This is a genomic window from Shewanella oneidensis MR-1 (assembly GCF_000146165.2).
Classification (GTDB): domain Bacteria; phylum Pseudomonadota; class Gammaproteobacteria; order Enterobacterales; family Shewanellaceae; genus Shewanella; species Shewanella oneidensis.
This window is the reverse complement of record NC_004347.2, coordinates 519,043-634,385: the sequence shown is the minus strand read 5'-3', so window position 1 is coordinate 634,385 and position 115,343 is coordinate 519,043. Positions and strand designations below refer to the sequence as shown.

Genomic DNA, 115,343 nt, shown 5'->3' with positions numbered 1-115,343 from the left:
GCCACTCCTTTATCTACACCGATGATAACGGTGCCATCATCAACATATTGATGTGGAGGGATAACTAGGTTCAATGGAGCTGGAACGCCTTGGAACACGCGGCCCGCCATATCGAACTTAGAACCATGACATGGGCAGAAGAAACCAGAAGTCACACCTTGAACTTGCTCAGCAAATGAATCTGGCAAATAAGTGGGTGAACATCCTAGGTGGGTACAAATACCGACGGCAATAAAATACTCTGGCTTAATTGAGCGCAGAGGATTAGTTGCATATTCAGGCTGCTGCATTTCGGCAGAAGCTGGATCTCTTAATTGAGCATCGTGTGTTGGCAGTTCATTGATCACGGCTTCTGTGCGACGAACAACCCATACAGGTTTTCCTCGCCACTCAACACGGATCAGCTGACCTGGCTCTACTTTACTGATATTTACTTCGACCGGTGCACCTGCAGCTTTCGCCTTGGCACTCGGATTCCACGACTTGATGAAAGGAACCGCTACAGCGACGGCACCAGCACCACCTACTACGGCGGTTGCGGCTGTCAGGAATCTGCGACGTCCGGTATCGACTGGCGCATTGCTCATCCACTTATCTCCCAGAGGGTGTTGGAATTTTTATATTTCAAAGACTTTTTGCCCTTTAGTTATCACCATGGACAAAAATCGAAGTTTGAAGCGGGGCTCATTATAGCTAAAAATTAGAAGCAGATCATAGTGAAAACACGCAAGTAAGTTAGGGAGATTGCGTGTTTTTTAAAAAGTGGATAAAAAAAGCACAGCTATTAAGCAATTTTATCTGTTTTTGGAGCATATTGACGGTCAGATAGGCATAAACCATGTGTTGCTAATGTAAGTTTAGCGTTAACTTTGTCACATGCTGTTTTTCGTTTGGATAAAAAAAATGGGTCCCTATTATAGGAACCCATTCTGAGCGATTTCGAATCGCTATTTTTTCGCAGCGCTGCTCTTCATGTATTTGAAAAATTCGCTATCAGGTTCTAACACCATGATATCTGAATTACCAGAGAAGCTCGCACGATAAGCATCTAAGCTACGCATAAAGCTGAAAAACTCAGGATCTTTGTTATAAGCATCCGAATAAATTTTTGCCGCTAATGCATCACCTTCACCACGAATGGTTAAGGCTTTACGCTCTGCTTCCGCAATTTTAACAGTGACATTAGCATCAATCGTTGCGCGAATAATTTCAGATTGCTCTTTACCTTGAGCACGGTGCTCTTTAGCCACAGCTTGACGCTCCGCGCGCATACGTTGGTAAATACTGTTACTCACGTTTGCAGGTAAGTTGATCTGCTTAACACGCACGTCAACAACTTCAATACCTAAATCTTTAGCACTCTCAGCAGCATTCGCTAACGCGTTATTTTGTAACTCATCACGCTGCCCAGAAACGATCTCTTTGATCGTACGACGACCAAACTCGGTACGTAAATCGTTGTTGATCTTACGTTGTAGTAAGGTCTCAGCATTCGATTTAATCCCCCCATTAGTAGAGAGGTAGTATTTTTCGAAATCAAAAATACGCCACTTCACATAGGAGTCGACCATTAAGTCTTTTTTCTCAGAGGTGACGAAACGATCTGCAGCACCATCTAAGGTTTGGATACGCGCATCAAGTAACTTCACCTTATCGATCACAGGGACTTTAAAGTGTAAACCGGGGCTAAAAACGCGCGTCACTTGTTTGCCATCGACGTTGTCTTTAACGATTTCGCCGAAGCGCGCCACAATCGCACGTTCGCCTTCGTTAACCACCATCACAGATGACAAACCAATGCCTAATATAACGGCGATCAGAACAATACTTAATCTACCCATGAATTACTCCCTCCCCTGGCGAGCACGTTCCTCGCGAGATGGGCGTCCACTCAAAGGCTCACCAATGCGAGTCGTTGGAATAGATGAAGAATTGACATTCTGCTGAGGTTTAGGCTCAACGTCTGGCATAGTCGCAGGCTTCTCTTTCATTAACTTGTCTAGTGGCAGATACATTAAATTGCCGTTGTTTTTAGCATCGATAATGACTTTGTTAGTGTCAGTCATCACCTGTTGCATTGCATCGAGATACAAACGCTTACGGGTCACTTCAGGTGCAGCTTGGTACTCAGGTAACAGCAACTCAAAACGAGCCACTTTACCGCGCGCCTCTAAAATTTCACGTTCTTTATAAGCATTAGCTTGTTGCGCCATGCGCTCGACTTCACCACGTGCTTTCGGTTCAATCTCACGGGCATAGGCTTCAGCCTCACGAATAAAGCGTTGTTCGTCTTCTTGCGCTGAAATGGCATCATCGAAAGCATCTTTCACTTCTTCAGGCGGACGCGCTGGCAAGAAGTTAACGTCAACAATCGCCAAGCCCAACTTATACGGCTCAAGAATACGCTCTAATTCTTTCCAAGTGTCGCGACGAATAGCATCACGGCCTGTGGTCAGAATATCGTCCATCTTGTTATGACCAATGACATAGCGCAGCGCACTGTCAGTGGCTTCACGTAAACTGGCATTGGCGTCTACCGCACTAAAAAGATAGGCATACGCATCTGAAATACGATATTGCACGTCTAGCTCAACCTTCACGACGTTTTCATCGGAAGTTAACATGCTGCCAGACGATGGCACAGAGCGAACTGATTGCACGTCAACAGGATAAATTTCATCGATAAACGTTGGTTTCCAGTGAAGACCCGGTCCCACCTCACCATTATGTTGGCCAAAACGCAACGCTACGCCACGTTCAGCCTCTTTAATGGTGTACAAACCCGAAAGTCCCCAAACAACAAAAGCGATGGCAAGAATGATGATTAAGCTAAAGGAACTCAAGTTCTGGCCTGAAGAGCCATTACCGTTGCCGCCAAAGCGTTTTGAAAGATTACGAAAAACCTCATCAAGGTCCGGTGGTCCTTTGTCGTTACCACCTTTATTTCCCCAAGGATCATTACCCTTGTTACCGGGCTCGTTCCAAGCCATTTAGCACTCCATAAGTGGATGAAATAAATTAGATTATTAACAAACAGCCTTTTCTATCGACGGATCGAAGATAAAGGTTTCTAACTCACCCTGACTCTGTTTAGCTAATCGGCGCCAATCGGCATCCGATAAACGAACAGACAAAATACAGTTCCCCAGATCGTCGTACTCTTTCTGCTGTATCGCATCCAGTCGATAAAACTGGCCAAGATAATGTCCAGCAGTTGCCGGAATTCTAAGTGTAAACTCATGAATAACTTCACCAATTAGCTCGGTGATCGCCTTCAGGAGCAGATCAAATCCCAAACGCTTATGTGCCGAAACCCAGACTCGTACAGGCTTACCGCGGTCATCATATTCGATACGCGGCGTTACATCTTCAAGCAAGTCAATTTTATTACAAACAATCAGCTGCATCACTTCATCGGCATCGATTTCTTTCAGCACTGATTGCACTTGCTCAAAATTATCCGCCATATTTTCATCTGCACAATCAACAATATGCAGTAACAACTCTGCTTGACGCGTTTCTTGTAATGTCGCTTTAAATGCGGCGACAAGATCATGCGGCAAATGGCGGATAAAACCTACAGTGTCCGCTAATATCACGGCACCGTCGGGCAGATCTAACTTTCTCAATGTGGGATCAAGTGTGGCAAATAGCTGGTCGGCTGCATAAACATCTGATGAGGTTAAGGCATTAAACAGCGTTGACTTGCCAGCGTTGGTATAACCCACTAATGAGACGGTTGGCATGTCACTACGCTTACGGGCGCGGCGACTCTGCTCACGTTGTTTATCAACACGCTCTAAACGCTTATTGATATTTTTAATGCGGCCCCTGAGCAAACGCCTATCGGTTTCGAGCTGGGTTTCCCCTGGGCCACGTAAACCAATACCCCCTTTTTGGCGCTCAAGGTGAGTCCAACCACGCACTAGGCGAGTCGACATGTGGCGCAATTGCGCTAGCTCCACCTGTAACTTACCTTCATGGGTCCGAGCTCGTTGGGCGAAAATATCCAAAATCAGAGAGGTCCTGTCCAATACTCGGCACTGACACACCTGTTCAAGGTTTCGCTCCTGAGCAGGACTCAAGGCGTGATTGAAAATAACCACATTCGCCTCGGTGGCAGCCACTAAAGCGGCTAACTCTTCGGCTTTACCAGAACCAATGAAAAACTTACGGTCTGGTGAACGTCGACTTCCAGTAATGACCCCGACTGAGCGCGCTCCAGCTGATTCAACTAATAGCTGTAACTCGACTAAGTCTTCTCGGCGTTCCTCATCGGAAAAGTCGATATGGACAAGAACCGCTGTTTCTCCCGCCTCATAACGATCAAACAAGAAGCAGACTCCTTAACTAAACCTTATTCGCCACTTGGCATATCGTCTTGCGCACCGTAACCGCCCTGGGCATTTTGGTGACCAGCAACGTTAAATGGGCGAGCAGGAACAACAGTAGAAATAGCGTGTTTGTAAACCATTTGGCTCACTGTGTTTTTCAACAGAATGACAAATTGATCAAACGACTCTACCTGTCCTTGGAGTTTAATGCCGTTTACCAAGTAAATTGATACTGGAACGCGCTCGCGGCGTAGTGCGTTCAAAAATGGGTCTTGTAAAGATTGCCCCTTAGCCATTTTATTATTTCCTTTTTAATTTATATAAATAAATCGGTATCAGTGAAGTTTTTTTGTTTAGTTTTAGTATTATACAGCAAGGGCTAATAAGCTAGCGGCAATGACGCATAAGTGTAACTAAATTCCCCTCAGCACCACTTTCAAGCCAATTCAACTCTGGCCAACTACGCAACCATGTTAATTGACGCTTAGCTAATTGCCTAGTAGCAGCAATGGCTTTTTCGACCATAGTATCATGGTCAAATTCACCATCGAGATATTGCCAACATTGTCGATATCCCACGCAACGCATTGAGGGTAAATCTAAATGTAAGTCATCTCTCGCTTTAAGCTGGGCTACCTCATCAATAAAGCCTTGCTCTAACATTATACGAAAGCGCTGTCCAATTAACTCATGCAGCACTTTACGCTCACGGGGGGCAATGGCAAATTGCACCACATTATAGGGTAAAGGAGCCGACTTGGTCATTGTTAACTCAGTCAGGCTCTTACCGCTTATTCTATAGACTTCTAACGCTCTTGAAAGCCTTTGTGGATCATTAGGATGAATTCTTTCTGCCGATACGGGATCTATCTCCCTTAATTGATCGTGCAGTGCTTCCCATCCGTTTGCATCCGCCTCGGCTTGAATATCGGCGCGGATAACCTCATCAGCACTTGGTAGCGGAGATAATCCCTCCAACAGAGCCTTAAAATACATCATGGTTCCGCCCACTAATAAAGGGGTCTTTCCCATGCTGATAATCTGTTCAATCTCACTCAGCGCATCGGCTCTAAAATCGGCAGCAGAATAACTTTCGCTAGGATCGCGAATATCAATCAGACGGTGCGGACCTCTGGCTAATTCCTCTGCCGAGGGCTTAGCACTGCCGATATCCATACCACGATAGATTAATGCTGAATCAACCGAGATAATTTCGCAATTATGCTTTTCGGCTAATTCGAGAGCTAAAGCCGTTTTTCCTGACGCCGTTGGCCCCATCAAAAAAACCACTTTAGGTTGTAATTCTTTATTCAATTGCTTGCTCTTCTAACCACGATTGCCAAGGTAAGGATACTGCTTTACTGGCAATTTGCTGTCTTTTCTCTTCCGTTAACTGGCAATAGGCCACCCAAACATCGGGGGCCGAGATAAATCCAGTTAAACTCTGCTCAGCCAACCATATTGCCAGAGCATTAGGTGCAGGAGCTTCAAAACGTAGCGATTGTAACCACTCAGGTATTACCCTCGCTAACTGGCAGTCCCTCAGATATGGGGGCACTTTTTTAATAATCAACTGCTGATAGCGAATTGTTAGCTCTAATCCTAGTTGGCGGATAAGTGTTGCATGTTCGTCAAGCAACGATGACCAATCAGTATCAGCCGCTACCGATACTGGCATCAATAAAGGCTGCCCAATCAACCCTGTCGCCAGTTTCGTTTCAATTTCATCGCTGCGGGTTGCTAATGCCACCGACTCAATACGTAATAAACTTAATTTTGGCCCATCAGTAAATACCCAAAATTGTCCATCGAGTATTGATGGCATAGGTAAAGTCGGTTGATAGGCCTTATCCTGTACGCTGTAAGATGGGGTTTGCAGTAACGCGCCGTAACTGGCAATCGCAGTCTTTGAAGGCAGTTCAGCGCGTGGGCGAGATTCACCAGAAGAACCACTGCGCGTTTCCCTTGGCACACTCATACTACCAAAGGCGTTGCTTTGAACCGCAGTACCTGTGCGCATTTTAGGCATGTCACTAGAGCGATATTCGACAACACGCGCCTCAGCCTGACGCTCTCCAGTGGTATCGATCCCTAGATATTTAGCGTTAGATTCCGTAGATTGAAGTTCAAAAGCAGAAGACTCTGTCTCGGGCTTTACATAAGGAGATGAGTCATCAATCTGTGGAGAATGTGGCTCAAAACGGAGCTCACCCGCTTCTTCTAACGCGGATTGTAGCGCCTGTAAAATATAATCATGTACATAACGACTTTGATGGAATCGCACTTCATGTTTCGCCGGATGCACGTTCACATCCACCTGGTGGGGATCGATATCCAGCATCAGCACATAGCCGGGTTGTTCTACTTCGGCTTTTTGCGCAAATGCTTGGCGCACCGCATGATTGACTAAACGATCGCGTACTAAACGGCCATTGACATAAAAGTAATGGGTATCGGTTAACACTGTTGACCAAGGCGATTGCAAATAACCACTCAGACGTAAATCATCGTGTTGGCATTCAACCCGCAGCGCCTCATCTGCAAACGGCCGACCAGCGACTTGAGTCAATCGCTGTAAATATTGCGGCTCATTCATCGCTGGGCGATAGTTGCGCACGGTTTTGCCATTGTGTGTCAGGGTAAAATGGATATCCCCTCGCACCAAAGCGATTCGCTTTAACCATTCATCGATATGGGTAAATTCGGTTTTATCGCTTTTTAAAAAACGTCTACGGGCTGGTGTATTAAAAAATAGATCGACGACTTCAATGGTTGATCCCACCGGATGCGCCGCAGGCATGACTTTAACCGCCATCTCGACGCCTTCTGCGTAGGCTTGCCAAGCTTCGCTTTGCTCAGCGGTGCGTGATGTCAAGGTTAAACGGGAGACAGAGCTGATACTCGCTAATGCCTCGCCGCGGAAACCAAAACTGAGGATGGCCTCAAGATCATCAAGGGAATGCAGTTTCGAGGTGGCATGGCGCGACAAGGCTAATGCTAATTCCTCCTTGGGGATCCCTGAACCATTGTCGCGGATCTTAATCAGCTTACTGCCGCCCTTATCGATTTCAATATCGATACGGCTGGCTCCTGCATCTAAGCTGTTCTCCACGAGCTCTTTCACCACAGAGGCGGGTCTTTCGACAACTTCACCTGCGGCGATTTGGTTCGCTAATTGCGGCGGAAGGATTTGGATCCCCATAGACTTCATCCTATTAACTCTCAGGAATCACGAGTGTTTGCCCAAGCTGAACAACATCGGTCTTCATGCCATTGGCGCGAATAATACTGGCCATAGGGACTTTATAACGCTGGGCTATTGCAGAAAGCGACTCACCGCGGCTCACCTTATGTTTGATGGTACCAGCAGATTTGCTACTGGATTTAACAGTTGAGCCAGTGGTATTTTTCTTCGCTAATAGCGTATCTGCTGGCGGATTATTATGGAAATAACGGTTAACACCCTTATAAATTGCGGTGGCAATGCTTTCTTGATGACGGCTGCTGCTCAGCAAACGCTCTTCCTTAGGATTCGAGATAAACCCTGTTTCCACTAGAATTGAAGGAATATCAGGGGATTTCAATACCGCAAAACTTGCCGATTCTGGGCGGCTCTTATGCAGCTCAGTCACAGCACCTAAATCTTTTAAAATATCCCCAGCAACCGAGTGACCAATGGCCATAGAGCTGTTCATCGACATATCGAGTAAGGTCATTGCAAGATACTGTTCATTATCAGTATTTTGAATAATTTCCCCTGCACCACCCAACAATTCTGAGTGTTTCTCTTTTTGCTCTAACCAACGACCAATTTCACTGTTTGCACGGCGCATCGATAATACCCACACGGACGCCCCGCGAGGATTGGGCGATGTGAAAGCATCCGCATGGATAGAAATCAGTAGGTCGGCCTTACTATTGCGGGCAAGCTCAGAGCGCCGGTTTAAGTTAACAAAGTAGTCACCACTACGGATCATCACGGCACGCATTCCTGGGGTGTCGTTAATTTTACTGGCAAGGCGCTTTGAAATTTCAAATACTACTTTTTTCTCATAGAGACCAGATGGCCCAATCGACCCCGGATCGTCACCACCATGTCCAGCATCAATAGCAATCACAATATCTCGAGAAGCTTGAACGCTTTGAGTCACATTTTTTTTGACTGGAGTTGAACTCACGGCCGATAGCTCTGCAGTGGCGCTTTTATCCTCTAAGTCGACCACTAGACGATTGCCATAAGGTGCCGTCACGGGCAGCGAAAACAAATTTGGATTTAATGGCTTAACCAAATCGATAACCAGTCGTAAATCCCCTTTCGTGGGGGATTTACTGACCCGAATCCCTTTAACTAACTTACTGTTGTTATCAACATTTTTCAGATTCAGTTTCGTCGATGCCTTTTTTAGGTCGACCACTAAACGATTAGGTCCATCGAGGGTAAAGTAGCTGTAATTGGGTACTTCGCTCAAATCGAACACGATTCGCGTCGACTCGGGTGCAGCCCAAATGCGCACACTTTCGAGCTGGTTTGCCGCTTGGGCCGCCACAGCAAAAAATGTGCACAGTAAAAGAATAATACCTTGAAAGTAATGCTTATTTTTAGTCATTTTTGTTTTTATTTTATCGCGGCTAATAGCGTTTTACCTGAGTCGGTTAAGGCTCGAATGTGGATTTCACGTCCTTGATTAACATAATTTAAATGCAGGTGAATATCAGCATCGGGTAACAGCCCTTCACCTTTGTCGGGCCATTCAACGATGCACAGGCTATTGTCGGTGAAGTAATCACGGATCCCCATAAACTCGAGCTCTTCAGGATCGTTTAAACGATACAAATCAAAATGATAAACTTCGACACCATCGAGTTCATAAGGTTCAACTAGCGTGTAAGTTGGACTTTTTACTGCACCTTTATGCCCTAATCCTTGAATTAACCCTCGGCTTAGAGTGGTTTTACCTGCCCCTAAATCCCCCGTCAAATACAGAGTCAAAGGCGCTTGAATATGGCGGGCCAATGTTTGCCCAACTGCAATAGTCTCGTCTTCGTTATTTAATTGAAAGGTTAACTCTGTCATTTCCGCTTATATCACTGCTGTTATTGGTGGAGGAAGCAACTTAAGCGGGGCAGTATCGCCGCACTTAAGTCTCACAGCGCCTAGAGTAAATCACTATTTACTAATTGGCGAATAAAAGGCATCAAATCGCTGGCTAACATCCCCCGCTCACCTTGTACCGCAGCAAGATCCGCAGCACAACCATGAACAACGACTCCAACCACAGTCGCCTGCATGTTATCCATCCCCTGAGCCATCAGTGCGCCTATAATACCAGATAACACATCGCCGCACCCACCACTCGCAAGTCCGGGGTTGCCAACAGGCGCCACAACCATCTGCTTACCATCAAAAATTACTGTGCCAGCGCCTTTAAGCAGTACTACCCCACCGTATTTTTGCTGTAAGGCACGTACGGCAGCAAATCTGTCCTGTTCAATCTCGGCCACATTGCACCCTAACAGCCGCGCGGCTTCACCAGGATGGGGCGTAAGCACCCAGTTGGTTTGTCTGCGAGGTTCATTGCTGAGTAAATTCAAAGCATCAGCATCGAGTACGCAGGGTTTATCACTTAACCCCGCAGCTTTAAACAAGTTATAGCCCCAATCATGTTTACCTAAACCAGGGCCAAGCACGACCACCTGAGCCCAACCAAGGCGCAGATACACCTCCATATCGACCAGCTCGCAGCCCCAAAACATTAACTCAGGGCGAGACACATTCACGGTAAGTTGATGCTCTGGCCTGCTGATCACTGTGACTAATCCGGCACCCGCACGCAAACACGCCTCACTAGCAAGGCGAATCGCTCCTGCCATCCCAAAATCACCACCAATCAACGTCACTTTACCCGATTGACCTTTGTGGCTATCCCTTGCTCTGGCGGCAAAATAGCTTTTTAAAATCTCACCGCCCACTCGAGTCGCATTTGGCGTCTTAAAAAATGGCGTTAATCCCAGATCGGCAAAGTCAAGATCACCGCAATAATGTCTCGCCTTACTGGTAAGCAGGCCTTGTTTCAATCCGCCAAAGCACAACGTCAGATCAGCCATCACTGCAGCTTGAGCAACAACACCGGTATCGGCAACGATCCCGGAAGGAAGATCTAAACTAAGCACCCAAGCATCGCTCTGATTAATAGCTTGGATAAGTGCGGCAACCTCCTCACGCACACCACCATGAACACCAGTCCCGAGCAACCCATCGATAAGCATTGGCGCCTGCAAGATCGCGTCGATATTGGGAGAGTCGGCTATACCGCCTTGATTTAGATAGGCCGAAAGTGCTTGCTCAAATTCAGGCGTTCCTTTGGTCTTTAGTAAGAAAACCATGACCTTATGCCCGGCCTCTAAGGCAAGGCGTGCACAAACTAAGGCATCGGCACCATTATTTCCACTGCCTGCGAGTACCAGTAATGGCATAGACTCAAGCCTAGGCTGACGTGCTATCTGCGTAGCTAAACAGTCAAACGCAGCACGCCCAGCACGTTCAACCAATTGATATAATGTGGTTTTACCTTCTGAAACTGCGAGCAGTTCGGCGTCCCTCACCTGCTCCTGAGTAAAAAGCGCTGTGGGTAAACTCGATAAATCTTGTGCCATAGAGGATCTCCTGCGCGACAAAATAACAAAAGGGCAGCCACCCAAGACAGCATGTACATGGGAAAGCACTAAACGTTTCAAGGCCAAATCAACCAATGAGATCAAGAAAGTAGCAAAAACCGCCTTGAAAAGTTATGACGTAAATCAGATGCCATGCAAAAAGCAGCAAAATTGAATAATGTTTACAATGCATAAAAACAACAAAGCCAGCGAATTGCTGGCTTTGAGATAATTCACACTAAGGCAGGTAGTGTTCATAATTCTGTGTCATTTCAGTAAAATATTCAAAAACAGGAATGACACATGACCCAACCTTTTAACTTCGAACAAGCCCTTAAAGATCTGCAGTCAGGTAAAAGCCTCACAGGTAAAGACAGCATTCTTGGCCCACTGATCAAGCAACTCACTGAAGCGGCTCTCCAGGCTGAGCTTGAGCAGCATTTAGCGCATGATCCTCAGCCTAATCGTAAAAATGGCAAAACCCCTAAGACCATTAAGCATCCGTCCGGTAACTTTGAGTTAGACGCTCCTAGAGACCGCAATGGCACCTTTGAGCCTCAGTTGATTAAGAAAAATCAAACTACACTAACCGATGAAATCGAACGTAAAGTGTTATCGATGTTCAGTATAGGTATGAGCTATCGCGATATTAATCAACATGTTGAAGATATGTATGGGCTCAATGTGTCTAACGCAACAGTAAGCGCCATCACCGACAAACTCATCCCCGAACTTAAAGCGTGGCAACAGCGCCCATTAGATAGCCATTATCCTATCGTTTGGCTTGATGCGATACATTATAAAGTCAAAGAGGATGGGCGTTACGTCAGTAAAGCCGTTTACACATTGTTAGCGCTTAATATGAAAGGAAAAAAGGAAATTTTAGGGCTTCACTTATCCGAAAATGAAGGCGCTAATTACTGGCTATCCGTACTGACCGATCTTAATAATCGTGGTGTAAAAGATATTCTTATCGCCTGTGTTGACGGCTTGACCGGTTTCCCAGAGGCCATAGCCAGTATCTTCCCTCATACGGAAACACAGCTATGCGTTATCCACCAGATCCGCAACTCAATGAAGTATGTCGCCTCAAAAAATCAGAAAGCGTTTATGGCTGATTTAAAGCCTGTGTATCGAGCCGTGAGTAAAGAAGCCGCAGAGATGGCCTTGGACGAACTGGAGGCCAAATGGGGTGATGCTTATCCGTTGGTAATCAACTCTTGGCGTCGCAAATGGCATAATTTGTCCCATTATTTTAAGTACCCAGAACATATCAGGAAAGTGATTTACACGACCAATGCGGTTGAGGCTGTACATCGCCAATTTAGAAAGCTCACCAAAACCAAAGGTGCATTTCCTAATGAAAATAGCTTGTTGAAGCTACTTTACGCAGGCATATTAAACGCCTCAGATAAATGGACTATGCCAATCCACAATTGGAGCCTTTGTTTATCTCAGTTAGCGATTTATTTTGAAGGACGTTTAGATAGCGTGCTAGAAATTTAAAAATTAGCCTGACACAGAATTTTGAACGCCCTCCTAAGGCAAATAAACTATCGATAAATTAGATATCATCCATCCGAATGGTGCTGTGCACTAAACGTTGCTGCTGGATTTTCTCAACGCGAATTAACCCCTCTAAAGCTGTGCGTGCATCTTCTGCGGTGGTTGAATTAACGGTTTTTTCCAGTAACCCAATCAAGCGGTTTTCTAAGTCGAGGTGTAGATTCAACACATCATCTTCATTCATGTTCGCTGGCAACATAGTATCTTGACAACGCTTAGTAAAATCTTCAAATACAAAGTCTTTATACCAAGTATCTAATACTCTTACGGGTGCCTCATCCATATAATCACGCAATTTTTCAGCGACATGTTTTTGATGAGATTCAAAATACTCCAACATCATCTTCACACGGGCGGAGTCGGCCTGATTGTTTAGTCGGCCATAGAGTTGCGCCATATCTAAGCGGCAGTTCGCCACATACTCAAGTAAATCACGTAATTGTTGAATACGCATATAATGCACTCCAATGTTAAGCCAACAACTTGGCGCTATTTTTTGTCTGGATTCATTATGTAAGCAAAAACATTGCGAATAATTGAGCAAGATCATAATTTGCCCTTCATGGTGCCATCTAATTTAGAAAATCTTAAAGAAGCAAAGCCCAGATCACGCATTAAGCTCGGTGTTTTGTTTTCCATAAAATGCAAAAATACCGAAAATGAAAAATTCTGGTTGCAGCTTATCCGACACTGTCGTCCATAAGGGATTAAAACAGTTGCTAAAAACTGAACTTATTCTCAATGAGCGATAAGGCGTTAACCTGAAGATAAATGTAATTCGAGGCAACGAAAGCACTACATTTTCAACAATATGTGGATTGTTTATATTTATGAAAGGATTTAGAGAAAAAATTGGAGCGACGTGGCTCTAATCAAGAGAGCTTCAAACCCATGACCTATAGTTTGGAAAATAAATGCATTGCTACATCATAGTGCAATTAAAATCGTCTTAAATTGAGGAGTTTGATAATGGAAATTCAGGGAATTGGAGCGACATATCGGGTTCGAACCGATGACCTATACCTTGGCAAGGTATCGCTCTACCAACTGAGCTAATGTCGCCTTTCTTTACAACTTAGAGTAGTGCTGTCACATCCGCTTTCAACGTTCACAAAGGTATCGTCTATCCACCTTGTGTCAACTGAGCTAATGTCGCACTTACATTTAAAGACTGTAACTGTCTAAAATTGGAGCGACATATCGGGTTCGAACCGATGACCTATACCTTGGCAAGGTATCGCTCTACCAACTGAGCTAATGTCGCATAATTAGTGCTGTCACATTCGTCTTCAACATCCACAAAGGTATCGTCTATCAACCTTTATCAACTGAGCTAATGTCGCATATTTTGTATTTAATGACTTGGTAAATCACTAAATTTCTATTTGGAGCGACATATCGGGTTCGAACCGATGACCTATACCTTGGCAAGGTATCGCTCTACCAACTGAGCTAATGTCGCCTTTTGTATCGCTGCTACAATCGCCTTCAACATTAACAAAGGTATCGTCTATCAACCTTTATCAACTGAGCTAATGTCGCATATTTTGTATTTAATGACTTGGTAAATCACTAAAATTTGTATTTGGAGCGACATATCGGGTTCGAACCGATGACCTATACCTTGGCAAGGTATCGCTCTACCAACTGAGCTAATGTCGCTTTTCTTTTCAACTTAGAGTATTGCTGCCACATCCGCTTCAACATTCACAAAGGTATCGTTTTTCACCTTTATCAACTGAGCGAGTGTAGGCTTCACTTATTTGACTAGACAATCATGTCCGCATCAAAAAGTTGAGGCCGCATTATATGAAAAATTTATGCGGCTGCAACCCCTTCTTGCAGATTTATCTGCTGATCGGTCAAATTTTAAATACTTTGCTACGGTAATACTGCAATTCTGCTATCGACTCTTGGATATCTTGCAAAGCTTGGTGAGTGTTTTGCTTTTTGAAACCCGCCATGGTTTCAGGGCTCCAACGCTTCACTAACTCTTTAACCGTGCTTACGTCGAGGTTGCGGTAATGGAAGTAATCCTCCAGCTCGCGCATGTAGCGGTTTAAAAAGCGACGGTCTTGGCCCACGCTGTTACCGCACATTGGTGAGACGCCCTTAGGTACGTATTGCGCTAAGAAAGCAATAGTTTGAGCAACAGCCTCTGCTTCGTTCACTTGGCTGGCGCGGACTCTCTCAATCAGTCCCGATTCACCATGGTGTTTTTGGTTCCAATCATCCATAGCCGCTAATACTTCATCCGATTGGTGAATCGCAATCACAGGTCCCTGACCGATAATATTGAGTTCTTGGTCCGTTACTAAGGTAGCAATTTCAATGACTCTATCCACATCGGGTTCTAACCCAGTCATTTCAAGATCGATCCAAATGAGATTATTTGCGTCTGCCGCCATAATTGCGCCTTATCGTGTCAGTTAGCCTAAATTCAGGCTTTTTTATTCAAGAGCGTGTATCATACTGCTTTTTTCAAACACAAAATATCACCTAATTGACGAAGACAAACCAGTGAGTAAAAAGAAACCCCTAAGCCAAGGCCAATTACGCCGTATGCGCGCCAATCACGAGAAACGCCTCAATCGTGACAGTGGTGATAAAAATACGCCTGAGTTACAGGATAGCTCACTCGGCCCAGAACAGAGCGGTACTGTCATATCTCGCTTTGGCCAACATGCCGATATTGAAACTGAAGACGGCCACATTGTGCGCTGTAATATTCGCCGCACGATTACCAGTTTAGTCACTGGCGATAAAGTGATTGTACGCTTAGCCATTGAAAGCCAAGCCAATAGTGGCATAGCAGGCATTGTGGAAGCAGTACATCCAAGACACTCTTCACTCTCACGCCCCGATTTATATGATGGCGTGAAAATTATCGCTTCGAATATCGACCAAATTTTGATTGTGTCGTCGGTGTTACCTAGCTTTACCACTCAAATTATTGACCGCTACTTAGTGGCAGCCGAAGACACCGATATTCCGCCGATTATTATTTTGAATAAAATCGATCTGCTGACGCCTGAAGAAGCGCCAGCCATAGAGGAAGCCTTAAAGCGTTATCAAGATATTGGCTATCCGGTGTATAAGGTCAGCAGTAAATTAGGCGAAGGTCTAGAAACCATCAAAGCACTGCTCAAGGATAAAGTGAGTGTGTTTGCGGGTCAGTCAGGTGTGGGTAAGTCTTCACTGGTAAACGCCTTACTGCCAGAAGCCGAGCTACTGGTGGGCGATGTCTCCGACAACTCTGGGCTTGGGCAACACACTACCACTACCGCTAAATTACTGCATTTACCTAGTGGCGGTGATTTAATTGATTCCCCCGGTGTGCGCGAATTTGCCCTTTGGCATTTGCCTGCGCAGCGTGTTGGTTGGTGTTTTATTGAATTTCGCGACTTTTTAGGTGGCTGTAAATTCCGCGACTGCAAACACGGAGACGATCCTGGCTGCGCCTTAAAGGCTGCTGTCGATGCGGGTAAAATCAGCGAAGATCGCTTTAATAACTATCACCGTATTATTGCAAGCCTTGATGAGCAGCGTCACGCTCGGCAATTCCGCGCCCAAAGCGATGAATAAGCGGAACGGCGAATAAATTAACATAAAATAAGTCTCAACCTAAGTTGAGCCGCAAACGGAAAGGAACATAAATTGGATAAAGTGAAAATTGCGTTGCAGTACATGCTGCCAAAGCACCTGTTATCTCGCTTAGTCGGTAAACTTGCCGCGTCTGAAGCTGGCGCATTAACGACTGCCGCGATTAAATGGTTTATCAAGCAATATAAAATTGATATGAGTGAAGCGGCTCAAAGCGAACCTGAAGCCTATAAAAGTTTCAATGATTTCTTCACCCGCGCACTTAAGCCAGGTATTCGCCCCATCAATAGCGCGGCCAATATCATGGTCCATCCGGTTGATGGCGCAGTGAGCCAGCTAGGCCCCATCAAGGATGGCCGCATTTTCCAAGCTAAAGGCCATCACTACTCTTCACTCACCCTGCTTGGCGATCAAGCTGAAGATGCCAAACGTTTCGAAGGGGGTGATTTTGCGACGATTTATCTGGCTCCTAAGGATTATCACCGCATCCATATGCCGATTAAAGGCACCCTATCTAAGATGACCTATGTGCCGGGCGAGTTGTTTTCGGTTAATCCGTTAACCGCGCGCCATGTTCCAGGTCTGTTTGCTCGCAACGAACGTGTCGTCGCCATTTTTGAAACCGACCGAGGCCCGCTAGCAATGGTATTAGTCGGTGCAACCATAGTAGCCAGTATAGAAACCGTTTGGGCAGGTACTGTGACGCCGCCAACGGGTAAGCAAGTATTCACTTGGGACTATCCAACAGTCGGGCCAGATGCCATCACTTTAAATAAAGGTGAAGAAATGGGCCGCTTTAAACTTGGCAGTACCGTTGTGATGCTGTTTGCAAAAGAGGCTATCGATACCTTTGCTGAAAGTGTTGAACCTGAAGCCGTGACGCGAATGGGTCAAGCCTTTGCCAATATCAAAGACCTGCCATCTGCTGACTAAGCGTTTTGACGGTTAATTTGAGCCAAACTGCTAAACCCTCGGGATTACTCGAATTACACCTGGCTGTGCTGATGTTTGGTGGCACGGCCTTGTTCTCAAAGTTAATTCCCTTAAGCGCACTCGATATCACATTCCTCAGATGTGTGGTTGCCGCATTTGTACTGACTCTGCTGGTCAAACTTCGTGGTAAATACTTAAGTCTTGGGAGCAAAAAAGATTACTTAGTCGCTATCGGTTTAGGTGTCATCGTCAGTTTGCATTGGGTCACGTATTTTGCCGCAATGCAACTCTCCTCGGTTGCCATCGGTATGATCGCCTTTTTTACTTATCCCGTCATGACAGTAATTGCCGAGCCGTTATTAACGGGCAATAAAATCAAGCTAATGGATATTATCAGCGGTATCTTGGTACTGATAGGCGTAGTGCTATTGATCCCTGGAAGCCAATCTAGGTAACGACACCACCTTAGGCATTGCAATCGGTATCCTATCGGCGATGTTATTTACCGCTCGCAACCTGCTGCAAAAACGCTATTTTTCGCAATATAGCGGCCCACACGCCATGTTTTACCAAACCTTAGTGGCGGCGGTATTTCTTATGCCTTGGCATCAAACTGAGTTACACACTATCTCCCGCGAAACCTGGGGATTAATCCTGTTGCTCGGGGTGGTGTTTACCGCCGCCCCCCATGCATTATTTACCTCAGCCCTAAGGCAATTAAGTGCCAAAACCGTTGGATTAGTCTCCTGTCTCCAGCCATTCTATGGAGCCATGCTAGCTTTACTGATTTTAGGTGAAGCACTTAATGTAAACACCTTGATAGGCGGAAGCATCATCGTCGCGACCGCCATCTTTGAAACCCATCAATCCCACCAATCCCAACGGCGAAAAAAGAACGTTTAAAACATACCAATCTTGGCCCAAGTTGGCTAAGATGAGTGCGTCTTTCGCCCCTAATTGCTTTTGCCTATATGCCACGTATTTTATTGTTCGTTATTGCTTTTTTCTCTTTTTCTCTCCATGCCAATTCGCCCTTGCAGTTGGATAAGCGCCTTGGTTTAAACAACCAAAATCAACAACAAAATATCAGCATTGACGATCAAATTACTGAACTTAAAAACAACATTGATAGGCTGGCGGCGAATGCGAGTAGCTTTCAGCAGGCTCAACTTGATTTTGAAAAAAATAAAAAGGTCATTAATCAAGGACTCAAAGAGGCAGCAGTCCAACTTAAACTGGATAAAGGCACAGATCTTAACCAGCAAGCCTCAATGGCTTATTTGCGCTTGTCTGAGTTAAAAGAGAGCGAGACCGCCCTTGGTAACCAAGTCAACGAGCTATTGCAGCGCCATAACCTGCTGCCCTCCGTCATTGCCAACGCTAGGCAAAATGTGCTGCAAAATAAGAAAACGGAATTGGCGCCTATCGACACCCCAACGGGTGAATTGCAGCAAACGCAGCGGATTTTTTTCGAACAAAGCCTTGCCACCCATGAGGCTGAACTCGCCAGCAGCCAAAAGCGCATCGAACTCACACAACTACAGTTACAACTGGTGCGCCAACAACTGAGCCAACAGGAAGCCTTTATTGAAACCATCAATAAGGTGATAAATAAGCAGCGCCAGCGACAAACCGATGCAACCTTGGCCAAAAATCTCGTCGATACTGCAAAAGTCGTCGACCCAGTTACGCGCAATATCGCCGACACCAATCAGATCTATGGCCAAAAACTCCAAACCTTAACCTTGCAAATCAATAATGTGGTTGAGCAACAGGAACAGGCTGAACTGCAATATCAATCCCAAGCTAAGCAGTTGGCCAATATCCAAGAGCAAATCACTTGGGTCAAAATGAACTCCGCCTTTGGTGAACGTTTCTTGCAAATGTTGCAATCGCTGCCCAAACCACCAAACCATGAAAAACTGCAGACCCTGATCGCTGATGCACGTCTAGATAGATATCACCTAGAGCAACAGCAAGCGCTCAACGAACAAGAACTCGAGCAGACCAATCGCTACAGCGAGGGGCAAATTAAGCTACTGCGCTCACAACAGGCATTGCTCACACAGTTAATGCAAAGTTATGACCAATATCTGAGTGAACTAGGCAAACTCAAAGTTAATTATCAGCAGCTTAGCCAACAACATCTCACGCTAAAAAATACGCTTAATGAGCATCTTTTTTGGGTACCTAATGCCGCGAGCATTAACAAACTTTGGCTAACCGACGTCCAACGCAGCGCCCTGTGGCTTATCCAAGAGGCACAGTGGGGGCAACTTGGCAAAGCTTGGCAAGAGCAAAACGACTATTGGTCATGGTGGATCATTCTGTTGGTGCTTTGTTTAGTGATCCAAGATTTAATTAAACCTAAATTCAATCGGTTACTTGGTCACTATGCCACTTATGTGGGAAATGTAACTCAGGATAAATTTATCTATACCTTCAAATCCTTAGCCTTAAGCTTAGGTTACGCCTTAATCAAACCTTTACCGATAGTGGCGGCTGGATGGATATTCTATCAATCTGACCGTAACTTTGTGCAGGCCGTTGGCATGGGAATTTTAGCAATAGGATTAGTTTACCTATTGTATCGCTTAATTTTTATTCTTGCCCTCGATAAAGGCGTCTTGGTCGGCCACTTCAAGCGCCCCTCAAAACTTATCCAAGCGGGTCAATTGAGACTAAAACACTTTGTCTTTGTCGCGAGCCCCTTACTTGGCATTATGGGATTTACTGAAATCCTCGATGCATCCCTTATCCGTAACAGCATTGGCCGCGGTGCATTTATCTGTTTTTGCGTCATTTTATTCTTGTTATACAAGGATGTTTTGCTCCTGAGCCGGCAAAATACCGACACTAAAAAAGACGGCAAGAACAAGCGATTAATCCAAAAAATGCTTTGGGCCTTACTGATTTCAGTACCATTACTGAGCGCGGTGCTAGCGTTTAGAGGCTACTACTTCACCGCCTTCCAAATGTTGCTGCAACTACAGTTATCTATTGTATTGGGGTTAAGTTTTTTACTTCTCTATCAATTAATTAAGCGGTGGATGTTGATTGAACGCCGCCGTATTGCCTTCGATCGGGCGAAAGCGAAACGGGCAGAGCGTTTAGCCCAGCGGGAAAAAGGCGAAACACACCATGCCTCAAACGATGGCCTAGACACCTACGAAGAGCCAGTGGTCGATCTCGAAACTATTTCGAGTCAATCCCTCGGGTTAGTCCGCTCTTTACTGCTGTTAGCTTTTTTAGCCAGTTTGATTGGCCTGTGGACGCAAACCCATACGGCGCTGTTTTCCTTCCTTGATGGCATTACCCTCTGGACCACCAATACCAGCATCAATGGGGTTGAGCAGCAGCTTCCGATTACGATGAAATCGCTGTTATTTGGCTTAATCATCGTTGGCTTTTCGCTGATGATCGCCACCAATTTACCCGGTTTGCTTGAGCTGATGATCTTGCAAAGACTCGACCTGACACCCGGCACTGGCTTTGCCATCACGACCGTAAGCCGTTATTTGGTGGTGTTTTTAGGTCTATTGATTGGCTTTTCGAACCTTGGGATGGAATGGTCAAAACTGCAATGGTTGATTGCCGCGCTGTCACTGGGTCTCGGTTTTGGTTTGCAGGAGATTTTTGCCAACTTTATTTCGGGTCTGATTATTCTGTTCGAGAAACCTGTGCGTATTGGCGACACCGTCACCATTCGCGATCTCACGGGGACTGTCAGTAAAATCCAGATCCGCGCCACCACGATTATCGACTGGGATAGAAAGGAAATTATCATTCCAAACAAGGCCTTTATTACTGAACAGTTAATTAACTGGTCACTGTCAGACCCTATCACTCGGGTGATAGTCCATGTGTCAGTCGCCCGTGATTCAGATCCCGCCAAAGTCGAGGCGACGCTCTATCAAGCGGTACAAGAATGCGAGGATGCGCTAGCTAATCCTGAGCCTGAAGTGTGGTTTGCAGGCTTTGGTAAACATACCCAAGACTATGAAGTTCGCGCCTACGCCAAAGATATGTCAGCACGTTGGCCGCTTCGCCACGACTTACATAAACGTATTACTCGTAAGCTTAAAGAAAACAATTTAGAACTTGCCTATCCGCAAATGGAAATCCATCTTAAAAATGGCCAGAATCGCGATCAGGTCGGCATAATCCGCAGTTAATAGGACGATAAACAGATGCTTATTTTTGCTCACCGCGGTGCCAGCGGTTATGTGGCCGAAAATACCTTAGCCGCCATGGCCAAAGCGATTGAATTAGGCGCCAAAGCCATTGAGCTGGATGTGCATAATGTCGAAGGTGAGCTAGTGGTATTTCATGACCGTAGACTCGACAGTAAAAGCTCAGGCACAGGAATAATCCATTTAGTCAGCCAAGACTATCTTGCCAATGTCACCGTCAAAGGCGAATCCATCTCCACGCTTTGGCAAGTGCTTGAGCTTGTTGCTGGCCGCGCCACGGTAAACATTGAACTTAAGGGGATTAATACGGTAGCGCCACTATTCAAACTTTACCCCAAAGCCATTGCAGAGCTGGGATTCAGTGCTGAGCAATTACTGATTTCCTCCTTCAATCACCCTTATTTACAGCAAGTCAAACAGGCTCTGCCACAGGCATTAGTGGCACCTTTGCTCGCCAGTATTCCCCTCGATGGCGCAGCGGTCGTGAGCGAGCTAAACGCATATTCTCTGCATCTAGATGTGAGTTTTATTAGCAAAGTGCTAGTAGATGATGCCCACCGAAGAGGCGCTAAGGTTTATGTTTACACCGTCGATCACAGCGATGATATTCACGCACTTAAGCAGCTTGGCGTTGATGGCATCTTTAGCAACTACCCCGACCGTGCGATGCAAGCACTATTACAACCGACCACTACGGATTATCGCGGTTATTTCGAATAACCGGATTGCACGGTTAACGGCTTAGGCCTAGGCTTGGCTATTTCGCTGCGCCCAATAGCCAATAAAAATAAACATGCTCACTATCAGCAAAAACATCCAATGGGATGGCATGGCGACGATTTGCCTTGCCACCCAAGGCGTAACTTTAACGATCAATAGGCCATATCCAAAGGCATTAACAATAATAAAAACCAAGGTTCGTAGCACAAACGAGTGGCCAACTAAATGCCGCCTGATGATGCGATTCACATCGGCTGAAAACACTAAAATCAAACACACCACCATGGCCGTAGCGATGTCGAAAGCCCAAGGGCGCAGCATATTGCCTAAATGGCTAATAATGGCGACTAACTCATCAAACATAATGACTCAACCTAAATAGCGCTGCAAAAATCCCAAAACGATAGCAGCATATTGAAAAATAACGACAACCAAGCATAAAGGGAGACGCCATGGGGCACAAGTTACTCTTACTGACGAAGGTAAATGAGCAGTATCGCCAACTCATTGAAGCGCAGCAGCTGCCAGGGCTTGAGTTGCTTGATGATAACCCCGCCAATATTAGTCAAGCCAATATCTGGCTTGCCGAGCCAAAACTTGCCGCGCCACTATTGCCCCATGCAAAGCAACTGCAATGGCTGCAATCGAGTTTTGCCGGCATAGACGCCCTCATGGGGCCAAGGGCGAGGAAAGATTATCAACTCACCAACATCAAAGGGATTTTCGGCCCCTTAATGAGTGAGTATCTGTTTGGTTATCTGCTCGCCCATGTGCGAGGGCATCATTTTTACCAGCAGCAACAACAGCAAAAATATTGGCAAGTGCAAGGTGCAATGCGCCATACCAGTCTACAAGGAATGCGGCTTTTGATCTTAGGGACGGGTTCCATCGCACAACATGTTACCAAGACGGCTAAACATTTTGGCATGCATGTCACTGGAGTAAACCGCAGCGCCCGAGAGGTCGAAGGCTTTGATGTGATTTTACCGCTGTCGCAATTAGCCCAAGCCTTAGGCCAAAGTGATGTCGTCACTAACTTACTGCCAAGCACACCAGAAACGCGCCAGTTACTGAATGAGTCAATGCTCGCTAAGCTCAAAGCCGATGCTATTTTGATGAATGTTGGCCGCGGTGATGCACTCGATCTCGATGCCCTCAACGCCCAGCTGATTGCCCATCCTGCGCAGCAGGCAATTCTTGACGTGTTCATGCAGGAACCGCTCCCTGCAACTCATCCGATTTGGGAAAGAACCAACGCCATCATCACGCCCCACATCTCGGCACCAAGCCATCCAGAGCAAATTGTCAGCATCTTTTGCGATAACTATCGTCGCTATATCGCGGCAAAGCCGCTACAAAATCAGGTGGATTTTACTCAGGGCTATTAATCGAGGCTCTGTCCCTCAGGCAGAAAAGAAAAGGCAATCAAAGATTGATTGCCTTTTGATTCAAACTCTTAGATAACGACGATACTAAACTTTAAAACTGCGTTTTAAAAACTGTCCGACCAACACAGTGTGGGAATCCATTTCGCTAATCACTTCGTCATTAAGGCCGACCATCTCACAACCGAGTTGGTGGCTAGAATGGGTAAATTGCGACACATTCACCACACTGCGATTCATCTCGTTAGCAACACTGGATTGTTCCTCCACCGCACTGGCAATATGGTGATTCATATCGGTAATGGTCGCGATGGCCTCGCGTATGGTACGCAGTGCAGCGCCGGCTAAATCTGCCGTTGTGATGCACTCAGAGGCGGCTTCAACCCCTTCATGCATACTACGCACAGCTTTATTCGTACCCAACTGCAATAGATTAATCATACTGTGGATTTCCTTGGTAGCATCATGGGTACGTTTCGCTAACGCCCGCACCTCATCAGCAACCACAGCAAAACCTCGTCCCAGCTCCCCCGCACGCGCCGCTTCAATAGCGGCGTTCAACGCCAATAAGTTTGTTTGCTCGGCAATGCCTTGGATCACATCCAGTACTCTGCCGATATCTTTGCTATGCCCTTCTAATTCGGTGATCACTTTCGATGTTGCGTGCAACTGTTGCGCCATGGTCTGAATAGAATGAATGGTACTTACCACGGTTTTATCGCCGTTGATTGTTTGCTCCGACGCCATCTGCGAAGCGCTCGCAGCATCGGCACAGTTAGATGACATATCAACAAGAGTCGCCGTCATTTGCTGCATTGCCGTCGCAACTTGTTCTATCTCTGCAAGTTGAGACTGACTCGTACTTTGGATTTCTTCGCCTTTTGCCGCTGACACTTTAGCTTCTTGAGTCACTTTATCGCAGGAATCACGGGCACGACCTAACACAGACTTTAACTCTGAGTTTTGCATTTGCAACGCTAGCTCTATCGCGCCAAGATCGTCTGATTGTCCAGTGTAGATATATGCCATTAAAGGGTTATCGTAGATTTTCTTCGCCTTAGCGACTAAAGCCCGATACCGACCTAAAATCAAATTACCGCCAATAAAAAGCACTAAGACGCTGATGGCAAGAGCCACAAATCCCATAGCCCCCATTTGCAGCGCCAAATACAGCATGGGCAACAAAGCAACTAATCCCAAAAGCGCCAGCTTAGTTGGCATATCCAAGATTCGTTTCAATGCGTTAACATGGCCGCTTTTATTTAACTCAGCATAGGCCGAGTCTGCTCGTTGGATTTGTTCGCGACTGGGTTTCGTGCGCACCGATTGAAACTCCGCCACCTGACCATTAATCATAATGGGTGAGACATAGGCATCAACCCAATAATGGTCGCCATTGGCGCAGCGGTTTTTAACTATGCCTTTCCAAGGCTCACCTTTACGGATGGTTTTCCAAAGGTCTTCAAAAGCTTGGGGAGGCATATAAGGATGGCGCACCATATTGTGGGTTTGCCCCAACATGTCATTGAGCGTATATCCCGCAACCATGCAAAAGGATTGATTGGCGTAGGTAATATGACTTTGGGTGTCAGTGGTGGACAGTAAAATCCAGTCTGCTGGATAGTCATATTCACGTTGTGTTACTGGCAGTTTTTTTCTCATGATAACCCTTGGAACGATTATGAATTTATGATTCAGTCATCCATGAGCTATCCCTCCCTGATACAAACTCAGTCATCCGTTTTGGTTTAAACTCTTTTCCCTGCAGCATGTATTTTGAGCTTAGCTCAAAATACATGCTGAGTGTAACAAAACGGATAATTGGCAAAACTAGACCACCAACAATATTGCATTTGATAAGCGTTTTCATTTAGAATTAGTCCAACTTATGTTGGAGTTCTCAAAAATGTATGTTTGCCTTTGTCACGCCATCACAGATACGCAAATCAAAAACGCGGTAAGCCAAGGCGACACGAGTCTTGCTGACGTTAAAAAGCGTTTAGGCGTTGCCGATCAATGCGGTAAATGCGCGAGAATGGCTGTACAAATCATCCAGAATCAACTGGAAATTGAACCTAAATACTACGAAGTCGCTTAACGTCTCGCCCCAGCTCCTTGTTAACTTTTACTCCAACCAATGTGCATGGTTCACATGCATTTACAGCGTTAAGGTTTTGCCGCAACAACCCCAAGGCCTATCTTACGACAAATACATGACTCCTTAATGACACATCCCACGCCACCCAAATATCATAAACACTTTGAGTTCAATGGGATGTAACGCTAACACTCAGCTTTTTGATACTGTTATTCGGCCTTGTTTATCGCCGTTTTAATAAATACACAGCCTCATTCAGCCAAGGAACTGCTTTTTTTACAAACCTCGGGTTATCAGCCAATACATCTTGGCAAGCCAAGGGTTGGATTTCAAAATCTTCACTTAAATGCGTCTCAACCCAAGTAGGTGACACCGCAAAAGGAGGACCACTTAAGACCTCCTGTGGGTAATCGAGTGTCACTAACAAGCCTACACTGCCCTGCGGTAATAAATACGCCAACTGTTTTGCATACTGCGCCCGCATGCTTTCGGGCCAAGCAATCAAGGCGGCGCGGTCATAAAAACCACTCACCTCAGCGGTAATCGACTGGGGTAACGTGAAGATATCCCCTTGATATAAACTTATCTGCTCAGTCTGGTAATGCTGGTGCTCACCCTCTGCACTTTGCTGCATCGGTAGTTGGTTATCGCTAAAAAATTGCTGCACGGCGAGTTCATTCAACTCGCAACCAATCACTTGATGCCCCTGCTCAGCTAAAAAGCACATATCTAAAGACTTACCACACAAGGGCACAAAGATCTTGGCATCAGCGGGAAGCGCCAATTGATGCCAATACGTGACGAGGAAGGGATTAACGTCTTGTTGATGAAAACCAATCTGTTGTTGCTGCCACTTCTCGTGCCAAAAACCAGGTTCCATAGGTATATCTCAAAAGGCTAAAGTTATCCTTACTCTAATGGCATTTACGAGTGGATGCAAAATCTCAAATACAGCAAGTTAATCATAGCGATGGAAACAGTTAATGATTAAGACAATGCTTCTTGCACCCGGCGTAGCCAAGCACAGTTGTCACATTGGCATTGGCGACGGGAGAGGTGATGTGGGCTGAGTGAAGAATCAATAAAGTCGACGGCTATCAGCAATTGCTGCTTTAGTTCGGGTACGGATTTTTGTTCAACTGCCACCAGCTCATCATTCTGGTTCATCCAGATACATTCCATACCTTGGTGGCAAGTGAGGCACTGTTCATCACTATCATTAAAAAATACCGCGTGAGGACAATGAGTTACTTCCATTGACTGCAAAATTCGCTTACGCGGAAACTCTAATAGCTCGATCAATAAAGCCTTATCTGGGGCGGGCATATGCCATCCTTAAATCCACTTTGTCCACGGGAAATTTAACAAAATATATCCCAATCCAATGTGCTTAAGATTACCTAGACTCGATACGATTTAACTTGATATAAATCAAAGTCAGCGACGAAATGATGGGATAGGTAAGCCGCAAACATCGCGCATTTTATCCCCATAAAATAAATCACCGCTCCGATTTGCTTAACAGACCCGCTTACTGTTTAAATAACCCAAACAAGGAGCCTCGCATTGCAAACACCCCAATTACAACATTTTTACATTTCCGAAGAGCAATCGATTTACTTGCTCAAAGCTAACGATGCCCGTAAGCACAAGGCGTGGATCCGCTTATGTAAACAACAGTTAAGTAAGTTGGGCTACCGAGAGATTGAATTTATTGGTAAAGGCGCATACGGCTTTGTGTTTGCGGGCATAAACCAAGCCGATGAAGCCCATGTTTTTAAATTTTCAAGAATTAATCTACCGCAACACATTCAAGATCGCTTAGAAGAAGAAGCCTTTATGCTCTCCTTACTCAAGCATCCCAATATCCCTGGGGCGATCAAATTTGAACGAGTCGGTAAACAAGGGATCTTGGTAATGGAGCGTGCTAAAGGTGAAGATCTGGAGCAACTTTGCCGCCGCTTGGGCGCCTTGCCCCCCGCGATGGTAATGAGCATCGCCCGCCAGTTAGCCGATATTCTCTACTATTTGCGTACAGGTAAACCCTTGGTTCATGGCGATATTAAACCCTCTAATCTTGTTTATGATATTGAAAGCCAACATTTATCCTTAATCGACTGGGGCTCCGCCGTGTTTGCACAACGCAATGAGCACAATAAGGCCGTTGAAGATAATGTCATGACGCTGATGTCGAGCGATCAACAGCATACCAACGCCCGCATGGGAGATGTGTATTTTATCGGAGAAGAACAATTAAACGGCGCACTCTCAAGCCCACGCTTTGATGAACAAGGCGTAGCTGCGACCTTGTATGCCTTAGCCTCAGGGCAAGCGAGTCGTTTCGGCGCGCAGGTGATCCCGCCCACCAGCATCGGCTTACCGATGGAATTAGCTCGAACCCTAGAGGGAATGCTCAGTAGCGATGCAGTGCAACGCAATCTGGCGGGGGATTATTTCTTAAAAAGCATGCGCCATAGCCATAGATTGCACTTACCTGAATTGCCAAAAGCTGAGCTGATGGGGGACATTCCTGTCTGGGTCCAATCCCGTGAAAAAGATGTCGAAACAGTCAGTTACAGTTCACGAAAATCATTCTTAAAAGAACATAATGCCCAAGATCCCATCGCCAAGATGGACGATATTCAACTGGAAAAGTACTACCGCAATTTTTTAGCGGGAATGGGCGATACCGAAAAAGGCTTTATCGCCGCCGTAGGTCGCCTCGGTCAATACCCCATAGTTGGAGGGCTTGCGATCCATTGGCAAGAAACCGGCGTGTTTATTGATTCCAATCTTGCCGTTTACGACGCCAAACAAAAAAGCGCCCTTATCATTGCCGTCAATAATATGGTGACCCTAGCACGGGGAATTAAACGAATCGGCGTCTTTAAGGCCTGTTTTTTTAACGCTAGAGACACGCTGCATATCGAGCGCGAAAACACCAACAAACCTTTTGTCGCTAGTGCTGATTTACAACTGCCCTTCGAAGTGGGCGATGTGCCGACCCTCGAAGATAAATCGCGGCTACATTCTTACTTCGAAGACGGCAAAGATCCGGATGAAAACCTTGAATTGCCGAGTGAAATCATGGAGGAATTGGCGCGCATTAACCAAATCCACCATACGGGTTGCATTATTTTTGAAGCCCTGCCGAACCACTTAAAAATCCATAGCTATTTAAAGTTGCTCAATCCGCGTAAACAGGCGGCATTTCGTGCCAGCCTTGACCGCATTCTGCATTATGTTGGCAAAATTCAAGGTCACGGCGTTTCAGGCTTTATGAAACTGCCCTATAAAAATACCCGCCGCTTTACCCATATTGAACGTAAGCCTGAGTATTTTTACCCTAAAAATCCCAAAGAAATAGGCGCTTAACCCTACTGGGTAGCGCCTATTGTTGTGTTTATTCAAAGCGAAGACTAGATTGGCGAGCCTGGCGGTAAGCTTAAGGGCTTAGGAATAAGCTTTTTATTGGCATCCAAGAGTCCCGCAGTGAGTCCCTGCTCCAACCAATTATAGTGCGCAGCCACTTTAGCATTAGCGCGGTTGGCTTTGGCTTTGAACTGCTTTAGCACAAATTGAGCACGTTCTAAGATCGCTGCCTTCACCTCCGCCGAAGTCTGCGGATCATGGTAGGTCGACAACAGTTCATCAATCACCACGGCATTAACGCGCATCCACACACCTTCGACCAAACCAAGCTTATCTTCCTGATACAGCGTCGCGGCAAACAACTTATTCAGTAACGTCTCGACCGACAATTGCTCGTTATCAACCATCGACGCTTGACTCACACGATTTAAGCGTTTTGGCATCAACAGTAAACTTATGGTATGGCGAGCTGACACTTCTGCCATACCGAGGGGATCGTTGACCACGCCCAGCCCCGACTCAAAGGACTCCCGAGTTAACTGATAATTACCCGCCTTAGGCACTAAAGTCTCCAATAATGCTGAAGGAACCGTTAAGCTGGCCGCATCTAAGGTGCTTAATAGGGCATTGAGTCCCGACAATTGTAATGGCGGCGCGATGTAGCTCCAGCGACTTCCGTCACCGGCAGACTGATAGTTATAGTCAGTACCACCAATAAATTTGGCAACGGCCTCAATTTGATAACGGTTGAGTAAGTAGATAGGCACAAAAGCATCGGCCAATTCCCCGAGCGGCTCACGTGGCAACAAGGCTGTTCTGCTAAAGCCTTCGATGGCCTTAAGGCGAATTTTATTGAGTTCAACCAATTGTGCGATAGGATCGTCACCACTGTCCCACAAACTCGCATAGGCATGGCTAGCATCCTTTTGACGCGAGTCGGTTTCGCCAATGTAACGTAGCCCCTTGCGCGCGACTTCGGCCAGCAATTGATTTTGCAGTGCCTGCTGAGCCGTCACGTCACCTTCATCGCTATAACCAAAGGCGATGGTAAAATTATCCCAAGGGCCGACACCCACAGTATAAGGTGCTGAAATATCAATATCTTTATCTTTAAGTTGGATCTTAGGATGGGGATAATCCATCACCGAAGCATCCTGATTGCTCGAGGCGGCAAAGTTATGATCTAACCCTAAGGTATGGCCCACCTCGTGGGCGGCGAGTTGACGGATACGTGCTAAAGCCAGCTCATTAGCCGCCTTCTCTGCGGCAGCTCTATCCTTCCACCCTGCAGTGAGTCCTTTGGCAATCAAATAATCTTGGCGCACCCGCAAGCTCCCTAAGGTGACTTGACCCTTAATTATTTCGCCAGTACGCGGATCGGTGAGTGCTGCACCATAGGACCAGCCCCGCGTCGCGCGATGTACCCACTGGATCATGTTGTAACGGATATCCTGAGGATCAGCATCCTGCGGTAACAATTCCACCTTAAAGCCATTGATAAATCCAGCTTGGGTAAAAGCACTTTCCCACCAGCGCGCTCCATCAAGCAACGCCGAGCGAATGGGTTCAGGTACACCAGGGTCGAGGTAATAGATGATAGGTTTAACCACTTCACTGGGGGCTGGGCCTGGGTTCACCTTTTGTAGACGATGGCGCAAAATAAACCGCTGTACTAGAGGCTCAGAAAAATCCGTTGCATAGTCGCGGTACTCATCGGATAGATAGCCGCTCATAGGATGATAAGCACGAGGTTGATACCCATCCTCTGGCAGCTCGACAAAAGAATAACGCATCCGCACCGACATGAATGTACCGTCAGGCGTCACCTTAGCGACTTGCTCACCCGCGACATCGCCTTTAAAGGTAAGCTGAACATCCACATCACTGTTTTTTTCAAAGGATTTCACCCCAGCGGGTAAGATGGCTGAACGCGTGAAATCAAGGCGATAATTACCCTGCCCTGTTTGTTGCAACACGTTTGAGACACCGTGTAAATCATTAAGCACCAGCTCGCTGATCGCCACCATATCAGGCTTACCTTCAAGCAATTTGCCCTGCCACAATACCGAATCGGCAAAGGCCTCCTCTACAGCCCGTTTTTCAGCGGCATCTTGGGTATTAGCACGATACTGAGTATTCAATTGCTTAAGCTGGATATAAGGGCCTTGGCGCTCAAATTGCACCATGCGGGTTTGACCTAATTGCCCGCGATCTAAGCCGATATCGTTAGAACCCACACCTTCAGGCAAGCTTGTCACCAATAAAAAGGGCTGATTCAGTCGGCTCACCTCAAGGTATAACTCGCCTTCGCTCGGCTCATAGTAAAAATTAAAAAATCCCTTTGCCACTTGGCTCTGTTTAACTATTTGAGTGCTCGGCAGAGTAGCGGCAACGCTAAGGGTGGGCAAACCTAAGAGCAGGATAGCGAGTGCTAGACTGTGGGGTTTCATCTTTCCTCCTGAAATGGCGATATACCCAGGCAACATTAAGGCACAAGTTTCAGCATCTTAAGATTGTTGGGTATACGTGTTCATCTAAAACATGACCACGCGGGGTCATCATTGGCCCCGGGCGAACAATTAACGGTGATTATGCTTGTGTTTAATCCAATGAGTTAAGGTTTCAAATAGCTCTGTTAACACTATCGGCTTAGTAATATGAGCATTCATCCCAGCGGCGAGACTCTTTTCCCGATCACCTGACATCGCATGGGCCGTCATGGCGATAATCGGCAAGACATCGGCGCTATAACGTTCACGCAGTGCACGCGCCGCGGTTAAGCCGTCCATCACTGGCATCTGAATATCCATTAATACCGCATCGAAAGGCCGCGAGTCGACAATATCGAGGGCAATTTGACCATTCCCCGCCACGACCACTTCGTAGCCCGCACTCTTTAACAGTTCAGTCGCCACTTGCTGGTTAATAAAGTTATCTTCCACCAAGAGCACTAAGCCTGTGTGCTCACCTTCTTCTACCGCCACTTCAGCGATAGGCTGTACGACATTGAGCCTTGGTTCGTCGGCAAAGGCAGCAATAATCTCATCGAACAGGCTCGAAGCCTTAAAGGGTTTTTGTAATACGGCAAATACGTTGGCGCTATCCACTTCATGCAGCAAAGGCTCTGCCGCATAGGCTGTCATCATAATAATGATCGGCCGTTTCGCGATCCGACCTTCGGCCACCATAGTATCGATGGCACTGATCACATCACTACCATCCATCTCTGGCATCATCCAATCGAGTAATAATAAATCGATTGGATCCCGCGACAACTTGTACAGTGCCTCAGCACCGCTCGCAGCGGTATCCACCTCAAAGTGGAAGTCGCGCATTAGTGCCGAATATATTTGCAGTGCCGTCGGGTTATCATCCACCACCAGGGTACGTAAGTTATTGAGTTTTTCAGGCACAACCAAAGGCTCGATTTTCGCTTCTTCAGCTATTTCGAAGCTAATGGTAAAGCTAAAGGTACTTCCCACACCTAACTCACTCTGCACTTGCATCTTGCCACCCATCATGGAGACCAAATGCTTACTGATCGATAAACCTAATCCCGTACCGCCGTATTTACGGGTAGTTGAGCCATCGGCTTGGGCAAAGGCATCGAATAACTTTTCCTGCTGATCTTTACTGATCCCGATGCCGGTATCGCGCACCCAGAATTTTAAAGTAATCCGATGATCTCGCTCGCCCACATCTTCGCAGCCCAATTCAATCTCACCGGATTGAGTAAACTTAACTGCATTCGACAACAAATTGATCAGCACTTGTCCTAGACGCAGCGGGTCGCCCTTAAGAATTAATCCCGCAGTTACAGGCGCATACAGCAATAATTCAACACCTTGCTCCTGCGCCTTGAGCGCGTTGAGATCGAGGGCATGATCGAGCACCTTATCCAGCGGGAACGGCACGCGTTCCAGCTCCAATTTACCGGCCTCAATCTTAGAGAAGTCGAGAATATCGTTAATAATTCGCAGCAATGACTGCGCCGAAAAACCGGCTTTCTCGAGATAATCTTTTTGCTGCGCCGTCAATGAAGTGCGCTGTGCTAACTGCAACATACCGATAATGGCGTTCATCGGCGTACGGATTTCATGGCTCATATTCGCCAAGAATTCACTCTTGTACAGGTTCGCCAATTCTGCGTCCTGTTTCGCCTCCAAGAGCGCCACTTCGTTACTCTTATGGCGGGTAATATCCTTATGGGTACCAACCATACGCTTAGGCTGACCATCGGTGGTAAACTCCACCACCCGGCCACGGGAAAGCACCCAATGATAACTGCTGTTTTTGCCCAAGATTCGGAACTCGATTTCGTAAGCATCGACTGGGTTTTCAAGATACTGATTACGGTACTCTTCGACCCGAATTCTATCGTCAGGGTGAGTGAGTTGGTCGATCGCCGACACTAATGCAGGAAACTCATTGGGTTTATAACCCAACATCGAATAATAGGACGGGTTGCAAATAATATGCTCCGAATCCAGATACCAATCCCATAGACCGTCTTCTACCGCATCCATAGCTAAGTGGTAACGCTCTTCTGAAAGGCGTAACTGCTCTGCGGACTCGTACTCTCGTGTCACATCACGCCACACGGCAATCAGACCTTGCAACTCGCCACGGCGGTTGTAAAAAGGCAATTTAAGGGTATCGAGCAGCACGGGCTTACCCGCTAATTCGACCTTCTCTTGATAACGTAGCGGCGTGCGATCTTTTAAAATCTGCGCATCTTCGGCGCGAATACGAATGCCCATCTCTGGCGAGGTTAAATCCTCCGACGAAAGACCGATCATTTCACTTTCGGTGTAACCCAGCATCCGCTCAGCAGCCTTGTTACAACCGAGGTAATTCCCTTCTTTATCTTTAAAGACAATGGCCTCAGGAATGGAGTCAAGCAGAGATCGCAATAGCGCATATTCACGCTCGCGGCGCTCGGTGGCATCTTTTAGCCGCTCGGTGCGGCGCGCCACCAGTTTATCAAGTCGCTTATTCTGCTCGGCCAGATGATGAGTATATTGCTTGTTTTCCTCAAAAATTCGGCTCACCAGTAGGAACCAAGGCTCCCAACCTGGGGTAATTTTTTCCGGCGGTTTACGTGGCTCTTGGGAGCAGCCTTCTAAGTGCGATAACAAACGAGAGGCGGGGCTAACGAAGGAGCGACGCGTTTGCCAGTGCACTATGGTCACCAGTACCGACAGGGCAATAACCACCAAGATAAAAGTCAGCTGCAGTTTTTCGACCGAATCTTGGAACAGATCGTCCTCATTTTGCAGATACAACAAGCGCCAAGGCGCATTATGCAGTGCGACCGAGTGGATATAGTAACCGTTGCGAATAATCCCTTCGTGGGCGTCGAATAATTCAGACTCGGGCAGAGAATGCAGCTCTGAGGGAATGCGCTGGCTGATATGGTAAACCCGATTGATATCGGAGCCATCGAAATCACTGTGGGACAAAATATTATTCTGTTGATCGAGCAGGATCACCGTCCCCGGCATTTTAAAATACACCCGAATTTGCCGCGCCAGCGAGGCCAAGGTCATATCAAGGTTAATCGAGCCCATAAACTCATCGTCAAGATAAACGGGTACCCCTAAGGTCGTCAGTAATCCCTTACCCGTTGAGTCGACGTAGGCTTCGCTCCAAAACACGCTGCGTTGCGGATTCATTGCCGGCGTGGCGTATTGGAATTGTTTTTTGTTGAGCAATTCATCCCTAAAGCGCTCATCGTCATTGGTCCAAGGAAAATAGGACATCATTCGCTGGCGTGACAAATAATAAATGGCCGAGGCTTTGGGTGCGGCTTCTTTGGCGACAGGGAAGGACAGTGATAGTTCGAACAGCATTTCAAGTTCTTGATAAAACTTATCGCTGCGACCATCGAGGGAACCCGCACCCGTGATCCGCCCCATATTAGTGAACGGCTTGCCACCCTTGGCGTAGTTAGGCTCTAAGGTAAAGTACTGACCACTTTCGTTAAATTTGCCGTACTGCGGTAAACGCTCCTTACGCACTAGCTCACCTAAACGCAGGTGATCCACAGCGACGTCCCGCAAACTCTTCACTGCGCGGATGCTCGACTCCAGTAATAAGTCGATCTGCAATACGTGGCGCTCGACCTGCTCTTCGCGCTGCTCCATCTGCTGGGTCTTCTGGCGGTCAAAAAACATCCACGCCGTCAGCAACGACATGATAATCACGCCGATGTAGGTATAAAAACGGCACGGTTATAATTCTTTTGGATCGGCGATTTTAGCTGGAGATCCGGCTCAGTCGATTTCATCCACTACCCTTGATTGCAGCGCCTGATTTTAGCCATCGATGGCAAAAGTTACGGGATTCATACGTGGGTCATATACTAGCAGGAAGAAACACCGTGTCACATCAAATAATTGCCGTACGACGGTTGTCAAAGTCTATGATTAGTTGCTTGAAAAATCATAGAAATGCGTAAAAATAAAGGCCCCACAAGTGAGACCTTTTGTAACAATAGAGTTAATGGCGCCAGAACGAACAACATATCATCTCGAAAGGTCAGCATGCCCTCATCACTAGAGATGTTCTTCGGCGTATTCGGCCAAGCGTGAACGAACAACGCCATTCAGATACAGGTTTGCGCTGCCTTCGAAGTCTTTAAATCGCTCAACGATATAGGTTAACCCCGAGGTCACTGCGGTGAGATAATTCGAATCGATTTGCGCTAAGTTACCGCAACAAATCAATTTTGTGCCTTCCCCCATCCGAGTGATCATGGTTTTGATCTGCGATGCCGTAAGGTTTTGACATTCATCTAATAATACGATGGAGTTTTGGATCGAGCGGCCGCGCATGAAGTTGATCGACTTAAATTGGATATTCGCCTTATCCATAATGTAGTTCAAGCTACCAGTAGGATTCACATCGTTCTTGTGTAGCACTTCTAAAGTATCTGTGATTGCCGCCAGCCAAGGCATCATCTTTTCTTCTTCGGTGCCGGGTAAAAAACCTATTGATTCAGCAATTTCTGGCGTATTACGGGTCACAATCACCTTATCGTAACGGTTTCGCTCCACAACGAGTTCAAGTGCTGCCGCCATAGCGAGTAAGGTTTTACCGCAACCTGCAGGCCCCGTTAAGATCACCAGATCGATATCGGGATCGAGCAAGGCTTGCAGCGCCATGCCTTGGTAAACATTTTTAGGTTTAACGCCCCACGCTTCGAGGTTTTTTAACCGCTCGCGCCCCAAATCTAAAATATGCAGATGAGTATCGCTGCGTTCAGTAACGCGACCACAAAAATCAGATTCGGTATCAATAAGATACTGGTTAATATAGAAGGGTTCGTTGTCTAAATCTTTCAATGGCACTTCATGAATAGTATGCCGACCGTGGCGCTCGGTGGACACCTTGTTTAAATGCTCCCAAAAGTTACCCTGAAATTGGTAAAACCCCTTACTGAGGAAACGAATATCGTCGATCAACTGGTCGGTTCGATAATCCTCAACCAATTGAATACCCGCACCTTTAGCCTTAAGGCGCATATTAATATCTTTAGTGACTAATACTACGGTACGCGGATGGTGAAGGTTTTGTAGATGCAGTGCGGTATTGATAATGCGGTTATCGTTGCCATCCCCCGGCAGGGCGCCTAGGGTAAAATCGACAAGATGATCAGGGAAGATAGAAAGGGAGCCTATCGCATCGGCATGCCCTTCTCGACTTGGCAAAGGGACACCATTAATAATTTGTTCCGGTGTAGTATCACCGCCAAGGGTATCTTCCAATGCCCGAATAGCGACTCTCGCATCGCGACTTACATCACTTTTTCGATCTTTAATCTGGTCTAGCTCTTCTAGCACAGTCATCGGAATGACTACATCGTGCTCTTTAAACGAATAGATCGCCAAAGGTTCATGTAGTAACACATTGGTATCCAGTACAAACAACTTTCTGTCGTCTTGTTCCATGGCGCCTCCAGAGTGCTCGATTATTTTATGCTACTTCTCGTTTCCAGTCGTGATTATGGCTCCTTCGCTGATTGGCGTTAGATGAAGAATGATCTTCAAGTTCAAGCCTCTACTTAACAAAGATGGCAAGCGGCTTACACTAATATTGGCATCATTCTGACTGAATGCCAACCAAATAGTCAGAGACTCAAAAGCAGTGTAAGCCCCTCGATATGACAGAAGCATGACAAAACCTCGAGCGGTAACAGAGAATTTTCTTCACTGTTCAATTTGTAATCTTCTGTGCGGAGAATTAGGCTCTAACGGGTGAGAGGGCGATTCAAATATCCCTAGTATTGATATAACATACGCGCCCTTTGTTAGAGTCCGCCAGAGATGAGAATTTAAGATGCCGTTTGCCTTAGGACAACGTTGGATAAGTGATACCGAGTCAGAGCTTGGTTTAGGAACAGTCGTACAAGTTGAAGGCCGTATGGTCACAGTGTTATTCCCGGCGACTGGTGAGAACCGTATGTTCTCTCGCAACGAAGCCCCGCTGACTCGCGTCATATACAACCCAGGCGATACGGTTGAAAGCCACGAAGGCTGGAGCCTCTCGGTAGAAGAACTCACCGAAAAAGACGACCTAGTCGTCTACCACGGCATCCACAGCGAGACAGGCGAAAAAGTCAGCCTGCGCGAGACCCTGTTAAACCACAATATTCGTTTTAACAAACCGCAAGATCGCCTGTTCGCTGGGCAAATTGACCGCCTAGACCGCTTTGGTATTCGTTATCAATGCCAGTTACTGCGTCATCAACTGGCCACCTCGGATTTACTGGGTTTACAAGGACCACGCGTTGGCCTTATTCCCCATCAAATGTGGATCGCCCATGAAGTGGGTCGCCGTTATGCGCCGCGGGTGTTGCTAGCCGACGAAGTGGGTTTAGGTAAAACCATCGAAGCGGGTCTGATTATCCACCAACAACTGCTGACATGCCGTGCCGAGCGGGTATTGATTATTGTGCCGGATACCCTGCGCCATCAGTGGTTAGTAGAGATGCTGCGCCGCTTTAACCTGCGCTTCTCCGTGTTTGATGAAGACCGTTGCGTTGAAGCCTTTGCTGACCACGACAACCCTTTCTATACCGAACAGTTAGTGATTTGTTCACTCGAATTACTGCGTAAAAAGAAACGCCTCGACCAAGCGCTTGATGCCGATTGGGATCTGTTAGTAGTTGATGAAGCGCACCATTTAGAGTGGACCGAAGAAGCCCCAAGCCGCGCCTACCAAGTAGTGGAAGCCTTAAGCGAAGTCGTACCGGGCGTATTATTACTGACCGCAACACCGGATCAACTCGGTCACGAGAGTCATTTTGCGCGCTTGCGCCTGCTCGACCCGGATCGTTTCTATGACTACGACGCCTTCCTTGCCGAAGAAAATAGCTACAAAGACGTCGCCATTGCCGCCGAAGCTTTAGCGGGCGAAAGCAAATTATCCGATTATGCTATCAACAGCTTAACCGAATTACTCAGTGAAAAAGACATAGCACCGAGCATTCGGTTAATTCAAGCCGAAGGGATCGACAGTGAGTTGCAACAAGCGGCGCGCAGCGAATTGCTGCAAGAGCTGCTCGATCGCCACGGCACTGGCCGCGTGCTTTACCGTAACAGCCGCGCCTCGGTAAAAGGTTTTCCGAAACGTATTTTCAATGCCTATCCCCACGCCATGCCAGAGCAATACCTCACGGCGGCCCGTGTAAACGACATGATGGGCGGCCGTAAAAGCTTAGAAGCGAAAGCGGCACAAGCCTTAAGCCCTGAAAAGCTCTATCAAGAATTTGAAGATAACAGCGCCAGTTGGTGGAAATTCGACCCCCGCGTGGATTGGTTAATCGAATTCTTAAAATCGCACCGCAGCAAAAAAGTGCTGATCATCGCCAGTGGCGCCGATACCGCCTTGAGCTTAGAAGAAGCCCTGCGCACCCGCGAAGGCATTCAAGCGACCGTATTCCACGAAGGCATGTCGATTATCGAGCGCGATAAAGCAGGCGCTTACTTTGCTCAAGAAGAAGGCGGCGCTCAGGCATTAATCTGTTCTGAAATCGGCTCCGAAGGTCGCAACTTCCAATTCGCTAGCCACTTAGTGCTGTTCGATCTGCCATTAAACCCAGATTTATTAGAGCAACGTATCGGCCGTTTAGACCGTATTGGGCAGAAGAACGATATCCAAATTCACTTGCCTTATCTTCAAGATACCGCGCAGGAACGTTTACTCCAATGGTATCACCAAGGTCTAAATGCCTTTGAGCTGACCTGCCCTGGCGGCCATATACTTTTCAGTGAATTTGCCGAAGAATTGTTAAATGTCCTTGTGGGCGGTGATGAAGATGAGCTAACCAATCTGCTCAATCACACCCAAAGCCGCTATAAAGAACTGAAACACGCCATGGAACAAGGCCGCGATAAACTGCTAGAAATCAACTCCCATGGCGGCGATAAAGCCAAAGCAATTGTCGAGCGTTTGGCCCAAAGCGATCAGGACACTAAGCTGATTGGTTCAGTGATCCGTTTGTGGGACATTATCGGTGTTGATCAAGAAGATAAAGGTGAAAACTCTATCATTCTGCGCCCAAGCGAACATATGATGTTCCCGACTTATCCTGGCCTGCATGAGGATGGCGTGACCGTAACTTTTGACCGTGATACCGCACTCTCCCGTGATGATATCGCCCTGATCACCCAAGAGCATCCTCTGGTGCAAACCGGGCTCGATTTGATCACAGGCTCAGATACTGGTACCACAAGTGTTGCGATATTAAAAAACAAGGCATTACCTGCGGGCACCCTGTTTTTAGAACTGATTTATATGGCGGATGCCTCTGCGCCTAAATCGAGCCAGTTATATCGCTATCTACCGCCTACGCCTATCCGCATTCTGCTGGATAAAAATGGCAACGACCTCTCAGCTAAAGTCGATTACACCAGCTTTGACAAACAGTTAAGCGCAGTAAACCGCCATATTGGTAGCAAGTTAGTCACCGCATCACAGCCAATTCTGCATCCGTTATTTGCTAAAGGCGAAGAGTATGCCCAAGTGGCCGTCAATGAGTTAGTGGCTCAAGCGCGCGAGAAAATGACCAGCCAGCTTACAGGCGAACTCGAACGTTTAGAGTCTCTCAAGGCGGTCAACCCCAATATTCGTGAGGAAGAGTTAGAATACCTGCGTAACCAAATGCAAGAGCTAACCACTTACCTCGATGCGAGTCAGTTGCAGCTTGATGCGATTCGTATGGTGCTGGTGAGCCATGTGTAATCCTTGATGGAGTTAAGACTGAACAACATCAGACTCGGTTAAGCTAACAATTCAAACGCCCAGTAAAATCACTGGGCGTTTTTATTTGTCGATTCAGCACCGTTTTTAGGCGCGCATCAGTACGCAATGGCAGTAACGACGGCACGCAAATATTGCTTCAGCCAGCCCGCTTCAGGTTATACTCTAGCCAATTGAATTTATAAGACTACACAGGTGGTTATCAATTCTATGGCGCGTCTAATCCCTTCGGTATTGAGTCTCGTGTTTGCCCTAGCCAGCCTGACCTTATGGGCTGCCGATCCCAGCACCCAAGCGCCAGAAACAAGCCCCCAACCCACACCTGCAGACTCGCAGGCGAGCGCGCCTATACAACCCAAACGCACCAGTAACTATTTACCCGCCAATGAGATCAAACAAATCACCATTGATAACCAGCCGCTGGAACTCCTAGTCCGCTCATGGGAAGGCCGAAAAAAACTCGGTGCAGCCATTATCTTACCCGCCACCAATGGCACCGCCGATGCCCCCGGATTAATGGCCTTTGTCAGACGTAATATTAATGCCGCAGGTTGGGCAAGTTTAAGCCTCACCCCGCCGACAGAACCGCCAGCACCCAATTTTGCCACCCCTGCGACCGAAGTGACTACCGCTGGGTCAGCACAGCTAACCAGTCCTTCCAATAAACCTAGCCAAAAGGTAAAGCCTGAAGACAGTAATAAGCATCTCATTGAACAAGAAGACTTTCTCGTTAAAAGCATGTCACAGCTCGACAGCGTAGGGGCAGACTTTCCCGGCAAACGAGTGCTGATCACCGCCGATCAAAGTGCTGGATTATTGATAAGCCTATTAAGCCAAAAGAAAATTGCCGATCCGGATGTATTGATCGTCATCAATCCCTACAGTGAAGACGAAACGCGCAATCAAGCCATTGCCGAGAAGCTCGCTAAACTCACCATGCCGATACTCGATATTCAATCACCCGATGGTCACCCTGCCTCGTTAGAAACAGCTGCACAACGTAAAACGCTGGCCGTAACCTTAGAGACACCAAATTATCGGCAAACAACGCTGGTATTGAATCTGGATAACGAGAGCGCTTGGCAGAATTGTTTAACGGCCATTAGAGGATTCGCCGCCCGAATGAGCGGCGCACATTGAGGTTTTAGTACTCATGCCTTCGCGAGAAAGCTTGCTAGAGCAACATCCAATCTCGACACATCAATACAACCTCTGCATTAAGGAAGTCTGTGCCATGGTTTTCTAGCAAGTGCATCAGCCAAGTTACCAGCCAAGTTACCAGCCAGACTGGCGATCCTTGTAAGGTTTAGTAGGATCTTTTAGCTGGCGAACTGCTGCAATCGTGCGATTTTTACCTAGTAGCAATCTCACTTGGCTCCATGACTCGCGGCAAAGCAACGAACGGACCGATGCAGTCCAACTACGGTTAATACTCAACTTAATTGCCGCTGCGGCATCTGGGGAGGTATTGAGGAGTTCTTCCGCCAATTGCTGCGCGCTTAACATTGGGTTATCACTTAACTGAGTGACTAATCCTAAGGCTTTAGCCTCTTCGCCTGAGAGCACTTTTGCCGTCAGACTCAATAACATCGCTTGATCCTTTGGCATAATTTGCCGCAATGCCACTAAGCCTGCCATATCCGGCACAAGCCCCCATTTGGCCTCCATAATGGATAGCTTACTGTTAGGACAGGCAATCCTAAAATCCGCGCCTAAGGCGATTTGCATTCCACCGCCATAACAACAACCTTCCAATACCGCAATGACAGGCACAGGTAAACGCTGCCACCCAATAGACACCCTTTGAGCTAAATTGGCATTACCCGGTAGCCCTTTAAACAGCAATTTAACTGCCTGCATAGGAGCCGACATCACGCTTTTGACATCCAAGCCAGAACTAAAGTGACCTCCAGCACCAGATAAAATAACCAGACGAATACGCGGATCTGATTTAATCCTTTTGATGGCTTTATCAAGCTCACTAAACATCAAATAATTAATTGCATTGAACTTTTCTGGACGATTAAGCACGACATTTGCGATGCCATTCTCAACCGTGACTTGCACACAACGCTCACCCATGAAATATCCCGTTACTGGTCAGTCCAGATTAAATGTTAACATATTTGGAATGATTGACCAAAGCATGTAACATGAGAACAAATTTTGACTTGAGTCAAAATATTGTCAGCCGTCGTTAAGTATTAGTGTGTGATTATGTTAGGCTGCAATCTAAACTCTAACAAATGCCGATTTATGAAGCTGTTAGAATTAATTCGGGATGCTGATAACACCCATATCAGCATCTATTTTGAACAAAATGCATCTCTGGCAACTCCGCTTACCTACAGCATGTATATCTGTGCATGATAGAGGATCGATACTGTAGGCATCTTTTGATGGATTAAGCATATAGATATTCGCAAGATCGACGTATTTTTTGCGATAAATAATAAAATTGACTTAGCTATCCAAGATTTTAATCGCATTCAGCCCTTAGAATTTAACGGAAAGATAATTAAATTAGCTAATAAAATCTATAAGTTACATTTAGATGATATAAATCAAACTTGCCCGAAGCTCCTAATTCGTCATTCAAACATTCAGAATTAGTGTTATCTTCAATAAATGGGCAAATAAGGATCAGTAGTCAGCATGACAATCTCTGTACTCATCTGTGACGATTCCGCCATGGCGCGCAAACAAATGGCTCGCACCCTCCCCAAAGAATGGGATGTTGAGATAACCTACGCGACCAATGGTGCCGAAGGATTAGATGCCATTCGCGCTGGTAAAGGCGAAGTGGTCTTCCTCGATCTCAACATGCCCGTAATGGATGGTTATGAAGTACTACAAACCGTTCAACAAAACGATCTCCCCGCCCTTATCATTGTAGTGTCGGGTGATATACAGATAAAAGCTCACGAACGAGTTAAAGCATTGGGTGCATTGGACTTTATCCAAAAACCCGTCAGTGCTGACGCCATCAGTAATATCCTCCAAGAGTACGGCATTCTCACCCTAACGCAGAAAGATCAGGTTGAAGACACACCTATGATCAAAGTCGATATGCGTGATGCCTGCCAAGAGATCGCCAACGTTGCCATGGGACGTGCTGCCGATTTGCTCGCCAAATTACTCGATGTATTCGTCCTCTTGCCTATCCCAAATGTCAATGTGCTAGAGGTCAGCGAGCTGACAATGGCACTGAAAGCAACTGAGGAAAGCTCAACAGTTTCAGCACTTTGCCAAGGGTTTATTGGTGCTGGCGTTGCGGGAGAAGCGCTCTTACTATTCCATGACTCAAGCTTCCAAGATATGGCTAAACTCATGGGCGTTGCAAATCCAGAGGATAAGCAAACCGAGATTGAAGTACTGATAGACACCGGAAACGTATTAATCGGTGCATTCCTGAATGGGATATCAGAGCAACTCGATATGAAATTCAGCCAAGCCCATCCTGTGGTGTTAGGCCGTCACTGCACAGTGAATGATCTTATCCATGATAATTCGGAAAAATGGCACAGAACATTAGCCATGGAAATAAACTATCGTATTGAAAATCATAATATTCAATGCGATTTATTATTGTTATTTACCGAAGACTCTATTCCGACACTGAGCTATAAACTCGGTTATTTACTCGATTAATCAGTTGGACTTTACCTTATGTCAAACGATCAAAGCGCAATGAACGAACTCCATTGGCTTATCGATATGGTACAAACCATAGAAGTGGGTCTCGTGGTATTAGATCGCGATTATAATATCCAACTGTGGAACGGCTTTATGGAAAACCATAGCGGCGTCTCGCCCAATTCCATTAAAGGTCAAAACCTGTTTAGCCGCTTCCCTGATTTGCCTGCCACTTGGTTAAAACAAAAAATGGAATCGGTTTTTATGCTTAAAAATCGAGCTTTCATTAGCTGGGAACAAAGACCTTACGTTTTTCAGTTTAAAAACTACCGCCCTATCACTGGGCGCGCCGATTTTATGTACCAAAACGTGACCTTGTTACCACTGGCCTCATTAACCGGTAAAATCACCCATATCAGTGTGATTGTTTATGATGTCACTGATATCGCGGTAAATAAGTTGCAGCTCAAGGCCGCCAACGAGCAGTTAGAACGCCTCAGCCAGACCGATGGCTTAACGCAACTGCATAATCGTCGCCATTGGCAACAATGCTTGGAGCATGAGTATGATCTCTATGCCCGCTATTCTGGGATCGCGAGCTTGGTGATGATCGATATCGATCATTTCAAAAATATCAATGACACCTACGGGCACCTCGCAGGTGATAAGGTGATCCAGCATATCGCTCATATCTTGAGCCATTCGTTACGGGAAACAGACTGCGCAGGTCGTTATGGCGGTGAAGAGTTTGCAGTAGTCATGCCCAGTACCTGCGGCGCAGATGCCTTAAACTTTACCGAACGTTTACGGGAAAAAATTGCAAGTTCAACCGTAGTTTACGAGGGACTAAAGATAAAAGTGACCGTCAGCCTTGGTGTATGTGAACTAGGCAAACATATCAGCAGTAGCTCAAGCTGGATTTCCTGCTCAGACAAAGCTCTGTACGAGGCGAAACAAAAGGGTCGAAACTGTACCGTCCTGCATTGCGCACCAACCTCTGCAGAATAAAGCAAAAAGCCCATCAATGATGGGCTTTTTGCTTTATTCGAATCAATGACAACGCATTAATGTGGGAAGCCGTCGTCTTGTTCGTCGTCTTCTTCATCGTCGATTTCATCACCAACAAAGTAGGTTCCCCAGCCGTCGTAATCCACTTTTTGCTTGGCAGCGAGTTGCAATAACTGCTCGGTGGCTTTATCCAATAATGGAACTTCTAATTTGTGGTAAGCAATCGCGTCGAAACAGAAAATCACCGAACCATCTTCCAATTCCATTTCTTCGGCATCATTGACTTCAAATCCAAGTTTGAATGCATCAACCGCTGCCTTCTCTAAGCGCTCAAAATTGCTCGATGAAAAATGGTGTTCAATGGTGTATTCAGCATCAGGCTCTGAGCCATCGTCGAGCAGGGCTTGCACTATGTCGCGATTCTCGGCGAATTGGGCTTTTAACTGACTTTCAATAGACATGGATGTGTCTCCGTTAAGATAAAACTGGCTCAAATTGGCGTTATTATACGTCATCAGCCGGGATAGTTTTACCCATTAATGTTGCCGCTTCGCGATTTATCTCGTTAAATTTTGCAGACATAATCTCGTGCACCTGTGCCGAAAAGGCTTTCGCATCAGCTTTATCTAAACCTTCAGTCGGGATCGGTGCCATCATCTCGATAATCACTACCCCATTATCCCAGCGGTTCAAATTGATATGGCTTTGGCACGAAGTCAGCACTGGTACGACTGGCACGCCTGCGGCAATCGCGGTGTGAAAAGCACCCGCTTTGAAGGGTAACAACCCACGCCCCCGTGAACGCGTGCCCTCAGGGAAAATCCACACGGAGAGACGATTCTGCTTAATTTTTTCCGCCGTTTTCGCCATGGTATCAAAAGCACTATTGCGATTTTTTCTATCGATAAGAATATTGCCCGATAACCAATAGATCTGGCCAAATAAGGGGATCCACACTAAGCTCTTTTTCCCTAAACTGACAGTGCCTTTAGGTACTGCTTTAGTATGAGTGAACAGATCGAAGTTATTTTGATGATTGCCTAGGAAAATGTAGGGGCCATCCTGCACCTCTTTAGGCCGACGAACTATAACTTTAAGCCCTAAAATCGGGGCTGCGGATGAAAAGATCTTGGCGAACATATGTACATTGTCACGGTGACGAGGTCGTAATAGGCACACCAGACCACCAAAAATAAATGCAAGTAACAATGACACCGCCAACAACACAGATCTGACAATTAATAGCACGACATACTCCAAGGGTGAAAGTGGCGACAGTATAGCCACCCATCCTTAGGGACTCAATATATTGTTTACATCTGTAAGCTGAGTTGCTAACAATCCAAACAAAAGCCCATCGATACTCTCGCAATCAAGCGTATCGATGGGCTTTAAAATCAATATCTAAGCATAAAACCTGTGCTAAAGACTTAGCTTTGGGTATGGCTTACCCTTGCCGCTTTACTTAAGCCTAAACGGAATACCAGCGCACTGATGGCTAATGTCGCGACAATCGCCGCTCCACTAGGCAAATCCATGGTTGCCGATAATACCAGTCCAAGCAAGTAACCCATCAAGCCTACAAGATAAGCGTAAAACAAGCCGTTTTTACCTTGGTACTTGTTCAGGGCAAGTGCCGGCAGAATCAATGTACTAAACACTAAATAGACGCCCACCAACTCAACTGACAAGGTGATAACGAGGGCAAACAGGAGATAGAATCCCGCACCATTTAATATCTGTGGTCGCACAAAAATCACCGCTAGCACCAGAACATACACCACTGTGGGTAACACTAATTGTGACCAGCTAACCCAAAGGATCTGACCTGACATCAATTGCTTTAGCAACTCGGCACCATGGGGATCGTTTGCCAACAATAACATGGCAGCCACGGCCGATAGCACGTAAAAGCAGCCTATCATGGCTTCTAACTCACCCGCCATTCGCTTAGATAACCAAGCGATAAATCCGGCTCCTGCAAGGGCAAATAAGGCAGGCATCAACACATGAGAAAATGGCATCTCTTCTAATCTGTGATCCATATGCGCCACAATGGCTCCCAATGCCGCCACCTGAGCAATCGCTAAGTCGATAAAGATGATCCCACGCTTAAGCACTTGTTTACCTAGTACAATATGCGTAGATAACACCAAAATCCCCGCTGCCAGCGCAGGCAGCAGGATCGACATCAGTTCCAGATCAAACATAGGACTATTTCACCCCATTTAAGAGGGAAATCGCACTGTCATAGAGGCTAAAGAGATCTTGACTATTATCATTTCCACCGACAGACATAGGTAACATCACGACGGGAAGATTCGCCTTTTCACCCAACCACTTAGCACCACGTTCATCCTGATAAGAAGCCACCACTACAGCAAAAATATCACCTTGTTCGGCGCGGCTTAGCAAACTCGCTAAATGGCCACTGGTGGGTGCTAAACCAGGTTTAGGTTCAAGATCAGCCACTTGTTCTATACCCAACCAGTTAAATAGGTATCTAAAACTGGTGTGATAGGCGATCACTTTTTTACCTTTTAACGGCTTGGCTTGTTCTTCCCAACGGGGGATAGCTGCTTGCCAACGAGAACTGAAGTCCGCTAACGACTTTTGATAATTCGCAGCTTCACTCGGTTCCAATTGGCTCATCTTAGCAGTTAAGGCTTTGGCCACTGTTAACACCCGATTAGGATCGAAATGAATGTGTGGATTTCCCTTAGCATGCACATCACCCATACTGCGATCCACACTAGCCAATTTGTCTAAGGTATCGATTTGCTCGGCGGCAAAAAACAAGCCTTGCTCGGTCGAATGTACCTTAGCGTTAGCGGACTTCATCTGTAACATAGGCAACCAGCCGATTTCTAAATCGGCCCCCGCACACACCACCAGATCCGCTTGACGCATTTTGGCGATCAAGCTCGGACGGGCCTGCACTTGATGCGGATCTTGTAAGGCCGTGGTGGCTGAATAAATGCTGGCGTTAGGTGCCAACTCTTTTGCCAATGCAGCATATTCAGGTTCGCAGGCAAACACATTTAGCTCAGCGTGAGCAAAGCCTGAACAAGCAAACGATAGGGCCGCGGCGGCCACTTTTACAACATTAGAATTGATGCGCACCGTGAGCCCCCAGAGACATAATGTATTGAATAGTGAAAACATTGTCGTCTTCGATTCCATCGAAGTTAGTACCCTTCTGATTGGTGTACTGGAAACGAACCGAAGAGAAATGACTTGAATGCCACGCCAGACTCACTTCAGATTCCTTTAACTTCTGTCCATGGAAATGCTCACCATGGAGCTCTTGGGTATCAACCTCACCGTAACGCAAGCCAGCAGACCAACTAGGCGTAAATTGATATACGCTGCTCAGATACCAACCTTGGTGATAATCCTTGCTCGGCGCATCCTCAGGATGTAAATCCGCAGGCACAAAGTCTGTCACGCGGTAGTACTCACCAGTCAAGGTGAGATTTTGGTATTTATAGTTGCCATTAGGCGCCCATTTATAAACAAAATCAGCACCATAGGTATTTTTACCTGTATAGGATGCTGCGTGGCTGTGATCATGGCCTTCCTCGACAACTTCGTGAGCGTGCTCATCACCTTCTTCATGGGCAGTTACTTGGCCGTTTTCGTTACGTAAGTAACTTAATCCCGCCTGCCACGAGCTATTATCACCAATATCGCCACCAATTTTTGAATATAAGGTGTACACCCCCACGTTTTTAAACTCACGCTCACCGTGTTCATCAGCGGCACGCATACTATCGCCCTTAAAGGCTTCCGCACCAATGGTCCAATACAAATCCGTCGGAGCCACAAAGTTTAAGCGCACACCGTCATCAAAATAGTGGCCACCGAAAAACGCTCTGTAAGCAATTGGGCGATCGGTAAACGAATCCGTGTGTAAATGTTGGTTATTTAAATAACCAATGTCAGATAAAAAGCGCCCTCCACGGATAGAGAAACCCGCTGGCATCGCCATGGTTTGGATAAATGCTTCTTCAAGATTAAGCTCAGTTTCGCCATCATGCATCTCAACCACTGCGGTTAATTTGCCGTAAAACATGTCGTCAATATTGGCGCTCATGGCGAGTTCAGTTTCACCTAAGCCAAACCCTTCAGCTGTCTCAGCCAATGGACGTTCAGCCGTTTGATAATAGCCATTAAGCACTGCGCTGATCGTCGGGTTGGTTATACTTGAATCGGCCGCAAACAAGGTCGGTGAAGCAAATGCACAAGCCAAAGCCACCAAAGAAATTCGGTTGTTAAAAACAGTCATGATATCTCCAAAATACAACTAACTCTCGATGAAAAGTTAATTCACCAAGAAATACAATAGGTTAAAATGTAAAAGTTGACTTAGAGTTGTGCAGGTGGAGCGCGGCTAAGGTAAACACTAACGTGTTTTACCAAAATTACAGGTAAGAAAAAGTCGCAAACATCGAACCGCTGTATCGCTAAGTTCAGCGCAAGCGGATGAGTTAACAGAATTTTATTAAGCTGGTGCTGATGGAAACAGAGAGTACAGTGCGTCTTTGCCCCATCATCAAGGTGAGTCACACTATGGACTGAGGCAGCAAGAGACAGCAATACCAATACAGCTGCAAGCCATATCGAAATTGTGCGTCTTATGTGACTATGCAGTCTCACTCAGTCGTCCCCAGCGTTGAAAGTGGCACAAGTTTAAGCCAGTCCACTAGTAAGTTGCAATAAGGTAATGCCTTAGCAAGGCGTTACAAGATATTTACCATTGCAACACTCCTCGGACAGATATACCTTTAAATGTATGCTCTACATTCACAAAATGAGTTATTTAAGATTAGCTTAAGTCAGTAAAACTATGATGTGCACAGTGTTATTCAAGCCAAATATTTAATCTATTCAATCCAGCAAAAGGCAACCAAAATGCTAGCATTCTTTCGTGAAAACTTTGGATTAATCTTAGGGATAGTAATTTTCGGCGCAGTAGTTTTGGGCGGTATTTATTACGTTGAGCACTCATTAGAAAGCCAAGAGCAGGTCATTCAATAACACAAGCCCTTGTAAAACCATGTTGAGCCTAGAATGGTTAAAATCACCAAGGTTCAAACCAATGTGGCTCGACATGTTTTACAACCTCTTTCCATTAGCGATACTTTTGCCTTTGATCGCTATCATCCACCTTCTCTGGCGCTTCAATCGTCTGTAGCTGATCCATAAAATGGCTTACCAGTAACAAGATCACGCAAAAGATCATCACTGGGATCAAAAAATGTCGCGTTGAGGCATCGAAATAACTGTATAGCCCAGTTAGCACACTCGCATAAAAGCCAAATAATTTTAACTTCAATAATTTAGGACTGTGACCCAGCCAAGCAAAACAATGGGGACATTGCACTTGCGCGTGAAAACCTTTTCCGCGTTGTTGGGTAATTTCAGCAATTTTAATCGACTGGTGGCAATGGGAGCACAGCATTTAAAGTACATTCCTAACGATGGGGCGCTAAGTCTATCAGATCCAAATCTCATTCAGTCGAACTAATTAGCCCTGCGGTTTAAAAACCTGAGTCTATGGTCTAGAGCTGCAAACTAGCACACAAACTTTAAACTTAAATGGGTTATTATACTATTGATATTTTACAGGGTTTAGCTCGGCTTCTATCATATACCTACCTCTTTTAATTGAAGGTAACGCCTATGCGCCGCTCACTGATATTACTACTCGCCCTAAGCTTTCCCCTGCTGATAAATGCCAAAGTATTCGCTGCAGATCCAGTCCCCGTCACGACCACTCAAACCACTTCGGTTTCAAACGATACTGAAGCTGAATTAACGACGCTACAAACTGCCATTAAAGAAGATATTGCGCGCTTAGCTCACTACCAAGGTGAATTGCGCACGATTGCTGAATATCGCATTCAAAATAAGTCCTTACAGTTACGTAATAAGATTAAAACACTTTTAGACGATGACAGTTACGACAAAGCCTTAATATTACCCCTCGTTCAAGAGCAATTGCTTTTTAATCAGAAAATTAACGACTACTTTAATGATATCGTCAGCAAATTATCCCAGAAACTCGGTACACCGGATGATGAGGCTACCTTACTTGAGATCTCAAAGCGTGAACTCGACAAAGACAATAATTACAAGCAACGACTTGAGACCCTAGACTGGCTGAGTCAGCTTGGCCAAGATGTGACGGCAGAAAAAGCACAGCTCACCCAAATCCTGCTTAGCCGTGCAGATAACTTTGATAGCTTTGTCACTTATACCCAGCAACAATTACAAAATGCGGTGAATGACGCCACCAATGCAGGGAAAGATGCTACCTCAGCGCAAACCAGTCGTGTGATACAACTAAAAGACCGTTTGGCGCAAAATAGCCTTAGCCTCAGCATAGATATCGAACTACTTGATGCACTAGGGCAAAACACCGCCATGCTGAAAAAGACTTTGTTTAGCATCTCCGGTGATATTACGCAGGATGTGTTAAGCGTTGATGTGGCATCGAGCTTAATCAAGCAATGGCTAAATACTGCTAAAGATCAAGCCATTAACCACGGGCCTACCTTAGTCTTTAAATTATTTATCTTCTGTCTGATCCTATTTGTCGCTAGCCTTGTGGGCAAACTGGTGAAAAAGATAGTGAGTAATACAGTTAGCAATTCTAAGTTAAATTTCAGTAAGTTACTGCAAGACTTTTTTACATCACTCTCGGGTAAGGCTGTATTTACTATCGGTTTGCTGATTGCTTTATCCCAGCTTGGTATCGAACTAGGCCCCCTGCTGGCAGGTTTTGGTATTGCCGGTGTGATCATCGGTTTTGCCCTGCAAGACACCCTTTCCAACTTTGCTTCAGGCATGATGATTTTAATCTATCGCCCCTACGATGTCGGCGATTTGATTAATGCAGCGGGCGTGTCGGGGCGCGTTAGCCATATGAGCCTAGTCTCTACAACCATTAAAACACTAGATAATCAATGACTTATCATTCCAAACAATAAAATTTGGGGCGACACCATTAACAATATTACCGCTGAGCATCAACGCCGAGTCGATATGACGTTTAGTATCGGCTATGGCGATAATATTGAGCAGGCCGAAGCCGTACTGACATCAATTGTTGAGGCGCACCCTAAAGTGCAAAAAGTGCCAGCTCCACTCATTAAGTTGCACGTGTTAGGAGACTCCTCGGTCGACTTTATCGTTCGTCCTTGGGCGAAACCTGAAGACTACTGGGATGTATATTGGGATATCACCCGCGAGGTAAAAATGCGCTTCGATGCCGAAGGTATCAGCATTCCCTTCCCGCAGCGCGATGTGCATATTTATCAAACAAGCAAATAGCGCTAAGCTTACCTAAACCAAAAGGCGTAATCCAAGATTGCGCCTTTTGTCATTGTTCAATGAACTATCAAGTTAACCGAGTCCAATAATCTCACCATCGACATCGATATCTATTTTTAAATAGCCTGGGGTTAATCCAAGCCCTGGCATTGTCATCACATTGCCCACAAGTGCCGTGATAAATCCAGCGCCCGCATTTAACACTAATTCACGCACTGGCACGATAAAACCTTGAGGGACACCTTTAAGCTGGGGGTCGTGACTGATCGATAAAGGGGTCTTTGCCATACACACGGGCAAATGCGCATAACCGAGCGCACTCAGCTCCTGTAATTGCTGTTTTGCCACAGCGGATAAATTTATACCGGCTGCGCCATAACCTAATTCTGCTAAGGTCGATAATTTAGCTTCCAACTCCATATTATCGGGATACAGCAACCTAAACTCACTTGGTTGTTCACAAGCGCGAATTACGGTTTGTGCCAAAGCCATCGCCCCATCTTCACCTTGGCTAAAAGCTTCGCTGAGTTCGCAGCCAAATGCCGCAGTACCACGCACGGCTTCCATTAACCAGTTGAGCTCGGCGTCCGTATCGCTGGCAAAACGATTGATAGCAACAACAACAGGAAGACCATATTGGACCACATTATTGATATGCCAATTTAAATTGGCAAAACCGGCTTCAAGACGTGCTTGGTCAGGCGCATTAATATCCGTATCCGACGCTAAACCGCTATTGGCCTTAAGCGCCTTTAATGTGGTCACTAATACTGCGGCACTCGGAATTAACCCCGACTGCCGCGCTTTGATATTGCAGAACTTTTCAAAGCCCATATCGGAGCCGAACCCACCTTCGGTCACCACAAAATCGGCCAGTTTTAAGGCGATATCATCGGCAATAACCGACGAGTTACCATGGGCGATATTCGCAAAGGGTCCCGCATGAATAAGACAAGGCGCACCGTTTAAGGTTTGCATCAACGTAGGTTTTACCGCATCCGCCATAATCGCTGTCATGGCTCCAGCTACACCGAGTTCGTCGGCGCTAACGGCCTCTCCCTGTCGATTAAGGGCTAACACTAGCTTGCCAATACGTACGCGCATATCAGTCAAATTACGGCTTAGCGCCAAAATGGCCATTAACTCAGAAGCGGCGGTAATATCAAACCCTGAGGTATAAGCAGGGCCGTTGTTTTCCCCCAGTCCCACCTCAATCTCCCGTAAACAACGATCGTTATGATCAACTACCCGGTGCCAGCGAATGCCCTTTGGATCGATATCTAAGTAGCTTAAGCCAGATTGACGCTCAAATTCAGCCTTGCCTAAACGCATTTCATGGTAAAGCCGAGAAGCAATCGCCGCAGCCCCAAGATTATGAGCGCTACTCACAGCATGAATATCACCCGTTAGATGCAGATTCAGCTCCTGCATAGGCACAACTTGGGCATAACCGCCACCAGCAGCCCCACCTTTTACCCCAAATACTGGCCCCATACTGGGTTGGCGAATACAGGCACACACTTTATTGCCGAGCGCCTTGAGTGATTGCGTTAAACCAATGGTCGTCACGGTTTTACCTTCACCGTGAGGCGTTGGCGTAACAGCGGTAACAATAATCAATTTGCCCTTTGGTTGCCCGGCTAAGCGCTGCTGTACTTGCAGATCCACCTTCGCCTTGGTATTGCCAAATAGCTGCATCTCTTCGGGCAACAACCCAAACTCGGCACCAAGTTGTGCGATATCTTTTAGATGCGCGCGGCGCGAAATCTCCATATCGGTTAGCATGGGTAATATCTCCCTCGGGTTCTTTGGCTTACGAACTTTGGTATACAAATGTTGATTTACGAAATGAGTATACGGAACAGGTACACGAAAACGATTAGTATCAGCGATGACTGATTGAATATGGCGGATATTAGGTGATTCGCTCTAAGATATATACCCATCAAAAAGGTTAATGAGCGGTTCCTTAATCTGCGTCAAATAAATCGGTCAAGGGCATCTTCTAAAAAGAATACAGATTCCTTAAAGAGAAACAGCATTGCCCTTTTGCTTTTTAAACGCTTTCAACAAACTTTAGGCAAATGTGGCTTAACTAATCGACAAGATAAACTTCAATAGTTTGATATTTTTTCGCACAGGACACTGCAAATCTTAAAGCTAAATCTAAAGCCCACAAACAATAACGGCGCCTTAGGCGCCGTTATTTGTCATCAAAGTTTAAAGCTGCACTTCACCGCTAAGATGCGGTCTGCGACCTTTGCTGTCTCTAAGCTCAAACACCCATTTATCTTCGGTTTTTTCATAACCGAATCCCACTTCTGCAGGCATTAGCAGCGGCAACTTAAAGGCCACATCAACCACAAATGGGCGCTCACCAATTTCTGGCATTAATTCTGCTAAGCAGCGCGCTTTGGACCACATGCCATGGGCAAGCACACGGTCAAAGCCGAAGCGTTTCGACAACATAGGATGCAAGTGGATCAGGTTATAGTCACCAGATGCTTTAGCATAACGACGGCCTAAATCCTCTCCCAATTCCCAAGATTGCGGTGAATCCCACGCCATATCGAGCGCTTTAGGGGGACGCACACGGCGCCCTGCGGTTTCGATACGATACAAATAAGTTGAGAGCGACTCCCACACTAGCTCTTCACCCACAAAGGCTTTAGAAACAAATTCAAACTCTAAACCTGAGTCAGTTTCACGGCTGGTGGTTAACGCACATTCGAGGGCAAACACTTCATCCACCGCCGCAGGACGATAGACTTGAATCCGGTTCTTTAAATGGATCATTCCAAGCAGTGGGAAAGTAATACCATCGTGGGTAAAAATCACCGCATGTAAGCGAAACGCCATCACATACAGGTAAGTTGGCGGTAACAATTTACCGTCGAAATCAAAGCCACAGACTTGAGCGTATTGGCTGATCTTTGCCTCGGACACTCTCACATTGGGCGCTGTCACTTTAATATATGGCAGAGGCTGCTGATCCCAACCAGGTTTACGACCAAAGAAAATCTTGCGATAAAGAGAAAACAGCGACGGCATCGCGTTCAATTCAACACAATATGCATTATTCAAGTCTGAGTACCTTTTAATTAACTATCCCTATGCACGGATAACCAGAAATACCCCGTACAGATGTATAACATCTTGAAAATCAAAAAATCACGAGTGTAAAACAGGCAAAACTGTGTCTTAAAAGGGCTGATGCTGACTCTCCGAATGGACAACTAAAGAGTCAGGTTTATTGAAAACGGGGGGATTATACCTCAGTGAATTGAGTTCTGGATATCCCCATGTAATGCAGGCTCTATGACATCCTTAAAAATCAATATCTTAAAAAATCATCGGCGGCGACTATGATGGCTTACACGCGAAAAGTGCAAAAAGATGACGCCTGTGCCACACTATTGCCCCCAGTCTTTAACTTAGTTAGCCCGTGCAAGATAAAAATTTCGATAAACTCGCGCAAAAATTTGCGAAGAACATTTATGGCACCCCTAAAGGTGAAATCCGTGCCGCCGTGCTCTGGCGCGATCTCGCTCCCGCATTGGCACAGTTTGGCGATAAAAAGCTACGGATTTTAGATGCTGGCGGCGGTTTTGGTTACTTCAGCCAAAAGCTAGCACGTCTTGGTCATGAGGTCGTACTCTGCGATATTTCTGCCGAGATGCTCGCCCAAGCAAAAGAGCAAATCGATGCCAGCGATACGCCATTGGCAATTCGCTTAGTCCATGCGCCGATCCAAGCCCTATCGATTACTGAGCACGGCATGTTCGATCTCATCCTCTGCCATGCCGTGGTTGAATGGCTAGCCGATGCCAAAACCACGATGGAAGGCTTACTGACAATGCTAAAACCCAATGGGCTGTTTTCGCTGATGTTTTACAATAAAGAAGCGATGCGGTTCCATGCCTTAGTGTCAGGCAATTTCGACTATGTTGCCGCCGATCTCAAAGTGAAGAAGAAAGTGCGACTGACACCTACACATCCTCTGTATATTCATGAGGTTAAGCTATGGTTTGCCCAGTGGCAAATGGCTTTGCTGAAAGAATCAGGTGTACGGGTGATCCACGATTACTTGAAGAAACAGCAAGCGGCGGATTTTGACTATCAAAAACTGCTCAGTATGGAACTCGAATATTCCCAACGCGAACCCTATATTTCACTCGGCCGTTATGTGCATTTTCTGGGGCAAAGTACAGCAACACACTCTGAATAAATTCGTTTTTAGACAAACAATAAAGGACGCTCTAGCGCGTCCTTTAAATTTAAACTCGCCCAGCCAAACTAAAATTAATTAATTGAAATAATTATATTATTAAAATAATCAGCTGGACCTAAATCTTGAAACTAGCCCTTCAATTCAGTCACAGCGCGTCTGCCAACAAGCGGTCACAGTCGCGCCCTGCTGCTTGAGAAGTTGCACCACACTCTTATCGCCAACCACATGGCCTGCACCCACCACCACAAATAAAGGCTCGCTAGCAGTTTCTGACCCCATAAGCTTTATCATGCCCTCTGCCATCACTTTATTACGCTGCCAGAGAATTTTATCCAGCATCAGGGTATTACCATCGCCACCAAGTTGCTCTTGCATCAAGGTATCTAACACGGTTTCATTACCAGAGCGCCACGCATCAACCAGTGAGAGTAATTCAGCATCCGATGCATCAATGGCTTCGCGCACCATAGCCCACTGGATTTGACTGTCGAAGGAAGCGAGCAATTGAAACTGCGACTCGGCCGTCTCTAACTCATAAACAGGTTTCCCCCCGCGGCTAAGCAGCTGCATATCGACACCATAGTCAGTGCTAAAACCTAAACCATTGTAGCGTAATAGATTAAATTGAGCGGCCTGCAACCAAGGTGCAAAGGCTTGAATCGACTGGCATAAACTCGCTTTACCCTCACAATATTGGCTCATTGTCGCCACCGTTTGTTTATCTCTACTTTGCCAATCAAGTCCCTGTGCTGAATTTGCCCCGCCGTATTTTTGCAGTAAGGCACGACTATCGACTTTATTCATATCGATTTCAACGACAAGCCCTTTGGATTTGGTAAACGCCGCTTCGACTTGCGCGGGCATAGGATAAAAATCGGCACGACCAATATGGATAGAGCCCAGCAGATAAGCGGATTTACCCTGCCATTGCACGCGATAAAACGGCGGTTTATCCGAAGGTGCAGCTAAAGTTGTCCCACTTGCAAACAAAGTGACACTTAAGAGTGCCAGTAATAGTCGCCATCGACTTGTTGCCATATCCTTTGCCCCTTATAATTCCTGCAAATTTTGCAATGAGACGCTGTTATGCCACAGACAAAGGTTATAGAGCAACTGAAAGAAAATCTTCAAATCGCCTATCGCCAAGCCATCGATGCTGACGCTAAGTTAGATGAATTGAAAAAAGCTGGCCATGGGAAATTCACTCATATCTTCACCGCCGAGCAAGGATTTGTGGTTTCAAGCAATCGCTTTTTGCCCTATGTGCAAGAACTGGTGGATGACCTAACTAAGCTGCAGCAACACACTCGCCTTGATCCGGTGGCACTCGAAACCTTAGTGCGCCAACTGGCGACGCTGCTGCAAACACTGCACGCCTTTAAAAAGCAGAGCTAATTCAATAAACGCTGAAATATCATTTAGTTCAGCGTTTCCCCTTATTTTCCGCAGGGCAAATTTTTAGCCAATAAAATTGTCATCATTTTGTCATTTCTAAGTCATAGACTCCGCAAACATTGTCGTGGGGGCTGAAGTAATGACGAGTTTAGATCTGGCAAAAGAGCTTGATAAGATAATCATAAAGGGGGCAATCAGCCCGCTTTTTCAGCCCATTTTCAATATATTGGAACATAAGATCCACGGGTTTGAGGCACTCAGTCGTGGGCCAGAACATAGCCCGCTCTATTCACCGGTTCCTTTATTTAAAACCGCTGAACATCACGGCAAGCTGAGTGAACTTGAAACCCTGTGCCGCCGTATTTCACTGGAACAATTTAAGCTACGCCAGTTTCAAGGGCGATTGTTTATCAATATTTCCCCTAAAGCCCTGCTCGATCCGACCCATCCTAAAGGAATGACACTGCAGCTGTTACAACAGCTCGGCATTTCTCCCTCACAGGTGGTAATTGAGTTATCGGAGCAATATCCAGCCGATGATATTGATTTACTCAAGTCTTGCCTGAATCACTATCGTAGCCAAGGGTTTATGACAGCCATTGATGACTTGGGTGCTGGTTATTCGGGTTTAAGGCTTTGGTCAGAGTTATCCCCTGACTATGTAAAAATCGACCGGCACTTTATCCATCAAATCGATTCAACCCCAGTAAAACAAGAATTTGTCCGCTCGATTGTCGAACTGTGTCAAAGCCTTACCTGTAAAGTGATTGCCGAAGGGATTGAAACCCAAGAAGAACTTGCCGTACTTAAACAACTAGGAATCGTTTATTGCCAAGGTTATTTGCTTGGTCGCCCCGAGGCACAACCGAGTCGCGCCATGAAAGCGACCTTAGTCCCTAACAATACTCAAATTCAGCCCAGATACAGTGAATCCGCCGAAAGCCTCTGTACCAGCGCCATCACGGTTGTCCCCACACTCAAACTTAAACACTTAAGCGATACTTTTAGCTCCCAGCCAGCCTTACAGGCCGTGGTTGTGGTGCAAGACCAGCTCCCATTAGGGATCATTAGCCGAGCGACTCTGCTCGAACTCTTCAGTACTCCCTATGGTCGGGCGCTACATGAAAATCATGCGGTGAGTGAAGTGATGGATCCCCAAGTGCTGCAGATTGAAGCTAACGAGCCACTCTCCATTGTGAGCCAATTATTAACATCAGAAAGTGCCAATACGGTCGCTCAGCAATTTATCATCCTTCGCAGGGGGAAATTACTCGGGATTGGCCACACTAAGGATTTGTTACAGCGGATCACCGAGCACAGGATCAAAATGGCAAGGCATGCCAATCCCTTAACCGATTTACCTGGTAATGTACCGATCCAAGAAGAACTTAAGCGTCTCAGAACCCAGCAAAAACCCTTCTATTTGGCCTATTTTGACCTGTGTCACTTTAAACCCTACAACGATATCTATGGTTTCTGCCGTGGTGACGAAGTGATCTGCGAAGTCGCGGATCTGTTAGTGAAATACAAAACCGACAATTGTTTTATCGGCCATGTGGGTGGCGATGACTTTGTCGTGATCAGTACCTGTGAGCGACTCATTGATCGTTGCCAACATATATTGACAGAGTTTGAAGCCAATAAACCGCTCTTCTATAGTGCAGAGCATTGGCAAGCCCAAGAAATGCTCGCAGACGACAGGCAAGGACAAGCTTGTTATCACAAATTGATCAGCCTAAGTGTCGGCGTGCTCACTCCAGCACATACCTTCAACTGTAATGAGCATAGTTTGTCTACCTTAAGTGCAAGGGCAAAAAAACAGGCAAAATCCGCGAGTAACGGATTTTACCTGTTAGAAGAGAGGGACATCAGTCCCCAAGCATTGAGTGCTTAGATTCGCTTTTATAGCTTAGGCGCGACAGTCTTTTTCAACCAATCGCTCAGCATTTTTGTTTCGTACATAAATGGCTTTTCATTTACGGATTGAATGCCTGACATAAAGCCCATGTCAGCGAGTTTTTCATCCCCAGCAATAATCACTTTATCATTTTCAAGCACTTGATAACTAAAACTCATACGTGGTGGATAAAGATCTTTTACCACCCGTAAATCATCAGCTGTTGCCCCAAATGTTGGACGCATATCACCCGCTAGGTCGACATCAGTGACCATCATTTCCAACTTTTGGTTTGGTTTTAATACTTTTGCTGCTTCTTTATTAATATTCGTGGTTAAGGTATCGAATAAACGTTGTTCATAACGGGACTGAATTTCGCCCGAGGATTTAATATCACGGAAATCTTTTGGATTTTGCCAAACAATCTTCACCACCCCGTCTTCAGTCACAGGGTCGGTTTTCGCCTCGTCGGCGGCCCACACTGCACTGCAACTCAACACACTGGCGAGTAATAGGAACTGGACTTTCATATTTGCCTCCTCGGCCTAATTGTTTCTGCGTTATACCGTACAAAATCTAACCTGAACTCAAGCTTAATACAAATAACCCATAAACAGCATATAATTAGCAAACTCTTGTATAGATTAGTAAATATAATAAAAAATTTCAGGCGTACTCGTATCTTTTTGTATCCAATACTCTATTTGGGATAAAGTTATTATTTTGTGACTTTTTAACGCGCATATTACGTTGAAAAGTATTATCCTTCGCACACACCTTTATGACCACGAAGCAAAAATGAAATTCCCCGTTGTACCTGTATTTGTGTTAATCCTGCTTTCTTGCTTTGCCAGCGCGATTTGGTGCATCTCTTCAGGGGAGAAAGACACGCGCCCAGAAACCTGGTCATCCTTTATTTATACCCATGGTTATGACTCTGGTAAGTATAAGAAAACAGATAATTTTGATAGCTATGAAGCCTGTCGAGACTTTGCCAAAGAGCAATCGTCTTTCTACGATAACGTGCCTTGGGAATGTGGGCTAAAATGTGGTTTCGACTCCCGTAAACAGGGATTTCAATGCCAAGAGATGCGTAACGAGCAATAACTCTGCGGTTCAGCAAATGTTCAAGATTTCTCCGGTATGCTTAATTTCTAAGCAATACCTTTGGTTTTGTTTGTCATGGATGCACGATTTAAAGCCAAACGAGGATTTAAAGACCTACCAAGTTACGGTAATTTAAATTTGGAGTTTATCTATGAACCTAAAAACTGCACATATACCCCATACTGCAATGACGAAATTCGCCTTATTAACATTGCTCACCTTAGGCACAGTCATCAGCGTCCCCAGCCATGCTGCGACACCCACAGCAGAACAGCAACGCGTGGTAAAATCACACTTTGATAAGCTTGCCCAGTCACACCAAGTTGCAGAGCAACGTCTGACGGAGCAACTCGATCAAGAGTTTACCCGCCAATTAGCGCAAGAAGAGCATCAACTTATGCGCCAAACTTGCCCCAAATACGGCATGACATTCGATATTAGCAGGAATGCTTGTTTGCGCTCTTAGTGCAGATTAAAACGGAAAACGTGCACTAAGCTCAGGATATTGATTTCTTAAGTCTTTGGGTTTAGTGCTAAATTTTTTCCCAACAGGGGTCGCTTTACCAGAGGGCATAAAAGGTAGCTCTTTACCCGTTCTATCTTCGTACAATTGTCCTGCGATAAGATCGTAATCTTCAATAAAAGGATAGGCATAGCCATCTTTTTCTGGCCACGCAGTTAACTGCGCTAACGTGTCAGGGTTAGCAATCACTGCCTCGTAACGTGCTTGCCCTAGTGAAATAAGAAAAGCGCGAAATTCAGCAAAGGCATAATCAGAATCACAGCCTGTAATGATATAAGCCGCGCCCCACACAGACCATAAATAGCTGCGGCGCATCTGTTGGCCAAAGAGTTTATCGAAGGCTTTTAACTCTTCATCAGTCAGTTTGCTCAACTTTTGCTTTAATGCCTCAGCCAAAGACTCCTGGGATTGCGCGGGTTCACTGCGGGTCACTAAGCCCCAAAATTCTACTTCTGTCATCACTTAACCTAATATTGAATGCCCAAGCAAAGGCGTATTCTACATGATAATACGGTTATGCTGGACTCAGTTCGGGGCTTTTCCTACACTTGCTCCACTTCATATTAGCCAACAACCCCAACTCTATGCCGAAACGCCTTATCCTATTGATAGCCCTTTATACACTGTTTGCCATTGTCGCCCTGTTACGCGCAGTCGCAACGGCCTCCTTCGATTTGTTCACCTTAGGTGTGTTACCCGTGCTGGTTGGCATACTGACCCAAGCGCCTTGGTCAAGCTTAGTGCTCAAAATTTACCTTGGATTACAAACCTTAGGCCTATCTGCACTGGGTATTACCGCCATTATTGCCTACCAGATTACACCCCAAGACGTTAAAGTGGTGATCGAAGGCCATAACATTCCCATGTTACCGCTGGTGTTATCCATCATTGCCCTGCTATTAGTGCAGTATTGGATCGCGTTTTCACGGGTAACCCATGATTATTTAACCGCAAAAATAAAAGCTTGAGTGTATTGATTGCGAAGACGTTATTTCTCGCCTAAGTTAACACCTTTCTAAAAAGACCATATAGCTTGTGACTATGACTCATTTATCGCCTAGCGAATTATCGATGCTTATTGTTGAACCATCGGAAACCCAGCGCCGAATTATCATCAAATGCTTACAGCAAGAAGGCATTGTTAGCATCGAACATGCTGCCAATATTGCAGAAGCCAAGGGGCTCATTGCTCGACACAAACCGGATCTCATCGCCAGCGCAATGCACTTTGAGGATGGTACCGCGACGGAATTTTTAAGCTACCTACGCAGTAAAAGCGAGTATAAAGATATTCAATTTATGCTGGTCTCGAGTGAATGTCGCCGCGAGCAATTGGAGAGTTTCCGTCAATCGGGGGTGGTTGCTATCCTGCCAAAACCCTTTAATGCCGAGCATTTAGGCAAAGCGCTCAATGCAACTATCGATTTACTCAGTCACGATGAGCTCGACTTAAGCCACTTCGATGTGCACGATGTACGAGTACTTGTGGTTGATGACAGCCGCATGGCACGCAATGTGATCAAACGAACGATTGGTAATTTGGGGATAAAACTAATTACCGAAGCTGAAGATGGTGCGCAAGCCATTGAGTTAATGCGTCATAATATGTTTGATTTAATTATCACCGATTACAATATGCCCAGCGTTGATGGACTGGCATTAACGCAATTTATCCGTAGTGAAAGCCAGCAATCACATGTGCCAATTTTAATGGTCTCGTCTGAGGCTAACGATGCACATTTAAGCAATGTATCTCAAGCTGGGGTGAATGCCCTATGCGACAAGCCCTTCGAACCCAAATTGGTTAAGCAACTCTTATATCAACTGCTCGAAGAATAAAACCTAAGTCACGAATAGAACAAATACCCTTTAATTTTGTTACTTAGATGATACAAGCCCACAGCAAAGGGCTTTCCAACGCCTTAACCTTGTGGCATGTTAGGCTCGCCGACTTAATCAATCTACGGAAAGAAGAGACAATAAAAATGAACAAAACAGAACTTATCGCCAAAATTGCAGAAAATGCCGATATCACCAAAGCTCAAGCAACTCGTGCATTGAAATCTTTCGAAGCGGCGATTACTGAATCAATGAAGAACGGTGACAAAATCTCTATCGTCGGATTTGGCTCTTTTGAAACAACGACTCGTGCAGCGCGTACAGGCCGTAACCCGCAAACGGGTAAAGAAATTCAAATTGCTGAAGCGACGGTTCCTAAGTTTAAAGCAGGTAAAACCCTGCGTGACAGTGTGAACTAATTCAGCTCAACACTTTTGTAATGAAAACGCCTCCTATGTGAGGCGTTTTTTTTAGCTAAACCCTACAGTTGCCAGAACGTTTTTTGCACAGCCGCAGTGCGCCACCTGCTCCATTCCTGAGCATTTTAAAAACATTATACTAACAATTATTTTGTAATATACTGTTTTTATTGCAATTAAAATAATGGCATGTGATTAGCAAATCCCTTATCAGAAAAAACCATGATGCACCAATGCCGCTGTATTTAAGTGGCATGAGTGAATCGATAAATAAGTCAATCGAGGGGATGAGTATGAGAAAATCACTGTACAGTGTTTTGGCATTATCAACGGGATTATTACTAACCAATAACGCCTTTGCGGCGGTGTCTGGCAATATTGGCGGCACCTCAAACTATCTATGGCGCGGGGTAACTCAAACCAATGATGCGGTCGCTATCCAAGGCGGTATTGACTACAGTCATGACTCAGGATTCTATGCGGGCACATGGGCATCAAATGTCGATTTTGGCAATGACACAAGCTACGAGTTAGACCTCTATGCAGGTTACGGTGGCAGTATCACCGACGATCTCAGCTATGATTTTGGCTACCTCTATTATGCTTATCCCGATGCTGAAGGCAGTATCGATTTTGGTGAACTCCACGGTACCATCACTTGGAAGTGGGTCGAACTCAGTTATTCCCACGTGATCAATGCGGGTGAAGACGTCGCGGCAGAACCATTCGATAACAAAGATATGAGTTACCTTGCAGCCACAGCTTCTTTCCCTTTAACCGAAAAACTTAGCCTGTCATTCCACTATGGCTACTCCACGGGCGATGTGGTTGAAGCTTGGTTTGCGGAAGATAACTACGCCGATTACAACGTGACACTCAGTGCCGATACCAGCATGGGAACCATCTCTTTTATGGTGTCTGATACCGATCTGAGCGATGACGATGCAAAAATCGCTTTAGGCTATTCCTATAGTTTTGATTTATAAAAGAAAGCACTAAGAAACACGCCGCATTAATCGCGGCGTGTTTTGGTTAAGCAATCACAGGACGATTCGATTTTTGGGCTAATACCATTTTCTCAATATATTCCACGATAGGTTCAGTCACCGAAATACCCGTAGTTTGCTCAATACCTTCAATTCCGGGGGCCGAGTTCACTTCAAGGATCAGCGGACCACGATTCGAACGTAAAATGTCGACCCCAGCGACCACTAATCCCATTGCTTTTACTGCGGCGACGGCCATCTTGCGCTCTTTAGGAGTGATTTTCACTTTTTCACCGCAGCCACCTAAGTGCAGATTAGACCGAAAATCGCCCTCAGGACCTTGTCGCTTCATCGAGGCGACCACTTTATCGCCCACCACAAAACAGCGAATATCACTGCCGTTAGATTCCTTAATATACTCCTGCAGCATAATATTGGCTTTGAGTCCTAAAAAGGCTTCAATAACGCTCTCTGCAGCGGTTTTAGTTTCGGCTAACACCACACCAATCCCCTGTGTGCCTTCGAGCAACTTGATCACTAAAGGGGCCCCACCCACCATATTAATCAGATCGGGAATATCATTAGGTTTATTGGCAAATCCAGTGATAGGCATACCAATGCCTTTGCGCGAAAGTAATTGCAGCGCCCGTAACTTATCCCGTGAGCGCGCAATCGAGATAGAGTCATTGGCTGCAAATACGCCCATCATTTCAAACTGACGCACCACTGCGCAGCCATAAAAAGTCACACTGGCGTGAATGCGTGGAATAATCGCATCAAATCCCGTTAATTCTTGCCCTTGATAGTGGATGCTAGGTTTGATGGAGTTAATATTCATGTAGCAATTCAAGGTATTAATCACCACGGCCTCATGACCACGACTCTCGCAGGCGGCCACTAAACGGCGGGTGGAATACAATTCAGGAAACTGAGATAAAATACCGATTTTCATTACTAAATGACCAAGTTAAACACAGTAAATTGATTCTCTGAGCACATTGCATCAGAAAGGGGCGCAGATAGTTGTCTATTGCTCAGTGTAAAGCAAGAAAATATTCCTCACCAGACGAAAACCCAAGCCTAAGCCAAACGTAAGATAACCTTCACAATTTAGAAAGTAACGGCGTGATGTATTTTGCCTCAAACTCACTTGCCTCTAAGGGGCGAGAAAAGAGGTAGCCCTGCAATAGATTACAATGTCTTACCGTGCAAAACTCTGCTTGTTCAAGAGTTTCAATCCCTTCGGCAACGGAGGTAACGTTAAAACCATAGGCAAAGTTCAGCAGTGCACTGAGCAAACGAGTGTCCTTTTCATCCTTATCGTAGGAAGCGATAAAGCTTTTATCGATTTTTAGCACACTGATAGGAAACAATTTAATGTGTTCAAGAGATGAAAATCCCGTACCAAAATCATCCAAGGCGAATCGCACTCCAAGTTGGGCTATTTTATCGAGGATCTTCGCATGCTCGTGGGGCTCTTCAATTAAACAGTTTTCGGTAATTTCTAACTCTAGCGCGCCTGGTGTTAGCCCTGTCACTTTTAGAACATGGGCAATTTTCTCATATAAGTCGACATGACCAATTTGAGATGCTGATAAATTCACCGCAATGGTGAAACTATGTCCAGTTGGCGCTAATTGATTAAGCCAATACTGGGCCTGACGACAGGTTTCGAACAAGACCCAATCACCAATCTCTTCCATCAGCCCTATTTCTTCAGCAATGGGCAGAAATTGGTCTGGTGAAATCAAGCCATCCTCTGGATGCAACCAACGGATCAGTGCCTCCATCCCCACCATTTGATGTGTTTGAGCATCAACTTGTACTTGATAATAAACCTTAAACTGATTCAGCCTTAAGGCTATTCTCAAACTAGATTCAATATGATTGCGATAGCGCACCTCTTTATCTAGCGCCTCGGAGTAAAACTGGATCTGGTTACGTCCCATTTTTTTAGCACGATACATCGCAATATCGGCACATTTCATTAACTCGGAGCTATCTGAGGCCGCTTCATTATAAAAAGCCACTCCGATGCTAGCGCCGATCATCACATCGTTATCGCCAAGACAAAACACTTCTTCAAAAGCTTTAAGTAGACGGTTAGCCACTATCATGGGGAAATATTTGTAGTCATTGTCAGTCACTAACACCACAAATTCATCCCCGCCTAAACGAGCAATCACATCCCCATCCCGCAACACTGTGCTCAATCTCGATGCGACCTTCACTAACAAAATATCACCAGTCTGGTGACCAAGAGTATCATTAATTGCTTTAAAATCATCCAGATCGAGCAAGATCACTGCTAACAAATCATTACTGCGTTTTACCCTGGCGATTGCCCGATTTAAGCACAGCTCAAAACCATATCGATTCATTAATTTGGTGAGAGAATCGTGTTCAGCTAGCTCTTTCAGTTTTTCATGACTATTCCTCAAGGCAAGCGCCATAGAAGCTCGCTGTTTAGCGTAACGAATTGAACGACTGAGAATTCTTGAGTTAACTTCATCCTTAAGTAAAAAATCCTGTGCGCCTAATTCGATACAACGCTGTGCAAGTTTTTCATCTTCATAACGGCTCAGCATCACCACAACCGTTTGTTCCTGAGTCATCGAATTAAGTTTGATCAGCACCTCTAAGCCGTTGGCATCTGGCAATAGGTAGTCGAGTAAAATCCCATCAAAATGACGCTGTAAGGCAAGATTTAAGCCATCAAAAGCACAATTCGCCTCAACCACATTAAAGGCGAGCTTGGATTGTCGCAGCGCCCGAATAATAGCTGTTCTATCGACTTCATCATCATCGATCAGTAGTAAATCCATATACACACCCTATACACTTGGCAATTCAACGATGCGCCAGTAGCCTTCCAACATATTAAAAATATTATGGAAACCATATTTGATATCCGTTTTCACCATATAGCCAGCGACATGATGGCTGTAGGCTTTCATTCGATCTTCATCAGTACAGGAAGTGGTCAGCATAAACACCACTGAAGAGGACAAAATGGGATCGGAACGAATATGCTCAAGAAATTCAAAACCGTTCATTCTCGGCATATTGAGATCAAGCAAGATCAAATAAGCGCCTTTTATGGCGTCCGTATTGGTGAGAATTGTTAGCGCTTCCAGCCCATCCCGCGCGCGCACCAAAGGGTTTAGCAGCCGCAATCGCTTCATCGCCCTCTGTACAGCTATATAATCCACGTCGTCGTCATCAACCAACAGAATGGTAACGGGTTTATAGTGATTACTATTGCTCATATCCCCTCCTTGTTGACTATGTGAATAGGCCAGCTAAACCTAAAACAACAACCTCGGCCCACTGATTCGAGTTGAATTTTGCCGCCAAGACTATCAACCGTCTTTTTAACAAGCGATAGCCCTAACCCACTTCCTTCCACCTCATCTCGTGGTCTTAGCGTTTGAAACATTTCGAACACTTTTAGCTGAAACTCACTGGAAATGCCGGGACCGTCATCAACAACACTAAACCAGTAATAGGTATTTTTAGTTTCACATAACACCTTTAGCACGCCAAAACCTCTATCATGGTGTTTAATCGCATTGCTGATTAAATTCCGAACCACCAGCTCTAGTAAGGTTTTAACGGTTTTAAAATGCGGAAAATCACCTTCGAGTACTAATTCAAATCCTTGCGGTGGAGCCACCAAAGCAAACATATCTTCAACAAGTTGTCGGCTGTCGACTTCAACCATTTCATTATCAACTCGCCCAATACGGGAAAATGTCAGCAAACCGTCGAGTAATCGCACCATTCTCTGAATACGGTTTTGAATGAGTCCTAAGTATTTTTGAACGTTTTCATTAGTGTTATCGACAAGATCCTCACTTAACCAAGTGGTTAACTGCTCAATCCCCCTTAGAGGAGACTTCAAATCATGGGAGGCAATATAAGCAAATCTATCTAGCTCTTGATTAATGCGCTCCAACTCAGCCATATGCTCTATACGCTGCGCTTCAATCCGTTTACGTTCAGAGATATTGTTGATCGTCGTTAAAATATAGATCCCATTACTAAAGTGGACAGGCGTTAATCCGACTTCAACCGCTAAAGGTGTGCCATCTTTACAGCAGCCGAGGAGATCATCACGCATCGACATATTCTTCGCGATGGGATGAACCAAATAATGAGAAAGATGTTGTTGATGAATTTCCCTGAGCGTTTCAGGTAACAACATATTAATTGAGCGCCCCAGTAACTCTTCCCTTGTATAACCAAAAAGACGCTCCCCCTGGGTATTGACCAAGGTAATCACTCCAGTTTTATCCACCATAAATAGCGCGCTGGGAGATGCCTCAATGATTAGACGAAAGCGTTTTTCATTGGCAATCAATTCGGCCGTCAACATCGACTCTTGATATCGATTACGAGCCATACTGATAACGGCGTAAAATAAGGCAAGAATAAAGGCACAACCAATCACTTGCAGCCAAACACTCCGCGTTTGTTCAGCTCTCGAAATAAACCGTGATTCGGAAGAAACATCGATTCGCCAAACTTGCCCTTCCATGGTTTCTAATTGCGATTGATAAAAAACATCCTTAGAAGAAGGGAGTTTTGGATCTGAGCTAAACATGAGATGGGTACGATTTGCCTCTGAACCATCATAAATGGCCAGTTTAATACCGGAAAAACGCTTTCCCATAATGCCTTGCATTAGGTCATTCATTCTAAAAAGCGCATAAACAACGCCTATCGCCTGTTGCATGCGTTCTACTTCAGTCATGGGCTGACCACGATATAAAGGGACGTACATTAACACGCCAGCCTGAGTATTCTCGGGCGTTTCCTGCACCAATGTGACTTTGCCTGAGACCTTGGGCAATCCCGAAGTAATGGCTTTTAAAATAGCGGAACGACGAGTCGCTTCGGAGCACATATCAAAACCAAATGCCCGCTGATTTCGCCAGTCAAATGGTTCTAAGTATTTGATGACACAATAAAGCTCTCTATCTCCTATAGGGGTGATACGAAAATCACTAAACCCCTCCTGTTGGACTTGCTGCGTAAACTCATCCAAGGTGGCAGGCGTAACAAGCTCAGCAAAACCTAAGCCTTGAATTCCCGGGTAATAATCAGATAACCGCGCATTAGCGACATAAGTTTGCCATTCACTTCGAGTCACGCCGCGAGAAGATAAAAAGAGCCCCACCCCACCACGTAAAACCTGCTCATAAGCTGTCATTCTGCGGCTAACGGCCTCAGACAACTCCTGAACATTGTTGTTAAATCGTTCTTCGCCCCGTTCCCGAAGATATTCTTGAAGAACAAACCAAGAAATGCCCATAAATGTGAGCGCAGCAACTAACATTAGCCAACTTGAACGAACCACACTGATAAAAAAACTTTTTGGAGGGCCGAAAGATTCGGGAAAACGATCCGTGTCCATATTGGCTTCCCTAGCACAGTTACATTTGTGTTGTCTCACCCAAGTGTTGTTCGATTTTTGGGCAAATTCAAGTTTATCCGACTATTTAAGCAAGAGTTAACTTAAACACAAAAAGAAAGCGTTATGCGCTAAATCACAAAATTCAGCAAAAGCTGAAGTAGCCTCGAGTCCCCTCGTTAATCGGGCGATACCATAGGAGTCGCATATTGCCGCATGGGAAGAAAATTTTGCGTTTATACAAAAAATTTTTTGCTTTTCTGCCACACTCTTTTTAGATAGAAAGGCGTTAGGAACAACATGAGGAATTCGTTATGGCTCATATTACTGAAGTCGTGCCCAACGATACTGAAATTGAGGCGATGACCACCCCCAGAAACAGCAAAGCGGCAGAGGCAATGCAACATAAGCGTGAGATAAAGAAACGCTTGGAAGATTACCTCGAACGCGCCGAATTACGACGTGCATTAGGAGATGACGACTTATTCTAAGCTTACCGTTCCCATAAGGTGTGAAGTCGTTTAAGACTCACCGCAGTTAACTAAAACCTTCACCCAGCTCATTTGGGCTGGGTGAGACAATTGACTGTGATTTTCAAACCTACTTTTACCACTTTTAAACGTCTGAACTTTTATCCGTAATCGTTAAACTCGACTCCATCAGCTTAAGCACTGTGACATTCTATTCATGATAGTGATCTATCACGCTCAAATAGCGCATTGCTGGCATCACTTCCTCCCACAAACTTCATAGAATAACCAAGATAAGCAAAGCAGCATTTAAGTCATTGTAATAAATCAATATTTAACAGTGAGTTACAGTGTAAACCTACACTTTTCTCGCGCCAAATTAACCCGTACACACCAAAATAATTCATTTAATCGATAGCGGAGAAGGGGTTTAATCGGCAATATTACATTGTTAAAGGAAGAAACCTATAAATACAATCGCTTTACGGCTATGATTAAACTAATTTTTATCGCCCAAGTAGCAATAGGATTTCGGGAATGTCAGAGTCGTTAGCCCAATACCAAGAAGATTTACGCCGCTTTTCCGATGAGCTGATCCGCATTCAAACCCCGATTAAGATTTTGGATGCCATCAAATGGCCACGGGAAATGGAAGAGCGTTTTCTTTCCAGTAAAGGCACTGTTCTCCCTGCAATTAAACAAGACTTTTATCAAAACATTGCCTTACCCTTCGATCCGGCAAAAACACAAGCCGAATTACTTTCTCTTAAGAATGATATCCACCGCCGTTTGGGCAAAAAAGACAAGTTGGGTAAGCTGTTAGTCGCCAACGTTGACCAATATCGTCTTGTTGTCGATATGCTGGGTCATAGGGGAACCCCAACTTTTGGTAAACTTAGCCAAGAACTCTATGGCAGCGCTAGCCACAGGTTACACGGTGATCGCCACACCCTGCGGCAACTGGGCGATAGGCTTAGTTATATTTTTTCGCTGCCTGCTGCTCGGCATATGAATAAGCATCACCCTAAAATCATTAGCGCCCCAGAAGCTGTGAATGTGCTCAGCCAGCGACTCGAAAAATACTTCCATAGTGATGATATGCGGGTGCGTTTGAGTGACGGTATTGTATCCGATGCCGCGGTGGGCGGTGATACGGTTAAACTCAACAGCAAAGCGATGTTCAGCGAGTCTGATCTTAATGTGTACGAAGTCCATGAAGGATGGGTGCATGTCGGTACCACCCTGAATGGCCGAGCTCAGCCCCATGCCACTTGGCTCAGTGTTGGTTCTCCCCGCGTAGCAGCAACACAAGAAGGCCTTGCCGTCTTACTCGAAATGCTCACTCTGAGCTCAAACCCTGGCCGAGCCCGCCGCATTAGCGATCGTGTTGCGGCTGTAGATATGGCAGAAAATGGCGCCGATTTTATCGAAGTTTTTAATTATTTTAGAGAGTTAAACCTGAGCGCCAAAGATAGTTATCGAGTAACCCAAAGGGTATTTCGCGGTGGCATGGTCGAAGGCGGCAGCTTTTTTACCAAAGATATTTCTTATGTTCGAGGTTATGTCGAAAATATCAACTTTATCCGCAGTGCTATTACATCGGGCTTACCCGAGCTGATCCCCATGTTGTTTTTAGGCAAACTCGCCATTGAGGATATTCCCGTTCTCTATCAAGCCTGCCAAGAAGGAATACTCACGCCACCTAAGTATTTACCGCCTATGTTCGACAACTTTAGTGGCCTATATGCTTGGTTTGGTTTCGCCTCAGGACTCGCAGGTATTGATTTGAAAGGGGTGCAACGCCACTTCACCCGCTTATTTAAAGATGTGCCCAGTATCGACCCGAGTCTCGAGTTACTAGACGATACTGAATTTGATAATAACTCTGACTAACCCTGCAATTTGCCCACAGCCCCTTTAGGCTGTGGGCGAGCGCTTAAGCCGTCACCCATACCAGTTTGGGTAAAGCGGTTAAATCCAACATGTCGCCACGGGTGGCGATGGCGAGCGCTTTAGGTTTAGTTTTAGGATCTTGATTCATGACCGCCACTAATCCCTGCTGGGCTTCGGGCTCCCCATGAACCAGCACCAAAGGGGGCTGCTCTTCAAAATGGCGATACCAACGTAACAACTCTGCCTGGTCCGCATGGGCAGATAAGCCCCCCACAGTATGCAACTTAGCAGCAACGTTGACGCTATTGCCATGGATAGTAAGCTCCTTGGCACCATCAACTAAGGCGCGGCCGGGCGTGCCGAGTGCTTGGAAACCACAGATAATCACATCACATTCAGATCGCCACAGATTATGTTCGAGGTGGCTGCGAATACGACCGCCGTTACACATGCCGCTACCAGCAATAATAATCAACCCTTTATGCACCTCGTTGAGGGCGATAGATTCTTCCGTGGTTTGAATAAACTCCACATTCGACAGTAATGGGTGTTGCCCCGGATGCTGGCGGGTAAAGCGCTTAAAGTCCTCATCCATTAACGGATAATTATTAACATAGACACGGGTTGCCTCAATCGCCATAGGGCTATCTAGACAGATTTTCCAGCGACCAAGATCCCATTCTTTAGCATATAAATGAAATAGATATAAAAGTTCCTGTGCCCGCCCAACCGAGAAAGCCGGTAGCAAGATATTACCTTGGCTCTCGTTGACTGTCTTAGCAAAAATGTCCTTTAACTCGGCAAGGGTATCGGTCCAACTGCGGTGAAAACGGTTGCCGTAGGTGCTTTCCATTAACACTAAATCCGCCGTATCCACTAAGGTAGGATTTTGCAAAATGGGCATGCCCGCCCGGCCAAGATCACCACTGAAAACGATTTTCTTCTGGGACTTACCTTCGCCTAACCACAGCTCGACTAAGGCAGAGCCTAAAATATGCCCCGCATCTGAGAGGCAAATATCCACATGGGGGATAACCCGAGTTACTTGGCCATATTCCAGCGAAACAAACTGGCTGATGGCCTGTTCGGCATCTTCAACGGTGAAAAGTGGCTCTAGGGGGGCAAGATCATGTTTAGCGCGCTTTTTATTGGTCCTTTCGGTATCGCGCACCTGCAGCATGGCCGCATCTTTCAGCATGATGGCACACAGCTCTGCAGTGGCTTTATGGGTATAGATGGGTCCATCAAAACCCGCTTTGACCAAGAGCGGTAAACGCCCTGAATGGTCGATATGGGCATGGCTTAGCACAACGGCGACAATGGTTTGCGGATCAAAGACGAAAGGTTCGTGATTACGTAATTCATCCGCCTTACCACCTTGGATTAAGCCGCAATCGAGCAACAGGTGCTTCCCCGCCACTGTGACTAAATGACAAGAACCAGTGACTTCCCGAGCTGCACCTAAAAACTGCAATGTCATTTGCATAATCTGCCTCCAGCCTATTTTTTCATCTAAAGATAGACTATGCCCTTATTCCTAAAAGAAAAAGGAATAATTAGTAAACAATGAGTAAAACTCACTTTAGATGAAAAACCATCGGGATCAATAGCCAAGTAGCCCATATAGCTGACCTTGGCGCACGGTTTTGTCAGCATAAATCAGCGTGCCATCACGCTGCCATTTTATGAGTTGTTTTTGAATGATGGGCTGTACTTCTGTTGTCGTCATACCGGCTTTAATTTCAGTACTGTAGAGCAATTTCAGCAAAATATAATCGAGCCCTGTGAGTAAATCCTGGGGAGTTTTATCGTTAAAAATGGAGGGGAATACTTTTTCAGAATCATTGGGCAGCCCGAGCACTTGGGTGATCTCCTCCACCACACAAGCCACTAACTTACCGTGCATTTTTGCCTGATCAACGGGAATAATCACCCAAGCCCGATCGATTTCACTGTTAGCGTTAAGGGCAAACTTGGCCATACACACTGAGCCGTGGACATTCTTCGCCGCATTTGGCCCCATTAAGCGCATGATGTCATCGACCCACAGGGATTGCCGGGTAAACACTAAGTGCAGATTTGCCTCTGATAATACATCCACCAATTGAATATCGTGACCCGTAATCTCGGCTAAGTGCGCCAAGTGCATCTGCACTAATTGAGTATGCAGCGCCTTGTCGCCCACTTGATGTTCAATAAACACTCGCACAGGAATATGCCACTTACGCACGCGGTGTTTATCTTTATCGTATTCATTTTTAAGGGCTATTTCGCTAAATGCTTGGGTAATATAGGCTGAGTCTTTCCAATCTGCGGCGGGATTTAATGCCTGAATCAACGTGGGCTGCGTTTGTGCGGCAAAAAGCGGAAAGGCAATGCCAAGCAATAAACTTAGACTAAGACCCATATTGCGCCCTAGGCACCTTAATCCCAGCGGTAACCTTAGCCTCTTGTAGCGATATATTAAAGCCTTAGGCCACATTTGAATTAGCCCGCATTTGCATTAATCCTTATCACGCGACTTGCCGAGGTAATTTAATCGAAATCACCGCTGTGATGCCGATAAAAATGCTCGAAATCCACAAACAGGCCGCTAAACCATAGGCTTGATACACTAAGCCAGAAAGCACTGTGCCGACTAAACGCCCCATAGCATTGGCCATGTAATAGAACCCCACATCCAGCGATACCGCATCTTCACTGGCGTAACTCACTATCAAATAACTGTGCAGCGACGAGTTCACCGCAAACAGCACGCCAAACAGCATTAAGCCCAACAACAAACTCGCCTCAGGATAAAAACTGAACTGCATCGCACAGGCAATCAGCGCGGGGACAAAGGCCAAGATACTCGCCCAAATTAACGCGCTGCAGCCATCGGGTGCAGCACCGACTCCTAAACCTTGGTGTTGATTACCTGTGATCTTAGGCGCGAGAGTTTGTACTATGCCATAGCCGATAACCCACAAAGCCAAAAAGCCCCCCACCGCCCAATGGTCCCAAGCAAATTTGCTAGCAAGATACACAGGCAGCGCTACCACAAACCACGCATCTCTAGCGGCAAATAGGAATAATCGTGCCGCTGAGAGAATATTCACACTGCGACTTTTAGAGAAAATCTCCGTAAATTTGGGTTGATTCTTGGCTTTACCTAAATCCTTCTTCAGCATCACCACACTGAGTAACCATACTAGCCCGAGCAAGCTCGCCATCATGGCAATCGCTAACTCAAATCCGAATAAGGCGAGCAACATACCGCCGAGGAAAAATCCCGCCCCCTTAAGGGCATTTTTAGAACCTGTTAATAAGGCAACCCACTGGTAAAGCTTGCCCTGCTCCCCCTTAGGCACTAACAGTTTTATCGCGCTTTTGGCACTCATCTTATTGAGATCTTTAGCAACTCCAGATAAAGCCTGCGCCGCCATGACCCAAGGCACACCTGCGAGCCATAAGGGTAAACTCGCCGCCGGCACTAACAACATGGCTAAGGCAAACACTTGCATCCCAAGGCCCATGTTCATGGTGCGATTCAGCCCTAAACGCGCACCGAGATAGCCGCCAAGCAGATTAGTCACTACGCCAAAAATCTCATAGAACAGAAACAGCATAGCGATCGCCAGCGGACTGTAACCAAGCTGATGAAAATGCAGCACCACCAACATCCGTAGCGCACCATCGGTTAAGGTAAAACTCCAGTAATTGAAGGTGATCAGCAAATATTGCCGCACGGCAGCGGGCAATTGCATCAGTTGTTCAAAGGGCTTGGCGGCAGACATTGAGCTTTCCTAGCGCGGCAAATCAAGCTGGCCGACTAAACGGGCGAGCTCAGCGGTGCGATTGGCGTATCCCCATTCATTGTCGTACCACACATAAAGTTTAAGTTGAGTGCCATTAATCACCATGGTCGATAGCGCATCGACAATGCTTGAGCGCGGATCGGTCTTGTAATCCACCGACACTAGCGGCCGCTCTTCATAGCCTAAAATGCCCTTAAGCTCGCCCTCGGCGGCGGTTTTTAGTAGCGCATTCACTTCCGCTTCAGTAACGGCGCGCTCCAGCTCGAACACGCAATCGGTGAGTGAAGCATTAGCCAGTGGCACCCGTACAGCGTGACCATTAAGCTTGCCCTTAAGTTCAGGGAAGATATGAGTAATTGCTGTCGCACTGCCCGTTGTGGTTGGGATTAAACTCAGACCACAGGCACGGGCACGGCGTAAATCCTTATGGGGCGCATCAAGAATTGTTTGCGTGTTAGTAATATCGTGGATCGTGGTCATCGATCCGTGTTTGATGCCGATCTGCTCGTGGATCACTTTCACCACAGGCGCAAGGCAATTGGTGGTACAAGATGCGGCGGTCACTATGGGATGCATAGCCGGATCGTATAACTGATGATTCACCCCCATCACTACGTTTAACACGCCGTCTTCTTTCACGGGAGCAGTGACAACCACCCGCTTAACACCTTGATCTAAATAGGCTTGCAATAGCGCTTTGGTTTTCATCACGCCGGAGGCTTCAATCACTACATCGCAACCTGACCAATCTGTATCGGCAATGGCTTTATTGCGCGTGGTGCGAATAGTTTTATCTTGGATCTGAATCGCATCAGCATTCGCCGTCACAGGATAACGCCAGCGGCCATGGACAGAATCAAACTCGAGTAAATGTGCCAATGTATGCGCGTCGCCTGCGGGATCGTTGATCTGCACAAACTCTACCTCATCCCAGTCCCATGCCGCGCGCAGTGCTAAACGCCCCATTCGCCCGAAACCATTAATGCCGATTTTGATTGCCATGATGATATTCCAGTATGTTGATTGTGAGTTTTATATCATTAATTTTTAATATGTTATCAATAAGACTGACTTTTTACTTAAGCGATGACACCGCCATTGCCAACCCCAATGGATGACAATGGCGTACCTTGTTAACGACGATAATTGCTAGGTCGAAAGCAAGCCTTGATTCACTAAAATGGCTTCTAATTTAATCCCTTAGCCATCCTTCAATTTCATCTCGGGTCGGCACTGAGCCGCTGTGGATTAACTCACCATCGATCACGACTGCGGGGGTTTTCATTACGTTAAATTTCAACAGGGTTTGCGGATCTGCATCCTTTTTCACAATCACATCTATGCCCATTTCTTCTGATATGTCCGCAATCATCTCGGCGGTTTTACTACATTTAGCGCAACCACTACCTAATACTTTGACTTGTTTCATGTTATTTCCTTAAAGATAAGGTGCTGCAAAATTAAACATCCAACCTACTAACGTAAATGCCGTCAATAGCACAACCAACAGCAACGCCAACAAGCGCCACTGCATGACTTGTTTGAGTAAAATAAATTCAGGAAAACTGGCCGCCACTGTGCTCATACAAAACGCCAGCGTAGTGCCAATAGGCAAACCATTCGCCAGCAGACTTTCCATCACAGGAATGATGCCAGTCGCATTCGAATAAAGCGGAATGCCGATTAATACGGCCACAGGCACAGACCACCATTGGCCTTGGCCTAAGTGGGCTTCGATCCACCCTTCTGGTACAAAACCGTGCAGGGCAGCGCCAAGACCTACGCCGATAATGACCCACTTCCAGACGCGGCCAAAAATCTCAATCGCCTCAGCTTTGGCAAATTGATGACGTTCAGATAAAGATAAGACCCGCGCAACGGTAGACACTACATCAGATGCCGCCATTTGGCGTCCACGGAGGAGGGCTTCAGCAGCGAAGGATTGCAACCAACGTTCGGCCTTCATCGCATCTAACAATACTCCGCCAAGCATACCCACTGTCATACCTACCGCCACATAGAGCAAGGTAAATTTCCAGCCGAGTAAACTCATCAGCAGCAATACGGCGACTTCGTTAATCAAAGGGGAAGTAATCAAAAAGGCGATAGTGATCCCAAGGGGAATACCGGCCGAGGTAAACCCTAAAAACACCGGAATGCTTGAACAAGAGCAAAAAGGCGTGATGGCGCCAAAAATCGACCCTAATAAATAACCTACGCCTTTATTTTTTCCCGCTAAATAATCTCGCACTCGCTCAACGTCTAAGGAAGCACGCAGCAAGGCAATCACATAAATCATGACGAGGAGTAATACGAAAATTTTACTGACATCTTCAACAAAGAAATGCACAGCGCCGCCCAAGGCCGACCCAGCCTCTAGGCCAAACATTCCGTACACTAGCCAAGTCGCAAAATCAGTAAATATTTGGAACATATTGATCCCTAATGCGATATCAACTTACATCATGCGATTATTTAAGATTGAAACCAGTGCCGCGTGCGATTAGCAAAATACACCAGCGACAACATTACTGGCACTTCAACCAACACCCCAACCACAGTCGCGAGAGCCGCCCCCGAGTGCAGACCAAATAATGAAATGGCCACAGCGACTGCCAGCTCAAAAAAGTTAGAAGAACCTATCATGCTCGCCGGTGCCGCAATCGCATGGGTTAGTTTCAGTTTTAAGGCTAACCAATAGGTTAAAATAAAGATGCCATAACTCTGAATAATCAAAGGAATAGCGATCAAAAGTATGTTTTGTGGCTGGGAGATAATGGTTTCTGCCTGAAAACCAAATAACAGCACGACAGTGGCTAATAAACCGATCACAGACCAAGGTTTAAGCTTTGCCAGTAACTGCGGCACAGCACTCGCATCATTACGAGCCTCAAGGCGTTTACGGGTCATGACTCCCGCAATCAAAGGCAATAACACATAGAGAACAACGGAAAGTAACAGGGTTTGCCATGGCACTTGAATATCGCTCACGCCAAGCAATAATGCCGAGAGTGGCGCGAACAGAAACACCATAATGATATCGTTTACCGACACTTGCACTAGTGTGTAATTAGGATCACCTTTCGTCAGTTGGCTCCACACAAACACCATTGCAGTGCAAGGCGCCACACCGAGTAATATCATTCCCGCGATATATTCACTGGCGGTTTGCGGGTCAACCCAGTCGGCAAATACCAACTTGAAAAATAACCAACCTAACAACGCCATAGTGAATGGCTTAACTAACCAGTTGATGAAAAGGGTTAATATCAATCCTTTCGGTGCGTTACCTACATCTTTCACCGCAGAAAAATCAATCTGCACCATCATGGGATAAATCATTACCCAGATAAACAGGGCGATGACTAAGTTAACATGGGCAAATTCAAGCGCGGCAACGGCAGCAAATACATTAGGGACAACATTCCCCAACACGACCCCTGCAAGAATGCTCAACCCTACCCAAACACTTAAATAACGCTCAAAAATTCCCATATAAACCTCTTAATCAACTAACGGATGGGCAAGTACAATTTGCTGTAATGCTGCCGATAAAACCCTAGGCTCGGCCTTTAAATCAACTCGCAGCAAAGCACTTACCCGCTCCTCTAACAATCTGATAATTTTTAAAAAAGCGACATCTTGGCGTTCAGCGACCTGCAGACTTGGATCGGGTAATCCCCAATGTAATTTCTGTGTATTTCCTAACCATAAAGGGCAAGTTTCGCCCGCAGCATTATCACAAACTGTGATAACCAGATCCGGCGAGAAATCCGCTAGCGCGTCCCAACTTTTACTGTTAAGCCCTGTTGTTGAGTAACCCTGTTGCTGAAGTTGTTTCAGGGTCATGGGATGAACCTTGCCCGAAGGGGCGCTGCCTGCACTCATAAAGGTCAGTGGCAAACCAAATGCCAGTTGCCGAGCAATGGCCTCCGCTAAAATGCTTCGACAAGCATTATGTGTGCATAAAAAAAGCACTTTAAAATGGGGGGTTAGATCAATAGCCTCTTTAGCAGCCATCCCTTACTCCAATGCAGTACGTTTCAAGATTGACGTTAACAACACGCTTTTGCTCGCTCAGGTCGGCCACCCATTTGACAGAGATTACGCAGGTTATCCTGCAAAAAGATGTCGTTATCATCACAGGTTCGGGCAAGCACCTGCTGGCACCAAGGTGAGAGTTCAGCATTAATCCGATAAAACACCCATTGGCCTTGACGCCTATCAACCAACAAACCAGCTTTTTTCAACTGAGCCAAGTGACGCGAAACCTTAGGTTGAATTTCCGATAACGCCGCCATCAACTCACACACACACAACTCCCCTTCGCGCTGGATGAGTAATAAACATTTCAGCCGAGTCTCATCGGCAAGGGCTTTAAAAAAAGTGACGGGTTGCATTGAGTGCTTCCAAAATGATTAAACTATATACGAAATAAAGTATATATGAAAAAACATATATATTAAGTGATTTTTTGCGGTCTATAGATTAAGCGGACCGAGTGAACGGATCTTGAAGTGAAAACTTGTAGCCTGATAAAAAATTGAAGATATAACTTGTCGGGCATGGAGCTACAGCACTCTTATCCCACTCTCCCTTTTTAGCTCCCCTTGTTTCGCTACCCCTTATTTTGCTGTCCATTAGTTCGCTACGTTTTCCTCCTAAGTTTTCCTCTTAACCTTTCTCTCAACCTTGGCATAGCCTGCCCTGTGGCATGAATTGGCTCAACTTTCCGAGCAATCCACCTTCAATAGTTCTGTGGTGCTGGAGCAAGGGAATCCTAGCGAATTTCCCCCTAAGACGATACCAGGTTAACTGTGAATTTAAGTCAACTTTAGATCAAATTGAAAACTGAGCTAAAACCTATCGCCGCTGGGGGAAGAAGTCAGGTTCAATCGTTTGTTGATAATATTACGCCAAAGGTTATAAGACCCACACCACAGGCCTGATTGATTCTATGACCAAACCGTTTCAATACTCGAGTGGCTTTGGCTGATGTCACTAAGTACGCGACGATGCAAAACCAGATCCCGTGTAACACGGCGATATAAACACCATAGCTGATGACGAATGCTAAGCTGTCACTATGGGATGATATCAGCTGGCTAAAAACACTTAAGAAGAAAATCATCGTTTTAGGATTCAGTACATTACATAAAAAACCTTGCATAATGTACTTTCGATTTTCAACTGGTTTAATAAGCTGAGTCCCATAATCTAAGGTTAGCTTGGCACTCAATAAGCCTGCGATCCCAATATAGATTAAATACGCTGCACCCACATACTTCACTAGGCTAAATAACCCCGCATTATTGGCAATTAACTGGCTAATCCCAATGATAGAATAGCTAATATGCACACAGACACCCGCACCGATTCCAATGGCCGTCAACATCCCCGCTTTTCTGCTATGCATAGCACTATTTTTAAAGACCAACACAAAATCGGCACTAGGGCTAACCACAATCAACAGCCCAAATATCACAATACTCAATAACTCCATTTCCGCTCCTAAGGGTTCATTAGCAAGCGGTAATTGTATCGAGTCGCTGATTAGTTATAATCGAAAAGAAGGCACCAAAACCGTGAGAAAAAGTCACACATGAGACATTTAAAAGCATTCTATGTATTTCATATTACAGCCGAGTCCTCGAGTTACAGCCAGGCCGCGGAGAAACTGCATATCACCCACGGAGCAGTCAGTAAGCAAATAAAACTCTTGGAAAACCACTTATCGCAAATATTGTTTTATAAGCAAGGCCGGGGAATGTGCCTCACCCAAGAGGGGGAATTGCTTAAGCGCTACACAGATATTGCCTTTAACACTTTAGATAGCGGGGTAAAGCAGCTGACTCGGGAGAGCCATCATTACCTTGAGGTCTCCTGCGAACCCACACTTACCATGCGCTGGTTAATGCCACGGCTAGCCAGTTTTTTCCAGCTAACGGGCATAGACGTTCGGTTATCGACGGCAGGAGGTCCGGTAAAGCTCGCGGAGTCTGGATTATCTTTGGCCATTCGGCGAGACGATTTTCATATTCCCCCAGAATACAACAAACACAACCTAGTGAGTGAGTGGGCTGGCCCAGTGTTTTCGCCTGAATATTGGTGCCAAATTCAGCAAAACTGGGGGGATATTGTCCTACTTCATAGCGACTCTCGACCATCAGCATGGTCCGATTGGTCGCAGCGTTCAGGGCACAATTTCTCCACCAACAAATCGAAATCCTTTGAGCATTTCTATTTCTGCTTGCAGGCAGCGGTTGATGGGCTCGGAGGCGCTATAGGCTCGTATCCCTTGATTGTTGACGACCTAACAAGCGGCAGACTTGTCGCGCCATTTGGCTTTATCCCATCAGGGCATCATTATGTGTTGTTGAGTCATACGGAGAAACTTGTCAACAATGAATTGTCATTTTTCAACTGGTTAGAAGATACCCTCTCCTTATGTCAACCCAAAACCGCTAAGGCCGCAAAGCCTGTGTAAAATGAACTCACTGCTCCCGAGTGGGAAACCTAACGACTCACCACGCAAGCATTACACAATCAGAGTCCGCGCTGCCATTCCTGCCTGAGTGGAATGCTGCGCGGCACGTTAATGGCCTGTTCAACCTGTGCCAACAATTTGGCCTTGTCCTTACCTAATACTCCTTTGAGAGCAAGATAGTTAGAGGCATGGTCGGAGCGAAAAATCGTTTGATCCAGCTCCAAATGGCTCAGTAGCATCTGCATTTCTTGGAATAACCCTAGCTGATCCGGCAACTGAAACTGACCATCAAACACGGCATCCATCCGCTCTGAGCCTAGCGGCAAAGTAACCACCAATGTGGATAAATAATCGGGTTGGGCGGCATTCATCAATTTAGCCGAATTGATGGCATGTTGCTGTGATAACGCCACGCCACCTAAGCCATTGAGGATCATGACCGAAGACTTCATCCCCACCGCGCGAATTTTTTGTAATGCCGCCAGCGATGACTCGAAAGTTTCACCCTTTTTAATCTTGGCCAGCACTTCGTCATCACCACTTTCACAACCAACGTACAGCAGACTTAAGCCTAACTCCCGCAGCCGAGTCAGTTGCTCAGGGGTTTTATTGTTCAAGTTGCGTGGCAAACAATAACTGCTGATCCGTGTAACCTGTGGTAAGTGGCAATGGATTAACTCGCAAATCGCCTCTAGCCGAGCAAAGGGCAAGCTCATAGCATCGCCATCGACCAAAAACACCCGCGGTACCGGCATACCAGTACGCGCAATCGCGAGAATATCTTGCTCAATCTTATCGAGTTTTTGTGCTCTAAAGGCTTTTTGCGGCTGGGTGTACATATCGCAAAAACTGCACTGATTCCAACTACAACCGTTAGTCACTTGCAGTATTAACGACTTCCATTCTGATGGCGGTCTAAATACAGGTTCAATGTAGTTAATTAACACTGCAAACTCCTGTTAAGCAAGATAAATTAGGCGATGACTTGGTGATAGGTTTCCACATGGAAGGACTCAACCAACTCGGGCATCACTTGGTGGAAGTAATGTTGAATTGCGTCTTTTGCGCAGTGCTCATCAAAGGCGGCGATATCGACAAACTTTTCAACAAAGGTCACGCGGCGAGGTTCGTCACGGCTGACATTGAGCTCATACCGGATACAGCCTGCTTCGCGGCGTGTGTCGGGGATAAGCGAGGCGAGTGCAGCAATCAAGGCCTCGGTTTTCCCCTCCTTCGATAAAAAACTCGCGACACACACAATTTGCTGTTGATTGATTTTATAGTCCGCTGACGTTGACATCTAATTTCCTTAATTACATTAAAATTCAAACACTAAAAATATATCACTCAGGCTGGTAGCGCATATCAATGTGGGGAATGCCATCTTCCAAATACACCTCTGAGCAAGCGTGAAAGCCCAGTTTTTGGTAAAAGGCGTTTAGGTACTCTTGGGCACCAATTTGGATCCCCGCTTCTGGCCAAGCAGTTAACGCGGCCTCAATTGCCTGCTGCATAAGAGGTGTCGCCAATCCTTGCCCACGTCCCGCTGGAGATATCACCACGCGGCCAATACTCGCCTCAAGATAACTCAGCCCCGGCGGTAAAACTCGGGCATAAGCAAGTAATTCACCCTGTGGCGATAAGCCCATTAAATGCTGAGTTTCGGGATGCCTGTCTTTATCGTCTAGTTCGGGGTAAGCACAGGCCTGCTCGACCACAAACACATCAACACGTAACTTGAGAATGTCATATAACGTATTGGCATTTAATTGATTAAAGGACAGATTTTGCCACTGAATGGAATTTTGTATCGGCATAGATGCGTCTCTACAACAATCGAAGGGACCTGCGAGTCTACCACAGTGCTAAACGCATAAAAAAGCGCCTTAATGCTGGGGGGAGAATTAAGGCGCAAGGAGTTACACAGGATGAGAACTTACGACAAAACCTAAGCCTTAATCGATTACCGCATCATGGGCCGCTTGGCTCTGGGGTTTACGAATGAGTAGCACCGCCACTACGGCAATTAGCAACAAGGCTCCCATAATAAAAAACACATCATTATAGGCTTGTATATACGCCTGCTGACTCATGGTTTTCGCCAATAATGCCTTAGCCTGCGCAGCGGCGGTGTAAGGATCAGAGCCCCCCATCTGCAGCAAACTCGCGCTCTGGTTTAAATAATCCTGTGCCTGAGCACTAACCGCAGGCAAAGACTCCTTCACATGGGCCAAATGACTGCGGGATAGATTATCGGTTAAGGTCGCAACGAGCGCGATACCAAAGGCGCCGCCTAAATTGCGCATCACATTTAACACCGTTGAGGCCGATGGGTTTTCATGGGGTTTTAAATGCGCGGTCGCGAGCATACCAATAGGCACTAAGATAAAGGGCTGGCCTAAGGCGCGTACTACTTGGGAGGCAATCATCTGCTGCCCAGCGTAATCGGCGGTCATTTGGCTGTTCATGTAATAGCTTAAGGCAAACATAAAAAAGCCAAAGGCGGCCAAGTAACGACCATCGAAACGCTGCATTAAACGCGGTACTAATGGCAAAACGAGTAGCTGCGGGAATCCCATCCACATAATCACCTCGCCAATTTCCAGCGGAGTGTAATCATGGACTTGCGATAAATACAGTGGGATTAAATAGATCGCGCCAAAGAGCGCCATCCCCAGTAAAAAGTACGCCACGGTTGAAAGCACAAAATCACGTTTACCCAGCAGACGTAAATTGACTAAAGGATCTTTACGGTTGAGTTGGATCCACACAAAAAGTACTAAATTCACTGCGGCGATGATGGCAAGGTTGCGGATGAGATCCGAACCGAACCAATCTTTACGGTTTCCCTCCTCAAGCACCACCTCAAGGCAACCCATCCCCAGCGCCATAGTGACAATGCCAGCAAGGTCAGCATTTTTCAGTTTGTCCCACACCACAGGCCGTTTTTCGAGACCATAGGCCAACATCGCCATCACCAATAGACCGGGCGGCACGTTGATATAAAACAGATAATGCCAACTAAAGTGCTCAGTTAACCAACCGCCTAAGGTTGGGCCAATCGAGGGCGCAAAGGTTGCCGTCACGCCAAAGAGCGCCATCCCCACTGCACGTTTATTCTCGGGTAAAAACTCTAAGATCAGCCGAAATGCCAAAGGGATAAGTGCGCCACCAAAAAAGCCCTGCAGCGCACGAAAAGCAATCATGGACTCCAAGTTCCACGAGATAGAACAAAGAATGGAAGCAAAAATAAAAGCCGCGGTTGTCCACAGTAGATAACGCCGTACCGACAACCCTGTACTTAGCCACCCTGAGAGCGGAATAGCGATCATCTCAGCAACCAGATACGCCGTTGAAATCCAGCTGCCTTCTTCAAGCGTAGCCCCAAGGCTACCTTGAATTTCCTTCATCGAGGCATTGGTAATTTGAATATCGAGGATCGCCATAAAGGCGCCAATCAAACCACCAAAAACAGCAATCCATGAATGGCGACTGCCGCGCTCGTATGCACTCGGCGCACTAACTGTTGCCGCTATCGCCATTGCAGGTGCAGTGTCAGCTCCGACGGCACTCATCTTAACGACCTAAAGTCGCTGCTATCGCAGCCGTTGGATGGGATGAAGTATCAACCTTCACCACCGCACTTAAGCCGGGCACGATCCGAGCATCTTCAGTTAACTCTAAACGGATCCGCACCGGAATACGTTGCACAATTTTAGTGAAGTTACCCGTAGCATTTTCGGCGGGCAGTAAACTAAATTTGGCTCCGGATGCCGGAGACAGGCTATCGATAACACCAGTAAAGGTCTTGTCGGGAAACGCATCGAGACTCACCTGTACCACTTGTCCGGGTTGCATATGTTGGATCTGGGTTTCTTTAAAGTTCGCCGTGATCCACACAGCCCCATCCGGAACCAAACTGTAGAGAGCTTGGCCGGGCTGCACATACTGCCCCACCATCGCACCGCGTTTACCTATCACCCCAGAAAAGGGCGCTGTCACGCGGGTATCATTAAGTTGGATATTAGCCAGCGCCAATGTAGCATCGGCCTGTTCAACCACGGAACGGGCTTGATTAAGCTGGGCATTAAACACGGCAAGTTCGCGTTGTTTCGCCACCAGCAGTGCCTTGGCTTCATCGAGGTGCGCCGCAGCAGCATCAAACCCCGCTTGCAATTGGTCGACATCGTCTTGCGAGCTGTAATTGCTGACCTTTAACTTTTTGGCACGACTTAACTGCTGCTCTGCACGGATGTTATCCGCCTTCGCTGCGACCACTGCGGCGCTCGCTTGGCTGATCAGCGCATGCTGTAACTCCACCTTGGCGGCTAAGGTCTGTAGATCGGCTTTAGCACTAGCGAGTGACGCCTCGGCTTGGTTTACTTTAGCGATAAACTGGTTATCTTCGAGCTGGGCTAATAACTCACCTTTGCGTACGTGCTGGTTATCGGTCACATCCGATAAAACGACATAACCCGGCACTTTTACACTCACATGGGAGATATCAGCCTCAACATAGGCATTATCTGTCGTTTCAATAAAACGAACTTAAGTCCACCAGTAATAACCGACACCCGCGATGGCTGCGAGTAATAATGGCGCGGCGATGATGAGTTTACTTTTGGACATGAATGACTCCTTGATTAGTGAGTCCTAGTGTACTACTGTCTCACCAAGTTTATTAGATAGCTAAAAATCAACCCACTGTTTCACTGGTGTAACAATCATGGATCTCAATCGCGTGCAGATATTTGCTCAGGTCGTCGAGCAAGGTAGCTTTACGGGCGCCGCCAAAGCCCTCGGACTGACTAAGGCGACGGTCAGTCGCAAAATTGCCGAACTTGAGGCCGATACGGGTACTCAGTTGTTATTCCGCACCACTCGTGCCCTTAAACTCACCGAGGCTGGCTCAAGTTATTACAATCGAATCAACAAGATCTTAAGTGATCTTCAAAGCGCCGAAAATCAGCTCAGTGCCCACCAGCAATTAATCAAAGGCAACCTAAAAATTGTCTGTCCTATCGAATTAGGGCAATTGTTTCTCGGTCCGATTTTTGCCAAGTTTTTAACGCTTTACCCTGATATCACCATTGATGCAGAACTCACTAATCGCAAAGTCGATGTGATAGAAGAAGGTATCGATCTACTGTTCCAAATTGCCGATTCCCACGATAGCCGTCTTCAGAGCTATTCCTTGGTTAATGCCTATAAATCCTTAATGGCCAGTCCCAAATATTTAGCCGAACATGGCACGCCAAAAGTGCCTCAGGATTTAGCAAAACATAAAGCGATTCGCTTACAGTCAGCCCACATTGAGGGAGCCTGGAAGTTATTTGATGGCAAATCTTGGGTGGTGATTGAACCTGTGACGCAATTAACCGTGAATAATGTCACCATCGCCCGCGAAGCGGCCATTGCGGGGCTGGGTATTACGGCGGTGCCATCGATTATTGCACAAGAAGCTGTAGAGAAAGGTTATTTGGTACCTCTCCTTGACGATTATCCAATGGTGCAAACCAAAGTGGTACTCAGCTATCCCAAGCGTGCCTATTTACCACGCAAGTATCGTGTCTTTATCGAGTTTATCTATGCAGCCTTGTTTAAACGTTGGGGATCACAGGTATTGGAAGTGCCAGAATTTATTGACCAGCAAAGATAAGCTAATTCACGCCAAACTTAACAATTGTAACCTTGATAGTGCGAAATCAGCCTGTGCAGGATAAATCCTTAATCTCAGAATTGCCTTAAACCTTAAGCCCCTATAAGCTTGACTAGGTAGCAGGCAGCAAAAGCCCCTAAGGTTTTCCTGATACATTTAACACAATAAAATTTAACATTTAATCCTATTTTCGGAGGAAACCTAATGAGCTTAATTCAAGAGTTCAAGGCTTTTGCGTCCCGTGGCAACGTAATCGATATGGCGGTGGGTATTATCATTGGTGCCGCATTTGGCAAGATAGTCTCATCCTTTGTCGCCGATATCATTATGCCGCCAATTGGGATTATCTTAGGTGGTGTAAATTTCAGTGATCTGAGCGTTGTGCTGCTCGCCGCCCAAGGTGATGCACCAGCGGTCGTGATTGCCTACGGTAAATTTATCCAAACCGTTATCGACTTTACGATTATCGCCTTCGCGATTTTTATGGGCCTAAAGGCCATTAACAGCTTAAAACGTAAACAAGAAGAAGCGCCTCCGGCGTCACCAGCACCAACCAAAGATCAAGAACTGTTATCGGAGATCCGCGATCTGCTCAAAGCACAACAGGAAAAATAAGCCTTAAAACTCACTTAGGCAGATTGTTGAGCATAAAAAACCCATCGACTTCGATGGGTTTTGTTTTTAACCACTCAAGTCTCGGTTACTCGGCGGCCTCATGCAAAGTTTCACTATAGTCTTGCACCACTTCAGCGACACGAATGCGATAAGCGTTAAACAGACATGGCACAATCCCAGTTTGCTCAGCAATGCTATGGGCCATTTGATTGCGCCATTGGGTGATAGACGCCATATCTTCCCAAAACGATAGACTGAGCACCTTGCCCTCATCGGTTAAGCTCTGAAATCGCTCAATCGAAATCAGTCCTTTGCGACCTTCTAAATACTGACGCATTTCGGCGGCTACGTGCAGATATTCTTCCCTTCCTTCTTTTGTGGGAACGACTTCAAAAATGACTGCGATCATAATGCTCTCCAGAGATACTTATACTTAATACAGATACTAAGCCTAGCCTATATTGAGCACTATAGCTCGCTGATTTTTGGACTTTTAGTCAGGAGAATAATGGAGTCTTTCACCAGGGCAATCACCCGAAACAGCGTACATTGCCCCTGTAAACCGTTATTTTCTGACTAACCTAGCTCATCGATACGTTTATCGCGTCGGTATAACCAGCGGTATAACGTCGGCAATACCAATAACGTCAACGCCGTTGAGCTAAACAAACCGCCAATGATCACCACCGCCAGCGGTTTTTGGATTTCACTACCCACGCCCGATGATACTAAGATCGGAATTAACCCTAAGGCGGAGGTCAATGCCGTCATCAACACCGGGCGCAAACGACCAACGGTTCCTTCATATACAGAATCATAGAGCGACTCACCGCTTTGCCTGCGTTGGTTAATCGAATCCACTAATACCACACCGTTGAGAACTGCCACCCCAAACAGAGTAATAAAACCAATGGAGCTTGGCACCGACAGATAAGTGCCGCTGACAAACAGCGCCACAATGCCACCGATGAGCGCAAGCGGCACGTTCGCCATAATTAGCAGTACCTGCTTAACCGCCCCAAAGGAGAAGTACAACAACAGTGCGATCAAAGCGATAGAGACTGGCACCACCAACATCAGCTTTTGCTGTGCCCGCTGTTGGTTCTCATACTGCCCACCCACAATCACGGTATATCCAGCAGGCAAATCGGCCTTTGGCACTAGCGCGTAGATATCATTCACTATTGAACCCATATCACGCCCTGCCACGTTCGCTTGCACCACCACTCGGCGCTGCACATCGTCACGGCGAATATTCGGCGGCGCCATTTCCACTTCAACGCTGGCCACCTCACCTAAGCGCACAATTGCGCCATTAGTGCCACTCAACAGCAAATCCTTAATCACATCCGGACTGCTGCGAAACTCGGCGGCAAGGCGTAAATTAATGTCGTATCTGGCGTTACCATCGATCACTTGTCCGGCACTGGCGCCACCAATACCTTGGCTCACGAGTGTCATCACCTGATCGACACTGATGCCATAACGGGCGAGTTGCGAGCGATCGGGGCGCACCACCAACTGCGCTTCACCACTCACCTGCTCGAGAGACACATCTACTGCACCGGGGATTTTCGCCACCAGATCGGTGAGCACTTGGCCCTTGTCCGACAACACAGCGAGATCGGGACCAAAGAGTTTAATCGCTAACTGCGCCTTCACCCCAGAGAGTAACTCATCAACTCGAGTCGCAATCGGTTGTGAGAAGGTCAGCAATAGACCAGGAAAGACACTGAGTTTTTCTTCCATCAGCCGTTGCAGCGCTAAACGCGAGCTAGCCGATTGCCACTCTTCGATAGGTTTAAGACCAATATAAATTTCGATATTGCTCACAGGCTCAGGATCGCCACCTAATTCAGGCGCACCGATGCGGCTTAAGGCATATTCCACCTCGGGGAATTGCAGCAGCAAAGCCTCAAGTTTGGGCGCGACATCCAAAGAGGTGCCAAGGCTGGCGGTTGGTGCTAACGTGACCCTCAGGTTAATCGTGCCTTCCTCTAACTCGGGCACAAACTCGGTGCCGAGTCTAGGCAGTAATGCCATACTCATGACAAACATAATAACCGCACTGAGTACCACCATTTTAGGGCGCGCTAGCGTTGCACTGAGCAGTTTGCGATATGCGTTATCCAGCGGCCTTAAGATCACACTTTCTTTGAGCACAACCCCACGTTTAAACAGATATACCGCCAAGGCTGGCACCGCAATTAACGCCACTAGCAAAGCTGAAATCATCGCCAAAATAATGCTGACGGCCATCGGCTGAAACAGCTTACCTTCTACGCCTTCCAGGGCAAATAGTGGTGCAAACACCACAATAATAATCGCCGTTGCGAAGAAGATAGGACTACACACTTCTTTAGCTGCCAACATAATCCGCACAGCCATATTCCCCTGATGATCGTCATCATCAGCGTTAACACCACCATCCTCATCACCATGGTACGGGTCGGCTTCACCATCGGCACGCGCTCTGGCCTGTGTTAAATGGCGGCGATCCGGCTGAGTTAAATGCTTGAAAATATTCTCAACCATCACCACAGAGCCATCGACCAACATACCAATGGCCACCGCCAAACCGCCAAGGGACATCAGGTTGGCAGAAAGGCCATAGTAGGACATCACCATCAGCGCCAAACCAATAGAAACGGGAATCGACAGTAGCACCAGCAAGGTGGCGCGAATATTCACAAGGAACAGCGCCAAGATAACCACAATAAACACAAAGGCCATTAACAGCGCATCGCGCACCGTGGCTACGGCTTTATCCACCAAATCTGCTTGGTCGTAAAACACCTCAAAGGACACGCCCTTGGGCAGCGCCTGTTCAATCAGATTAATCCGCGCATCAATATCATCGATGGTCGCTTTCGTGTTGGCGCCCATGCGTTTAAGCACCACACCCGCAACCACTTCACCTAGCGCTTGCGCCTGACCCGCCTCATCGCGGCGCGTCATCGTCACAGCGCCCACGCGGATTTCACTACCAAAATCGACCTTAGCGATATCCCCCACTCGCACGGGTGTGCCACGCACTTCCGTTAGTGGAATTTGGGCAATCGAGGCAAGTCCTGCCTCTCCGGCGGGCAACATGCCATAACCCCGCACCACTAATTGCTCTTGGCCTTGGTCCATAAACCAGCCACCAGCGTTACGATTATTGCTCTCGAGCGCCTCACTCACCTGCGCCATCGACAAGCCATAGGCACGCAACTTATTAGGGTCGACCTGCACCTGATATTGGCGAACTTCGCCGCCAAAAGATAACACATCGGTCACCCCACCAACGGGCATCAAGATAAGTTTGACGAGGTAGTCGTTAAGACTTCGCAGCTCGGCGGCATTGATGCCTGCACTTGGATCTGCCCGCAAAATATACTGATAAATCTGCCCCAATCCTGAGGTGTTAGGGCCAATTTCTGGCACACCCACCCCGCTTGGGATCATCTCCCGCGCCGCCTGTAACTGCTCAAACACTTGCTGACGGGCAAAGTAAATATCCGTGCCCTCGGCAAAGACGACCGTCACAATGGACAAGCCTGTGCGCGATAACGAACGTACTTCAGTCACCGCTGGCAAAGCATACATGGCCGATTCGACCGGATAACTGATGAGTTTCTCCACCTCTTCAGCAGCCAAACCTTCGGCCTCGGTATTGATGGTCACTTGCACGTTGGTGACATCGGGAAAGGCATCGAGATTCAATTTGGGCAACATGGCCACACTGGCAGCGACCGCCGCCAGCAGCGCCAACACCACTAATAGCCGATTTTTAATCGCGGCTTCGATTGCTTTTTGCAACATAAGAATTCCTTAAGCGTGAGCCATAGACACAGTAATAGGCATCACCGTTAGTGGGCATGAATATCAAAACCTGCCTTAGCCTGCTCTGACGCCAAGAAGAACGCGCCTTCTACCACCACTTTTAACTGTGCCTGCCGCGCTTTATCCAGCTCACTGCCGCGCACTAAACTCAAGCCGCGTTGACGCTGCACCAGCTCCACCTCAATGGCTTCAAAACCATCTTCATCTTGAATAAAGATCTGCCAATCACCATCACCGCTGCGGGTTAATGCCGCATCGGGCAGTACAATTCCCGATGAGGCGCCTGATCCACTTGCCACGGCGATGTTTTGAGAGGCATCAGCAAAGTACAACTCAGCAAATTGCCCCGCATGCAAGATATGATCAGGGTTTGGCATGCTGACTAACACTTGCTCAGTGCGTGTTACGCTATCCAACTCGTGGGAGCGGCCGATAATCTTGCCTGCTAAGGTGTTATCTCCCACTTGGATCAAGGCTGGGGCGCCTACCTTCACATTGACCGCCTGAGCTGGCGTTAGCTGAGCTTCCACCCAAAGGTGCGACTCATCGGTCAATTGCATTAATGGCGTGCCTGCGCTAAACACTTGCCCTAGCATGGCGATATCCTGTTGCACACGACCATCGATAGGCGCCAGCAATTGATAACTGCCAATAGCTTCAGGCTTACTCTCTAAGGTACGAATTTGCTCCGAGGTCATTTTGATCGCCTCTAAAATTGCCCGCTTCAACTCAGCATCGACTTGAGCCTGCATTCTGCGGCTGACGCTCACTGCACCTTCACTCATACGGCGCACGCGGCTCCATTCTGCGGCCGCATTGATATATTCCGCCTGCGCCTTAGCCACTTCTGCACCGCCTAAGGTGAGCAAGGGTTCACCTTTTTTCACCTCTTGACCAGGAACCACATGCCGCGCCTGAACACGCACATCTAGCTGTGGCGCTAAAGTTGCCGTTTTATCACGGTCAACCACTAACGTGGCCGTCGCTCGAACATCGAGGTTTAAATTGGTCAGACTTAAGCTGTCACTGCTCAAGGGTAACAGGCGAATTCCCGCCAGCTCCAACTGCGCAGGCGTAAAGGTTAATGCTTGCTCGCTATGATCATCCTGTGCTTGCTCGACAGCAGTATTCTTAGCGGTGTTGTTAACCTGCTTTTCAGCAGCATGATCATGGCCTTCTCCAGCAAACGTAGGCGTGGGCACAATCAAGATTAACGAGGTGAGCATCAGCGCCAGCGCTAAACGGGAAGGCGTAAACACTGATGTGAAGCCCGTGGCAGACACATTGCCTAAAGAATGGAAAAAAGATTTCTGAGTAGTTGAATTCATTAGTGTTACCTCACGATTGACTTTGCTGGCACGGCGTTAGTGGTTGAAGTGGATGGAAAGCTGTCAATAAAAGGCTGCAGTTGACCGCTGTCCCCCATCCAGGTTAACCAGCTCTGATAAATCGCCGTTTCGAGGTTTAAACCCACCAAATAACTGGCCGCAAGCTGACGCCGACTTTGTAAATACTCACTGGTACTCACATCACCCGAACGCCACTGTTCACTTAAGGATTTAGCCGCTTTACTTCCTGAGGCTTCAACTCGCTCACGCCAATCTTGATAACGTGCTAATAAGCGGGGTAAGGCATTGTTAAATTGTGCCTGTTTGGCCGTTAGCACTCGCTCACGGGCAAGGTAGTTTTGCTCCGCGATGGCGATGCCTTTGTCGGCAGCAGACTGTAACTCACTGTAGTTATTACGAACCTGCAAGGGAATAGCCACACCAATGCCGAGCTTGTTGTCAGTGCCTTCCCGTTCGAGGCCAAGGTTGATGGTGGGATCGGCCGCCGTATCCGCCTTGACCTTCAAGGCATTCGCCTTAGCCAACAACACCTGTTGATGGGCACTGGTTAATGCAGGTAATTCCGCCTTGGGTGAAATCATCGACACAAATTGGCCAATTTCAGAGATAAACTCCCTAAACTTGAGCTTATCAACCCCAAGTAACTCAATCACTTTACCTTCGGCGACTAAGGCTGCTTGTTCGGCTAAGGCATAGTCGGCGGTATTGCTTGCCAGTTCGAGTTTAAGCAGTTGCAACTCAACATCGGATAAATCTCCCGCTGCAAAACGCTGCTCGGCAATATTGAGCTGTGCTTGAGTGAACCTTAATTGCTGCTCTGCAAAGGTCAGTGCCTTTTGGCCTTGCGCCTGCTCGGCTAATGCCAATAAACGCTCAGCCAACATTTGGCTACGCTCTAAGCGAATGTCCGCTAACAGAATTTGGGCTTCAAGTTGTGCAAGGCGAGTTGCCACGCCGCGCTTATCTCCCCAATCTAAGGTCTGGCTCAAGCCAACGGTGTAGGTATCGGTTTCCGAATTTTGGTAATTGAGTCCAAGCTCAGGGTTATAAACGGCGCGATCCGCCGCCGCAATGGCAAGCTCTGCCTGTTGCTGCCGAGCAATTTGTGCTTGGACCTCCGGCAACTGATTAATTTGTTTGAGTAACTCAGGCAACCACTGATTAAGTGAGGCTTGAGTGTCTGGGGTGAATGGGTCGCCTTCGGCCAATAAAGGGCCAACAGCCATTGGTGCTTGGGCTGGTAAAACTGAATTTGCTGCAACAACCTGGGAAACCTGTCCAGCAGCGAGCACTAGCGTGCTCAACAAACCAAACAGTGTTTGGGCGATAATGGTTTTCTTCATCGCAATTCCTAACAATATCGAAATAGGATTGGTCCCACGCAATAGGCGTATAAGTACCAATCGAATGCATCCCTTAGGCAAAATGTCGATTAAGCTCAATGCGCTAGCGCGAGCTAGGCCGTAAAGGCCAAAAATCGATGCTTTGGGGATAAATAAAAAGGCTTATTACGGCGAGCACTTACGAAGCGCAGCCAGCGATAAGCAGATATTGAAAGTTAAACTATGGGTGGACGATATTTAGGTAATTGATCAGGCGGGAAATAGGTTAAATCCGTTGGCACGTAAGCCGTTTCAAGTGCTGTTAGAGCTTGGTTTTCAGAATGGGATAGCAAGGCCAGATGACCGCCGTGGCATTGGCAGTCGAGGCAAAGATCAAAATCTTGAATTTCTGTGATTTGTACTAAATGTGAGTGACCACTCGCACTTGCTGCTGAGATACTCTCGTTGAGTGCTGCTTCGCCAAATACCTCAGAATGAGATCCAAATGTCTGTTCATTTGGGCAAACACAATCCACACATTCAGCTAAGGTGGTAACGGGTACGCTAAATTGCAGGTGAGGATGATTTTCAGCTTCTTCAACGCCATTGCCCGCATGTAACTGATGCGCACCCAAATTCGCGCCCGCAAATTGCAGCACGATTATGGCTATCAGTAGGGTCACCATTCGGCTAAAGAATGGCTTAGCGGTCGAAATCAAATATCACCTATTAACAATTCAGTAAGGGTTGGTGCAAATATCTGACAGTCATTTTAAACATAAGTTCACAGCTTGCAAGTCAGCACGAGCCAAGCTGTGATGCTATTCACCTGAAAAATTTACTTAAATACGCAGTGTTTGGCATAATCAGCGGCTTCATTTGCCGTCCAATCACCCGAAGGTTTTTCCTTCATTTGCTTACACCAAGCGTCACTACCCACCTCTGGCGCACAGGCAGTTAAGCCCGCGGTAAAGGCTAACGCTAAGGCCATTGCGCCCAGTTTTACTTTCGGTTTGGTAGTCATCAATTTCAACAAAAACATCATTCATTCCCTATCAGTTATACCCACTGGGCCATTAAAACGTTGAACGTTTAGCAATCCAAGCGATCGCTTTGGCTTTTTGCTCCAAGGGGAACCAAGCCACCTCGCCCTGCATAAAAGGACCGAGTAAACGCACCGCATTACCCACCCAATCGGGGCCGCCCACAAAAACTAGGGCTTCAAAATTTGGCAGTTGCACTTCGCCACTGCCCGTTAACGATTCAAATTCCCAACCTTCAAGCAAAACGTCTGCCTCGATATACAGGCAAACCTGCCCCCAATCCTTGCGGTAACTTTTAATTGCTGGCTGTAAACGAGTCCGATAATCGGCAGAAGAGAGTCGACCACTAGCAAAAAGACTAATAACACCCTTAGCAATATCGGGGATTTGGCATAACATAAAGGCACTCCGAAACGAGAACACTATTTTGCGAACGGGCAAACACTCCTGCCCTGCAAGAATGCGCCCGATGATAACAAATCTATTGAAAAGCCATAAGCAGTTATTGCCAGCTTCTCAATCCATGCCTAAGTCTGCCATGATAAAAATCTCAAACCGTGTGGAACTTCCTGAAAATGAAATCGAGTGGCAATTTATCCGCTCAAGTGGGGCTGGCGGGCAGAATGTCAATAAAGTGTCCACCGCGGCGCAATTGATTTTTGATATCAAAAATTCCTCCTTACCCGAGTTTTATCAGCAGCGTCTGCTGCAAAAAGCTGACCATAGGATTACAGCAAGCGGCAAAATCATCATTAAATGCCAGGCCAGTCGCAGCCAAGATGCCAATCGACAAACCGCCTTGGTGCAATTTATTGCGCTAGTTGCCAGTGTCGCGGATGTCGCCAAAAAACGTATCCCCACCCGAGCAACCAAAAGCAGCCAAACCAAACGCTTAGACACAAAAAAGCAACGCGGCGCCACTAAAGCGATGCGCCAATTTAAGTTGGATTGAGCCAACTTAAGCGGTAACGACATTCATAATGCAAAATCCGCCCGAACAGGTTAAGTTAATGGCATTCCATCTGTTAAGGCATGTCGTAAAAGGAAAGCGTAATGAATCATAAAGTTCTGCTCATCAATGGCCCCAATTTAAATCTCCTTGGCCGCCGAGAGCCCAGTGTTTACGGTCATCAAACCTTAGCCGATATTGTGGCCCAGCTAAATGAGCAAGCTCAGGCTGCTGGCGTGCAGCTTGAACATATTCAATCGAACGCCGAATTTGAGCTGATCAACGCTATCCATGCCACCGATGCACAGATGATTATTATCAACCCCGCGGCCTTTACCCACACCAGTGTTGCCCTGCGCGATGCACTACTTGGGGTGGACATTCCCTTTTACGAAGTGCACTTATCCAATGTGCATGCCCGCGAACCTTTCCGCCACCACTCCTATTTGTCCGATAAGGCGATTGGGGTGATTTGCGGCTTTGGCGCCCAAGGCTATGAATTTGCTTTAACAGCGGCAATTAAAAGACTGAAGTCCGCGACCTAATACGGACAGCAAAAGCTGGCACAGGGAGTATCAAACGATGGCCGTTGACCTGCGGAAAATTAAAAAACTGATTGAATTAGTACAGGAATCAGGAATTGCAGAACTGGCGATTTCCGAAGGTGAGGAGTCTATCCGCATTACGCGCTACAGCCCGAATCCCGCGAGCGCACAAGGTAGCGCGATAAGTTCCACACAGCCCTCGGTACAGCCCCAAAAGCCCACTCAATCCCGCAATGCCATGCCTGTGATTGAAGGCTTTGTGCAAGTCTCTCCTATGGTAGGCACCTTTCATGCTGCGAAAAACCTCGCTGATGCACCATTGGTACGCGTTGGCCAAAGGGTCATTCAGGGAGACACGCTCTGCATTATCGAAGCTATGCGGATGCAAAATCCCATCGAGGCCGAACGCGATGGCATCATTGGCGCTATTTGGGTGAAAGAGGGTGATGAAGTCGCCTTTGACCAACCCCTATTTACGTTAATCGAGATTTCTTAATAGAATTAAGAGGTAAAGATGATACTGATTACTGGCGCAAGCAGTGGTTTAGGCGCCGCACTCGCTGCACTCTATGCCAAGGATAACCAAGCTCTCACCTTAACCGGGCGCGATGCAAACCGCCTGCATACAGTGGCCAATGCCCTGAGTCCATTTTCACAACAAGCTATTACGGCGATTGCTGCAGACTTAAGTGATGAAGCAAGTGTCGAAGCCCTGTTTGATGGCCTCACCGACTCGCCAGCAACTGTTATCCACTGCGCTGGTAGTGGTTACTTTGGTGCCCTTGAAAACCAAGGCGCGCGCGAGATCAAAACACTGCTGAATAACAATGTCACCTCAACCATTCTATTAGTGCGCGAGCTGGTGAAACGCTATAAAAATCAAGCAATCACAGTTGTTGTGGTCATGTCTACCGCCGCCCTTGCAGCTAAGGCGGGCGAGTCAACCTACTGCGCGGCAAAATGGGCAGTTAGGGGCTTTATCGAATCGGTGCGTTTAGAGCTAAAGCAAAGCCCGATGAAGTTGATTGCCGTTTATCCCGGCGGTATGGATACCGGCTTTTGGCCAAGCAGCGGCAAATCGGTAGATACTTCAAGCTTTATGTCCGCCGATGAAGCCGCGGGCATGCTCAAACAGGCGCTACTCGCCACAGAACATGGCTATATTGCCGATATCACCATTCAACGGGGTTAAAGACATGAATGTGTAGGCGACGAATGGAATGCTGCCGCTTAATACCAAGATGCGCAGCGTAAAGACTAAAACCGGCATTGGGCAGCCGCCAGTAATTTCTACACGATTCAATAAATCGACTACAGGCTGAAAAAACAGGAGCCCACTCGGGGCTCCTGTCATAAAAGCATTGCTAGGGCGTGTTGACGTTTCGAGATTAGATTTTGTTCGTTCTGGCAAGTTCGTGCTAGCGAAACGAGGAATGATGTGTCGTTATTCTACCCAAATGACAAGCGGCTCTTATGACCGAAAGTAACAGCAAGAGCTTGCCAGACGAACCCTTCGGGCAGCATTTGGCTGACGTTTCTGCTGCGTTATCGTCCGTTTATGTAGAATAACTACACTGCACGGACTTTGCCTTGCATAAACGCCAGCCAAATTGCTGCAAAAATAACCCTGAAACGTCAACACGCCCTAGGAATAAGTTATTTCACTAACTGCTCTTGATAGGTTTGGCTATTCCAATCAAAGGCATAAAGTGTACCTTGCCATTCATACAAGGTCCGGCCATCTTGCTGGACGATTCTGGCATTGCTCGGCAAACTCGACACGCTACGAGCCGCTCGTGCACGGGGAACTGCGACAGTTTGCTCCGCTGAGACTGTTGATGCTCTCGCCGTCGAAGCCGCCGATATCACAGTTGCGCTATTCGATGGCATATTCGACACCATACGACCTTCGCTTGGTGAATATTGCATACTGGTGGTAACACGCACAGGCGCAGAAATGGCCACTGGCGTATCATCATAGCCCGTCGGGATCGACAAGCCGATGCCCGAATAGGGTGAATGCCAGTAACGCTCGCGATTCCAACGCCAGTCGTCATTCCACACCCCATCATTCCAGCCATAGCCAAGGTTCCAGCCCGTCGCCAAGCCAACCCCTAAACCCAATCCCCAAGGATAATAAGGACGGTAATAAGGGCGATAGTAACGGTGGCTATCACTATGTTTATGATGCTTTTTGTAGTAATTATCTTGGCGTCCATAACTCTCGCTATAGCGATCATTTGTGCCTCGATCCCCCGCAATAGCCCAATCTGGCACGGCTAGTCCACCGATCAACAATGCGCCGAGTAAAGACAGGGCCAAGCCTGTTTTATGCCAAGGCACAGCCGGCTTACTTAAGTAAACTGATTGAAGTTGAAGGCATTTATCTTTAACAAGGAATGAAGATAGCGTCATATAAACCTCGAGATACCGAGCACGGGTCAAATAAACATAGACCTAAGACAAGCATTTTACGCTTCCAACGCTGGAAGATCACTGAATAGGTTAACCCTAAAACAGAAAAATGCTATAGTGCGCGCCACACGGATTTCCACTGCAGAGGCTATTTCCACATGAGTTTTAAGGATTTACGCAGCTTTATTGATCATCTGGAAGCCAATGGCGAACTCAAACGCATTAGCTACCCCGTTGATCCTCATTTAGAAATGACAGAGATCGCCGATCGCGTTCTGCGCGCCCAAGGCCCTGCACTTCTGTTCGAAAATCCCACCAATCACTCCATGCCAGTACTGGCCAACCTATTTGGTACACCCAAACGCGTTGCCATGGCGCTGGGTAAAGATGATCCGTTAGCGCTACGCGAAGTCGGTGAGCTATTGGCGTTTTTAAAAGAACCCGAGCCACCACGCGGTTTTAAAGATGCGATTTCAAAAATCCCTATGTTCAAGCAAGCCTTGAATATGCCGCCCAAGACTGTACGTAATCCTGCCTGTCAGCAAGTGGTTAAAACCGGTGATGATGTTGATTTAACCCAGTTACCGATTCAGCATTGCTGGCCAGGCGATGTGGCGCCGCTGGTCACATGGGGCTTAACCATCACCAAAGGGCCGCGTAAGAGCCGCCAAAACTTAGGCATCTACCGTCAGCAATTGCTTGGTAAGAATAAACTCATTATGCGTTGGCTCTCCCACCGTGGTGGCGCGCTCGACTTTGCTGATTTTAAAGAACAATTCCCCGGCGAACGTTACCCTGTGGTTGTTGCCTTAGGCTCCGATCCAGTAACCATTTTAGGCGCAGTCACCCCAGTGCCTGATGCTATGAGCGAATACGCCTTTGCGGGACTACTGCGCGGCGAGCGCACCGAAGTCTGCAAAGCCTTAAGCTGCGATTTAGAAGTGCCAGCCAGCAGCGAGATTATCCTCGAAGGTTATATTGACCCTAACGAAATGGCCGAAGAAGGCCCCTACGGCGACCACACTGGTTACTACAACGAGACGGATAAATTCCCTGTCTTTACCGTGACTCATATTACTCACCGTAAAGATCCGATTTACCACAGCACCTATACTGGCCGTCCACCGGATGAACCCGCCATGCTTGGGGTCGCATTAAACGAAGTGTTTGTGCCAATCTTGCGTAAGCAATACCCTGAAATTATTGATTTTTATCTTCCGCCTGAGGGTTGTTCGTACCGGATGGCGGTGATCTCCATTCGCAAACAATATCCCGGCCACGCTAAACGGGTGATGATGGGCGCTTGGTCCTTCCTGCGCCAGTTTATGTATACCAAATTTATTGTGGTGGTTGATGACGATGTCAATTGTCGCGACTGGAACGATGTGATTTGGGCCATTACCACCCGTATGGACCCTAAACGCGATACGGTGATGATCGATAACACCCCTATCGATTACCTCGATTTTGCCTCCCCTGTAGTGGGCTTAGGTTCAAAAATGGGTCTCGATGCCACCAATAAGTGGGAAGGCGAAACCAACCGCGAATGGGGCACCCCGATAGTAATGGACCCTAAGGTTAAACAAAAAATCGACTCAATTTGGGATGAGTTAGGGATATCGTAAAAAGGAAATGTTCATGCGTATTGATACACAAGAGCAACTGGTCACCCTGCTTAATGCTTTGTTTGAAAAAGTAGGCATAAACCTAGAGCAAGTATCAAAACTGGACAATTACGGTGTGATGTTTTCTGTCCCAGGAACAATGAAGCCCCTAATCGCTACCCTTAAAACAGTAACGACTCCAACCAATTGGAATAACGAAACCAATCTAGGACATTATAAATCTGCTGATGAAAATTGGCTTCTATGTTTAAAGCCTGCACCACACAGTGTCTTTTGTATAGCAACTGTTTGTTCTCTACATGAAAAGCATCTTGAGCAGTATATTGAAACATCAGAGAAAAAGCAGGATAGGCGTATTGCAGCTGAACATGGAGATCCAGAGGCGCAGTATTATACGGCACAGGATTGTGAGGATAAAACCGAAGCACTTTTTTGGTATCGCAAAGCGGGCGAACAAAATCACTATTGGGCACTCTATCAAATCGCACTCATGTATGAAGCAGGTGAAGGTGGACTCGAAAAAGACTTCGCACAAGCCATATTATGGCGCGGCAAGGCGGCTGAACAAGGTAGCGATGCCGCCGCAAGGGACCTTGCCGAAATGTATGAAGAAGGCACAGCAGATATTCCACAAGACCTTACCTTAGCCATTTTTTGGTATGAAAGATGGTTAGAGTTATCCCCCGTGATGAGACGCATGATTAAACCAAAAATAAAAAGCCTTAAAGCAGCTCTATCTCAACGGATGAATGAATAAATGCCTACAAGAATGAACCAACATACATGCACATGCTAAATAAATAACAGTTCCCTATAATTCAGCTTAAGTAATCACGTAAGTCCCCACTTAAGCCAAGAGAATTGGCCGCGAATGGCCCTAATGCGACACCTCTAACAAGATAAAAAAGGTGCAAAGGAAGTTTGATGAAAACCATACGTTGTAAGATAGAGAAAGTAACCCCCTTTAACGATGCCGTTTATCAGGTGTGGTTAACGCCCGAAACCCCCTTAGCGTTTCAGGCGGGGCAATACCTGTGTGTTGTGATGGGTGAAAAAGACAAACGTCCCTTCTCTATCGCTTCAGCCCCTAATGCCGAGGTGATTGAGCTGCATATTGGCGCGGCAGTCAGCGAAAGCTATCCTATGCAAGTGGTTGAAAGATTGCGTAATAGCACGCATATCGATATCGAAGCGCCAGGTGGCGACGCTCATCTACGCCATGAGAGTATTCGCCCTCGCCTGTTGATCGCCGGTGGCACTGGCTTCTCCTACATTAAGAGTATTGTCGAGCAACAAATCGCCCTTGGCCAACAGGTTGAGACCACGCTGTATTGGGGTTGCCGCACCCAAGATGCCATGTACTACGAAAGCATCGCCCGCGCATGGCACGATGCCCATCCTTGGTTACACTTTGTACCCGTTGTTGAAGAGGCCACAGCTAATTGGCAAGGTAAAACCGCCAATCTGCTCGCGCAAATCAGGCAGGATTTTATTAGCCTCAACGGCTATGACATCTATATCGCCGGTCGTTTCGATATGGTCGGCGCCGCCCGCGAAATCTTCCGCGAAATGGGAGTAGACGAAGCCCATCTCTACGGCGATGCCTTCGCGTTTATCAAATAACGCGTTAATTTGTTCGTTATGGTTAAATAACGTCAGCCAGTTCAAACAATAAACCCCAGTTTTCACTGGGGTTTTTATTTTAGATAAGGTCGTATTTTGACCTCTTTGCTAACGCGTGTCCTTGTAGAACAACGTCCATGTCTAACAGTTAGACCACTATCCCAAGCTCTCCATTCGCGCCACTTAAAGACACATCAAAAGCGTATTAGGTTATTGTTTAACAGGCTTTATTTAGTTTTTACTTAAAAGACTAAACCATAAAGAAATCCAGAGGCGATAGCCATAGCTAAAATAACACCTAGAAATGCGGCAATCATTTGATTTTTAAAGATTGATTTTAACAAAATCACTTCTGTGATGCTGGCACCGGCACTACCGATGATTAATGCCATGACAGACCCCATCGCCATACCTTTTTGGACTAATGCCGCGCTGAGCGGGATAACCGCTTCGGCGCGAATATAAAGAGGAATGCCAATAACCGCCGCAAGAGGGATAGCATACCAAGTGGCTTCGCCTGCGTAGTTAACAATGAATTCTGTTGGGATAAAGCCATAGATAAATGAGCCGAGTAACACCCCAACAAAAAGATAGGGTGATACTTGCTTAAAGTCCTTCCACGTTGTGCGCCAAACGCGTAACCAACGATGCTCTGTGCGCACCTGCGGCGGTAAAATTGACGAACGATCGTCACAACATAAGGATGCAACAGGCGCAGGTTGGGTTCCACAGCAAGAAGATGTAACTGGCTCAGATGTTACCCCACAACAAGAGGATGCAACTGGAGCTGGTGTTGTATCACAGCAAGAGGATGGAGCAGAAGATTGCTTATTATTCCCAGCAGATGCGCCTAACTCTTGTTGTTCGTAGGCCTCTTTACGGATATATCTTTCAAATCCCAGCTTTTCCAGTGTAAAGCCCGCGATCACAGATACTCCCATTGCCATCACAAAGTAAAAGACCGCGACTTTAACTCCGAAAGTGACGACAAATAATCCAATAATAATCGGATTCAATAATGGGCTGGCAAATAGGAACACCATCATTGGACCAAAACCCGCACGAGCCCTGAGTAGACCTTTTAAAAATGGGATCGTTGAACAAGAGCAAAATGGCGTGATAGATCCAAGCAGCGCAGCAATTAAATAACCTTTGCCATTACGCGAACTCAAAATGGACTGCACTTTTTGAGGGGTAACAAACTCCTGCAGCATACCAACGAGATAACTTATCACGAGGAATAACAAGGTTAACTCAAGTGCAAGAAACGCAAACATATTTGCCGTTTCTTTTAGCATAGTGATGAGCTCTGGATTCATTGTTAACCTCAATACATTTCGAATTTTCTAGAATAATAGTTATTTGGAGCAGGATTTTCAATACCAAATTTCCATAAATGCAGAAATATAGTGTGAGCATAGTATCAATTGCGGATAAAGTTCACCCAGTGGCAAGTGATGACGCTTTTTGAGGCCGTTCAAAGATAGATAATTCTGGTATTATCGAATAAATTGATGGCATGAACGGAAACAACAGTATCAATATGAATATAGATAATGCAGCTAAAGTATTGAAAGAACTAGGACATCCTACTCGTCTTGCCCTGTTCAGAATATTAGTTAAGGGGGGCTATGAGGGCGTTGCCGTGGGGCAATTACAGGAAGAGTTGCAGGTCCCAGGTTCTACACTCTCACATCATATTAGCGCCTTAGTTTCAGCGGGAATTATCTCGCAGCGCCGTGAGGGAAGAGTATTGTACTGCGTACCTGATTATCAATTATTACAAGGACTCGTGCATTTTTTACAGGATCAATGTTGTAGTGCTCAGCGCCCGAAAATAGAGATAGAACCATAAAACGCCGCCCAGCCTTAACACTGCACTCGCAAATCTCCAGTGGTGTTTTTATAACGCATTAAACAAGGACGTTTGATGCTACGCCCGCAAAACAGTCTGCAACTAAACCATCAACCCCCATTGCCATAGCCATAGCCACGTTTTCCACCGCCTCTGTTAGAGTCCATAGTTTGCGGGTTCGCCCATCTGTAATACACAAATAATAAACCCCAGTTTTGGCTGAGGTTTATTTTTATAACCAATGTATTAAGCCCAAATATTACATACGGCTTGAATTATTTACCCAAATTGTCGGCTAACTGTTTCGCACGGCCAGCAGCCCACTTATCAATCATCTTTTCCAGTTCGCTTGCTGTAATAGGAGAATCTTTTTGGATGGTATCATCACTCTCACGAGCATCTAAAACCCGCACTAACAACTTGCCGCTTTGGGAGTCGAGCAACTGCGACATGCTACCGACCTTCAGTAAGTAAGGCTCCATACCGATCGCCTCTTTTGTCACATCAATAGCAATCTTCGCCGGTAATAGATCGCGTAATTTAAGCTCTGGTCGAGTTAAATCAAAATTCGTCACCGCAGCCTGAACTCTAATCACGCCTGGGCCGGACTCAGTCGCAATCTTGACTCCATTTTTCATCAACTCATTTTGGAACTTAGCATGGTAATAACGACCAATCTCATTCTGCTCATTGGCGGTCAACAGATACCATTTACCATTCTCTTGGCGAATAAATTGGATTGGATCGAGTAACACCTGATTGTACTGGCGCAGGTCAACGCCCGGCTCCTTATAAATACGCTGATTGGGATTGCTTTCGCTCGTTTTGAACGCATCAAAGGGCACAACCTGAAATCCACTCATTGCCCTTTCTTTTACAGAACATCCACCCAGTAAGACCGCTGCCATAGCAATCATCACCACTTTTTTCATATTTGCTCCTGCACTGATTAATGATTTTTTTCCAGGATGAACACCGCAATAAGCAAGCCCTCCCGAGTAATATTCCAACTAACAGCCTTCCACAGTGGATACGACAAAGCAGCTTGTGGCTTCGACTCAAACTGCCACAACAGAACCTATTATATCAAGTGAGTTCTGTGCTTTATCTTACTGATAGAATAGTAATAACGTAGATTTTAGTGATTAGAAAGTCAGGGGATTATTTATCTGTAAATGAGGTATATTCCATAGCGCTAAAACAACATCAACGATATGAAAAAACCAGCAAAAACACACAAATCAACATTTTGTTAAAAATGATTGCGAATATGCACAGCTTTAGCGAAAGTTTGGTTTTTCGAAAATGAATGCAAACATCAGGGCTACCGAGTTGCCACTTTCCAAACATCTTATGAGTCAAAGCCCTTGGTCTTCACGCTAATGGGTTAACGGGCACCTGCGCTTACGACTTTTCGATTCCATTAAAAGATGCAGTCAACTCTTGAAGCTTACCAGTTTCATGAAGCCCCCAACTCTTGTTCCGTTAGCAATAATTGTTCTTCCGATAAATCAAAAGGCACCAGCATCTCCTTAGCAAATTAAAGGTTTTAGCTTTAAGCAAAGCACAAATCAAAGTCGTGGGGCTTCACCCCCTGATTTTTTATAAAGAGCCGACCAAGAGGGGATCAACAGCAATTCCCTCTTGCCTCTTCGTTAACAAGAGTCCTTGCCGCCCCTAGCGAAGTTACATGCATTAACGCTTTATTTATAAATCAGGCCTTGGTCTTATGGATAAATGGCTATCGCTTCCGATGGTACATCCCCTCTACTTTAAATAAAGAGTCCGAAAGCTAGCCGGTCATCCATGACCGAACTCACGCAATTTATTCCAACGCCCAGTGGCAACTTCGAAGGGGAAGATGCACTTCTGTAACCTCTGTGCGAGCTGTTAATCCCAAAAAGTTATGCCAGTCAGATTTTCAGGGTGCAACAGACACCGGATATATGTAGCAAGATCACGAACCATTAATGACCGACACACCGTTGTGAGAGGTGAATTATCGATTAGCATAAATTATAGGAAATTGACCTTACTAAGCCCGAGGTGACCACCTACGTCTCAATAAATGAAATTTAACAATGGGTGTCTTGATAAATGGCTGATCGTCAGCCGTTTTTTTTATTTTAAATCAGCCGGTTGATATTTTTTTGGCTTGCTTGCTATCGGTTGTTCCCTTGCCTATACATTTATATCTGTAAGGACGTTATCCCACAATGAGGTAAATACAATGAATTGGGTAAGAAGTATATCGATAAAGCTACGTTTGACTCTCTTGCTTGTTGCATTGCTCGCAACGATGTTTGTTATGGGATTGAGCCACAAGCAATCAGCCGACACCATAAATGTCATGCTAAACAACATGTATCTCAACCAGCTCGTGCCTATCACCGATGTGGCAAATGCAAACATGCAAGCCATCTACCACCATCGTGAATTATTCAACTACGTTATCGAAGCAAAACAGTCAGAAATGGACCGAATTGCGGGTGTCATGGATAAATATGAAACCCAAATGATGGCATTACTCAATAAATATCGCGTGACTGAGCTGACCCCTGACGAAACCCGTTTACTGGCGGATTTTGACCGCCAATGGCCGCCTTATAAAGCAGCAGCAAAGAAAATGATGGACGCGTCATATCGCAATGATAACGAGGCAGCCATGCAGCTGATGAAGTCCGAGGTAACGCCAACCTTTCAGCAAGCAGATGCCACTCTCTCTGCGATTGTGAACAAGAACGTCGATCTAGGGAAAAAGGCTTATGACGACAGCGATGTCGTGGTTGCCCAGCTAGGGCAAGAGTTCGTGATAACCATGGGTCTGGTTCTGGTTATCGCAGCTATTTCTGGGGCGTTAGTTATACGTAGTATCCTCGCACCATTGGACCAAACTGTTACCGACCTTTCCCATATTGCCAGGGGTAATCTGGTGGATACTATTCCGCCCTCTGGTAATGATGAGCTTACCAAGCTGCAGCACTCGATGGCATCGACTCGCAAGTCACTTAAAGAAACTATTAATACCGTTTTGCATATCTCCGAAGAGCTGGGTTCTTCTGCGGCCCAGCTATCCAGTGCTGCTCAGCAAGTGATGACCAGCTCTGAAATGCAAGCCCAAGCAACAGCCTGCTCAGCTGCCTCCATTGAAGAGATGTCCACTTCGATAGCACAACTTTCTGATTCGGCTAACAGCGCAAATGAACAAGCCATGACATCAGGCAATTTGGCGCAACAAGGTGAGCATCAAGTCGAGGGGGTCTCTCGGGAAGTGCGAGCAGTGACCGATGCCATCAATCAATCGACCACGCAAATCCGCCAGCTGGCAGATGATGTCACCAAGGTGGGCCAAATCACCGTCATGATTAAAGGCGTGGCAGACCAAACCAACTTGCTGGCACTTAACGCTGCCATTGAAGCGGCCCGGGCTGGTGATATGGGACGTGGGTTCGCCGTGGTGGCTGACGAAGTACGCCAATTGGCAGAGAGAACAACCAAAGCCACCCAAGAAATCGACAGCATGATAAGTAGTGTGCAATCCAAGGCCATGGAGACGGTCAGCACCATGGACAAATATGTGCAGAGCATTGAAAACGTTCGCCTTAACACAGCCCAGGCCAGTGACTTGATGGCCAAGGTAGACCAAAGCTCCCAAGCGGTTGTCGGGCTGATGGGCGAAATCAACGTCATGCTGCATGAACAATCCTCTGCAAGCCAACTGATTGCCCAGTCTGTTGAAGAGGTGAACAACATGTCACAGGAGAACGTCTCCGCTTCAGAGTGTGTCAATGGTGAAGCTGTGCACCTTACCCAGATTGTAGGGGAGCTCAAGAAGAGCGTCTCCATCTTTAAATTGAGCTAATTGCGGTGATGTAAGTACCTCGTGCATGGTTATCACTTCTGACCTGCGTGATAGCCAACGGATGGGCCCGCCAGTCGAGGGGGTCAACACATCGAGGCGATGTATTTGCTTGAGGTGGTGGCTGCTCTTAAACAGATTCTCGTCTTCTTCAAATTGGTCTGAGACGCACCCTTGGGCCATAGCGTTCAAGAATGGAGGTAAGGTATGTCGTTTTTACGAAACAGTGGCTTTGTAGTGATGGACGCTTCAGCACCTAAGCTTATGCCAAGCTTGACACAAAAATCAGGCCAGCTATTTTAAATCAAAAACATAATATGCTCTCTGCTTACGTTCAAGAGATGACTTACAGAATTCGCTTTAAGGAGGGGATAAGAAGTAACTAATGAACTACAAGAGAAAGAAATCGAGCTAATTCATTAAAAAATGGCGAATTTCAGACATACCAGCCCCACCGCTATACAAATTGGCTGTGATTTGGTTGATTACCAGAGATTACTATCAGTTGATGTAAAAGTGCTGACAGCTTGTCGCAAAGTGCCGTCGTCGCTTTTCTAGATGTTCGCAGTAATCGCTCAGTTCTTGCAATGTGCCCACTGGACCGTGAAATAGCTTGCCAAACTCAGTGGTAAACTTGAGCCAATTATCATGGGGAATATTTAATCTGGTCAGTAACTTGGCACTATTTTCACTGATATTTCCACGCTTATCATTGCGAATAATTCGGCCAGTATCATCTACCAATTGAAGGTAATCCGTTAAGGAAAACCCAATGCCATTGGGTTGGTTGTCGCACTCGTTACCAATAAAAGGCAGGAGATTGCTGGGTTGCTCACCTTTTAATGCGGCCCGAATACGTAGTTGAATACTGGTATGGTCGGATTGTTCTGGTGTATCAGCGAGTTGGGCTCTAATCGGATTCAAATCAACGTAAGTCATACAGGCTAACACGACGGCTTCATCCAGTAAGGCCTGGGATTTAAACCGTCCTTCCCAAAACCTGCCTGTGCAGTTATCTTCTTTGGAAAATGATAGGACAGGCAAAAATCTTTTGTGATTCACAACGAACACCTCAGTATCAGAAGTTAACCTTCTCCTGCGAAGTTGTCGAAATACGCAGATAGCTCTTAGTTGTTTGAGTGGGGCCGTGGCGACATCATGGATGATGGCGCAGGCTCGGTGGGGCAGGGATGTCCCATCTGAGCCGTTAGGCAATTTTTATTGGAGTATAAGACCAGTGACCAATACATGTAACTTCGCTAAGGTGAGTGCTGCAACGCAGCGATACGAACGAGAGCCATGGATAATGGCGAACAGGCAGTTAAACATGGACGTTGTTCGGCAGGACTATTGTTAACAAAGAAGCAAGAGGGAATTGCTGTTGCTTCCCTTTTGGTCGGCTCTTTATAAAAAATCAGGGGGTGAAGCCCCACGACTTTGATTTAAAAACTAGAAATTACACCCAAACCCACGATTAACACTAAAAGCTCGAACTCGGTTTGCCCGCGCCCTGCGCCGCCTAGTCGCCCCTTAACCACCAAGCAAAGTTAGCAAACAATCCCAAACTGTTCGGCATAACTGCGTTTGGGATCTAAGGGGAATTCAAAGGAGAGCACTCGGTGACAAGCATCAAATAATTCCTCTCCAAACCATTGTTTATCAAATGAATGCAACGCATTAATCATGTCTTTTTGCCCCATATCCCCTTTCAAGGAGGCTGGGGTCAGTGCATCAATAAAGCTGGCGACGAGTCCAAAAAGATCCCGCTCGGCCTGACCTTCAAATGACCATAGGGTTGGATCGGCATATTGAGCCGCATAATAGCTGGCCGCAATATCGAGTCCGACCCCAAAGTTCACTAATACCGCTTTGTCAGCATGGCAAATGATGTTTTTGGGGCAGATGGCACCATGGAAAATATCAAGGCGATGCAAATATTGCAGCGCGGACAATAACTGAGTAAACCATTGTCGCGGTTGCCCTATTTCAATATTTGACACAGTATCAATAGCGTCGCCTTGCTCCCATGCCCTAGCGATAAATAGCGCTTCACTTTCTGGCAATTGGCCAAAAGCTAACACCTTTTCAATATGGGGATGATATATCTTCGATAAACTGCGATAGAGGTTACTTAGCATTGGCCAATCGGCATCGACCTGATGATAAATTGATAATCCGCATGCATATTGTCCCTGAAGGTGTAATGCCTGCCACAATTGACTATGGGTGGATTCGGTAATCAGGCGTTCGAGGCGGTAATGGTGATCAATGACTGCTCCCTCTTTGATAACAATAGCTTGCGGTAACGTATCACACACGCCAATGTCGATAATGGCACTGAGATCGCTGCGCAGTGCATCCAAATCATTGGTGCCTCCTGCTATGGCCTGTCGATACCATTGGTAAATGCGTGGTTGGCGCGTTTGTTCCGCGAGGGCAAGGAAACGACTCGCATACTGCTGAATATCCGTCGAGGTTGAAATAGAGTCTTTAATATCAATAAACTCAACGTCACCTTCCTCAGAAATAAATACGCAGTTTTCCGCCCACCCTCCAACGGTATAACCGCGGCGATGTATTTGCTGTAGGCTCGAAACAGAGCGGCGAAGTATTTCAAGTAATTGATAAGTTGTTAATTCGGTGAGTGAGAGCATATTCATCGGCAAGCCACGCGGCATGCGGATAGGCAGCACTAATTGTTCGCCGTCTTGGATCAGCGGTGCGCAGTAGGGGACGCCACTGCACCCTGATAGTGCCTGCATGCGCTGAAATTCATCCCGTAAACGCTGCTCATGCACCGCGGCCTCTTCACTGTGGTCGAACTGAATGGGTAATAAAATCTTCAGTAACCATGGTGCAGTCCAACCTCCCGGTTGATATTCGGCCTGCCATACCTCCAGTCCTTGCTGTAAAAACAAGCATTTTAGCTTAATAAAATCTTGGATCTTATTATTGCGTTGCTCCACCAATGCCACTTGACCTATGGTGTTGAGCACTATTTCCTTTTGCTTTTCCGTTACCGGATGCTTGTGTGGAGCCGTTAAGCCCCATTCCTTCGTTAACGCGGCGATGATCTGCTTGGGCGTGTAAATACTCAGTGTGCCTTCATCCTTCTCAAGCTCAATTTCCTCCCCTTTGCGTCCGGTAACAAACACCATGCCTTGGCACCAAGGAGCATAAACACCCACGGGGATTTTGTGCTTGAGCTTACCTGCGAGTACACGGGCAACATAATTGGCTTTAGCTAGGCTGTTATCCACATCACGGCCATCGAGTAGCCATGCATGTAGCCCGGCATTCAGTCTTCCCATGTAACCTTTAACATCAACAACATATACCCCCCATTCCCCAACGACTAGGGCATCAACTTCCATCGCCTGTCCCGATTGCGTTGGGATTTCGACATTGGTTAGTAGCAAATAGTCATCGGGAAGCTCTTCGGCAAGTAAACTAAATGCCCAACGCTCGGCATCGTTAACTGGCGTGCCAAAGCTGATATGTTTTGCCATAGGGGTCTCTGTTACTGAATAGATAAAAGTGAGTTAATACTAATCAAGCACTCGTTAAAAAACCACCATTAAGGTAGTTTTTTATATTAAATTCAGTCAGCTAGAGGGAATTACTATTGTTCCCCTCTTGGTCGACTCTTGATTAAAAATCAGGGTTAAAGCCCCACGACTTTGACTTAGATCTTGACTCTGATTTAAAAGCAAAAAAGAGTTATGCCTGTCCGATCTTTTTGTTGTTTTATGTTAATAATTTGAATTCCAAATAATGTTAAACCATGTTGATAAACCTGTAATACTCTGATAAGTTTATCTTTTTATGAAAAGGAATATCGGTGCAAACCCTCTTGATTACTAGTTCTTTTGATAAGACTTGTGACTATATTCAGGTTAAATTCCCTGAGCTTAATTACTTTCGGCTCAATGTTGATAAATTTTCAAGTTATAAATTGGAGATTATTGCTGATGGTTTTCGAATCGAGTGTGGTGAGCATCGATTATTTTCCTCTGAGTGTTCATCAATCTACTTTCGCAAGCCTGTGTTTGAGAATCTTGATGGTAACATTGATGTTCAATATCATAACTTTGTTCACAAGGAATCTTATTCGTTAATTGAAGGTTTAATAGAAAGCTTCAGTGGGCGTTGTCTTAGTAAACCTTCTGTCATGCGACGTGCCAACAACAAAGTGTTTCAGATCATGCTTGCAAAAAGTGTAGGCTTTCTTATGCCGCAGCTATCTATTACGAATGACGAAATAGTATTAAAAAAATGGGCTAAAGATGATGCTATCGTTAAACCTCTTGCTATTGGTACTGTTGAGTATAAGACGAAAAAAGAGTTTGTTCAGACAAATCGACTATCGTCGGAAAAAGATACATCAGCCTTAAAATATGCACCTGTATACCTGCAAAAATTCGTAGATAAAGACTACGAGGTGAGAGTAACGGCTATCAATGGCCAGTTTTTTCCCGCTCGAATTGATGCCAGTAATCCAGTTGATTGGAGAAAGCCAAACACTGAGACTTTATTCACTAAGTGTGTTCTTCCTGAAAATATTGAGCAACAGTGTAGGACTTATATGTATAAAAGTAGTATGGACTTTGGTTGTTTCGATTTTTTGGTCAAGGATAATGTTTGGTATTTTCTTGAAATGAATGCAAATGGACAGTGGGGATGGCTTGATAATCTTTTTGAAGGAAAAATTTCAGATGCGATTGCTACATATTTGAAGAGTGGACTTAAAAATGCCCATTGTTAAGTTTTTAAAATGGATTTGTGGACTGATTCCTAGCCACTCTCCGGTGATGCATATATCATCAGATTCAGATTTTGGATCATTTAACTGGAATTCTGATTGGAGATTTTCTGTTCTCGCAATTTCATTAGGGATAAACAAATATTACGTTCTTACATTCAAAAAGAATGAGTGGAAGTTTTACGATAGAATAACTTTACTGACTTATCTCAAGTCATCCGATACACATGGAGTTGAGGATGCAGCAAAACGTTACGAAACATTGCTTACAAGTGTTAACTTTTCAATGGAAAATGATGACAAGGTACTCGAAAGACATAAAGAGTATTTGAGAGAGAGGACTGGAGATTTTAGAGCCAATCATTCTAATACGTTAAATAAAATCAATAATTACAGTGCAATATGTATAGCCTATCTTGCATTCCTTGTACTGGTCAACCCAAACTGGACACTTTTACTTGAGAATTCTCAAACTCTACAGGTGACAGATCGTTATTAGCAGAATGAAGTCGCTCCAAGTTGTAATATTTGATGTAAGCCGTCACATCTTGCTTCATAAACTCCCTTGTTGGTTGAGCAACTTTAAAAATCCAATCGTGTTTCAAGCTACCAAAGAATCGCTCAACAACGGCATTATCCCAACACGCACCCACATCACCCATGCTGGCTCGGATACCATAGCTCGATAGCAGCCTACCGAATTGTTTACTGGTATATTGCGAGCCTCGGTCACTGTGAAATACCAGCCCTCGCGCTGGTTGTCGCAGGTTGTAGGCTTTTATTAATGCCTTGGATATCAAATCTGTGGTCATGCGTTTGTCTATGCGCCATCCCACAATCCGGCGTGAATATAAATCCATCACCACAGCTAAGTACATCCAGCCTTCACCCGTCTTTAAATAGGTCACGTCACCCGCCCAGACCTGATTAGCCGATACTGGATTAAAGTTCATGTTTAACAGGTTATCAGCCACTGCATCTGAGTGTTTTCGCTGTGTCGTCACCTTGTAAGCACATCGCTGGGTTGCTTTGAGTCGAAGGCGGTGCATAATTTTACGAACGAGATAGCGACCAACCTGGTAGCCTTCCTTGCGCAATTTCTTCACCATTTCACGATTCCCTAAGCTGCCTCGACTTTGCTTAAATAGCTGTCGAACAAGGCGATAAAGCTTCAGTGTTTCAACGCTTATCACGTTTGCAGGGCGTTTATGCCAATCGTAATAGCCTGACTTACTGACACTCATTACTCGACATAACAGTGTTATGGGAAACAGGTGAGATTGCAGTTTGATGAAACGAAATCTTACTTCATTTCTCTCGCAAAGAAGGCGC

At 46.3% G+C, this 115,343-nt stretch carries 98 protein-coding genes, 4 tRNA genes and 5 pseudogenes (2 of these 107 only partly in view); 39 read left to right on the top strand and 68 right to left on the bottom strand.

Annotation, left to right across the window (positions count from 1 at the left end):
* The 10 genes from petA to SO_RS02845 form a co-directional block, all read right to left on the bottom strand.
* A protein-coding gene (petA, locus tag SO_RS02890) for a ubiquinol-cytochrome c reductase iron-sulfur subunit (protein WP_011070938.1) crosses the window boundary here: on the bottom strand, positions 1-587 show its 5' portion. Its footprint begins 4 nt before the window's first position; only the first 587 of its 591 coding nucleotides appear in the window; the start codon lies at positions 585-587; the stop codon falls past the left edge of the window.
* A 360-nt stretch (positions 588-947) separates the two neighbouring features.
* Complete coding sequence (gene hflC, locus SO_RS02885; protein ID WP_011070937.1) at positions 948-1,841, bottom strand: protease modulator HflC; 894 nt, start codon at positions 1,839-1,841, stop codon at positions 948-950.
* Between the two features lie 3 nt (positions 1,842-1,844).
* Positions 1,845-2,990, bottom strand: coding sequence for an FtsH protease activity modulator HflK (gene hflK / locus SO_RS02880; RefSeq protein WP_011070936.1), 1,146 nt, complete (start codon positions 2,988-2,990; stop codon positions 1,845-1,847).
* 36 nt (positions 2,991-3,026) lie between these two features.
* Positions 3,027-4,334, bottom strand: a complete 1,308-nt coding sequence (gene hflX / locus SO_RS02875) for a ribosome rescue GTPase HflX (RefSeq protein WP_011070935.1) — start codon at positions 4,332-4,334, stop codon at positions 3,027-3,029.
* Between the two features lie 23 nt (positions 4,335-4,357).
* Positions 4,358-4,630, bottom strand: coding sequence for an RNA chaperone Hfq (gene hfq, locus SO_RS02870; protein ID WP_011070934.1), 273 nt, complete (start codon positions 4,628-4,630; stop codon positions 4,358-4,360).
* Between the two features lie 91 nt (positions 4,631-4,721).
* The gene (gene miaA, locus SO_RS02865) at positions 4,722-5,648 is read right to left on the bottom strand and encodes a tRNA (adenosine(37)-N6)-dimethylallyltransferase MiaA (protein WP_011070933.1); all 927 of its coding nucleotides are present in this window, start codon (positions 5,646-5,648) and stop codon (positions 4,722-4,724) included.
* Positions 5,641-7,536 carry a DNA mismatch repair endonuclease MutL gene (gene mutL, locus SO_RS02860; protein ID WP_011070932.1) on the bottom strand — a complete coding sequence of 632 codons (1,896 nt, stop codon included), beginning with the start codon at positions 7,534-7,536 and terminating at the stop codon, positions 5,641-5,643. The genes miaA and mutL overlap by 8 nt, the downstream gene beginning before the upstream one ends.
* A 13-nt stretch (positions 7,537-7,549) precedes the next feature.
* Entirely contained in the window at positions 7,550-8,941 is a 1,392-nt protein-coding gene (locus SO_RS02855; protein WP_011070931.1) for an N-acetylmuramoyl-L-alanine amidase, read from the bottom strand.
* 8 nt (positions 8,942-8,949) lie between these two features.
* Complete coding sequence (gene tsaE / locus SO_RS02850; RefSeq protein ID WP_011070930.1) at positions 8,950-9,408, bottom strand: tRNA (adenosine(37)-N6)-threonylcarbamoyltransferase complex ATPase subunit type 1 TsaE; 459 nt, start codon at positions 9,406-9,408, stop codon at positions 8,950-8,952.
* An 80-nt stretch (positions 9,409-9,488) separates the two neighbouring features.
* The gene (locus SO_RS02845; protein WP_011070929.1) at positions 9,489-10,988 is read right to left on the bottom strand and encodes a bifunctional ADP-dependent NAD(P)H-hydrate dehydratase/NAD(P)H-hydrate epimerase; all 1,500 of its coding nucleotides are present in this window, start codon (positions 10,986-10,988) and stop codon (positions 9,489-9,491) included.
* Between the two features lie 303 nt (positions 10,989-11,291).
* Here SO_RS02845 and SO_RS02840 point away from each other — a divergent pair, with 303 nt between their 5' ends.
* Positions 11,292-12,494, top strand: coding sequence for an IS256-like element ISSod4 family transposase (locus SO_RS02840; protein WP_005054087.1), 1,203 nt, complete (start codon positions 11,292-11,294; stop codon positions 12,492-12,494).
* Between the two features lie 58 nt (positions 12,495-12,552).
* Here SO_RS02840 and SO_RS02835 read toward each other — a convergent pair whose 3' ends face one another.
* The 6 genes from SO_RS02835 to orn all read right to left on the bottom strand — a co-directional run bounded on the left by SO_RS02835 (position 12,553) and on the right by orn (position 14,962).
* Complete coding sequence (locus tag SO_RS02835) at positions 12,553-13,008, bottom strand: ferritin family protein (protein ID WP_011070928.1); 456 nt, start codon at positions 13,006-13,008, stop codon at positions 12,553-12,555.
* Between the two features lie 532 nt (positions 13,009-13,540).
* Positions 13,541-13,616, bottom strand: a tRNA-Gly gene (locus tag SO_RS02830).
* 126 nt (positions 13,617-13,742) lie between these two features.
* A tRNA-Gly gene (locus tag SO_RS02825) sits at positions 13,743-13,818 on the bottom strand.
* Positions 13,819-13,940: 122 nt separating this feature from the next.
* Positions 13,941-14,016 (bottom strand) — tRNA-Gly (locus SO_RS02820).
* A 124-nt stretch (positions 14,017-14,140) separates the two neighbouring features.
* Positions 14,141-14,216: transfer RNA gene (locus SO_RS02815), tRNA-Gly, on the bottom strand.
* Positions 14,217-14,416: 200 nt separating this feature from the next.
* Positions 14,417-14,962 (bottom strand): oligoribonuclease, encoded by a 546-nt coding sequence (orn, locus tag SO_RS02810; RefSeq protein ID WP_011070927.1) that lies wholly within the window; start codon positions 14,960-14,962, stop codon positions 14,417-14,419.
* Between the two features lie 112 nt (positions 14,963-15,074).
* On the opposite strand from orn, the gene rsgA reads away from it, so the two are divergent.
* The 5 genes and pseudogenes from rsgA to SO_RS02785 all read left to right on the top strand — a co-directional run bounded on the left by rsgA (position 15,075) and on the right by SO_RS02785 (position 22,003).
* Positions 15,075-16,139 carry a small ribosomal subunit biogenesis GTPase RsgA gene (gene rsgA, locus SO_RS02805; RefSeq protein ID WP_011070926.1) on the top strand — a complete coding sequence of 355 codons (1,065 nt, stop codon included), beginning with the start codon at positions 15,075-15,077 and terminating at the stop codon, positions 16,137-16,139.
* A gap of 72 nt (positions 16,140-16,211) precedes the next feature.
* Positions 16,212-17,090: an archaetidylserine decarboxylase gene (gene asd, locus SO_RS02800; protein ID WP_011070925.1), complete on the top strand. Its 879-nt coding sequence runs from the start codon at positions 16,212-16,214 to the stop codon at positions 17,088-17,090.
* A gap of 71 nt (positions 17,091-17,161) precedes the next feature.
* Positions 17,162-17,993 (top strand): annotated as a pseudogene (locus SO_RS02795) (DMT family transporter).
* Positions 17,994-18,061: 68 nt separating this feature from the next.
* Positions 18,062-21,265 carry a mechanosensitive ion channel domain-containing protein gene (locus tag SO_RS02790; RefSeq protein WP_011070924.1) on the top strand — a complete coding sequence of 1,068 codons (3,204 nt, stop codon included), beginning with the start codon at positions 18,062-18,064 and terminating at the stop codon, positions 21,263-21,265.
* A gap of 15 nt (positions 21,266-21,280) precedes the next feature.
* On the top strand, positions 21,281-22,003 hold the full coding sequence (locus SO_RS02785) for a glycerophosphodiester phosphodiesterase (RefSeq protein WP_011070923.1): 723 nt from the start codon (positions 21,281-21,283) through the stop codon (positions 22,001-22,003).
* Positions 22,004-22,030: 27 nt separating this feature from the next.
* On the opposite strand, the gene SO_RS02780 is transcribed toward SO_RS02785, so the two are convergent.
* A complete protein-coding gene (locus SO_RS02780) occupies positions 22,031-22,366 on the bottom strand; it encodes a DUF3392 domain-containing protein (protein WP_011070922.1) in 336 nt (111 codons plus the stop codon).
* A gap of 89 nt (positions 22,367-22,455) precedes the next feature.
* Here SO_RS02780 and SO_RS02775 point away from each other — a divergent pair, with 89 nt between their 5' ends.
* On the top strand, positions 22,456-23,391 hold the full coding sequence (locus tag SO_RS02775; RefSeq protein ID WP_011070921.1) for a D-2-hydroxyacid dehydrogenase: 936 nt from the start codon (positions 22,456-22,458) through the stop codon (positions 23,389-23,391).
* A gap of 84 nt (positions 23,392-23,475) precedes the next feature.
* Here the strand turns inward: SO_RS02775 and SO_RS02770 are convergent, their stop codons facing one another.
* Positions 23,476-25,050 (bottom strand): methyl-accepting chemotaxis protein, encoded by a 1,575-nt coding sequence (locus SO_RS02770; RefSeq protein WP_011070920.1) that lies wholly within the window; start codon positions 25,048-25,050, stop codon positions 23,476-23,478.
* 244 nt (positions 25,051-25,294) lie between these two features.
* Here SO_RS02770 and SO_RS02765 point away from each other — a divergent pair, with 244 nt between their 5' ends.
* On the top strand, positions 25,295-25,486 hold the full coding sequence (locus SO_RS02765; protein ID WP_011070919.1) for a bacterioferritin-associated ferredoxin: 192 nt from the start codon (positions 25,295-25,297) through the stop codon (positions 25,484-25,486).
* 223 nt (positions 25,487-25,709) lie between these two features.
* Here the strand turns inward: SO_RS02765 and SO_RS02760 are convergent, their stop codons facing one another.
* Both SO_RS02760 and SO_RS02755 read right to left on the bottom strand, forming a co-directional pair.
* The gene (locus SO_RS02760) at positions 25,710-26,366 is read right to left on the bottom strand and encodes a thiopurine S-methyltransferase (protein ID WP_011070918.1); all 657 of its coding nucleotides are present in this window, start codon (positions 26,364-26,366) and stop codon (positions 25,710-25,712) included.
* A gap of 107 nt (positions 26,367-26,473) precedes the next feature.
* Positions 26,474-26,812, bottom strand: coding sequence for a hypothetical protein (locus SO_RS02755; protein WP_011070917.1), 339 nt, complete (start codon positions 26,810-26,812; stop codon positions 26,474-26,476).
* 240 nt (positions 26,813-27,052) lie between these two features.
* Here SO_RS02755 and SO_RS02750 point away from each other — a divergent pair, with 240 nt between their 5' ends.
* Positions 27,053-28,861, top strand: coding sequence for a protein kinase domain-containing protein (locus SO_RS02750; RefSeq protein ID WP_011070916.1), 1,809 nt, complete (start codon positions 27,053-27,055; stop codon positions 28,859-28,861).
* Positions 28,862-28,905: 44 nt separating this feature from the next.
* On the opposite strand, the gene SO_RS02745 is transcribed toward SO_RS02750, so the two are convergent.
* The 3 genes and pseudogenes from SO_RS02745 to SO_RS02735 all read right to left on the bottom strand — a co-directional run bounded on the left by SO_RS02745 (position 28,906) and on the right by SO_RS02735 (position 36,810).
* Entirely contained in the window at positions 28,906-31,308 is a 2,403-nt protein-coding gene (locus SO_RS02745; RefSeq protein ID WP_011070915.1) for a zinc-dependent metalloprotease, read from the bottom strand.
* A 129-nt stretch (positions 31,309-31,437) separates the two neighbouring features.
* Positions 31,438-35,147 (bottom strand): annotated as a pseudogene (locus SO_RS02740) (response regulator).
* A gap of 268 nt (positions 35,148-35,415) precedes the next feature.
* Complete coding sequence (locus tag SO_RS02735; RefSeq protein WP_011070914.1) at positions 35,416-36,810, bottom strand: PhoH family protein; 1,395 nt, start codon at positions 36,808-36,810, stop codon at positions 35,416-35,418.
* 388 nt (positions 36,811-37,198) lie between these two features.
* On the opposite strand from SO_RS02735, the gene rapA reads away from it, so the two are divergent.
* Both rapA and SO_RS02725 read left to right on the top strand, forming a co-directional pair.
* On the top strand, positions 37,199-40,105 hold the full coding sequence (rapA, locus tag SO_RS02730; protein WP_011070913.1) for an RNA polymerase-associated protein RapA: 2,907 nt from the start codon (positions 37,199-37,201) through the stop codon (positions 40,103-40,105).
* Between the two features lie 228 nt (positions 40,106-40,333).
* Positions 40,334-41,263, top strand: coding sequence for an alpha/beta hydrolase family protein (locus SO_RS02725; protein ID WP_011070912.1), 930 nt, complete (start codon positions 40,334-40,336; stop codon positions 41,261-41,263).
* A 135-nt stretch (positions 41,264-41,398) separates the two neighbouring features.
* Here the strand turns inward: SO_RS02725 and SO_RS02720 are convergent, their stop codons facing one another.
* On the bottom strand, positions 41,399-42,205 hold the full coding sequence (locus tag SO_RS02720; protein WP_011070911.1) for a crotonase/enoyl-CoA hydratase family protein: 807 nt from the start codon (positions 42,203-42,205) through the stop codon (positions 41,399-41,401).
* A 573-nt stretch (positions 42,206-42,778) separates the two neighbouring features.
* Here SO_RS02720 and SO_RS02715 point away from each other — a divergent pair.
* The gene (locus SO_RS02715; protein ID WP_011070910.1) at positions 42,779-43,774 is read left to right on the top strand and encodes a response regulator; all 996 of its coding nucleotides are present in this window, start codon (positions 42,779-42,781) and stop codon (positions 43,772-43,774) included.
* 18 nt (positions 43,775-43,792) lie between these two features.
* The gene (locus SO_RS02710) at positions 43,793-44,767 is read left to right on the top strand and encodes a GGDEF domain-containing protein (protein WP_011070909.1); all 975 of its coding nucleotides are present in this window, start codon (positions 43,793-43,795) and stop codon (positions 44,765-44,767) included.
* A gap of 56 nt (positions 44,768-44,823) precedes the next feature.
* Here the strand turns inward: SO_RS02710 and rraB are convergent, their stop codons facing one another.
* The 7 genes from rraB to SO_RS02675 all read right to left on the bottom strand — a co-directional run bounded on the left by rraB (position 44,824) and on the right by SO_RS02675 (position 50,231).
* Positions 44,824-45,228: a ribonuclease E inhibitor RraB gene (gene rraB / locus SO_RS02705; protein WP_011070908.1), complete on the bottom strand. Its 405-nt coding sequence runs from the start codon at positions 45,226-45,228 to the stop codon at positions 44,824-44,826.
* A 43-nt stretch (positions 45,229-45,271) separates the two neighbouring features.
* On the bottom strand, positions 45,272-46,015 hold the full coding sequence (locus tag SO_RS02700) for a 1-acylglycerol-3-phosphate O-acyltransferase (protein ID WP_011070907.1): 744 nt from the start codon (positions 46,013-46,015) through the stop codon (positions 45,272-45,274).
* 182 nt (positions 46,016-46,197) lie between these two features.
* Positions 46,198-46,977 carry a metal ABC transporter permease gene (locus tag SO_RS02695; protein ID WP_011070906.1) on the bottom strand — a complete coding sequence of 260 codons (780 nt, stop codon included), beginning with the start codon at positions 46,975-46,977 and terminating at the stop codon, positions 46,198-46,200.
* A gap of 4 nt (positions 46,978-46,981) precedes the next feature.
* Positions 46,982-47,890 (bottom strand): metal ABC transporter solute-binding protein, Zn/Mn family, encoded by a 909-nt coding sequence (locus SO_RS02690; protein WP_164925611.1) that lies wholly within the window; start codon positions 47,888-47,890, stop codon positions 46,982-46,984.
* Positions 47,874-49,055 (bottom strand): porin family protein, encoded by a 1,182-nt coding sequence (locus SO_RS02685; protein ID WP_011070904.1) that lies wholly within the window; start codon positions 49,053-49,055, stop codon positions 47,874-47,876. Before SO_RS02685 ends, SO_RS02690 begins: the two co-directional genes overlap by 17 nt.
* Positions 49,056-49,135: 80 nt before the next feature.
* Positions 49,136-49,426, bottom strand: a complete 291-nt coding sequence (locus tag SO_RS23150; RefSeq protein ID WP_011070903.1) for a zinc ABC transporter — start codon at positions 49,424-49,426, stop codon at positions 49,136-49,138.
* 475 nt (positions 49,427-49,901) lie between these two features.
* Positions 49,902-50,231, bottom strand: a complete 330-nt coding sequence (locus SO_RS02675; RefSeq protein WP_011070901.1) for a membrane protein — start codon at positions 50,229-50,231, stop codon at positions 49,902-49,904.
* A gap of 221 nt (positions 50,232-50,452) precedes the next feature.
* Here SO_RS02675 and SO_RS02670 point away from each other — a divergent pair.
* Positions 50,453-52,105 (top strand): annotated as a pseudogene (locus SO_RS02670) (mechanosensitive ion channel domain-containing protein).
* 72 nt (positions 52,106-52,177) lie between these two features.
* On the opposite strand, the gene SO_RS02665 reads toward SO_RS02670, so the two are convergent.
* Together SO_RS02665 and SO_RS02660 are read right to left on the bottom strand one after the other, a co-directional pair.
* A complete protein-coding gene (locus SO_RS02665) occupies positions 52,178-53,890 on the bottom strand; it encodes a formate--tetrahydrofolate ligase (protein WP_011070900.1) in 1,713 nt (570 codons plus the stop codon).
* A 435-nt stretch (positions 53,891-54,325) separates the two neighbouring features.
* Entirely contained in the window at positions 54,326-55,156 is an 831-nt protein-coding gene (locus SO_RS02660; RefSeq protein WP_011070899.1) for a MaoC/PaaZ C-terminal domain-containing protein, read from the bottom strand.
* 394 nt (positions 55,157-55,550) lie between these two features.
* Here SO_RS02660 and SO_RS02655 point away from each other — a divergent pair, with 394 nt between their 5' ends.
* Entirely contained in the window at positions 55,551-56,333 is a 783-nt protein-coding gene (locus tag SO_RS02655) for a methyltransferase domain-containing protein (protein WP_011070898.1), read from the top strand.
* A 144-nt stretch (positions 56,334-56,477) separates the two neighbouring features.
* Here the strand turns inward: SO_RS02655 and SO_RS02650 are convergent, their stop codons facing one another.
* Positions 56,478-57,374, bottom strand: a complete 897-nt coding sequence (locus tag SO_RS02650) for a TraB/GumN family protein (RefSeq protein WP_011070897.1) — start codon at positions 57,372-57,374, stop codon at positions 56,478-56,480.
* Between the two features lie 48 nt (positions 57,375-57,422).
* On the opposite strand from SO_RS02650, the gene SO_RS02645 reads away from it, so the two are divergent.
* Positions 57,423-57,731, top strand: coding sequence for a hypothetical protein (locus SO_RS02645; protein ID WP_011070896.1), 309 nt, complete (start codon positions 57,423-57,425; stop codon positions 57,729-57,731).
* Positions 57,732-57,870: 139 nt separating this feature from the next.
* On the top strand, positions 57,871-59,625 hold the full coding sequence (locus SO_RS02640; RefSeq protein ID WP_011070895.1) for a GGDEF domain-containing protein: 1,755 nt from the start codon (positions 57,871-57,873) through the stop codon (positions 59,623-59,625).
* 8 nt (positions 59,626-59,633) lie between these two features.
* On the opposite strand, the gene SO_RS02635 is transcribed toward SO_RS02640, so the two are convergent.
* Positions 59,634-60,158, bottom strand: a complete 525-nt coding sequence (locus SO_RS02635; RefSeq protein ID WP_011070894.1) for a DUF3016 domain-containing protein — start codon at positions 60,156-60,158, stop codon at positions 59,634-59,636.
* A gap of 268 nt (positions 60,159-60,426) precedes the next feature.
* Here SO_RS02635 and SO_RS02630 point away from each other — a divergent pair, with 268 nt between their 5' ends.
* Together SO_RS02630 and SO_RS02625 are read left to right on the top strand one after the other, a co-directional pair.
* Positions 60,427-60,735, top strand: coding sequence for a periplasmic protein (locus tag SO_RS02630; RefSeq protein WP_011070893.1), 309 nt, complete (start codon positions 60,427-60,429; stop codon positions 60,733-60,735).
* A 151-nt stretch (positions 60,736-60,886) separates the two neighbouring features.
* The gene (locus SO_RS02625) at positions 60,887-61,201 is read left to right on the top strand and encodes a hypothetical protein (RefSeq protein ID WP_011070892.1); all 315 of its coding nucleotides are present in this window, start codon (positions 60,887-60,889) and stop codon (positions 61,199-61,201) included.
* 6 nt (positions 61,202-61,207) lie between these two features.
* On the opposite strand, the gene SO_RS02620 is transcribed toward SO_RS02625, so the two are convergent.
* Positions 61,208-61,717, bottom strand: coding sequence for a DUF4240 domain-containing protein (locus SO_RS02620; protein ID WP_011070891.1), 510 nt, complete (start codon positions 61,715-61,717; stop codon positions 61,208-61,210).
* A gap of 125 nt (positions 61,718-61,842) precedes the next feature.
* Between SO_RS02620 and SO_RS02615 the strand changes: the two genes are divergently transcribed.
* The 4 genes from SO_RS02615 (at position 61,843) to SO_RS02600 (ending at position 64,502) form a co-directional block, all read left to right on the top strand.
* On the top strand, positions 61,843-62,226 hold the full coding sequence (locus SO_RS02615; protein WP_011070890.1) for a hypothetical protein: 384 nt from the start codon (positions 61,843-61,845) through the stop codon (positions 62,224-62,226).
* Between the two features lie 73 nt (positions 62,227-62,299).
* Complete coding sequence (locus SO_RS02610; RefSeq protein ID WP_011070889.1) at positions 62,300-63,097, top strand: response regulator; 798 nt, start codon at positions 62,300-62,302, stop codon at positions 63,095-63,097.
* Positions 63,098-63,243: 146 nt separating this feature from the next.
* Positions 63,244-63,516, top strand: a complete 273-nt coding sequence (locus SO_RS02605; RefSeq protein WP_011070888.1) for an HU family DNA-binding protein — start codon at positions 63,244-63,246, stop codon at positions 63,514-63,516.
* A gap of 293 nt (positions 63,517-63,809) precedes the next feature.
* On the top strand, positions 63,810-64,502 hold the full coding sequence (locus SO_RS02600) for a TorF family putative porin (protein WP_011070887.1): 693 nt from the start codon (positions 63,810-63,812) through the stop codon (positions 64,500-64,502).
* A gap of 46 nt (positions 64,503-64,548) precedes the next feature.
* Here the strand turns inward: SO_RS02600 and rimK are convergent, their stop codons facing one another.
* The 4 genes from rimK to SO_RS02580 form a co-directional block, all read right to left on the bottom strand.
* Positions 64,549-65,454: a 30S ribosomal protein S6--L-glutamate ligase gene (gene rimK / locus SO_RS02595; RefSeq protein ID WP_011070886.1), complete on the bottom strand. Its 906-nt coding sequence runs from the start codon at positions 65,452-65,454 to the stop codon at positions 64,549-64,551.
* A 151-nt stretch (positions 65,455-65,605) separates the two neighbouring features.
* Entirely contained in the window at positions 65,606-67,327 is a 1,722-nt protein-coding gene (locus SO_RS02590) for a putative bifunctional diguanylate cyclase/phosphodiesterase (protein ID WP_011070885.1), read from the bottom strand.
* Positions 67,328-67,336: 9 nt separating this feature from the next.
* Complete coding sequence (locus SO_RS02585) at positions 67,337-67,771, bottom strand: response regulator (RefSeq protein ID WP_011070884.1); 435 nt, start codon at positions 67,769-67,771, stop codon at positions 67,337-67,339.
* Entirely contained in the window at positions 67,768-69,921 is a 2,154-nt protein-coding gene (locus SO_RS02580) for a CHASE domain-containing sensor histidine kinase (protein ID WP_011070883.1), read from the bottom strand. Before SO_RS02580 ends, SO_RS02585 begins: the two co-directional genes overlap by 4 nt.
* A gap of 311 nt (positions 69,922-70,232) precedes the next feature.
* Here SO_RS02580 and SO_RS22950 point away from each other — a divergent pair, with 311 nt between their 5' ends.
* Complete coding sequence (locus SO_RS22950; protein WP_011070882.1) at positions 70,233-70,409, top strand: PA3496 family putative envelope integrity protein; 177 nt, start codon at positions 70,233-70,235, stop codon at positions 70,407-70,409.
* Between the two features lie 516 nt (positions 70,410-70,925).
* On the top strand, positions 70,926-72,281 hold the full coding sequence (locus tag SO_RS02575; protein ID WP_011070881.1) for a flavohemoglobin expression-modulating QEGLA motif protein: 1,356 nt from the start codon (positions 70,926-70,928) through the stop codon (positions 72,279-72,281).
* Between the two features lie 43 nt (positions 72,282-72,324).
* On the opposite strand, the gene SO_RS02570 is transcribed toward SO_RS02575, so the two are convergent.
* The 10 genes from SO_RS02570 to SO_RS02525 form a co-directional block, all read right to left on the bottom strand.
* Positions 72,325-73,767 (bottom strand): MBL fold metallo-hydrolase RNA specificity domain-containing protein, encoded by a 1,443-nt coding sequence (locus SO_RS02570; protein ID WP_011070880.1) that lies wholly within the window; start codon positions 73,765-73,767, stop codon positions 72,325-72,327.
* Positions 73,768-73,884: 117 nt separating this feature from the next.
* Positions 73,885-74,688 (bottom strand): DUF2927 domain-containing protein, encoded by an 804-nt coding sequence (locus SO_RS02565; RefSeq protein WP_011070879.1) that lies wholly within the window; start codon positions 74,686-74,688, stop codon positions 73,885-73,887.
* Between the two features lie 106 nt (positions 74,689-74,794).
* Positions 74,795-76,057: an organoarsenical effux MFS transporter ArsJ gene (gene arsJ, locus SO_RS02560; RefSeq protein WP_011070878.1), complete on the bottom strand. Its 1,263-nt coding sequence runs from the start codon at positions 76,055-76,057 to the stop codon at positions 74,795-74,797.
* Positions 76,058-76,066: 9 nt separating this feature from the next.
* The gene (locus SO_RS02555) at positions 76,067-77,080 is read right to left on the bottom strand and encodes an ArsJ-associated glyceraldehyde-3-phosphate dehydrogenase (protein ID WP_011070877.1); all 1,014 of its coding nucleotides are present in this window, start codon (positions 77,078-77,080) and stop codon (positions 76,067-76,069) included.
* 190 nt (positions 77,081-77,270) lie between these two features.
* Positions 77,271-77,507 carry a thioredoxin family protein gene (locus SO_RS02550; RefSeq protein WP_011070876.1) on the bottom strand — a complete coding sequence of 79 codons (237 nt, stop codon included), beginning with the start codon at positions 77,505-77,507 and terminating at the stop codon, positions 77,271-77,273.
* Between the two features lie 9 nt (positions 77,508-77,516).
* Positions 77,517-78,512 (bottom strand): permease, encoded by a 996-nt coding sequence (locus SO_RS02545; protein ID WP_011070875.1) that lies wholly within the window; start codon positions 78,510-78,512, stop codon positions 77,517-77,519.
* Between the two features lie 41 nt (positions 78,513-78,553).
* Positions 78,554-79,573, bottom strand: coding sequence for an ACR3 family arsenite efflux transporter (gene arsB, locus SO_RS02540; protein WP_011070874.1), 1,020 nt, complete (start codon positions 79,571-79,573; stop codon positions 78,554-78,556).
* A gap of 9 nt (positions 79,574-79,582) precedes the next feature.
* Positions 79,583-80,098 (bottom strand): arsenate reductase ArsC, encoded by a 516-nt coding sequence (locus SO_RS02535; protein WP_011070873.1) that lies wholly within the window; start codon positions 80,096-80,098, stop codon positions 79,583-79,585.
* Positions 80,099-80,133: 35 nt separating this feature from the next.
* Positions 80,134-80,478 (bottom strand): metalloregulator ArsR/SmtB family transcription factor, encoded by a 345-nt coding sequence (locus SO_RS02530; RefSeq protein ID WP_011070872.1) that lies wholly within the window; start codon positions 80,476-80,478, stop codon positions 80,134-80,136.
* A gap of 491 nt (positions 80,479-80,969) precedes the next feature.
* Positions 80,970-81,581 (bottom strand): LysE family translocator, encoded by a 612-nt coding sequence (locus SO_RS02525; RefSeq protein ID WP_011070871.1) that lies wholly within the window; start codon positions 81,579-81,581, stop codon positions 80,970-80,972.
* Positions 81,582-81,680: 99 nt separating this feature from the next.
* On the opposite strand from SO_RS02525, the gene SO_RS02520 reads away from it, so the two are divergent.
* The gene (locus SO_RS02520) at positions 81,681-82,565 is read left to right on the top strand and encodes a LysR family transcriptional regulator (protein WP_011070870.1); all 885 of its coding nucleotides are present in this window, start codon (positions 81,681-81,683) and stop codon (positions 82,563-82,565) included.
* Positions 82,566-82,624: 59 nt separating this feature from the next.
* On the opposite strand, the gene SO_RS02515 is transcribed toward SO_RS02520, so the two are convergent.
* The 5 genes and pseudogenes from SO_RS02515 to SO_RS02495 form a co-directional block, all read right to left on the bottom strand.
* On the bottom strand, positions 82,625-83,512 hold the full coding sequence (locus SO_RS02515) for a radical SAM protein (protein WP_011070869.1): 888 nt from the start codon (positions 83,510-83,512) through the stop codon (positions 82,625-82,627).
* Positions 83,513-83,538: 26 nt separating this feature from the next.
* Positions 83,539-83,865 carry a putative quinol monooxygenase gene (locus tag SO_RS02510; protein WP_011070868.1) on the bottom strand — a complete coding sequence of 109 codons (327 nt, stop codon included), beginning with the start codon at positions 83,863-83,865 and terminating at the stop codon, positions 83,539-83,541.
* Between the two features lie 43 nt (positions 83,866-83,908).
* Positions 83,909-84,364 carry a GNAT family N-acetyltransferase gene (locus tag SO_RS02505; RefSeq protein WP_164925817.1) on the bottom strand — a complete coding sequence of 152 codons (456 nt, stop codon included), beginning with the start codon at positions 84,362-84,364 and terminating at the stop codon, positions 83,909-83,911.
* A 156-nt stretch (positions 84,365-84,520) separates the two neighbouring features.
* Positions 84,521-86,140 carry a DHA2 family efflux MFS transporter permease subunit gene (locus SO_RS02500; RefSeq protein ID WP_011070866.1) on the bottom strand — a complete coding sequence of 540 codons (1,620 nt, stop codon included), beginning with the start codon at positions 86,138-86,140 and terminating at the stop codon, positions 84,521-84,523.
* A 1-nt stretch (position 86,141) separates the two neighbouring features.
* Positions 86,142-87,194, bottom strand: a pseudogene (locus SO_RS02495) (HlyD family secretion protein).
* 97 nt (positions 87,195-87,291) lie between these two features.
* Here SO_RS02495 and SO_RS02490 point away from each other — a divergent pair.
* Positions 87,292-88,224: a LysR family transcriptional regulator gene (locus tag SO_RS02490; RefSeq protein ID WP_011070865.1), complete on the top strand. Its 933-nt coding sequence runs from the start codon at positions 87,292-87,294 to the stop codon at positions 88,222-88,224.
* A 204-nt stretch (positions 88,225-88,428) separates the two neighbouring features.
* Complete coding sequence (mscL, locus tag SO_RS02485) at positions 88,429-88,839, top strand: large-conductance mechanosensitive channel protein MscL (protein ID WP_011070864.1); 411 nt, start codon at positions 88,429-88,431, stop codon at positions 88,837-88,839.
* A gap of 85 nt (positions 88,840-88,924) precedes the next feature.
* Here the strand turns inward: mscL and SO_RS02480 are convergent, their stop codons facing one another.
* From SO_RS02480 to SO_RS02450, 7 genes are all read right to left on the bottom strand, one after another.
* Positions 88,925-89,248 carry an antibiotic biosynthesis monooxygenase family protein gene (locus SO_RS02480; protein WP_011070863.1) on the bottom strand — a complete coding sequence of 108 codons (324 nt, stop codon included), beginning with the start codon at positions 89,246-89,248 and terminating at the stop codon, positions 88,925-88,927.
* A 167-nt stretch (positions 89,249-89,415) separates the two neighbouring features.
* Positions 89,416-92,643 (bottom strand): efflux RND transporter permease subunit, encoded by a 3,228-nt coding sequence (locus tag SO_RS02475; protein WP_011070862.1) that lies wholly within the window; start codon positions 92,641-92,643, stop codon positions 89,416-89,418.
* A gap of 47 nt (positions 92,644-92,690) precedes the next feature.
* The gene (locus SO_RS02470; RefSeq protein WP_011070861.1) at positions 92,691-93,992 is read right to left on the bottom strand and encodes an efflux RND transporter periplasmic adaptor subunit; all 1,302 of its coding nucleotides are present in this window, start codon (positions 93,990-93,992) and stop codon (positions 92,691-92,693) included.
* Positions 93,993-93,997: 5 nt separating this feature from the next.
* A complete protein-coding gene (locus SO_RS02465; RefSeq protein WP_011070860.1) occupies positions 93,998-95,356 on the bottom strand; it encodes a TolC family protein in 1,359 nt (452 codons plus the stop codon).
* A 215-nt stretch (positions 95,357-95,571) separates the two neighbouring features.
* Entirely contained in the window at positions 95,572-96,021 is a 450-nt protein-coding gene (locus SO_RS02460) for a hypothetical protein (protein ID WP_164925815.1), read from the bottom strand.
* 152 nt (positions 96,022-96,173) lie between these two features.
* Entirely contained in the window at positions 96,174-96,377 is a 204-nt protein-coding gene (locus SO_RS02455; protein WP_172966574.1) for a DUF3012 domain-containing protein, read from the bottom strand.
* A gap of 34 nt (positions 96,378-96,411) precedes the next feature.
* A complete protein-coding gene (locus SO_RS02450; protein ID WP_011070857.1) occupies positions 96,412-96,777 on the bottom strand; it encodes a SpoIIAA family protein in 366 nt (121 codons plus the stop codon).
* 124 nt (positions 96,778-96,901) lie between these two features.
* Between SO_RS02450 and arfB the strand changes: the two genes are divergently transcribed.
* From arfB to SO_RS02430, 4 genes are all read left to right on the top strand, one after another.
* Positions 96,902-97,330 (top strand): alternative ribosome rescue aminoacyl-tRNA hydrolase ArfB, encoded by a 429-nt coding sequence (gene arfB, locus SO_RS02445; protein ID WP_011070856.1) that lies wholly within the window; start codon positions 96,902-96,904, stop codon positions 97,328-97,330.
* 101 nt (positions 97,331-97,431) lie between these two features.
* The gene (aroQ, locus tag SO_RS02440; protein ID WP_011070855.1) at positions 97,432-97,872 is read left to right on the top strand and encodes a type II 3-dehydroquinate dehydratase; all 441 of its coding nucleotides are present in this window, start codon (positions 97,432-97,434) and stop codon (positions 97,870-97,872) included.
* Between the two features lie 37 nt (positions 97,873-97,909).
* On the top strand, positions 97,910-98,368 hold the full coding sequence (accB, locus tag SO_RS02435; RefSeq protein WP_011070854.1) for an acetyl-CoA carboxylase biotin carboxyl carrier protein: 459 nt from the start codon (positions 97,910-97,912) through the stop codon (positions 98,366-98,368).
* Positions 98,369-98,386: 18 nt separating this feature from the next.
* Positions 98,387-99,064 (top strand): SDR family NAD(P)-dependent oxidoreductase, encoded by a 678-nt coding sequence (locus SO_RS02430; RefSeq protein ID WP_011070853.1) that lies wholly within the window; start codon positions 98,387-98,389, stop codon positions 99,062-99,064.
* Positions 99,065-99,528: 464 nt separating this feature from the next.
* On the opposite strand, the gene SO_RS02425 is transcribed toward SO_RS02430, so the two are convergent.
* Positions 99,529-100,287, bottom strand: coding sequence for a hypothetical protein (locus SO_RS02425; RefSeq protein WP_011070852.1), 759 nt, complete (start codon positions 100,285-100,287; stop codon positions 99,529-99,531).
* Between the two features lie 158 nt (positions 100,288-100,445).
* Between SO_RS02425 and ubiD the strand changes: the two genes are divergently transcribed.
* From ubiD to fre, 3 genes are all read left to right on the top strand, one after another.
* Entirely contained in the window at positions 100,446-101,912 is a 1,467-nt protein-coding gene (gene ubiD, locus SO_RS02420; protein WP_011070851.1) for a 4-hydroxy-3-polyprenylbenzoate decarboxylase, read from the top strand.
* A gap of 13 nt (positions 101,913-101,925) precedes the next feature.
* The gene (locus SO_RS02415) at positions 101,926-102,669 is read left to right on the top strand and encodes a tetratricopeptide repeat protein (RefSeq protein ID WP_011070850.1); all 744 of its coding nucleotides are present in this window, start codon (positions 101,926-101,928) and stop codon (positions 102,667-102,669) included.
* 167 nt (positions 102,670-102,836) lie between these two features.
* Positions 102,837-103,535, top strand: a complete 699-nt coding sequence (gene fre / locus SO_RS02410; RefSeq protein WP_011070849.1) for an NAD(P)H-flavin reductase — start codon at positions 102,837-102,839, stop codon at positions 103,533-103,535.
* Between the two features lie 242 nt (positions 103,536-103,777).
* Here fre and SO_RS02405 read toward each other — a convergent pair whose 3' ends face one another.
* Complete coding sequence (locus SO_RS02405) at positions 103,778-104,854, bottom strand: permease (protein WP_011070848.1); 1,077 nt, start codon at positions 104,852-104,854, stop codon at positions 103,778-103,780.
* Positions 104,855-105,078: 224 nt separating this feature from the next.
* On the opposite strand from SO_RS02405, the gene SO_RS02400 reads away from it, so the two are divergent.
* Positions 105,079-105,390, top strand: a complete 312-nt coding sequence (locus SO_RS02400; protein ID WP_164925607.1) for an ArsR/SmtB family transcription factor — start codon at positions 105,079-105,081, stop codon at positions 105,388-105,390.
* A gap of 275 nt (positions 105,391-105,665) precedes the next feature.
* Here SO_RS02400 and SO_RS02395 read toward each other — a convergent pair whose 3' ends face one another.
* Positions 105,666-106,322, bottom strand: a complete 657-nt coding sequence (locus tag SO_RS02395; protein WP_011070846.1) for a DUF3313 domain-containing protein — start codon at positions 106,320-106,322, stop codon at positions 105,666-105,668.
* A gap of 1,298 nt (positions 106,323-107,620) precedes the next feature.
* Between SO_RS02395 and SO_RS02390 the strand changes: the two genes are divergently transcribed.
* A complete protein-coding gene (locus SO_RS02390; RefSeq protein WP_011070845.1) occupies positions 107,621-109,252 on the top strand; it encodes a methyl-accepting chemotaxis protein in 1,632 nt (543 codons plus the stop codon).
* Positions 109,253-109,750: 498 nt separating this feature from the next.
* Here SO_RS02390 and SO_RS02385 read toward each other — a convergent pair.
* Together SO_RS02385 and SO_RS02380 are read right to left on the bottom strand one after the other, a co-directional pair.
* A pseudogene (locus tag SO_RS02385) lies at positions 109,751-110,275 on the bottom strand (transposase); the annotation flags it as partial.
* Positions 110,276-110,796: 521 nt separating this feature from the next.
* Positions 110,797-112,758, bottom strand: a complete 1,962-nt coding sequence (locus tag SO_RS02380) for an NERD domain-containing protein kinase family protein (RefSeq protein ID WP_011070844.1) — start codon at positions 112,756-112,758, stop codon at positions 110,797-110,799.
* A gap of 332 nt (positions 112,759-113,090) precedes the next feature.
* On the opposite strand from SO_RS02380, the gene SO_RS02375 reads away from it, so the two are divergent.
* Together SO_RS02375 and SO_RS02370 are read left to right on the top strand one after the other, a co-directional pair.
* Positions 113,091-114,014, top strand: coding sequence for an MvdC/MvdD family ATP grasp protein (locus SO_RS02375; RefSeq protein WP_011070843.1), 924 nt, complete (start codon positions 113,091-113,093; stop codon positions 114,012-114,014).
* Positions 114,001-114,510 carry a hypothetical protein gene (locus SO_RS02370; RefSeq protein ID WP_164925606.1) on the top strand — a complete coding sequence of 170 codons (510 nt, stop codon included), beginning with the start codon at positions 114,001-114,003 and terminating at the stop codon, positions 114,508-114,510. Before SO_RS02375 ends, SO_RS02370 begins: the two co-directional genes overlap by 14 nt.
* Here the strand turns inward: SO_RS02370 and SO_RS02365 are convergent.
* Positions 114,446-115,343, bottom strand: a protein-coding gene (locus SO_RS02365; RefSeq protein ID WP_141135407.1) for an IS3-like element ISSod1 family transposase; it runs 262 nt beyond the window's last position. Within the gene, positions 114,446-115,343 belong to an annotated coding region that runs on past the window's edge; the region does not span the whole gene. The genes SO_RS02370 and SO_RS02365 overlap by 65 nt on opposite strands.

Excerpts from the sequence above, each read along its gene's own strand:
- hflC (WP_011070937.1), bottom strand. The coding sequence starts at position 1,841 with ATGGGTAGATTAAGTATTGTTCTGATCGCCGTTATATTAGGCATTGGT.
- hflK (WP_011070936.1), bottom strand. The coding sequence starts at position 2,990 with ATGGCTTGGAACGAGCCCGGTAACAAGGGTAATGATCCTTGGGGAAAT.
- hfq (WP_011070934.1), bottom strand. The coding sequence starts at position 4,630 with ATGGCTAAGGGGCAATCTTTACAAGACCCATTTTTGAACGCACTACGC.
- mutL (WP_011070932.1), bottom strand. The coding sequence starts at position 7,536 with ATGGGGATCCAAATCCTTCCGCCGCAATTAGCGAACCAAATCGCCGCA.
- SO_RS02855 (WP_011070931.1), bottom strand. The coding sequence starts at position 8,941 with ATGACTAAAAATAAGCATTACTTTCAAGGTATTATTCTTTTACTGTGC.
- tsaE (WP_011070930.1), bottom strand. The coding sequence starts at position 9,408 with ATGACAGAGTTAACCTTTCAATTAAATAACGAAGACGAGACTATTGCA.
- SO_RS02845 (WP_011070929.1), bottom strand. The coding sequence starts at position 10,988 with ATGGCACAAGATTTATCGAGTTTACCCACAGCGCTTTTTACTCAGGAG.
- SO_RS02840 (WP_005054087.1), top strand. The coding sequence starts at position 11,292 with ATGACCCAACCTTTTAACTTCGAACAAGCCCTTAAAGATCTGCAGTCA.
- SO_RS02835 (WP_011070928.1), bottom strand. The coding sequence starts at position 13,008 with ATGCGTATTCAACAATTACGTGATTTACTTGAGTATGTGGCGAACTGC.
- orn (WP_011070927.1), bottom strand. The coding sequence starts at position 14,962 with ATGGCGGCAGACGCAAATAATCTCATTTGGATCGATCTTGAAATGACT.
- SO_RS02790 (WP_011070924.1), top strand. The coding sequence starts at position 18,062 with ATGCCACGTATTTTATTGTTCGTTATTGCTTTTTTCTCTTTTTCTCTC.
- SO_RS02785 (WP_011070923.1), top strand. The coding sequence starts at position 21,281 with ATGCTTATTTTTGCTCACCGCGGTGCCAGCGGTTATGTGGCCGAAAAT.
- SO_RS02780 (WP_011070922.1), bottom strand. The coding sequence starts at position 22,366 with ATGTTTGATGAGTTAGTCGCCATTATTAGCCATTTAGGCAATATGCTG.
- SO_RS02775 (WP_011070921.1), top strand. The coding sequence starts at position 22,456 with ATGGGGCACAAGTTACTCTTACTGACGAAGGTAAATGAGCAGTATCGC.
- SO_RS02770 (WP_011070920.1), bottom strand. The coding sequence starts at position 25,050 with ATGAGAAAAAAACTGCCAGTAACACAACGTGAATATGACTATCCAGCA.
- SO_RS02765 (WP_011070919.1), top strand. The coding sequence starts at position 25,295 with ATGTATGTTTGCCTTTGTCACGCCATCACAGATACGCAAATCAAAAAC.
- SO_RS02760 (WP_011070918.1), bottom strand. The coding sequence starts at position 26,366 with ATGGAACCTGGTTTTTGGCACGAGAAGTGGCAGCAACAACAGATTGGT.
- SO_RS02755 (WP_011070917.1), bottom strand. The coding sequence starts at position 26,812 with ATGCCCGCCCCAGATAAGGCTTTATTGATCGAGCTATTAGAGTTTCCG.
- SO_RS02745 (WP_011070915.1), bottom strand. The coding sequence starts at position 31,308 with ATGAAACCCCACAGTCTAGCACTCGCTATCCTGCTCTTAGGTTTGCCC.
- SO_RS02735 (WP_011070914.1), bottom strand. The coding sequence starts at position 36,810 with ATGGAACAAGACGACAGAAAGTTGTTTGTACTGGATACCAATGTGTTA.
- rapA (WP_011070913.1), top strand. The coding sequence starts at position 37,199 with ATGCCGTTTGCCTTAGGACAACGTTGGATAAGTGATACCGAGTCAGAG.
- SO_RS02725 (WP_011070912.1), top strand. The coding sequence starts at position 40,334 with ATGGCGCGTCTAATCCCTTCGGTATTGAGTCTCGTGTTTGCCCTAGCC.
- SO_RS02720 (WP_011070911.1), bottom strand. The coding sequence starts at position 42,205 with ATGGGTGAGCGTTGTGTGCAAGTCACGGTTGAGAATGGCATCGCAAAT.
- SO_RS02715 (WP_011070910.1), top strand. The coding sequence starts at position 42,779 with ATGACAATCTCTGTACTCATCTGTGACGATTCCGCCATGGCGCGCAAA.
- SO_RS02710 (WP_011070909.1), top strand. The coding sequence starts at position 43,793 with ATGTCAAACGATCAAAGCGCAATGAACGAACTCCATTGGCTTATCGAT.
- rraB (WP_011070908.1), bottom strand. The coding sequence starts at position 45,228 with ATGTCTATTGAAAGTCAGTTAAAAGCCCAATTCGCCGAGAATCGCGAC.
- SO_RS02695 (WP_011070906.1), bottom strand. The coding sequence starts at position 46,977 with ATGTTTGATCTGGAACTGATGTCGATCCTGCTGCCTGCGCTGGCAGCG.
- SO_RS02685 (WP_011070904.1), bottom strand. The coding sequence starts at position 49,055 with ATGACTGTTTTTAACAACCGAATTTCTTTGGTGGCTTTGGCTTGTGCA.
- SO_RS02675 (WP_011070901.1), bottom strand. The coding sequence starts at position 50,231 with ATGCTGTGCTCCCATTGCCACCAGTCGATTAAAATTGCTGAAATTACC.
- SO_RS02665 (WP_011070900.1), bottom strand. The coding sequence starts at position 53,890 with ATGCTAACCGATATGGAGATTTCGCGCCGCGCGCATCTAAAAGATATC.
- SO_RS02660 (WP_011070899.1), bottom strand. The coding sequence starts at position 55,156 with ATGCCGTCGCTGTTTTCTCTTTATCGCAAGATTTTCTTTGGTCGTAAA.
- SO_RS02650 (WP_011070897.1), bottom strand. The coding sequence starts at position 57,374 with ATGGCAACAAGTCGATGGCGACTATTACTGGCACTCTTAAGTGTCACT.
- SO_RS02645 (WP_011070896.1), top strand. The coding sequence starts at position 57,423 with ATGCCACAGACAAAGGTTATAGAGCAACTGAAAGAAAATCTTCAAATC.
- SO_RS02640 (WP_011070895.1), top strand. The coding sequence starts at position 57,871 with ATGACGAGTTTAGATCTGGCAAAAGAGCTTGATAAGATAATCATAAAG.
- SO_RS02635 (WP_011070894.1), bottom strand. The coding sequence starts at position 60,158 with ATGAAAGTCCAGTTCCTATTACTCGCCAGTGTGTTGAGTTGCAGTGCA.
- SO_RS02630 (WP_011070893.1), top strand. The coding sequence starts at position 60,427 with ATGAAATTCCCCGTTGTACCTGTATTTGTGTTAATCCTGCTTTCTTGC.
- SO_RS02625 (WP_011070892.1), top strand. The coding sequence starts at position 60,887 with ATGAACCTAAAAACTGCACATATACCCCATACTGCAATGACGAAATTC.
- SO_RS02620 (WP_011070891.1), bottom strand. The coding sequence starts at position 61,717 with ATGACAGAAGTAGAATTTTGGGGCTTAGTGACCCGCAGTGAACCCGCG.
- SO_RS02615 (WP_011070890.1), top strand. The coding sequence starts at position 61,843 with ATGCCGAAACGCCTTATCCTATTGATAGCCCTTTATACACTGTTTGCC.
- SO_RS02610 (WP_011070889.1), top strand. The coding sequence starts at position 62,300 with ATGACTCATTTATCGCCTAGCGAATTATCGATGCTTATTGTTGAACCA.
- SO_RS02605 (WP_011070888.1), top strand. The coding sequence starts at position 63,244 with ATGAACAAAACAGAACTTATCGCCAAAATTGCAGAAAATGCCGATATC.
- SO_RS02600 (WP_011070887.1), top strand. The coding sequence starts at position 63,810 with ATGAGAAAATCACTGTACAGTGTTTTGGCATTATCAACGGGATTATTA.
- rimK (WP_011070886.1), bottom strand. The coding sequence starts at position 65,454 with ATGAAAATCGGTATTTTATCTCAGTTTCCTGAATTGTATTCCACCCGC.
- SO_RS02590 (WP_011070885.1), bottom strand. The coding sequence starts at position 67,327 with ATGGATTTACTACTGATCGATGATGATGAAGTCGATAGAACAGCTATT.
- SO_RS02585 (WP_011070884.1), bottom strand. The coding sequence starts at position 67,771 with ATGAGCAATAGTAATCACTATAAACCCGTTACCATTCTGTTGGTTGAT.
- SO_RS02580 (WP_011070883.1), bottom strand. The coding sequence starts at position 69,921 with ATGGACACGGATCGTTTTCCCGAATCTTTCGGCCCTCCAAAAAGTTTT.
- SO_RS22950 (WP_011070882.1), top strand. The coding sequence starts at position 70,233 with ATGGCTCATATTACTGAAGTCGTGCCCAACGATACTGAAATTGAGGCG.
- SO_RS02575 (WP_011070881.1), top strand. The coding sequence starts at position 70,926 with ATGTCAGAGTCGTTAGCCCAATACCAAGAAGATTTACGCCGCTTTTCC.
- SO_RS02570 (WP_011070880.1), bottom strand. The coding sequence starts at position 73,767 with ATGCAAATGACATTGCAGTTTTTAGGTGCAGCTCGGGAAGTCACTGGT.
- SO_RS02565 (WP_011070879.1), bottom strand. The coding sequence starts at position 74,688 with ATGGGTCTTAGTCTAAGTTTATTGCTTGGCATTGCCTTTCCGCTTTTT.
- arsJ (WP_011070878.1), bottom strand. The coding sequence starts at position 76,057 with ATGTCTGCCGCCAAGCCCTTTGAACAACTGATGCAATTGCCCGCTGCC.
- SO_RS02555 (WP_011070877.1), bottom strand. The coding sequence starts at position 77,080 with ATGGCAATCAAAATCGGCATTAATGGTTTCGGGCGAATGGGGCGTTTA.
- SO_RS02550 (WP_011070876.1), bottom strand. The coding sequence starts at position 77,507 with ATGAAACAAGTCAAAGTATTAGGTAGTGGTTGCGCTAAATGTAGTAAA.
- SO_RS02545 (WP_011070875.1), bottom strand. The coding sequence starts at position 78,512 with ATGTTCCAAATATTTACTGATTTTGCGACTTGGCTAGTGTACGGAATG.
- arsB (WP_011070874.1), bottom strand. The coding sequence starts at position 79,573 with ATGGGAATTTTTGAGCGTTATTTAAGTGTTTGGGTAGGGTTGAGCATT.
- SO_RS02535 (WP_011070873.1), bottom strand. The coding sequence starts at position 80,098 with ATGGCTGCTAAAGAGGCTATTGATCTAACCCCCCATTTTAAAGTGCTT.
- SO_RS02530 (WP_011070872.1), bottom strand. The coding sequence starts at position 80,478 with ATGCAACCCGTCACTTTTTTTAAAGCCCTTGCCGATGAGACTCGGCTG.
- SO_RS02525 (WP_011070871.1), bottom strand. The coding sequence starts at position 81,581 with ATGGAGTTATTGAGTATTGTGATATTTGGGCTGTTGATTGTGGTTAGC.
- SO_RS02520 (WP_011070870.1), top strand. The coding sequence starts at position 81,681 with ATGAGACATTTAAAAGCATTCTATGTATTTCATATTACAGCCGAGTCC.
- SO_RS02510 (WP_011070868.1), bottom strand. The coding sequence starts at position 83,865 with ATGTCAACGTCAGCGGACTATAAAATCAATCAACAGCAAATTGTGTGT.
- SO_RS02500 (WP_011070866.1), bottom strand. The coding sequence starts at position 86,140 with ATGAGTGCCGTCGGAGCTGACACTGCACCTGCAATGGCGATAGCGGCA.
- SO_RS02490 (WP_011070865.1), top strand. The coding sequence starts at position 87,292 with ATGGATCTCAATCGCGTGCAGATATTTGCTCAGGTCGTCGAGCAAGGT.
- mscL (WP_011070864.1), top strand. The coding sequence starts at position 88,429 with ATGAGCTTAATTCAAGAGTTCAAGGCTTTTGCGTCCCGTGGCAACGTA.
- SO_RS02480 (WP_011070863.1), bottom strand. The coding sequence starts at position 89,248 with ATGATCGCAGTCATTTTTGAAGTCGTTCCCACAAAAGAAGGAAGGGAA.
- SO_RS02475 (WP_011070862.1), bottom strand. The coding sequence starts at position 92,643 with ATGTTGCAAAAAGCAATCGAAGCCGCGATTAAAAATCGGCTATTAGTG.
- SO_RS02470 (WP_011070861.1), bottom strand. The coding sequence starts at position 93,992 with ATGAATTCAACTACTCAGAAATCTTTTTTCCATTCTTTAGGCAATGTG.
- SO_RS02465 (WP_011070860.1), bottom strand. The coding sequence starts at position 95,356 with ATGAAGAAAACCATTATCGCCCAAACACTGTTTGGTTTGTTGAGCACG.
- SO_RS02460 (WP_164925815.1), bottom strand. The coding sequence starts at position 96,021 with ATGGTGACCCTACTGATAGCCATAATCGTGCTGCAATTTGCGGGCGCG.
- SO_RS02455 (WP_172966574.1), bottom strand. The coding sequence starts at position 96,377 with ATGTTTTTGTTGAAATTGATGACTACCAAACCGAAAGTAAAACTGGGC.
- SO_RS02450 (WP_011070857.1), bottom strand. The coding sequence starts at position 96,777 with ATGTTATGCCAAATCCCCGATATTGCTAAGGGTGTTATTAGTCTTTTT.
- arfB (WP_011070856.1), top strand. The coding sequence starts at position 96,902 with ATGCCTAAGTCTGCCATGATAAAAATCTCAAACCGTGTGGAACTTCCT.
- aroQ (WP_011070855.1), top strand. The coding sequence starts at position 97,432 with ATGAATCATAAAGTTCTGCTCATCAATGGCCCCAATTTAAATCTCCTT.
- accB (WP_011070854.1), top strand. The coding sequence starts at position 97,910 with ATGGCCGTTGACCTGCGGAAAATTAAAAAACTGATTGAATTAGTACAG.
- SO_RS02430 (WP_011070853.1), top strand. The coding sequence starts at position 98,387 with ATGATACTGATTACTGGCGCAAGCAGTGGTTTAGGCGCCGCACTCGCT.
- SO_RS02425 (WP_011070852.1), bottom strand. The coding sequence starts at position 100,287 with ATGACGCTATCTTCATTCCTTGTTAAAGATAAATGCCTTCAACTTCAA.
- ubiD (WP_011070851.1), top strand. The coding sequence starts at position 100,446 with ATGAGTTTTAAGGATTTACGCAGCTTTATTGATCATCTGGAAGCCAAT.
- SO_RS02415 (WP_011070850.1), top strand. The coding sequence starts at position 101,926 with ATGCGTATTGATACACAAGAGCAACTGGTCACCCTGCTTAATGCTTTG.
- fre (WP_011070849.1), top strand. The coding sequence starts at position 102,837 with ATGAAAACCATACGTTGTAAGATAGAGAAAGTAACCCCCTTTAACGAT.
- SO_RS02405 (WP_011070848.1), bottom strand. The coding sequence starts at position 104,854 with ATGAATCCAGAGCTCATCACTATGCTAAAAGAAACGGCAAATATGTTT.
- SO_RS02400 (WP_164925607.1), top strand. The coding sequence starts at position 105,079 with ATGAATATAGATAATGCAGCTAAAGTATTGAAAGAACTAGGACATCCT.
- SO_RS02395 (WP_011070846.1), bottom strand. The coding sequence starts at position 106,322 with ATGAAAAAAGTGGTGATGATTGCTATGGCAGCGGTCTTACTGGGTGGA.
- SO_RS02390 (WP_011070845.1), top strand. The coding sequence starts at position 107,621 with ATGAATTGGGTAAGAAGTATATCGATAAAGCTACGTTTGACTCTCTTG.
- SO_RS02380 (WP_011070844.1), bottom strand. The coding sequence starts at position 112,758 with ATGGCAAAACATATCAGCTTTGGCACGCCAGTTAACGATGCCGAGCGT.
- SO_RS02370 (WP_164925606.1), top strand. The coding sequence starts at position 114,001 with ATGCCCATTGTTAAGTTTTTAAAATGGATTTGTGGACTGATTCCTAGC.